The organism is Paenibacillus sp. Z6-24 (assembly GCF_054161335.1).
Genome location: NZ_CP096398.1, coordinates 4,835,001 through 4,947,500, shown reverse-complemented (window position 1 = coordinate 4,947,500; position 112,500 = coordinate 4,835,001). Strand labels below are relative to the sequence as shown.

87 protein-coding genes, 10 tRNA genes, 1 rRNA gene, 1 other RNA gene and 1 pseudogene (1 of these 100 cut by a window edge) are annotated in these 112,500 nt (G+C 50.0%); 83 read left to right on the top strand and 17 right to left on the bottom strand.

Annotation, left to right across the window (positions count from 1 at the left end; all coding sequences use genetic code 11):
* From M1D61_RS21415 to hisJ, 25 genes are all read left to right on the top strand, one after another.
* Positions 1 to 1,277, top strand: a 23S ribosomal RNA gene (locus M1D61_RS21415); it begins 1,646 nt to the left of the window's first position.
* A 72-nt stretch (positions 1,278 to 1,349) separates the two neighbouring features.
* Positions 1,350 to 1,441 (top strand) — tRNA-Ser (locus tag M1D61_RS21410).
* Between the two features lie 56 nt (positions 1,442 to 1,497).
* Positions 1,498 to 1,574 (top strand) — tRNA-Met (locus M1D61_RS21405).
* A 9-nt stretch (positions 1,575 to 1,583) separates the two neighbouring features.
* Positions 1,584 to 1,659: transfer RNA gene (locus M1D61_RS21400), tRNA-Val, on the top strand.
* A 6-nt stretch (positions 1,660 to 1,665) separates the two neighbouring features.
* A tRNA-Thr gene (locus M1D61_RS21395) sits at positions 1,666 to 1,741 on the top strand.
* A 12-nt stretch (positions 1,742 to 1,753) separates the two neighbouring features.
* A tRNA-Asp gene (locus tag M1D61_RS21390) sits at positions 1,754 to 1,829 on the top strand.
* 20 nt (positions 1,830 to 1,849) lie between these two features.
* A tRNA-Phe gene (locus M1D61_RS21385) sits at positions 1,850 to 1,922 on the top strand.
* A gap of 11 nt (positions 1,923 to 1,933) precedes the next feature.
* Positions 1,934 to 2,018 (top strand) — tRNA-Tyr (locus tag M1D61_RS21380).
* A 10-nt stretch (positions 2,019 to 2,028) separates the two neighbouring features.
* Positions 2,029 to 2,101: transfer RNA gene (locus M1D61_RS21375), tRNA-Lys, on the top strand.
* 597 nt (positions 2,102 to 2,698) lie between these two features.
* Positions 2,699 to 3,820, top strand: a complete 1,122-nt coding sequence (locus M1D61_RS21370; RefSeq protein ID WP_458120536.1) for a PucR family transcriptional regulator — start codon at positions 2,699 to 2,701, stop codon at positions 3,818 to 3,820.
* A gap of 451 nt (positions 3,821 to 4,271) precedes the next feature.
* A complete protein-coding gene (locus tag M1D61_RS21365) occupies positions 4,272 to 5,411 on the top strand; it encodes an ABC transporter ATP-binding protein (protein ID WP_458120535.1) in 1,140 nt (379 codons plus the stop codon).
* Positions 5,412 to 6,104: 693 nt separating this feature from the next.
* Positions 6,105 to 7,043 (top strand): HPr(Ser) kinase/phosphatase, encoded by a 939-nt coding sequence (gene hprK / locus M1D61_RS21360; RefSeq protein WP_046216290.1) that lies wholly within the window; start codon positions 6,105 to 6,107, stop codon positions 7,041 to 7,043.
* Between the two features lie 14 nt (positions 7,044 to 7,057).
* Positions 7,058 to 8,098 carry a prolipoprotein diacylglyceryl transferase gene (lgt, locus tag M1D61_RS21355; protein WP_458120534.1) on the top strand — a complete coding sequence of 347 codons (1,041 nt, stop codon included), beginning with the start codon at positions 7,058 to 7,060 and terminating at the stop codon, positions 8,096 to 8,098.
* 6 nt (positions 8,099 to 8,104) lie between these two features.
* On the top strand, positions 8,105 to 8,758 hold the full coding sequence (gene ppaX / locus M1D61_RS21350) for a pyrophosphatase PpaX (RefSeq protein ID WP_458120533.1): 654 nt from the start codon (positions 8,105 to 8,107) through the stop codon (positions 8,756 to 8,758).
* Positions 8,755 to 9,303 (top strand): acyltransferase, encoded by a 549-nt coding sequence (locus tag M1D61_RS21345; RefSeq protein ID WP_458120532.1) that lies wholly within the window; start codon positions 8,755 to 8,757, stop codon positions 9,301 to 9,303. The genes ppaX and M1D61_RS21345 overlap by 4 nt, the downstream gene beginning before the upstream one ends.
* A gap of 215 nt (positions 9,304 to 9,518) precedes the next feature.
* A complete protein-coding gene (locus M1D61_RS21340; RefSeq protein WP_458120531.1) occupies positions 9,519 to 10,727 on the top strand; it encodes an acyltransferase in 1,209 nt (402 codons plus the stop codon).
* Positions 10,728 to 11,180: 453 nt separating this feature from the next.
* On the top strand, positions 11,181 to 12,353 hold the full coding sequence (locus M1D61_RS21335; protein WP_458120530.1) for an ATP phosphoribosyltransferase regulatory subunit: 1,173 nt from the start codon (positions 11,181 to 11,183) through the stop codon (positions 12,351 to 12,353).
* 61 nt (positions 12,354 to 12,414) lie between these two features.
* Complete coding sequence (gene hisG, locus M1D61_RS21330; RefSeq protein WP_046216283.1) at positions 12,415 to 13,071, top strand: ATP phosphoribosyltransferase; 657 nt, start codon at positions 12,415 to 12,417, stop codon at positions 13,069 to 13,071.
* 94 nt (positions 13,072 to 13,165) lie between these two features.
* Positions 13,166 to 14,452, top strand: coding sequence for a histidinol dehydrogenase (gene hisD / locus M1D61_RS21325; protein ID WP_458120529.1), 1,287 nt, complete (start codon positions 13,166 to 13,168; stop codon positions 14,450 to 14,452).
* 70 nt (positions 14,453 to 14,522) lie between these two features.
* The gene (gene hisB / locus M1D61_RS21320) at positions 14,523 to 15,128 is read left to right on the top strand and encodes an imidazoleglycerol-phosphate dehydratase HisB (protein ID WP_046216281.1); all 606 of its coding nucleotides are present in this window, start codon (positions 14,523 to 14,525) and stop codon (positions 15,126 to 15,128) included.
* 3 nt (positions 15,129 to 15,131) lie between these two features.
* A complete protein-coding gene (gene hisH / locus M1D61_RS21315; RefSeq protein ID WP_458120528.1) occupies positions 15,132 to 15,797 on the top strand; it encodes an imidazole glycerol phosphate synthase subunit HisH in 666 nt (221 codons plus the stop codon).
* Between the two features lie 54 nt (positions 15,798 to 15,851).
* Positions 15,852 to 16,583: a 1-(5-phosphoribosyl)-5-[(5-phosphoribosylamino)methylideneamino]imidazole-4-carboxamide isomerase gene (gene hisA, locus M1D61_RS21310; protein ID WP_046216279.1), complete on the top strand. Its 732-nt coding sequence runs from the start codon at positions 15,852 to 15,854 to the stop codon at positions 16,581 to 16,583.
* 14 nt (positions 16,584 to 16,597) lie between these two features.
* Complete coding sequence (gene hisF / locus M1D61_RS21305; RefSeq protein WP_458120527.1) at positions 16,598 to 17,356, top strand: imidazole glycerol phosphate synthase subunit HisF; 759 nt, start codon at positions 16,598 to 16,600, stop codon at positions 17,354 to 17,356.
* A gap of 23 nt (positions 17,357 to 17,379) precedes the next feature.
* Positions 17,380 to 18,087 carry a bifunctional phosphoribosyl-AMP cyclohydrolase/phosphoribosyl-ATP diphosphatase HisIE gene (hisIE, locus tag M1D61_RS21300; RefSeq protein ID WP_046216303.1) on the top strand — a complete coding sequence of 236 codons (708 nt, stop codon included), beginning with the start codon at positions 17,380 to 17,382 and terminating at the stop codon, positions 18,085 to 18,087.
* Positions 18,088 to 18,111: 24 nt separating this feature from the next.
* Complete coding sequence (gene hisJ, locus M1D61_RS21295; RefSeq protein ID WP_458120526.1) at positions 18,112 to 18,936, top strand: histidinol-phosphatase HisJ; 825 nt, start codon at positions 18,112 to 18,114, stop codon at positions 18,934 to 18,936.
* Positions 18,937 to 19,098: 162 nt separating this feature from the next.
* On the opposite strand, the gene M1D61_RS21290 is transcribed toward hisJ, so the two are convergent.
* The 3 genes from M1D61_RS21290 to M1D61_RS21280 form a co-directional block, all read right to left on the bottom strand.
* Positions 19,099 to 20,349, bottom strand: a complete 1,251-nt coding sequence (locus M1D61_RS21290) for an ABC transporter permease (RefSeq protein WP_458120525.1) — start codon at positions 20,347 to 20,349, stop codon at positions 19,099 to 19,101.
* On the bottom strand, positions 20,333 to 21,643 hold the full coding sequence (locus M1D61_RS21285) for an HlyD family secretion protein (protein WP_458120524.1): 1,311 nt from the start codon (positions 21,641 to 21,643) through the stop codon (positions 20,333 to 20,335). Before M1D61_RS21285 ends, M1D61_RS21290 begins: the two co-directional genes overlap by 17 nt.
* 115 nt (positions 21,644 to 21,758) lie before the next feature.
* Positions 21,759 to 22,280, bottom strand: a complete 522-nt coding sequence (locus tag M1D61_RS21280; RefSeq protein ID WP_458120523.1) for a MarR family winged helix-turn-helix transcriptional regulator — start codon at positions 22,278 to 22,280, stop codon at positions 21,759 to 21,761.
* A 222-nt stretch (positions 22,281 to 22,502) separates the two neighbouring features.
* Here M1D61_RS21280 and M1D61_RS21275 point away from each other — a divergent pair, with 222 nt between their 5' ends.
* The 8 genes from M1D61_RS21275 to M1D61_RS21240 all read left to right on the top strand — a co-directional run bounded on the left by M1D61_RS21275 (position 22,503) and on the right by M1D61_RS21240 (position 30,998).
* Complete coding sequence (locus M1D61_RS21275) at positions 22,503 to 23,450, top strand: ribose-phosphate diphosphokinase (RefSeq protein WP_458120522.1); 948 nt, start codon at positions 22,503 to 22,505, stop codon at positions 23,448 to 23,450.
* Positions 23,451 to 23,588: 138 nt separating this feature from the next.
* On the top strand, positions 23,589 to 25,286 hold the full coding sequence (locus M1D61_RS21270; protein WP_458120521.1) for a tetratricopeptide repeat protein: 1,698 nt from the start codon (positions 23,589 to 23,591) through the stop codon (positions 25,284 to 25,286).
* 53 nt (positions 25,287 to 25,339) lie between these two features.
* Positions 25,340 to 26,293: a thioredoxin-disulfide reductase gene (gene trxB, locus M1D61_RS21265; protein WP_458120520.1), complete on the top strand. Its 954-nt coding sequence runs from the start codon at positions 25,340 to 25,342 to the stop codon at positions 26,291 to 26,293.
* Positions 26,294 to 26,697: 404 nt separating this feature from the next.
* A complete protein-coding gene (locus M1D61_RS21260) occupies positions 26,698 to 27,648 on the top strand; it encodes an ROK family glucokinase (RefSeq protein ID WP_458120519.1) in 951 nt (316 codons plus the stop codon).
* Between the two features lie 86 nt (positions 27,649 to 27,734).
* Positions 27,735 to 28,628 (top strand): RNase adapter RapZ, encoded by an 894-nt coding sequence (gene rapZ, locus M1D61_RS21255; protein ID WP_458120518.1) that lies wholly within the window; start codon positions 27,735 to 27,737, stop codon positions 28,626 to 28,628.
* 12 nt (positions 28,629 to 28,640) lie between these two features.
* Positions 28,641 to 29,633, top strand: a complete 993-nt coding sequence (locus M1D61_RS21250) for a gluconeogenesis factor YvcK family protein (protein WP_458120517.1) — start codon at positions 28,641 to 28,643, stop codon at positions 29,631 to 29,633.
* A 5-nt stretch (positions 29,634 to 29,638) separates the two neighbouring features.
* On the top strand, positions 29,639 to 30,577 hold the full coding sequence (gene whiA, locus M1D61_RS21245; protein WP_046216269.1) for a DNA-binding protein WhiA: 939 nt from the start codon (positions 29,639 to 29,641) through the stop codon (positions 30,575 to 30,577).
* A 151-nt stretch (positions 30,578 to 30,728) separates the two neighbouring features.
* The gene (locus M1D61_RS21240; RefSeq protein WP_017814879.1) at positions 30,729 to 30,998 is read left to right on the top strand and encodes an HPr family phosphocarrier protein; all 270 of its coding nucleotides are present in this window, start codon (positions 30,729 to 30,731) and stop codon (positions 30,996 to 30,998) included.
* A gap of 113 nt (positions 30,999 to 31,111) precedes the next feature.
* Here M1D61_RS21240 and M1D61_RS21235 read toward each other — a convergent pair whose 3' ends face one another.
* Positions 31,112 to 31,579: a stalk domain-containing protein gene (locus tag M1D61_RS21235; protein ID WP_458120516.1), complete on the bottom strand. Its 468-nt coding sequence runs from the start codon at positions 31,577 to 31,579 to the stop codon at positions 31,112 to 31,114.
* Positions 31,580 to 31,892: 313 nt separating this feature from the next.
* Here M1D61_RS21235 and M1D61_RS21230 point away from each other — a divergent pair, with 313 nt between their 5' ends.
* Positions 31,893 to 32,651 carry an SIMPL domain-containing protein gene (locus M1D61_RS21230; RefSeq protein ID WP_458120515.1) on the top strand — a complete coding sequence of 253 codons (759 nt, stop codon included), beginning with the start codon at positions 31,893 to 31,895 and terminating at the stop codon, positions 32,649 to 32,651.
* Between the two features lie 295 nt (positions 32,652 to 32,946).
* A complete protein-coding gene (locus tag M1D61_RS21225; protein ID WP_458120514.1) occupies positions 32,947 to 34,116 on the top strand; it encodes a PdaC/SigV domain-containing protein in 1,170 nt (389 codons plus the stop codon).
* A gap of 196 nt (positions 34,117 to 34,312) precedes the next feature.
* On the opposite strand, the gene clpP is transcribed toward M1D61_RS21225, so the two are convergent.
* Both clpP and M1D61_RS21215 read right to left on the bottom strand, forming a co-directional pair.
* Positions 34,313 to 34,909, bottom strand: a complete 597-nt coding sequence (clpP, locus tag M1D61_RS21220) for an ATP-dependent Clp endopeptidase proteolytic subunit ClpP (RefSeq protein WP_046216265.1) — start codon at positions 34,907 to 34,909, stop codon at positions 34,313 to 34,315.
* A gap of 372 nt (positions 34,910 to 35,281) precedes the next feature.
* Positions 35,282 to 35,356: transfer RNA gene (locus M1D61_RS21215), tRNA-Arg, on the bottom strand.
* Between the two features lie 246 nt (positions 35,357 to 35,602).
* Between M1D61_RS21215 and M1D61_RS21210 the strand changes: the two genes are divergently transcribed.
* The 14 genes from M1D61_RS21210 to M1D61_RS21145 all read left to right on the top strand — a co-directional run bounded on the left by M1D61_RS21210 (position 35,603) and on the right by M1D61_RS21145 (position 51,007).
* Positions 35,603 to 36,631: a sugar-binding transcriptional regulator gene (locus tag M1D61_RS21210; RefSeq protein ID WP_458120513.1), complete on the top strand. Its 1,029-nt coding sequence runs from the start codon at positions 35,603 to 35,605 to the stop codon at positions 36,629 to 36,631.
* A 170-nt stretch (positions 36,632 to 36,801) separates the two neighbouring features.
* A complete protein-coding gene (gene gap / locus M1D61_RS21205) occupies positions 36,802 to 37,806 on the top strand; it encodes a type I glyceraldehyde-3-phosphate dehydrogenase (protein ID WP_046216263.1) in 1,005 nt (334 codons plus the stop codon).
* Between the two features lie 267 nt (positions 37,807 to 38,073).
* A complete protein-coding gene (locus tag M1D61_RS21200; protein WP_458120512.1) occupies positions 38,074 to 39,255 on the top strand; it encodes a phosphoglycerate kinase in 1,182 nt (393 codons plus the stop codon).
* A gap of 71 nt (positions 39,256 to 39,326) precedes the next feature.
* Entirely contained in the window at positions 39,327 to 40,079 is a 753-nt protein-coding gene (gene tpiA / locus M1D61_RS21195) for a triose-phosphate isomerase (RefSeq protein ID WP_046216261.1), read from the top strand.
* Entirely contained in the window at positions 40,080 to 41,621 is a 1,542-nt protein-coding gene (gene gpmI / locus M1D61_RS21190) for a 2,3-bisphosphoglycerate-independent phosphoglycerate mutase (protein WP_458120511.1), read from the top strand.
* 30 nt (positions 41,622 to 41,651) lie between these two features.
* Positions 41,652 to 41,819, top strand: coding sequence for a hypothetical protein (locus M1D61_RS21185; RefSeq protein ID WP_458120510.1), 168 nt, complete (start codon positions 41,652 to 41,654; stop codon positions 41,817 to 41,819).
* A gap of 89 nt (positions 41,820 to 41,908) precedes the next feature.
* Entirely contained in the window at positions 41,909 to 43,213 is a 1,305-nt protein-coding gene (gene eno / locus M1D61_RS21180; protein WP_458120509.1) for a phosphopyruvate hydratase, read from the top strand.
* Positions 43,214 to 43,550: 337 nt separating this feature from the next.
* Positions 43,551 to 43,781, top strand: a complete 231-nt coding sequence (gene secG, locus M1D61_RS21175; protein ID WP_046216258.1) for a preprotein translocase subunit SecG — start codon at positions 43,551 to 43,553, stop codon at positions 43,779 to 43,781.
* A gap of 626 nt (positions 43,782 to 44,407) precedes the next feature.
* On the top strand, positions 44,408 to 47,071 hold the full coding sequence (gene rnr / locus M1D61_RS21170; protein ID WP_458120508.1) for a ribonuclease R: 2,664 nt from the start codon (positions 44,408 to 44,410) through the stop codon (positions 47,069 to 47,071).
* A gap of 308 nt (positions 47,072 to 47,379) precedes the next feature.
* Complete coding sequence (gene smpB / locus M1D61_RS21165) at positions 47,380 to 47,862, top strand: SsrA-binding protein SmpB (protein ID WP_017814892.1); 483 nt, start codon at positions 47,380 to 47,382, stop codon at positions 47,860 to 47,862.
* A 400-nt stretch (positions 47,863 to 48,262) separates the two neighbouring features.
* Positions 48,263 to 48,628: a transfer-messenger RNA gene (gene ssrA, locus M1D61_RS21160) on the top strand.
* A gap of 91 nt (positions 48,629 to 48,719) precedes the next feature.
* The gene (locus M1D61_RS21155) at positions 48,720 to 48,917 is read left to right on the top strand and encodes a hypothetical protein (RefSeq protein WP_458120507.1); all 198 of its coding nucleotides are present in this window, start codon (positions 48,720 to 48,722) and stop codon (positions 48,915 to 48,917) included.
* On the top strand, positions 48,910 to 49,488 hold the full coding sequence (locus M1D61_RS21150; RefSeq protein ID WP_458120506.1) for a zeta toxin family protein: 579 nt from the start codon (positions 48,910 to 48,912) through the stop codon (positions 49,486 to 49,488). Before M1D61_RS21155 ends, M1D61_RS21150 begins: the two co-directional genes overlap by 8 nt.
* Positions 49,489 to 49,846: 358 nt before the next feature.
* Entirely contained in the window at positions 49,847 to 51,007 is a 1,161-nt protein-coding gene (locus M1D61_RS21145) for a cobalamin-independent methionine synthase II family protein (RefSeq protein ID WP_458120505.1), read from the top strand.
* Between the two features lie 117 nt (positions 51,008 to 51,124).
* Here the strand turns inward: M1D61_RS21145 and M1D61_RS21140 are convergent, their stop codons facing one another.
* Positions 51,125 to 51,574: a hypothetical protein gene (locus tag M1D61_RS21140; protein WP_458120504.1), complete on the bottom strand. Its 450-nt coding sequence runs from the start codon at positions 51,572 to 51,574 to the stop codon at positions 51,125 to 51,127.
* A gap of 248 nt (positions 51,575 to 51,822) precedes the next feature.
* Here M1D61_RS21140 and M1D61_RS21135 point away from each other — a divergent pair, with 248 nt between their 5' ends.
* From M1D61_RS21135 to M1D61_RS21105, 7 genes are all read left to right on the top strand, one after another.
* On the top strand, positions 51,823 to 53,067 hold the full coding sequence (locus tag M1D61_RS21135; RefSeq protein WP_458120503.1) for a mechanosensitive ion channel family protein: 1,245 nt from the start codon (positions 51,823 to 51,825) through the stop codon (positions 53,065 to 53,067).
* 261 nt (positions 53,068 to 53,328) lie between these two features.
* On the top strand, positions 53,329 to 54,414 hold the full coding sequence (locus M1D61_RS21130; protein WP_458120502.1) for a winged helix DNA-binding domain-containing protein: 1,086 nt from the start codon (positions 53,329 to 53,331) through the stop codon (positions 54,412 to 54,414).
* 341 nt (positions 54,415 to 54,755) lie between these two features.
* Complete coding sequence (locus M1D61_RS21125; RefSeq protein ID WP_046216243.1) at positions 54,756 to 54,974, top strand: hypothetical protein; 219 nt, start codon at positions 54,756 to 54,758, stop codon at positions 54,972 to 54,974.
* A gap of 111 nt (positions 54,975 to 55,085) precedes the next feature.
* Complete coding sequence (locus M1D61_RS21120) at positions 55,086 to 55,790, top strand: PspA/IM30 family protein (protein ID WP_458120501.1); 705 nt, start codon at positions 55,086 to 55,088, stop codon at positions 55,788 to 55,790.
* Positions 55,791 to 56,330: 540 nt separating this feature from the next.
* On the top strand, positions 56,331 to 57,362 hold the full coding sequence (locus tag M1D61_RS21115; protein WP_458120500.1) for a TFIIB-type zinc ribbon-containing protein: 1,032 nt from the start codon (positions 56,331 to 56,333) through the stop codon (positions 57,360 to 57,362).
* Positions 57,359 to 58,156, top strand: coding sequence for a TPM domain-containing protein (locus tag M1D61_RS21110; RefSeq protein ID WP_458120499.1), 798 nt, complete (start codon positions 57,359 to 57,361; stop codon positions 58,154 to 58,156). Before M1D61_RS21115 ends, M1D61_RS21110 begins: the two co-directional genes overlap by 4 nt.
* Before the next feature lie 111 nt (positions 58,157 to 58,267).
* A complete protein-coding gene (locus M1D61_RS21105) occupies positions 58,268 to 59,305 on the top strand; it encodes an SPFH domain-containing protein (RefSeq protein WP_458120498.1) in 1,038 nt (345 codons plus the stop codon).
* Positions 59,306 to 59,586: 281 nt separating this feature from the next.
* On the opposite strand, the gene M1D61_RS21100 is transcribed toward M1D61_RS21105, so the two are convergent.
* A complete protein-coding gene (locus tag M1D61_RS21100) occupies positions 59,587 to 60,474 on the bottom strand; it encodes an SDR family oxidoreductase (protein ID WP_458120497.1) in 888 nt (295 codons plus the stop codon).
* 102 nt (positions 60,475 to 60,576) lie between these two features.
* On the opposite strand from M1D61_RS21100, the gene M1D61_RS21095 reads away from it, so the two are divergent.
* From M1D61_RS21095 to M1D61_RS21065, 7 genes are all read left to right on the top strand, one after another.
* Entirely contained in the window at positions 60,577 to 60,969 is a 393-nt protein-coding gene (locus M1D61_RS21095; RefSeq protein WP_458120496.1) for a MerR family transcriptional regulator, read from the top strand.
* A gap of 314 nt (positions 60,970 to 61,283) precedes the next feature.
* Positions 61,284 to 61,511: a MerR family transcriptional regulator gene (locus M1D61_RS21090; RefSeq protein ID WP_017814909.1), complete on the top strand. Its 228-nt coding sequence runs from the start codon at positions 61,284 to 61,286 to the stop codon at positions 61,509 to 61,511.
* Positions 61,512 to 61,818: 307 nt separating this feature from the next.
* Positions 61,819 to 64,200, top strand: a complete 2,382-nt coding sequence (locus M1D61_RS21085; protein ID WP_458120495.1) for a polyprenyl synthetase family protein — start codon at positions 61,819 to 61,821, stop codon at positions 64,198 to 64,200.
* A gap of 746 nt (positions 64,201 to 64,946) precedes the next feature.
* A complete protein-coding gene (locus tag M1D61_RS21080; RefSeq protein WP_458120494.1) occupies positions 64,947 to 67,742 on the top strand; it encodes a glycoside hydrolase family 3 protein in 2,796 nt (931 codons plus the stop codon).
* Between the two features lie 495 nt (positions 67,743 to 68,237).
* Positions 68,238 to 71,978 (top strand): alpha-L-arabinofuranosidase C-terminal domain-containing protein, encoded by a 3,741-nt coding sequence (locus M1D61_RS21075; protein WP_458120493.1) that lies wholly within the window; start codon positions 68,238 to 68,240, stop codon positions 71,976 to 71,978.
* Between the two features lie 198 nt (positions 71,979 to 72,176).
* Complete coding sequence (locus M1D61_RS21070; protein WP_458120492.1) at positions 72,177 to 74,717, top strand: LamG-like jellyroll fold domain-containing protein; 2,541 nt, start codon at positions 72,177 to 72,179, stop codon at positions 74,715 to 74,717.
* Between the two features lie 298 nt (positions 74,718 to 75,015).
* Complete coding sequence (locus M1D61_RS21065; RefSeq protein WP_458120491.1) at positions 75,016 to 76,956, top strand: DUF2961 domain-containing protein; 1,941 nt, start codon at positions 75,016 to 75,018, stop codon at positions 76,954 to 76,956.
* Between the two features lie 67 nt (positions 76,957 to 77,023).
* On the opposite strand, the gene M1D61_RS21060 is transcribed toward M1D61_RS21065, so the two are convergent.
* Positions 77,024 to 77,293, bottom strand: a complete 270-nt coding sequence (locus M1D61_RS21060; RefSeq protein ID WP_458120490.1) for a DUF2188 domain-containing protein — start codon at positions 77,291 to 77,293, stop codon at positions 77,024 to 77,026.
* A 201-nt stretch (positions 77,294 to 77,494) separates the two neighbouring features.
* Between M1D61_RS21060 and M1D61_RS21055 the strand changes: the two genes are divergently transcribed.
* The 5 genes from M1D61_RS21055 (at position 77,495) to M1D61_RS21035 (ending at position 82,874) form a co-directional block, all read left to right on the top strand.
* A tRNA-Leu gene (locus tag M1D61_RS21055) sits at positions 77,495 to 77,578 on the top strand.
* A gap of 618 nt (positions 77,579 to 78,196) precedes the next feature.
* A complete protein-coding gene (locus M1D61_RS21050) occupies positions 78,197 to 79,585 on the top strand; it encodes an MATE family efflux transporter (protein WP_458120489.1) in 1,389 nt (462 codons plus the stop codon).
* A gap of 226 nt (positions 79,586 to 79,811) precedes the next feature.
* Complete coding sequence (locus M1D61_RS21045; RefSeq protein WP_458120488.1) at positions 79,812 to 80,048, top strand: hypothetical protein; 237 nt, start codon at positions 79,812 to 79,814, stop codon at positions 80,046 to 80,048.
* Between the two features lie 169 nt (positions 80,049 to 80,217).
* Entirely contained in the window at positions 80,218 to 81,798 is a 1,581-nt protein-coding gene (locus M1D61_RS21040; RefSeq protein ID WP_458120487.1) for a right-handed parallel beta-helix repeat-containing protein, read from the top strand.
* 269 nt (positions 81,799 to 82,067) lie between these two features.
* Positions 82,068 to 82,874 (top strand): FRG domain-containing protein, encoded by an 807-nt coding sequence (locus tag M1D61_RS21035; protein ID WP_458120486.1) that lies wholly within the window; start codon positions 82,068 to 82,070, stop codon positions 82,872 to 82,874.
* Between the two features lie 168 nt (positions 82,875 to 83,042).
* Here the strand turns inward: M1D61_RS21035 and lepB are convergent, their stop codons facing one another.
* From lepB to udk, 3 genes are all read right to left on the bottom strand, one after another.
* A complete protein-coding gene (lepB, locus tag M1D61_RS21030; RefSeq protein WP_458120485.1) occupies positions 83,043 to 83,693 on the bottom strand; it encodes a signal peptidase I in 651 nt (216 codons plus the stop codon).
* Between the two features lie 126 nt (positions 83,694 to 83,819).
* Positions 83,820 to 84,380 carry a 5' nucleotidase, NT5C type gene (locus M1D61_RS21025; protein WP_458120484.1) on the bottom strand — a complete coding sequence of 187 codons (561 nt, stop codon included), beginning with the start codon at positions 84,378 to 84,380 and terminating at the stop codon, positions 83,820 to 83,822.
* A gap of 76 nt (positions 84,381 to 84,456) precedes the next feature.
* A complete protein-coding gene (gene udk, locus M1D61_RS21020) occupies positions 84,457 to 85,095 on the bottom strand; it encodes a uridine kinase (protein ID WP_046216224.1) in 639 nt (212 codons plus the stop codon).
* A 421-nt stretch (positions 85,096 to 85,516) separates the two neighbouring features.
* Here udk and M1D61_RS21015 point away from each other — a divergent pair, with 421 nt between their 5' ends.
* A complete protein-coding gene (locus tag M1D61_RS21015; RefSeq protein WP_458120483.1) occupies positions 85,517 to 87,445 on the top strand; it encodes an MHYT domain-containing protein in 1,929 nt (642 codons plus the stop codon).
* 8 nt (positions 87,446 to 87,453) lie between these two features.
* Here the strand turns inward: M1D61_RS21015 and M1D61_RS21010 are convergent, their stop codons facing one another.
* Together M1D61_RS21010 and M1D61_RS21005 are read right to left on the bottom strand one after the other, a co-directional pair.
* Complete coding sequence (locus M1D61_RS21010; RefSeq protein ID WP_458120482.1) at positions 87,454 to 87,990, bottom strand: chromate transporter; 537 nt, start codon at positions 87,988 to 87,990, stop codon at positions 87,454 to 87,456.
* 12 nt (positions 87,991 to 88,002) lie between these two features.
* The gene (locus tag M1D61_RS21005; RefSeq protein WP_458120481.1) at positions 88,003 to 88,638 is read right to left on the bottom strand and encodes a chromate transporter; all 636 of its coding nucleotides are present in this window, start codon (positions 88,636 to 88,638) and stop codon (positions 88,003 to 88,005) included.
* 616 nt (positions 88,639 to 89,254) lie between these two features.
* Between M1D61_RS21005 and M1D61_RS21000 the strand changes: the two genes are divergently transcribed.
* The 11 genes and pseudogenes from M1D61_RS21000 (at position 89,255) to M1D61_RS20950 (ending at position 101,637) form a co-directional block, all read left to right on the top strand.
* Positions 89,255 to 89,746, top strand: a complete 492-nt coding sequence (locus M1D61_RS21000) for a PTS sugar transporter subunit IIA (protein WP_458120480.1) — start codon at positions 89,255 to 89,257, stop codon at positions 89,744 to 89,746.
* 129 nt (positions 89,747 to 89,875) lie between these two features.
* A pseudogene (locus M1D61_RS20995) lies at positions 89,876 to 90,636 on the top strand (peptide-methionine (S)-S-oxide reductase).
* A gap of 840 nt (positions 90,637 to 91,476) precedes the next feature.
* Positions 91,477 to 92,334 carry a carbohydrate ABC transporter permease gene (locus tag M1D61_RS20990; protein ID WP_458122580.1) on the top strand — a complete coding sequence of 286 codons (858 nt, stop codon included), beginning with the start codon at positions 91,477 to 91,479 and terminating at the stop codon, positions 92,332 to 92,334.
* Positions 92,331 to 93,215 (top strand): carbohydrate ABC transporter permease, encoded by an 885-nt coding sequence (locus M1D61_RS20985; protein WP_458120479.1) that lies wholly within the window; start codon positions 92,331 to 92,333, stop codon positions 93,213 to 93,215. Before M1D61_RS20990 ends, M1D61_RS20985 begins: the two co-directional genes overlap by 4 nt.
* A gap of 14 nt (positions 93,216 to 93,229) precedes the next feature.
* Positions 93,230 to 94,597, top strand: a complete 1,368-nt coding sequence (locus tag M1D61_RS20980) for an ABC transporter substrate-binding protein (protein ID WP_458120478.1) — start codon at positions 93,230 to 93,232, stop codon at positions 94,595 to 94,597.
* Positions 94,598 to 94,747: 150 nt separating this feature from the next.
* Entirely contained in the window at positions 94,748 to 95,743 is a 996-nt protein-coding gene (locus tag M1D61_RS20975) for a LacI family DNA-binding transcriptional regulator (protein WP_046216217.1), read from the top strand.
* A gap of 1 nt (position 95,744) precedes the next feature.
* The gene (locus M1D61_RS20970) at positions 95,745 to 96,740 is read left to right on the top strand and encodes an N-acetylglucosamine kinase (RefSeq protein WP_458120477.1); all 996 of its coding nucleotides are present in this window, start codon (positions 95,745 to 95,747) and stop codon (positions 96,738 to 96,740) included.
* Positions 96,741 to 96,831: 91 nt separating this feature from the next.
* Positions 96,832 to 98,166: a 6-phospho-beta-glucosidase gene (locus tag M1D61_RS20965; RefSeq protein ID WP_458120476.1), complete on the top strand. Its 1,335-nt coding sequence runs from the start codon at positions 96,832 to 96,834 to the stop codon at positions 98,164 to 98,166.
* Positions 98,167 to 98,222: 56 nt separating this feature from the next.
* Positions 98,223 to 99,494 carry a glycosyl hydrolase family 8 gene (locus M1D61_RS20960; RefSeq protein ID WP_458122579.1) on the top strand — a complete coding sequence of 424 codons (1,272 nt, stop codon included), beginning with the start codon at positions 98,223 to 98,225 and terminating at the stop codon, positions 99,492 to 99,494.
* Positions 99,495 to 99,793: 299 nt separating this feature from the next.
* Positions 99,794 to 100,621, top strand: a complete 828-nt coding sequence (locus M1D61_RS20955) for an endonuclease/exonuclease/phosphatase family protein (protein WP_458120475.1) — start codon at positions 99,794 to 99,796, stop codon at positions 100,619 to 100,621.
* A gap of 341 nt (positions 100,622 to 100,962) precedes the next feature.
* Positions 100,963 to 101,637, top strand: a complete 675-nt coding sequence (locus M1D61_RS20950) for a hypothetical protein (RefSeq protein WP_458120474.1) — start codon at positions 100,963 to 100,965, stop codon at positions 101,635 to 101,637.
* Positions 101,638 to 101,765: 128 nt separating this feature from the next.
* Here the strand turns inward: M1D61_RS20950 and M1D61_RS20945 are convergent, their stop codons facing one another.
* The gene (locus M1D61_RS20945) at positions 101,766 to 104,945 is read right to left on the bottom strand and encodes a DEAD/DEAH box helicase (protein ID WP_458120473.1); all 3,180 of its coding nucleotides are present in this window, start codon (positions 104,943 to 104,945) and stop codon (positions 101,766 to 101,768) included.
* Positions 104,942 to 106,204: a hypothetical protein gene (locus tag M1D61_RS20940; protein WP_458120472.1), complete on the bottom strand. Its 1,263-nt coding sequence runs from the start codon at positions 106,202 to 106,204 to the stop codon at positions 104,942 to 104,944. Before M1D61_RS20940 ends, M1D61_RS20945 begins: the two co-directional genes overlap by 4 nt.
* A gap of 369 nt (positions 106,205 to 106,573) precedes the next feature.
* Here M1D61_RS20940 and M1D61_RS20935 point away from each other — a divergent pair, with 369 nt between their 5' ends.
* Positions 106,574 to 107,887, top strand: a complete 1,314-nt coding sequence (locus M1D61_RS20935; RefSeq protein ID WP_458120471.1) for a diguanylate cyclase domain-containing protein — start codon at positions 106,574 to 106,576, stop codon at positions 107,885 to 107,887.
* Positions 107,888 to 107,951: 64 nt separating this feature from the next.
* Here the strand turns inward: M1D61_RS20935 and M1D61_RS20930 are convergent, their stop codons facing one another.
* Positions 107,952 to 108,329 (bottom strand): YidH family protein, encoded by a 378-nt coding sequence (locus M1D61_RS20930; RefSeq protein WP_458120470.1) that lies wholly within the window; start codon positions 108,327 to 108,329, stop codon positions 107,952 to 107,954.
* A gap of 531 nt (positions 108,330 to 108,860) precedes the next feature.
* On the opposite strand from M1D61_RS20930, the gene M1D61_RS20925 reads away from it, so the two are divergent.
* The gene (locus M1D61_RS20925) at positions 108,861 to 110,441 is read left to right on the top strand and encodes a response regulator transcription factor (RefSeq protein WP_458120469.1); all 1,581 of its coding nucleotides are present in this window, start codon (positions 108,861 to 108,863) and stop codon (positions 110,439 to 110,441) included.
* Between the two features lie 42 nt (positions 110,442 to 110,483).
* Positions 110,484 to 112,277 (top strand): sensor histidine kinase, encoded by a 1,794-nt coding sequence (locus M1D61_RS20920; protein ID WP_458120468.1) that lies wholly within the window; start codon positions 110,484 to 110,486, stop codon positions 112,275 to 112,277.
* Positions 112,278 to 112,500: the final 223 nt, after the last annotated feature.

Here is a 112,500-nt window from a genome sequence, read left to right as displayed (position 1 = left end):
CGTACCGCAAACCGACACAGGTGGGCGAGAAGAGAATTCTAAGGCGCGCGGAAGAACTCTCGTTAAGGAACTCGGCAAAATGACCCCGTAACTTCGGGAGAAGGGGTGCCCCGGTAGTGTGAATAGCACGAGGGGGCCGCAGTGAAAAGGCCCAAGCGACTGTTTAGCAAAAACACAGGTCTGTGCGAAGCCGCAAGGCGAAGTATACGGGCTGACGCCTGCCCGGTGCTGGAAGGTTAAGGGGAGTGGTTAGCGCAAGCGAAGCTATGAACCGAAGCCCCAGTAAACGGCGGCCGTAACTATAACGGTCCTAAGGTAGCGAAATTCCTTGTCAGGTAAATTCTGACCCGCACGAATGGCGTAACGATTTGGGCGCTGTCTCAACGAGAGATCCGGTGAAATTTTAATACCTGTGAAGATGCAGGTTACCCGCGACAAGACGGAAAGACCCCATGGAGCTTTACTGCAGCTTGATATTGAACTGGGGTGCGATTTGTACAGGATAGGTGGGAGCCTACGAAGAGGGAGCGCAAGCTTCCTTGGAGGCGCCGTTGGGATACCACCCTGATCGCATCTGAGTTCTAACCTGGTACCGTAATCCGGTACAGGGACCGTGTCAGGTGGGCAGTTTGACTGGGGCGGTCGCCTCCTAAAATGTAACGGAGGCGCCCTAAGGTTCCCTCAGAATGGTTGGAAATCATTCGAAGAGTGTAAAGGCATAAGGGAGCTTGACTGCGAGACCTACAAGTCGAGCAGGGACGAAAGTCGGGCTTAGTGATCCGGTGGTACCGCATGGAAGGGCCATCGCTCAACGGATAAAAGCTACCCTGGGGATAACAGGCTTATCTCCCCCAAGAGTCCACATCGACGGGGAGGTTTGGCACCTCGATGTCGGCTCATCGCATCCTGGGGCTGAAGTAGGTCCCAAGGGTTGGGCTGTTCGCCCATTAAAGCGGTACGCGAGCTGGGTTCAGAACGTCGTGAGACAGTTCGGTCCCTATCTGTCGTGGGCGTAGGAAATTTGAGAGGAGCTGTCCTTAGTACGAGAGGACCGGGATGGACGCACCGCTGGTGTACCAGTTGTTCCGCCAGGAGCATCGCTGGGTAGCTACGTGCGGAAGGGATAAGCGCTGAAAGCATCTAAGCGTGAAGCCCCCCTCAAGATGAGATTTCCCAATTAGTAAGACCCCTTGAAGACGACGAGGTAGATAGGTTGGGGGTGGAAGTGCAGCAATGCATGGAGCTGACCAATACTAATCGGTCGAGGGCTTATCCAAAAAGCTTCTAAAACAGCGAGGTTTCGTTTCGGATTCAGTTTTCAGGGAGCAACTATAGTAATGTTTCTTTTTGGAGAGATACCCAAGTGGCTATAAGGGGACCCTCTGCTAAGGGGTTAGACTGCGTCAGCGGTGCGAGGGTTCGAATCCCTCTCTCTCCGCCACTAGAACTTACTAGGTATGATATAGTAATGAAGTAACATGTAATTACTTTTAATATGGCGGTGTAGCTCAGCTGGCTAGAGCGTACGGTTCATACCCGTGAGGTCGGGGGTTCGATCCCCTCCGCCGCTACCATACATACCTGGAGACTTAGCTCAGCTGGGAGAGCATCTGCCTTACAAGCAGAGGGTCGGGGGTTCGATCCCCTCAGTCTCCACCATTATGTGCCGGTGTAGCTCAGTTGGTAGAGCAACTGACTTGTAATCAGTAGGTCGGGGGTTCGAATCCTCTCGCCGGCACCATTTTTTAACCCTGGAACCGTGGTGTAGGGGTTAACATGCCTGCCTGTCACGCAGGAGATCGCGGGTTCAAATCCCGTCGGTTCCGCCATTTTAATTAAATAGTAATATGGCTCGGTAGCTCAGTCGGTAGAGCAGAGGACTGAAAATCCTCGTGTCGGCGGTTCGATTCCGTCCCGAGCCACCTTTATTTGTGGAGGCTTAGCGAAGTGGCCAAACGCAGCAGACTGTAAATCTGTTCTCTCCGAGTTCGGTGGTTCGAATCCATCAGCCTCCACCAGTTTTATTATGAGCCATTAGCTCAGTTGGTAGAGCACCTGACTTTTAATCAGGGTGTCGAAGGTTCGAGTCCTTCATGGCTCATCATATAAAAGCATCTTGCTGAAAAGCAGGGTGCTTTTTTTGTACCTTTTTAATTTCTTGCTCGCGCTATATTTATACATTGCTTGTGAAATAAGATAAAATAAAGATGTTGAATGATATGATCTCTAAAAAAGTGTTCTATATCCTTATATCGTTACGAAATGAATCGTAAGAGAAGAATGGAGAAGGAATATAACTATGAATTTGACTAATCTAAAGCAGCAAATTGAGCATATTATCGGTTGTTCGATTATAGAGCATCAATGGACGATAGAGGAATGGGAAAAGAATGAGAGTCAAAAATATACAGAGAATAGCACAAAAAGATCAAACCAGCAGAATGCAGAATATACAAAAAATGAAATGCATCATAAACATAAAGAGAATCTACAGTATAAAGATTATAGAGGAGATAAAAAAAATCAAGAGAATAAGCTTAATACCAAAATTAGAGAAGCTACCAAGGCTTCAGCAGATAAGTACAGCTGGAATGGGGAACCGTCATACTCTTTTCTTATCCCTGTAGCCAGCAGTGAGAAGGAAGTTACGATCTGGGAGATTTTATTTGCCCATGAGTTCCCCGAGCCCATATCATCTTTGGAGACAGAGACAGAGACAGAGACAGAGACAGAGACAGAGACAGAGACAGAGACAGAGACAGGTGGGGGCAGAAGACGAGTACAGGATGAGGCGGCTTATGACAAGGCTAGAGCTTCTGCTTACACAGCTGGTTCTTCTGGTTATAATGAAGTTCTCACTGATTCTAGAGGGGCGGTCTCTTATAAAGAAGACGAACGGTTTAGACAGGTATATCAACTGCTGAAGCTACTTCTGCCTTCTGCTGCCGGATTGCAGATGGAACAGGCAGGCACTACTATAGATCAGTCGGAGCAGGCTGCACGGGAATTGGGACAATGGATTCTTCGTCAATTGAGCAGCCGCAATCCGGCAGAAGCTATACCGGATGATTATGTACTTCGGCAGAGGCTCAATATCTCGATGATTCCTTTTTTGCTGGTCGTGGATAGTCTGCAGACAGGCCATTTGCAGCTGAAAGATCTGGAGAAGTTGCTGTCCAGTTACTTTGACAGAGAAGTGCTATTAATTCCGCTGCAGGACGGCGAATGGCTCATTCTGGCAAATTATAATTTGATTGAAGACGAAGATCAGGCAGATCTGCCTGTGAACTCGGCACGGGATATATACAGTGAACAGGAAGATACGGAAGAAGATGTGCTGACGGCTTTTGCTCTGGGGCTACATGAATTGATAGCGAGTGAATGGGTGGGTGTCTTTCACATTAGTGTAGCTCGGCCGCTTATGCCGGCGGATATGCTGGTACAGACGGTGGCACACTTAAGAGAGACTATTCATCTGGGCAAATTATTTCACGTATCCGATCATATCCATCTTCCCTGGGAGCTGCGTCTGGAGAGTCTGTTATATCGGATACCGGTTGAGGAAAGACAGCGGTTTGTGAAATCGGCGGAAGATCATTCCCATCTGTTCGGGGATGAAGAGACGGTGACGACACTGGAGACCTTTTTCAAAATGGATTGCAATGTCAGCGAGACGGCCAAGCAGCTCTATATTCACCGCAATACTCTTTTATACCGGTTGGACAAGATTAAGCAGGAGACTCAGCTGGATGTACGGCGGTTTGAAGATGCTGTATTGATGCGGCTGACGCTGCTTTTGTATAAAGTGACAAAAAGTTAGAATATTTTTTGTACAGTTTGTGGATGGAGTGGAAGAGCGGATTGGAGTAAGATAGAAACAGATAAAGAAACCGGTTACAAACATTCGTTTAAACGGATGGTCATTCTGCCGGTTCGATGATTCGCTCTCGATAGTTTGTTCTGTTTTCGCTCCATCCCTTTCTGCTGCATGATACTGTTTACATACTGCAAAGGAACAGGGTGCCGATCTGCTCTATGACAGGTATTTTAGAGGATAACAGTGAGCGGATTGCTTACTGATCTTTCTTATAAAAATGTCTATAGAACAAATTTGGTAAGCGTTTACAGTCGAGAGAGGTTATCTTTCTTCTCTAGGGATTGAAAGGTTGATAATGAAAAGCTTCGTGATTGTTCATGGGATAGTATAGTTAACGTCCTTATGAGCCAGAATTTGAAAAACATTACATTTATATTCAGGGAGGTTTTTTATTATGGCAGGCGTACGTTTAGAGCATATTTTCAAAAAATACCCGGGTTCCGATAAAGCTACAGTAGTTGACGTTAATCTGGATATTAAAGATAAAGAGTTTTTGGTACTGGTTGGTCCTTCCGGTTGTGGTAAATCCACAACACTGCGTATGATCGCAGGTCTGGAAGAAATCTCCGAAGGTAAACTGTACATTGGCGACCGCGTGGTTAACGATGTAGCTCCAAAAGACCGCGATATCGCGATGGTATTCCAGTCTTACGCCTTGTACCCTCATATGGATGTATACTCCAATATGGCATTTGGTCTGAAACTGCGTAAAGTGAAAAAAGACGAAATCGACAAGCGTGTTCGCGAGGCAGCAAGAATCCTCGATATCGAGCATTTGCTGGAGCGTAAGCCAAAAGCACTCTCCGGTGGTCAGCGTCAGCGTGTCGCTCTGGGACGTGCGATTGTCCGTGATCCACAAGTCTTCCTGATGGATGAGCCGCTGTCTAACCTGGATGCCAAGCTGCGTGGTCAGATGCGTGCTGAAATCACTAAACTGGCAAAACGTCTGCAAACGACTGTTATCTATGTAACGCATGATCAGATCGAAGCTATGACAATGGGCGATCGTATCGTAGTTATGAAAGAGGGTATCATTCAGCAGGCTGCTTCTCCGGATGAACTGTACAACCACCCACGTAATATGTTCGTAGCCGGATTTATCGGATCCCCTACAATGAACTTTATCCGTGGTACACTGTCTGAAAAAGACGGAAACACAACGTTCTCTGCATCCGGTCTGGAACTGGCTGTACCAGGTGGTAAAGCACAGGTACTGAGAGAGCAAGGTTATGTTGCAGGCAAGGAAGTTATTCTGGGTGTTCGTCCAGAAGATATCCATGAGGAACTGGTATTCCTGGAAGCTTCTCCGAATACCGTGTTTACTGCCAAAGTAGACGTATCCGAGAATCTGGGTCACGAAACGCTGTTGTACCTGGGCGGAATCAGCTCCGATACGGTTATCGCTCGTGTAGACGGACGTTCCACTACACGTGATAACGCAACTGTAAAAATGGCTATTGATATGAACAAAGCACACATCTTCGATCCACAATCCGAAGATAACCTGTTCTATGCAGAGCCGGCAACTGTGTAATTCTGCACGGTAAATAATTTGATTTTTGTAAATAATGAATTCACTTGTTGGCTGTACGCTGATGGTGAATAATATAAAAGCCTATCATACCTGTTGTATAAAGGTGCGGTAGGCTTTTTGATTTGCTGAAAGCAGGAGCAGAGGTAGAATATTAAGAAGTAGAAGTAGAAGTAGAAGTAGAAGTAGAAGTAGAAGTAGAAGTAGAAGTAGAAGTAGAAGTAGAAGTAAAAGTAAAGCCAGAAGCTGAAGTTAAAATTGGATAAAGAAGAAAGAAGAAAGAAGAAAGAAGAAAGAGGATCATAGAAGAGAAAGAAAATTACGAAATGAGTAATGAGTAGAGAGCAGGCAGAAAATTCATACCTGTTTGTTTTGCTATATACATACGAGTATTTAGCAAAAATTTGATGAAATAAATCAAAAACTCAATTTCATCATAGACTATTCATAATTAAAAGCTGCACTTACTCCGAAGTGAAAAGTGAAAAGTAAGAATGTTGCATATTCTGTCTGCCGGGAGTGGGGCTTGATTTGGAGTTATGATTTATGGTCCACAATAAGCCGGGAATCTGCGGTTACAATTGATTTCATTATCGTTTTCAATTACCATTGGTACATTGGGAATAATATGTACTGCGATTTGTGTTCATAATCAAATACGAGACAAGTGATCTACTCAGGGAAAGGAAGAACAGAATGGCTAAACATGTGAAGGTTTCGGAATTAGTGCAGATGTTCCAGCTTGAGGTTGTATCCGGGGGACAGGGCTTAAAACGAAACATTATCGTAGATGATCTGAACCGGCCCGGTTTGGAAATGGCAGGATATTTTGAATACTATCCTACAGAACGTGTACAGATTCTGGGAAGAACAGAACTCGCTTTCTTTAAAATGCTCACACATGAAGAAAAAGCCGAGCGTATGGGCAAGCTGTGTGATGAAGCTACGCCATGCATTATTGTCACACGCGGTCTGGAAGTACCGGAGGAACTGGTAGAAGCCAGTGATGCACATGACCTGCCTGTACTGCGCAGCAATCTGTCCACCACGATCCTGCACAGCCGTATCACCAACTTCCTGGAGAAAAAGCTCGCACCTACCGCCACCATCCACGGTGTACTGGTGGATATATACGGTGTAGGTATGCTGATCACCGGAAGCAGCGGTATCGGTAAGAGTGAAACGGCGCTGGAGCTCGTAAAACGTGGACACCGTCTGATCGCGGATGATGCGGTAGAGATCCGTCAGACTTCGGACAACCAGCTGCATGGCACAGCACCAGAGCTGATCCGCCATCTGCTGGAGATTCGCGGAGTCGGTATTATCAACGTGATGACCCTGTTCGGCGCAGGCGCTATCCGCAACAACAAGCGTATTACGCTGGTCGTTCGTCTGGAAGCCTGGCAGCAGGACAAGCAGTATGACCGGATCGGACTGGATGAAGAAACCACCCAGATCATTGATACCGATGTACCGCTCGTGACCATCCCTGTACGTCCTGGTCGTAACCTGGCTGTTATTATCGAAGTGGCGGCCATGAACTTCCGCCTGAAGCGTATGGGGTACAATGCAGCTCTCCAATTCACGCATAAATTGACCGAGACGATCGCCGAAGATCTCGACGAACTGGATTAAGGAGAGGGTATGCAATGGGGACATCGTTAATTAATCCGGTCGCTTTTGCGATCGGGCCACTGGAGGTGCACTGGTACGGGCTCATTCTGGGCCTGGGTGCACTGGTGGGTCTGGTACTGGCTCTGCGGGAGGGCAACCGGTTCGGGATTCCACAGGAATTTTTCATGGATCTGGTATTATTCGGTGTACCGTCCGCGATTATCGCCGCACGGATCTATTATGTTGCTTTTCGCTGGCCGGATTACAAAGACAACTTTGTGGATGTATTCAAAATCTGGAATGGCGGGATTGCGATCTATGGCGCACTGATCGGAGCGATCATCTGCGGTGTGATCTATACACGCTATAAAGGCTACAATTTCTGGCGGATTGCTGATATTTGCGCACCGGGACTGCTGGCAGGCCAGCTGATCGGACGCTGGGGGAACTTTGTGAATCAGGAAGCTTACGGCGGACCTGTCGATGAGTCTTTCCTGCGCAACAATCTGCATTTGCCTGACTATATCGTGAATCAGATGAATGTAAATGGTGTATTCCATCATCCGACGTTCCTGTATGAATCGTTATGGAACCTGGTCGGCATTCTGCTGATCTTTGTTCTGCGCCGCCGTCACTTTGTACGCGCCGGTGAGATTTTCATGTATTACTTTATCTGGTACGGAATCGGTCGGTTCTTTATCGAGGCGCTACGTACGGACAGTCTTACCTTTGACGGTCCAGTCTGGTTGGTATCATTCGTCAACAGCCTATGGACCCCGATGACCTGGTTTGGATTTGAACAGGGTGCGATTGAGCCGGGCTACGGCAATATTCGGGTCTCCCAGCTCTTGTCTCTCGTGCTGATCGTAGCGGCGATTGTCATTATTATTGTCCGCCGCCGACTGGGATGGTCGAAGGCGCATTACAGCGATCCGATCGTATCGACCAAAGGGGCCCATCATGATCCTGTACCTGAAGGTCATCATACGGATAATACAGCTGCTTCTGCAGCGGACACCAGCAAAAAGACAGATTCTGCCGGGCATGAAAAGGTACAGCCTGAACGTAAGGAGTAATTATAAATGATGGATACGATATTATTTGATCTGGATGGCACGATTGTAAATACGAATGAGCTGATTATCTCTTCATTTCTGCATATTATGAGCCAGCATCCTTCGGCTGCGCTTACCCGGGAGCAAATCATCCCCCATATGGGACTTACGCTGGAACAGCAGCTTCGTACATTCTCCGGTCTGGAGGATGTAACTGCGCTGGTGGCGGCTTATCGGGAGTACAGCTCACTGCATCATGATGAAATGGTCGCTCCTTTTCCAGAAGTGAATGAAGTGCTGGAGCGTCTCAAGGCAGAAGGCCTGAAGCTGGGAGTGGTCACTACCAAAATCCGTGCTACCACTACCCGTGTGCTGGAGTTGTTCCAGCTCGCCCAGTATATGGATGTCATTATTACACTGGATGACGTAGAGCATCCGAAGCCTAATGCCCAGCCGATTCAAAGAGCGCTGGAGGCACTGGGATCATCGCCTGAGCGTACATTAATGGTAGGTGATAGTCCGGCCGATCTGCAATCTGCAGCGGCAGCAGGCGTCCGCTCGGCAGCTGTAGCCTGGTCGCTCAAAGGGGAAGAGGCATTATCCAAATATCATCCGACCTACATTCTACATACGATGAGTGATCTGTATGAGCTGGTACTCGGGGATACGGTAGACCGATGAGAAAGGTGGAGCGTTATCCCGTTGAAGGCAACCGGAATGCGCTGCGTCAGATTTATAAAACAGTGAGCCCCTGGAAAGGGGTTCGCAATTTTGTGTTTATACAGATATCGAGATACTGCCCGATCCTGGAACTGAAAAACTGGATCTATCGCCACCTGCTCCGGATGGAAGTGGGGAAGGATACGGCTTTTGGATTAATGGTCATGGTGGATGTATTTTTCCCGGAACGTATCAAGATCGGCAAAAATACGGTTATTGGCTATAATACAACCATTCTTGCCCATGAATATCTGATTCGTGAATACCGTCTGGGTGATGTGGTGATTGGTAACGAAGTCATGATCGGGGCCAATAGTACGATTCTGCCGGGAGTCACGATTGGAGATGGAGCGATTGTGGCGGCAGGTTCAGTCGTACATAAAGATGTGGCTGCCGGCACTTTTGTCGGCGGCAATCCTTTGCGTGTACTTTCACGCCAAAATCCGGAAACGATGGATATTGCTGATACGGTAATATTCTCAGAGAGTGATCAGGAAAAGGAGTAAGGCAGCTATGTTTATCCGGAAAAGGAACCGGGTCAACGTTCAGAGTATTCACGAATGCTGGCTCATTATCTGCCGGGTAACAGGCAGCCACGCTCTAAAAGGTCAGAATGATATGGTACAGGTACGGTAGCTCTGAGGGTACAATGGACAAGCCCGGGAACGATAGAGCAGCCTATCCGGTTGTACCATTCCAATTGTAAGGAGATGCTTTAACATTGAATCCAATTAAGAAAGAGCGGCTGCCACAGCTTGATTTCTTTCGGGCTATTGCCATTATCGGTGTGCTGCATGTGCACTCCACGTCCAACGCGACGATCGAGGCTGTCAACACCTCGCTGTATTATGTATTTAACTTTTTGAACCTTTTCTTCAAATACGGTACGCCGTCGTTTATTTTTCTGAGCAGTTTTGTGCTGTTCTATAACTACTATGATCGTCCGCTCACCGGCAAGCTGATCAGCAGCTTTTATAAAAAAAGAATGCTGTATATTCTGCTGCCGTATATTCTGATTTCAGCACTGTACTTCCTTTATAAACTGAATAATAATGATCGGTTAGATGAACCGCTAGGTGTGCTGATGAGTGATTACGTTCATGCGATTTTCCATGGATCAGCCTGGACACATTTGTACTTTGTCTTTATCAGTGTGCAGTTCTATATTCTGTTCCCGCTCATGCTGGCGCTGCTGAAAAGTCAGCGCTGGATTGCACGCTGGGCGCTGCCGATCGGGCTGGCGATTCAGTGGGGCTGGGTACTGTGGAACAAGTATGATCTGCATTATGCGAGCAAGGGTAGTATTGCGCTGTCGTACTTTGCCTACTATCTGATGGGGGCATTTGTAGCGATTTACTTCAAGCCTTTCCGTGCCTGGGTGATGAGTAAATGGAGCGAGATGCGCGGTATTCAGAAGTTCAGCACTATCGCATTATGGGCCAGCTGGCTGATTACGGGTCTGATCTATGTGCAGATCTGGTATGATGCCCGCCTCACCAATGAATGGCTGGATTCGCTCTGGTATGAGCTGATGTGGAATGTGTATACGATGCTGTCTTCGCTCGTATTGTTCCATAGTGCCTTTATCCTGCATCGCCGGGCACCGGCCTGGCTGCTGGCGATTCTGCGCCGATTGGGCGAGATCTCGTTTGCGGTTTATCTCGTTCATCCGTTCTTGCTGGCCTTTTACCGGGAAACGCAGGATTGGTTCTCGATGAGTACGATCACGTATTTCTGCTGGATCTATGGCGGCCTGATCTTTGCATTGATTGTCTCGTCAATTATTGTACAGATTATGTTTAGACGGGTGCCTTTCTCATGGGTGCTGCTGGGCAGTGTTCCGGCTTCTTTATCCAAAAAGAAACGCAGTGATAACGATAATACCAAGCGTACACGCAAAACGGATGCGGTTCAGCGAACCAGTCCATAATAAGCTGCGACGTTATAACTGCCTTATTCATGGAATGCCATGAGCTATCAAGCACCATGGATGGGCAAAGGAACTACAAATTGTTGATAAACCCAAAAGGTCACCTGTGATGCAGGTGGCCTTTTGGCATAGGTGGGGAATGATGCTCTGTACCCGAGGCGAGATGGTCAGACATGCTGCCTTGCATTATTTTCCGGGAAATAAAGGAGATCTGCTGCCTGTTGGGTAATTGAATAGGAATCAGGTTAAAGAAACACAGGGATCATCGCGGACAATATGCAGGAATAGACGATCCTCTGAACGATAATGAGGGAGCATAACGGGCAATTATACAGAGGCATAAAGTCAATTGACTGTGCAGTTACGGTATGGTAATATATCAAATATCCTTTACTTTATTAGCAAAGTACCACTTTAATGTGATAAAATATCGTGTGATCAGGGGTGACTGTTTTGTCCAAGCCAAAAGGATTCGAAAAACCGACAGGTGTGCGTGATTATCTACCGCATGTCGTGTCCAAACTGCGGTACATTGAGGAAAATGTGCTCCAGTCGATGTCCCAGTGGGGCTATCGCCAGATCATTACACCAACGCTCGAATATTATGACACGGTAGGGGTGGCAAGCTCCACCTCAGACCGCAAATTATATAAAATGCTAAATAACCGTGGTACCACCATGGTGCTGCGCTCGGATATGACGACGCCGATCGCACGGGTCATGGGTTCCCTGCTCAAGGAAGAGCCGCTGCCGATCCGACTGGCTTATCATGCGAATGTATTTCGCTCCATTGAAGAAGAGGCAGGACGGGAAGCGGAGTTTTTCCAGACAGGAGCAGAGCTGGTAGGGGTGGATTCCCCGGAGGGCGATGCGGAGGTGATCGCTCTGGCTATATCATCACTGCAGGCAGCCGGTGTGCAGAATTTCAAAATTTCTCTTGGACATGTGGGCTTCCTGAGTGGACTGTTGGAGGAAGCACTGCCGGGTCAGCCACGTGAACAGGAAGCGCTCAAGGATCGGCTGCTGAATCGTGATTTTGTTGGCTTCCGGGAGCAGCTGTCTGCATTCAGCCTCTCTGCCGAACAGCGTGCAGAGCTGGAAGGACTCCTGCGGCTGCGGGGCGCGCAGGATATTTGCCGGCAGGCGCTGGAAATAAGCAGCAATCCACAGGCGCAAGCTTCGATCCGTCATCTGTGTCAGGTTTGGGATGTACTGGAAGCCTATGATATCTCGGAATACGTTATGATCGATCTGACGATGATCGGTAACTTCTCCTATTATACGGGTATGGTGTTTGAAGGATATGCGGCCGAGCTGGGTTCACCGATCTGCAGCGGGGGACGCTATGATAACCTGCTGGCTCAATTTGGGCGTGATGTTGTGGCGACCGGATTTGCACTCAAAACGAACCGTATTCTGGATGGTGTGCAGCTGCCGCTGCCTGAGCCGGAAAAACCGGTGTTGATCCTTTATGAGGATTTCAGACGCCGTGACGCTTTTGCCCATGCTGCCGATTTGCGGAAGCTGGGGAAAATGGTCGTTACCGAATATGCTGCGGATGTGGAGCAGGCTTCTGCTGCCCCGGCCGATTACCAGGAGATCATTCACTTTGTTAACGATAAGTAAGGCTGTGATTCGTACTACGACAGATCAGGAAAGCAAACTATAACAGGGAGATGCATACCCGATGAGTCAGATTCTAAAAGTAGCAATGCCCAAAGGGCGTATTTACAAAAAAGCGGCCGAACTGTTCCGACAGGCAGGAATTCCGATTCCGACGGATGTGGATGATTCCCGCAAGCTGATTGTGGAACTGCCGGAAGCGGGGATGGAGTTCATCCTGGCTAAGCCTGTCGATGTGCCGATCTATGTGGAGCATGGCGTAGCGGATATCGGAATTGTCGGCAAAGATGTGCTGATGGAAGAGAACCGTGACGTATACGAGCTGCTCGATCTGGGAATCGCGCGCTGCCGCATGTCGGTGATTGCTCTGCCCGACTGGCAGCCTGGCATTCAGCAGCGTGTAGCGACCAAGTATCCGAATGTCGCTTCCCAGTATTTCCGCGAACGCGGGCAGCAGGTCGAAGTGATCAAACTGAACGGATCGATTGAACTGGCTCCCATGATCGGATTGGCTGATCGGATCGTCGATATGGTGGAGACCGGACAGACACTGCGGGAAAATGGACTCGTCGAGATGGAGGAACTATTCGGCATTACGAGCCGATTGATCGCTAACCGGGTCAGTTACCGGATGAAGAGCGAAGAGATCCAGCAGCTGTGCGATCAGCTGCAAAAGGTCATCCAGCCGCCGGCTGCAAGCGAAACCCAGGAGATCGGATAGCAAGAGAGCGGATAGCAGAAGATGCAGCTGAGGATTAGCCGCTGCAAGGCGAATCTGCAAATACAGCAAGGGACGAAGCAAGGGGGAGAAAATCGTGAGAATAGTATCTGCACAGGATTTTGATTTGCGGCGCGAAGTGGAGTACGGTTCGCCGGAGCAAAATGCTACCGTGCGGCAGGTGGTTCAGCGGATCAAGCAGGAGGGAGATGCGGCGCTGCTGGAATACACAGCTCGGTTTGACCGGGTAGAGCTGACAGCTGATCGGCTGCGAGTGACAGAGGAGGAGCTGCAGGCAGCATATGCGCTGGTGGAGCCTTCTTTTATCACAGCGATCACATTGGCGGCGGACAATATCCGCCAGTTTCATCAGAAGCAGAAGCGCAACTCCTGGATGGACCTTCAGCCGGATGGCAGTCTGCTCGGTCAGATTATTCGCCCTTTGAAAAGAGTGGGTGTCTACGTACCGGGCGGCAAGGCAGCTTACCCCTCCTCGGTGCTGATGAACGTTATTCCCGCGCAGGTCGCTGGAGTACCGGAGATCGTCATGGTGACTCCGCCGGCAACAGGTGGTACGGAAGGTATCGATCCTTATATTCTGGTCACGGCGGCTGAAGCAGGAGTAACGGAAATCTACCGTATTGGCGGTGCTCAGGCGATTGCAGCGCTGGCGTATGGAACAGACAGTATCGAGCCGGTCGATAAAATATGCGGTCCCGGCAATATCTATGTGGCACTGGCCAAGCGTGAAGTGTATGGTGTGGTCGATATCGACAGCATCGCCGGTCCGAGTGAGATCGTCGTTCTGGCCGATCATCTGGCGAATCCGGTCTATGTAGCGGCCGATCTGCTGTCACAGGCGGAACACGACGAGATGGCTTCTGCCATTCTGGTGACGTCTTCACCGGAAATTGCCGATGCAGTCGCCGCCGAAGTAGAGCGGCAGCTGGAGAGTCTGCCACGCAGGGATATTGCAGCAGCATCGATCCAAAGTTACGGTGCGATTATCGTCACACGGGATATTCAGGAAGGCATCAGCGTCGTGAACCGGTTGGCACCCGAGCATCTGGAAATCATGGTGGATGAGCCGATGAATGTGCTGGGCATGATCGAGAATGCAGGGGCGATTTTCCTCGGCAATTACAGCTCCGAGCCGGTAGGTGACTATTTTGCCGGACCGAATCATATTATTCCAACCAATGGTACGGCCCGCTTCTCTTCACCGGTCGATGTGGACGACTTTATCAAAAAATCGAGCATGATCTATTACAGCAAGGAAGCGCTGCTGGCGAACGGCAATATCATTATGGAACTGGCCCGTCATGAAGGACTGGAAGGGCATGCACGTGCGATTCAGGTGCGGTTGGAGCAGGAAGGCAGCTAGGGCAAAGGATTACTGCCCGTTTTGATATATCATCACAGTGAGATAGCAGGAGATCAGGGGGAGAATTTATATGTCAACAGAGAACCAGAATGTACGCCAGGCTGAAGTAAGCCGCAAAACGAATGAGACGAATATTCAGCTGTCTTTTCAGGTGGATGGAACCGGACAGGCTGAGATTGAGACGGATGTACCTTTTCTGAATCATATGCTGGATCTGTTTACGAAGCACGGGCATTTTGATCTGAAGCTCAAAGCGCAGGGCGATATCGAGATCGATGATCATCATACAGTCGAGGATATCGGAATCTGTCTCGGTCAGACGCTGCGTGAAGCGCTCGGAGACAAACGCGGCATCAAGCGCTATGCAAGTGTATTTATCCCGATGGATGAAGCGCTGGCGCAGGTAGTGATCGATGTGAGCAACCGTCCGCATTTTGAATACCGTGCCGAGTATCCTTCTGCGCAGGTGGGCAGCTTCCAGGTGGAGCTGGTGCATGAATTCCTGTGGAAATTGGCACTGGAAGCGCGCATCACCCTGCATGTAATTGTGCATTACGGGCAAAATACGCATCATATGATCGAAGCGGTGTTTAAGGCGCTCGGACGTGCGATCGATGAAGCGACTACGATTGATCCGCGTGTCACAGGAGTACCTTCGACGAAGGGAGTGCTGTAATCGATGGCGATTGCGATTGTAGATTACGGCATCGGCAATCTGCACAGCGTCAGCAAGGCGATCGAGCGTCTCGGCTATGAATATGTCATCACAGGCGATAAGGATGAGATCTTTGCAGCCGAGGGAGTGATACTGCCTGGCGTGGGTGCATTTGGCGATGCGATGAATCATATCCGTGAAGGTGGAATGGATCATATTGTGCAGGAGGTTGCTGCCAGTGGCAAGCCGCTGCTGGGCATCTGTCTCGGCATGCAGCTGTTGTTCAGTGAAGGGGAAGAGTATGGGGTACACCAGGGTCTGGATATTTTACCGGGCCGGGTGGTGCGTTTCGAAGAGGGCGACTACAAGATTCCGCATATGGGCTGGAACAAGCTGGAGTATCGGCGTCCGCAGAACCCGCTGGTACGTGATCTGTATGAAGGACATGTATACTTTGTCCATTCGTATCATGTGCAGCCGGAACGTCCGGAGGATCTGATTGCCGTAACGGATTATGGACAGCCGGTGACCGCGATTGTGGGCCGGGATAATGTATATGGCATGCAGTTCCACCCGGAAAAGAGCGGCGAGCTCGGCAGGCTGCTGCTGCGCAACTTCCTCGCCCTGTCGACCGGTGAGCGGCTGGTCATTCCGGAGGATACTGGCATCCATCGTACAGAGAGCAAATAATTTCTTTCATTATTAAATAGCTTCACTTATTTTATCGACCGAGGGGGAACCAAGTTGTCTTCTTTTACAATTTATCCGGCTATCGATATCCGGGGCGGCCGCTGTGTACGGCTGATCCAGGGCGATTATAATCAGGAAACGGTATACAATGAAGATCCGGCTGCAGTAGCGGCAGACTTTGCTGCTCAGGGAGCGGGTTATGTGCATCTGGTCGATCTGGACGGTGCCAAAGCCGGTCATCCGGTCAATCACGAACTGATTGGCCGGATTGCCCGTCTGGTGGACGTACCGGTACAGATTGGCGGCGGACTGCGCACGCTGGAAGATGTAAAAACACTGCTTGGACTCGGTGTCAGCCGCGTCATTATCGGGACAGCGGCCATAGAAGACCGGGAATTTACAGAGTCCGTATTGGCGACCTATGGCAGTCAGGTAGCGATCGGCATTGATGCCCGTAATGGCTATGTGGCAACCCGCGGCTGGCTGGAGACGTCCGAAGTCAAGGCAGATGAACTGGCTCGTGAGCTGGCGGCCAAAGGGGCAGAGACGTTTATTTTCACTGATATCTCCCGTGACGGCATGATGCAGGGGCCGAATATTGAAGCAATCGCTGCGATTGCGCAGGCTTCGGGCAAGCAGGTTATCGCTTCCGGCGGTGTAACTGTGCTGGATGATCTGGTGAAGCTGGCGGAGCGGCGTGAACAGGGAATCAGCGGTGCGATTGTGGGTAAAGCGATTTATACAGGCAAAATTGATCTGAAGCAGGCACTGCAGACGATCCGGTAAAAGGAGGACAACTTATGCTCGCAAAGCGTATTATTCCGTGTCTGGATGTCAAAGAAGGACGGGTCGTCAAAGGCGTGAATTTTGTGAATCTGCGTGATGCCGGTGATCCGGTAGAGCTGGCGGCGCTGTATGACCGTGAGGGCGCGGATGAACTGGTCTTTCTGGATATCTCGGCTTCGGTAGAGGGTAGAGAGACCATGGTGGATGTGGTAAGCCGGACCGCTGGGGAGATCTCGATTCCTTTTACCGTCGGCGGCGGCATCTCTTCGGTAGAAGATATGAAAAAAATTCTGCGTGCCGGAGCGGACAAGATCGGCATCAACACGGCGGCAGTGCTGAATCCACAGCTGATCAATGAAGGGTCACAGCGATTTGGTGCTCAGTGTATCGTCGTGGCAGTGGATGCCAAGTTCAATCCGGAATGGAACGAGTGGGAAGTATACACACATGGCGGCCGCAAACCGACCGGCATCAAGGCATTGGAATGGGTACGAGAAGCCGAACAGCGCGGGGCGGGGGAAATACTGCTCACCAGTATGGATGCGGACGGAACCAAGGATGGCTTTGATCTGCCGCTCACCAAAGCGGTATGTGAGGCGATCAATATCCCGGTCATCGCCTCCGGGGGAGCCGGGCTGCCGGAACATTTCTGCGATGTATTCAGCCAAGCTAATGCTGATGCAGGTCTGGCTGCGACCATTTTCCATTACAAAGAAATCTCGATTCCTGCACTCAAAACGGAATTGAAGGCTGAAGGAGTGGAGATCCGTTGACCGACACTTCACTGCAATCGGAGATGATTCACCAGTCGCTTTCGTTCGAGGAATTGACGGCTGCCATCAAATGGGATGAGAACGGACTCGTCCCTGCGATCGTGCAGGATGCCAGCAGCAAACAGGTGCTGATGATGGCCTACATGAATAACGAATCACTGCGCCGCTCACTGGATTCCGGTGAGACCTGGTTTTGGAGCCGATCCCGCCAGGAATACTGGCACAAGGGCGGCACATCAGGCAATACCCAGCGTATCCGGTCGCTTCATTATGATTGTGACGGGGATACGCTGCTGCTGTTAGTGGATGCAAATGGACCAGCCTGCCATACAGGCAGAATAAGCTGCTTTTATAATGAGGTGAATACAGTGGACAACAAGCCAACTTTTCAAAACGATGCTGTAAATGAAAACAATACGGCATCCGGCAGCGACCGGTTCGCCATTCTGGCCGAGCTGGAGCAGATGATCGCTGATCGCGAGCGTGAACGTCCGGAGGGGGCTTACACGACCTATCTGTTCGAGAAAGGCATCGACAAGATTCTGAAAAAAGTCGGCGAAGAAACAGCCGAGACGATTATCGCAGCCAAAAACGGCGATAACGAAGAGCTGCGCTATGAAGTAAGCGATCTGATCTATCATCTGCTGGTGCTGCTGCAAGAGCGCAAGCTGCCGCTGGATGATGTGCTGGCCGAGCTGGACCGCCGTCATGAGCGTCCGCGCAAAGACTAATATACGGCGAGGGAGGAAGCGGCGATGCTGATTGATTATCATACTCATCATGCCCGGTGTGGTCATGCCGTAGGGGAGCTGGAAGAATATGTGCAGCGGGGCATACAGCTGGGACTGTCTCAGCTGGGATTGTCCGATCATCTGCCGCTGATCCATGTGGACCCGGCGACCTATTATCCGGAAATGGCGATGCCGATGGATGAACTGCCCCGCTATGTGGAAGAATGTCTGATGCTCAAGGAGAAATACCGTGATCAGATCGCTATCCGGGTAGGACTGGAAGCCGATTATATCGAAGGCTATGAAGAAGTGATCGACAAGATTCTGGACAGCTATCCTTTTGACTATGTGATTGGCTCCGTGCATTTCCTGGGGGAGTGGGACATCTCGGATCATCGCCAGACGCATCACTGGGAAGGCAAGCAGGTGCTCGATGTATATCGCCAGTATTATGATGCCGTGCAGAAGGCTGCTGCGACCGGATTCTACGATATCACTGGCCATCTGGATGTAATCAAGCGCTTTGGTTATGTACCGGAGCCAGAGCAGACAGAAGAGCGAATCGCTCTGGAAAATGCAGCCCTGCAGGCTGTCAAAAAAGCCGATATGGTCATGGAGCTGAATTCCTCTGGCCTATCCAAAGTATGCAAGGAAATCTTCCCTTCCCGCCGGATCGTGGAACAGGCGATTTTCCTGGGAATCCCGCTGACTCTCGGCTCGGATGCCCATGATCCGCTGAAGCTGAGTGATCATCTGGATGAAGCCAGGGCACTGCTCACCGAGCTGGGCGTACAGGAGATTGCCACATTTGAGAATCGGCAGCGCACCATGGTATCGTTGAACGATTGAACAGCCCAGTGTTCTTTGTTGCCAATTATCAGTCTTTTACTTTCAATTAAGAAAAGAAAAAGCCCACTGACCGTTGAACCGGCCAGTGGGCTTTTGGAATATATATTTGAATATCGACAGCAGGCAAAGAGCCACTGTTATATTGAAGATTGTATTCCAACCTTAACTGTGACTTGGACCCGGCTGTTTGCCGCCCTGAGGCAGGATAAGCGCCGAATCGGAATCGGAAGTAATGACCGTCTCGGTGGAATCAATCTCATCCGGATGGAGCAGACCTTCTTTTTCCGCTTTGCGAATCTTCCGCATTTCATTGAGCATGAGCAGGAAGATCACGGCGAGAATGGAGGTGATCAGAATCAGGAATCCACCGATCTCCTGCATGAAATAATGCAGGTCACCGCCGCGGAATCCGAGTCCGCGCAAGAATTTGAAATGCCAGGACAGCGGCAGAGCGTGGCTGACATTTTGCAAAATCGGCGGCAGCAGGGCAACCGGGATCTGTGCACCGCTCAGGATAAAGGACGGCAGCAGGATCATGGTGATCCGTCCCGCAGCTTTGGCTGGACTGGATGCGCTCCAGCCTACCATCATACAGAGCAGGGACAGCGAGATCGCATACATCAGGAATGGAATCCACAGCTGATATACATTAGCTTCAAACCGCAGTCCGCCTACCTGCTTGAGACAGCCCATGACGAGATACATAGAGCAGGTCGCAATGAGTGAATAGGGCAGAATACGCAGCACCAGACTCAGTGGACGACGCAGCATATCCTTGAGCAATCCCTGTTCTCGCAGACGCGGCACAATAGTCAGTGTCGCACCACCGAGAATGGACAGGAATACCGTATTTACAAAACCGATAACCGAACTCATCAGCATGTTGTTGGTCGGGTTATACAGCAGGCGCGTCTGCAGATTCAGGCCGGTCGAGAAGTTGTTGGCCTGTGCAGAGCTGACACCCATGCCTACGAGCTTGTTGGCGGCAGCGGCAGAGTTCTCGGCAGCGATGACCTCGGTAACACCGGTACGCAAATATGTGGTGGCTGTGGACAGCGAGGTATCCACATACAGTCCGATATTGGTCTGTGCTCCCTGAGCATGAGCTTTCTCCAGCCCGGCAGGCAGATAAATGACACCAAAGTATTTTTCATTATAAAGGAAGCTGTTCGGCTCCATGTAGTTATAGGTAATGTAGCTGATATTAATATACTGATCGGCATCCAGCTTCTGGATCAGCTGCTGGCTGTAGGCACTGTGATCCATATCGACAACAGCGACAGGTGCTTCGTTCAGCTGGTTGTTTTTGAATACATACCCGAAGGCCGCTGAGATGATCAGCGGCGCAATCAGGATGATGAAAATGAACTTGCCGTTCAGTATATGTTTGAACTCATCAATTATGGCTTTCATTGGTTGGAACCTCCACCGTCATTCCCGGCAGCAAGTCAGGGGTGCGTTTCACATCTACACGTACGATAAAGGAAGTCGTATCAGACTGACCTTTTTCACGGCTCATACGCAGAGTGGCATATTGCGGTGCAGAAGTGATGTAGCGTACGGTACCCTTAATATTTTTGCCGAGAGAGATTACGTTGGTCGATACTTTGGCACCGGCCTGGAAGGCTTTGATATTTTCTTCACCTACATACAGGTCATAGTACAGCTTGCCGGTCTCAATTACGACAACCGGTGTACCGGCAGATACGTTCTCGCCTACTTTTGGTACGACACGGGTAACTTTACCATCAGCAGCAGCGGTCAGTACGCGGCGGCTCTTCTGAACTTCATAACCGTCCAGCGTTACCTGCAGCGCATCTTTTTGTTTTTTCAGCAGTTCGATATTGTACTTGCCGTTATCGATATCTTCCTGCCCCTGTTCCACCTGCTTCAGCGCCTGTTGGGCCTGTTCCAGCTGAACATGAGCCTGCTGGCGTTCTTCAGCGGTTGCACCGTTTTGGAGTTTCTGCAGGGCAGTCTCCTGGGCACTTACCTGGTTGCTGGTTACCTCAACCTGCTTCATGGCAGAATTAAGTTGATCCTGGGCACTTTGCACCTGCTTGGTCGCAGTGTCTACACTGTTCTGTGCGGTGTCCAAACTGGCCTGTGTACCAAGACCGTTATCAAATAACATTTTGGCCCGGTCATAGTTGGTTTTGGCATAATCCAGTGTCTGCTGGGCCGCTTCAACTGCTGTCTGCGCGGAAGTGACGCCGTTATTGGCGACTTCAACGGATTTCTTGGCGGAATCCACAGCAATTTCCTGGCTGCGGATATCTTCCGGACGTGCACCGGTCAGTACTTTTTGTTCGGCTACTTTGGCAGCTTCGATATTCAGCTGGGCATTGGCTTTTTGTTCAGCCAGCTTGTGGGCCTGACTGGTCAGTTGGCTTTGTGCCTGACTGATCTGAACATCGATCTGGGACATTTGTTCTTTTACACCTTTGATCTGAAGATCGATATCACGGGTATCCAGAGCGAGCAGCGTCTGCCCTTTTTTGACCTGTTGTTCTTCCTTAACCTTGACAGCACTGATTTTGCCGGATTGCCCTTCAAAGGAGGCGTTCACGGTATCAATCGTCAACACCCCTTCTTTTTTCGAGGCGGCCATGGATACGGCATCCTTGCCATGCATGGCGAGCAGCGTACCGCCAACCCCCAGCGCAACGATTAATAAAATAATCGGAATAAGTTTTACAATTTTCACTTTAATATGCTCTCCTATCTAATAAAATCGATGAGTAAATACCTTAGGGTATTTGATAAAATATATATTATTAGCCGCCAAATAGTACGGCGCCGAACAACTAATGCAAAAAAAGTCAGGATGATTCTGGATGTTCAATTCCCTTACGGAGTTTGTACAGCAATTGCTGCAACATTCCCTGTTCCTCTTCCGTCAATTGAGACATGACCGAAGTGACTACACGTGCATATTCAGGCAATGTAGCCATTAATAAAGCTTCGCCTTCCTCTGTTAGATGGATGGCTGTCATACGGCGATCTTCATGGGCTCCTCGGCGGATCAGTCCATCCTTTTCCAGACCATTGATCAGTCCGGTCATTGTGGAACGTGTCACACCGGCAGACTTGGCCAGTTCGGAAGGAAGAAGTGGTTTTTTGCGGATTAACAGAGAGGTAAGAATACGCATCTTGCCCTGGGAAAGCCCTCGCTCCATTAGCAGGGAAGAAGATTGATTATATAAATCATGAGAAGTACGTATCAGAAGCAGGGAAGTCAACATGCATTCGACATTGATCTCGGGAAACAAAGGCGCCAGTGCGCTGAGCCGGTCCAATTCCTTCAGCGTAATCTTGGGGCCTGATGAATCTATATTCGGCATTATACTCACCTTTCTAAAGTCTTCAATGAAGACAATTGTACGGCGCCGAACTAGTTTGGTCAAGAAATTTTATGAAAATTACAACATATTTTTCGCAAAATCGTGCTGTACCGACATTATTCATCATATATATTCCTGAACGAAATACAGAATTGTCTTTGATATCAGCACAAAGCAAGCTAAAATAAAATAAAAGTCAGCTGGCAATCTACAGGAGGGCCTATGAAAGAAAAAATGCGTATATTCTCAGGATCATCCAGTCCCGAACTGAGTGCACAGATTGCAGAGCGTCTGGGTGTACCCCTTGGTAAAATCAAATTATCCCAGTTCAAAAGCGGTGAGACGTATGTACACTATGAGGAGAGCATCCGTAATATGGATGTATTTCTGGTACAGTCCCTGTCTCATCCGATCAATGAGCTGTTTGTGGAGTTAATGGTAATGATCGATGCGGCCAAAAGAGCTTCGGCGGGAACGATTAATCTGATTATCCCGTACTATGGATATGCCCGTCAGGAGCGTAAATCGGCACCCCGGGAACCCATCTCTGCCAAAATGGTTGCGGATGTGCTTACTACGGTTGGTGCGGATCGGATCATTACGATTGATCTGCATGCCTCGGCGATTCAGGGTTTCTTTAACATACCGGTTGACCATTTAACAGCGCTTGATCTGATCAGCGGCTATTTGCGAAGTAAACAGATAGAAGACGCGGTAGTCGTTTCGCCGGACGCCGGACGTGCCTATATGGCCGAGAAGCTGGCCAACCGTCTGGATACCCCATTTGCCATGATGATTAAGAAAAGACCTGCCCACAACGAATCGGTCATCACTCATGTGATCGGTGATGTGGAAGGCAAAACTCCGATTATTATTGAAGATCTGATCGATACAGGCACGACCATCGTCAATGTGGTCGAAAGTCTGAAGGAACGTGGTGCCCGTGAAGCAATCGTTTGCGCAACGCATGGTTTATTTTCCGGTGCAGCGATGCAGCGTCTGGATCATCCCTATATCCGCGAACTCGTGGTAACGGATTCAATCAGTCTGCCGCCAGGGCACCTGAACCGGCTGGCCGTATTGTCCGTGTCACCGATGCTGGCTCATGCCGTACGTATCATTATGGAAGGTGGTTCCATTGCCACCATGTTCAGCGATGCAGGGATTTGATACCCAATCTGCTAATTTAGAACAGTTTATTATGTCACTTTAGCGAAAGAGCAGGATATGTTATACTGTTGGCTGATGTTTTTCGTCGATAATTATATTTTTGTGGGTGGAACGTATTAAAGGAGGTGCCTTGGTCCGGTGAATGATTACAAGCGAAAAGTCGAAGAGATCGAACGGAAAGTCATCACGCTTAAGCTGGATGCCAATTTCTTTTTTGAGAGAGCTGTCCGCTCATTAGACCATTATCGTTACGACAAGGCATTGAAATATTTTGAAAAGGCTGTGGAATACGAGCCGGATAATCCTGTCAATCACTGTAATATGGCAGGGATATTATCGGAGATGGGTAAGTATGAGGCCTCCAATCAGGTGCTTCAGACGATTATGGATACGGTAGACCCTTCAATGGTCGAGTGTCATTTTTATATGGCTAACAATTATGCCAATATGGAACAGTTCGAACAGGCCGAGCAGCAACTGCTTACATATCTGGAGCGGGACCCGAACGGTCAGTTTACGAGTGAAGCAGAGGAAATGATGGATCTGATCCTTCATGAAATGAAACGCCCTGCCGGCACCGCAGCTGCAGTTATGCTGGAGCCGGACCTTCAGGAACAGGCGCGTGAACTGCTGGAAAATGGAGAAGCGGAGGCTGCCTGCGAGCTGCTTCAGCAGTTGATCCAGGAACAGCCTGATCTGTTCGCAGCCCGCAATAATCTGGCGGTCGCCTATTACCAGCAGGGCATGATGGGACTGGCAGCCGAGCAGATTACTGCTGTTCTGCAGCAGGACCCGAGCAATCTGCATGCGTTGTGCAATCAGGCGATTCTTAGCCAGTACTACGGAGACAGCGAGCTTCAGCAGCAGCTGGAACAGCTGCGCCGGGTCACACCGCTGCATCAAGAGCATCTGCTCAAGCTGGCAACGACCATGGCGATGCTGGGCGAACATCAGTATGCCTACAATCACTTCCGGCGTCTGCTGCGACATGATGATTTGATGAATCATGGGGAATTGTATCATTATACAGCGGCAGCAGCCTGTTATATGGGTAAATATGATGAAGCAGAGCAGCTGTGGAAGCGTATTTTGCGTTTTGAACCCGGTGCGGAAGTACCGGCATTTTATCTGGCTCATCTGCAAGAATTGCGTCAGGGAACACTGAGCGTTTCCTACCGTTATGGTGTACAGAAAATGCCGTATTTCTATACAAATGAGCAGCCGGTCATTATAAAGCCAGAGTCGGATGCAGCGCAATTTTTGCATGTTCTTCACCATGGAACCGAGAGCGAACAGCTGTATGCGCTAAAATTATATGTACTCAATGGAGATCATGAGGTACATACGGCACTGCGGCAATATGTGAATCGTCCGCTGATTTCTGAAGAGCTGCGGACAGCGGCAGAACGACTGCTGCGCCAGTGGGCGGCGAACCAGTCGTTATCGCCGGATCAGTTGATTGACGATATCGAAGCGGCCCGGATGGGATTGCCGTTCTGGGATGAACGCTGGCAGCAGATCGTGGACCATGTGGCAGCGCAGCCGCACAAACGTTATGACTCCGGATTCAATCATGACGTGGAAGCACTGTGGATTGAATTTATTAAAAGGGTATACCCCGAGCTCCCGCAGCTTCACCATCCGCAAGGCTGGGCAGCGGCGCTGGAGTATCTGGTAGCCCGAATACATCGTCTCCCACTCACATATGATGAAGTGGCCCAACGTTACGAGGTGTCTGTTTCCATTATTAGCAGATATGCTCGCCGGATCGGCAGGGTATGCAATGTACAGCAGAAAGTACGCTATGCACAAGCGGAGAGCACACAGGGATCATAAGTGACAGCTGAGATGGACAGAGGTTCATTCATTACAAGGAGGTATTTGGGAGTATGTACAAATCAATTATTATTGGAACAGGACCTGCGGGCCTTACCGCAGCAATCTATCTGGCACGCGCCAACATGCAGCCGCTCGTTATCGAGGGACTGCAGCCAGGGGGCCAGCTGACCACTACAACCGAAATCGAGAACTTTCCAGGCTTTCCCGAAGGAATTATGGGACCGGAACTGATGGATAATATGCGCAAGCAGGCCGAGCGCTTTGGTGCGGAATTCAAATCCGGCTGGGTGGAACAGGTCGACTTTTCCCAGCGTCCATTCAAAGTCAAGGTTGAAGGCATGGGCGAGCTGGAAGCGGAAAGTATCATCATCTCCACCGGTGCTTCGGCTCGCTACCTGGGTATTCCGGGTGAGCAGGATAATGTAGGACGCGGTGTAAGCACATGTGCGACCTGTGACGGATTCTTTTTCCGCAACAAAAAGATCGTCGTGGTCGGTGGCGGCGACTCTGCCATGGAGGAAGCGAGCTTCCTGACACGGTTCGCTACGAATGTTACCGTAGTCAACCGCCGCGAAGAACTGCGTGCTTCCAAAATCATGCAGGATCGTGCCAAAGACAATCCAAAAATCAGCTGGGCACTGAACCGCAAGCCGGTGGAAGTCGTAGCAGGCGATATGGGTGTCAAAGGACTGAAAGTGCTGAACAACGAGACCGGTCAGGAAGAACTGATCGAAGCGGACGGCGTGTTCGTGGCGATCGGCCATACGCCAAACACCGATTTCCTCAAAGGTCATGTACATCTGGATGGACACGGATATGTTCTGGTTACGCCAGGTACAACAGAGACCAACATACCGGGTGTGTTCGCCTGTGGAGACGTTCAGGATACACGTTATCGTCAGGCGATCACAGCAGCAGGCAGCGGTTGTATGGCTGCAATGGACTGTGAGAAATACCTCGAAGGACATATGATCCACGACTGGAGCGAAGCGCTCGACAAGTAATGGATACCGAATACGGAGGGAGCCGTTTGGGCTCCCTTTTTTGACGGGAAGGATCAAGACAACAGACCCGAGGGTACCGCTTGACCTGATGAGTCCGTTCGCTTATAGTTGGATACGAACGTTCACGTTAAAAGATGGCTTCTCCCCAGGGGAGCGAGCGCGGGTTGATATCTCTTTTTTACAGGAATAATTGTGTATTCTCGTACTATAAATTAGTGTATAAGCGCATTTTGTCCAATCTTTGCAGCAGTGGAAGTGATACAATGGGAGTGGAGTGTAATGGTTCTGCTCAGTCATGTACACCGGTCTGAATGAATTCACTACAATGGATGCGGATAAGACGATGCAGAGAAAGTGCGTATCGATATATATTAAATTTCGAGTAGAAAAGGTGGATCGGTCATATGTCTGAGAAAATTTATGTCGGCGTCGATCTTGGCGGTACTGCAATCAAGGTTGGTATTTGCAATCAGGAAGGTGAACTGCTTCATACGTATGAAGGCCCTACCGAGAAGGAAAAGGGTACGGATGCGGTTATTGGAAATATCGAGAAATATGTACGGCATATTGTAGAGCAGTCGCCATATACCTGGGACCAGCTGGTTGGAGTAGGAGCAGGTGTAGCCGGTTTCACGGATCTGCGTGCCGGTGTGATCCTGCTGGCGCCGAATATTGGTTTCCGCAATGTACCGATCCGCGCCATCTTGGAAGAACGTATCGGCAAGACCATCGTAATCGATAATGACGCCAATGTGGCTGCACTGGGCGAAGCCTGGAGCGGTGCCGGCAAAGGTGTAACCGATTGCGTCTGCTACACACTCGGTACGGGTGTGGGCGGCGGCATTATTATCAACGGCAAAATCTATCAGGGATTCTCCGGACTCGCCGGTGAAATTGGACATATCTCCGTTGTGCCTGATCTGGAAGCGATCCAGTGCGGCTGCGGCAAGATGGGCTGCCTGGAGACCGTATCTTCCGCCACCGGAATTATCCGTATGGCTGTGGAAGCGGTCGAACGCGGCGACGTAACCAGTCTGTCGACGATCGGAGACAAGATCACGGCCAAAGACATTTTTGACGCGGCCAAAGCCGGAGACGAAGTGAGCATCCGGATCGTGAACCGGGCAGCCTTTTATCTGGGCAAATCGATGGCATCCGTGGCAACTACGTTGAACCCGGAGCGCTTTATTGTTGGCGGTGGTGTCTCCAAAGCCGGAGACATTCTATTCAGCAAGATCCGTGAAGTGTTCGCAGAATGTACGCCTTCGCCGCTGCAGCAGGGCGTAGAGATTATTCCTGCCAAGCTGGGCAATGATGCCGGTATCGTGGGTGCGGCAGGTCTGCTGCTGCGCTGAGCCGTATCATAAGCACATATATGCCTCTAATCTTCAGCAGTGTAACCGGATTGGATAATACTATCTAACAGGGAGGGGACTTATGCATGAGCAATACTGAAAATTCATCGACATCCACCATGGTTATCATTACAGGGATGTCCGGTGCAGGCAAGACCATTGCAGTACAGAGCCTGGAGGATCTCGGCTTTTTCTGTGTGGATAATCTGCCGCCCGTTCTAATTCCCAAATTTGCCGAACTGATTGAGCAGTCGAACGGTAAAATCGGCAAAGTGGCACTCGTGATCGACCTGCGCGGTCGTGAATTTTTCCCTGCCCTTTCAGAGTCCCTGAGCTATATGAAAAATCATTATACGATCCATACTGAAATTCTGTTCCTGGATGCCAGCGATGCCGTACTCGTTCAGCGCTACAAGGAAAGCCGGCGACGGCATCCGCTGGCACCGGACGGCATGCCGCTCGATGGAATCCGGCTGGAACGCAAAATGCTGGATGAGCTGAAGACATCGGCTACGCAGGTGATCGATACAAGCAACAGCAAGCCGGCAAAGCTCAAGGAAAAGATCATTTCCCGTTTCTCGCATCTGGAGAGCAACCGGTTATCTGTCAATGTCACCTCGTTCGGGTTTAAATATGGAATTCCGATTGATGCAGACCTGATTTTTGATGTACGTTTCCTGCCGAACCCGCACTATGTGGATCATCTGAGACCGCATACCGGTCAGGACAGTGATGTGTATGAATACGTGATGAAATGGCCGGAAACGCAAGCTTTTCTGACCAAGCTGCTGGATATGCTGCATTTTCTCATTCCCCACTATCGTAATGAAGGCAAGAGCCAGGTCATTATCGGCATCGGTTGTACCGGCGGCAAGCACCGTTCGGTAGCCATCTCCGAATACCTGGGTCGTATGCTGGGGGCTAGTGAGACAGAAACCGTTCGTGTCAGTCATCGTGATGCTGATCGTGATCGGCATTAAGGAGTGGAAGATATGTCAATTTCACAACCGGGCCTGCCGGTGCTTCGCCCCCGTATCGTTGTTATGGGCGGCGGCACCGGTCTGTCCGTTATGCTCAGGGGCCTTAAGGAAAAACCTCTGGATATCACTGCCATTGTCACGGTAGCGGATGATGGGGGGAGTTCCGGAATTCTGAGGGATGAGCTGAAAATGCCGCCGCCCGGAGATATCCGCAACGTGCTGACAGCACTGGCGGATGTGGAGCCGCTCATGTCGGAGATGCTCAAATACCGGTTTCAAAAAGGTGAAGGCCTGGCCGGTCACAGTCTGGGCAACCTGATTCTCGCGGCGATGACAGACATCTCCGGTGACTTTGTTACGGCAGTGCGGGAGCTGAGCCGTGTATTCGCAGTGAGAGGTGCTGTTCTGCCCGCAGCCGAGCAGGCAGTAATCCTGCATGCGGAGATGGAAGATGGCACGATCGTCACCGGTGAATCCAAGATCCCCGAAGCGGGTAAACGAATCAAACGTATTTTTCTTGAACCGGACCACGTGGAGCCGTTGCCAGAGGCTGTACGTGCGATTCAAGAGGCAGATGCCATTCTGATCGGTCCGGGCAGTCTCTATACCAGCCTGCTGCCGAATCTGCTCGTGCCGAAGCTGGTCGATGCGATTCTGACTTCACGGGCGCCGCGTCTGTTTGTCTGCAATGTAATGACCCAGCCGGGGGAGACCGATAATTATACGGTCAGTGACCATCTTGAAGCGATCTATGAGCATGTGGGCCACCGGTTGTTCGATTATGTGCTCGTGAATAACGAACCGATTCCGCTCAAAGTGCAAAAGCGCTACGCGGAAAAAGGCGCCAAGCCGGTCAAGCTGGATGCAGAAAAGGTAGAGAGCCTGGGCTACAAAATTATTGCGGACAAACTGGTGATGTACGGCACTTATCTGCGTCATGATGCGGATCAGCTGAGTCATCACATTTATGAACAGGTGAAGAAACATATTTTAGCGAAAGGGTGAGTCCATTGTCATTTGCGGCGCAAACGAAAAAGGAACTAACGATGGTTGAAGCCGACGACTGCTGTGAATTGGCGGAGCTGGCGGCGCTGATCCGGATGAACGGATCGGTACAGGTATCCAATAAAAAGGTGATCCTGGATATTTCCACCGAAAATGCCGCAATCGCAAGACGGATTTATTCCCTGATTAAAAAGCATTTTGCTGTGCATACGGAGCTGCTTGTACGCAAAAAGATGCGGCTTAAAAAGAATAACGTATATATCGTTCGTATCCCTGCCGGGGTTCAGGCGATTCTGAGCAAGCTGACAATCGTTTCGGAAGGTTTTATGTTTACTCCGGGCATCAACAAGGATATGGTCAGTAAAAATTGCTGTAAACGGGCTTATCTACGTGGCGCTTTTATGGCTGGAGGGTCGGTTAACAATCCGGAAGGATCATCGTATCATCTGGAGATTGCTTCGATGTATGAGGAGCAGTGCCAGGCCCTGGTTGATCTGGCGAATGAATTCGAGCTGAATGCGCGCTGTATCGAGCGTAAAAAAGGCTTTATTTTATATATCAAAGAGGGCGAGAAAATTATCGAGTTCCTCAGCATTATCGGTGCACACCAGGCGCTGTTCAAGTTTGAGGACGTTCGGATTATGCGGGATATGCGCAACTCCGTGAACCGGATCGTCAACTGCGAGACCGCCAATCTCAACAAAACGATCGGTGCCGCTGTGCGTCAGATCGATAATATCCGTCTGATCCAGCGCCATCTGGGATTGGAACAGCTGCCGGACAAGCTGCGTGAAGTCGCAGAGATTCGTCTGGCTCACCCGGATATGAACCTCAAGGAAGTTGGCGAAATGCTCAAGGGCGGCGTCAGCAAATCCGGGGTCAATCACAGGCTTCGCAAAATTGACGAGCTGGCTGACCGTGTACGTAATGAGCACCTGGTCTAAAATATTATACCGACCAGGTAAGCTTTATTTTTTTCTGCTAAAGCGCATGTTATAATAATGTAGTATGATGAATATAGTGTTCATAAAATGGGTTTCAGTGTAGTAAACTAATAAATTGTAATGAATATGTATTATAGGGGGTAATAATCACATGATAAAACACCCGGTAGTGGTTCGTCTGAAAACGGGATTGCACGCACGACCTGCAGCATTGTTTGTACAGGAAGCGAATAAATACTCCGCGGAAATTTTCGTGGAAAAAGACGATAAAAAAGTAAATGCAAAAAGCATTATGGGCATTATGAGTCTGGCCATCAGTTCGGGTACTGAAGTATACATCAGCGCAGAGGGTGCGGACGCAGAATCGGCTGTAAACGCTTTAGTAGGACTGGTTAGCAAAGAAGAACTGGAAAACCAATAAAAAACCCCCCATCCACAGATGAGAGGTCGGCCGTCACAGATTATTGTGACGGTTTTTTGGTATGTCCGGTTAAGCCAAGTCGGCAATCAGGATAGTGCAGCAGCCCGGGAGACCTATTCGAAAAAGGCTCCTTTTTTGGCAAAGTTCAGTTTGAGTTGTACCGCATTCCATGAACTTTGATAGCCGAATCCATCACGCAGTACCGTAAACGGAATATACATCCGTCCGTTGACTACCTTTGCGCTCGGTCCATTCCATCGATGATTGTTCAGCCGCATAGTAACGCCGGAAGCGGTCATAATCATATCCAACTGGTCATCATTCTGCAGCAGTGTATATGTTTTAACGGCGGGTTCGTACCGCAGGGTGACTCCAAGTGAATCACGCAGGAGTACCACCGGAATCATTGTATTGCCATTAATCAACAGTCCGTTCTCCGGAAGGCGTGTACCATTCCATTCAAGCTTTACCTGGCGCGGCGGTGCAGCAGCAGATGCAGTAACAGGTTGACTCAGGGCGCTCAGCACCAGAATACCTGCCAGCAGCATAATGGAATTCCGCAGAAACTTGTTTTTGAACATGGTGACTCTCCCCTCTTTCTAGTAATCCCTGTCTCCTGTAATCCCTATCATTATGCGGAATCTCGAGGATGGGATTATATGAGATTATAAGTAAAATAACATAACTTGTCACGATGAAGCTGTATAAATTTCAACTCCTTTGCCAGCTGGAATAGCAATATACATAAAGAAAACGCTCGCGAGCTGCCCGAAGACTCTCGCCGGGTCAATTGCTGGTCATTTTAGCCACCAAGCTCCTCTCTACTATTTACCCAATGCAACATTCGCTTCAAAACATCCGTTTACTAAGTATGAACAAGAAAGGGTGAATATTATGAAAAAAAATCACTACATGGCTTCCTTGCTGTTAGCCGGAGCCGTATTTACAAGTATAGGCATGGGAGTCAGCCTGCCGGGTACCTCTACCGCTTATGCGGCAGAGACAACCTCCATAACAACGATGGCAGGTACAATTAACGTCAGCGGTAACGGCAAGTTATCCGTCAAACCGGATGTCGCTTACCTCTCGATCGGTGTGCAGACGACAGCTGCTACAGCAGCCAAGGCACAGGCCGCCAATGCCCAGAAGATGAGCAAATTGAACAATTTGCTGAAAAACAAATGGTCCATAGCAGCCAAGGATATAGAGAGCGTTCAATTCTATGTACAGCCGAACTACAGTTATAACGAGAAAGATCAGCAAAAAGTTACAGGCTATACGGCATATCATACGCTGCAGGTAACCTACCGCAATATGGATAAGCTCGGCGCATTGCTGGATGAAGCTTCAGCAGCCGGTGCAAACAATGTAGGTTCGGTAAGCTTCGATGTGGAGAATCCCAAAACCTATGAAGACCAGGTGATTCAAAAAGCGATGGAAGATGCTGCAGCCAAAGCAGGATCAATCGCTAAAGCGGCAAATCGTACATTGGGAGATCTGGTATCCGTAAGTGAAGCGGGTGTTGAAGCTCCACCGGTATATATGGCCCAGAGTGGTGCAACGGAATCTGCGCGTTCTGACAAACAGACTAAGATTGAACCGGGGACAGTGGAATTGAATATTAGTCTTAACGTTCAATATGCTATGAAATAAGCTGTGGATGCGAAAGGGTAAAATCGTCAGTATTGTAACTATTATACGGACTAATCCTCCCATCGTTTCAGTATAACGGAAGTTTATTAAACCGGCGATATGCCGAAAATAGAAACTTTTCTGCCGGACACCTGCATTCTTCCGGCAGGGAAGTTTGTTTACACTTTTATTACTTTTGATTCACAGCGCATGACTATGTTGTAAATCCTTGTTAAGTTGTTTGTAAATTCAAATGACCCGGTTATCGGTATACTAAACTTTGTTGCAATCGACCTATTTGAAGGAGAGATTAATTATGGACAAGCACCAGAACATGAAAAACACAACCTATCTCAAAAAACTATCAGCGATCGTATTGGCGACGAGCCTTACGGCTGCAGGAACAGCAGCCACGCTGCCGTTCACACAATCATCTGCGTACGCAGCCAGCACTTCCTCATCAGCCAAGTCCGTCATTAATGTACAGGTAGAAGGCAAAGCCATCTCCGCCAAAGGTATGCTGAGCAAATCGGGCAGCACACTGCTCCCGCTCAAAGACATAGCAAAAACGGTAGGTGCAACGATTACCTATGATTCCAAAGCACATACAGCAACCATTACCAAAGGCAAAAACAAGGTCAGCTATGACCTGAACGATCAAAACGGCGTATTTGTACGCCTGAATGGCAGTGCAGTGGGTGACAGCTATGATGCCAGTGTGATCAAAGGAACCACCTATGTAGCGATCAAGGCTGTTACAGAGCCATTTGGCTATCGTGCCCTGTGGAACAATGCCACACGCACCGTCAATGTAACTGCAGCAGGCATGAATGATGTGGAAGTGACCGGAACCAAGCTGGTTTCTTCCATTCAGAATAAATATACCAATGTAAATATTGTCTACCCGGTAGTATCCGGAGTGGAGAACAAAGCGGCTCAGACAGCAATCAACAAAGCGCTCAAAGCTCACTATGATACATTCCTGACCACCATGGAAAAACAGGTCAAAGAAGCAGGTGCGCCGACTAACAAGGATATGATTTATGAGATTGATGGCGGGTACAAAGTCACTTACAACCGCAACGGCGTAATCAGCTTCCTGCTGACCGATTATCAATATCTTGGCGGAGCACATGGAGACAACATACTGACCAGCATGACCTTCTCGCTCAAAGACGGTAAAGCGATCAAACTGGATGATCTGCTCAAGTCCAACAAGAATTACAGTCAGGACATCAAAAAACTGATCCAGGCTCATATCAAGAAAAATGCGAATACCGAAGGACTTTCCCTGGAGCAGTTCAACGATCTGAGCAAAAGCTCCAGTAAATATCTGGACAACTACTATCTGACTGATAGCGGTGTCACGATCTTCTTCCAAAAGTATGATATCGCCCCAGGTGCAGCAGGTAATCCGGAAGTGGAATTCACATTTAGTCAGCTGCTGAAATCAGGCACTAACCCGTTGTCTGCCTACCAATCCTGATCGTCCATCAGACAGACCAGCTCTGACATGCAAATATAATTTAAAGAACCTGTTCCTCATCGCAAAAAAAGGAACAGGTTCTTTGTCATGTTGATAGATCTATTTGTCATACCTTAACTGGCAGAGCTTTACTTAAGAAAAAAAAGCCTCCGGACGGATATCCGGAGGCTTGCTGCTATGCTGGCGTTCAGTCGGCTTAGATTCCTTGTGGAGGTGTTTTTTCAATAACTTTGTCGATCAGCCCGTATTCCTGAGCGTCGGCTGCAGTCATGAAATAGTCACGGTCGGTATCTTTTTCGATACGTTCCAGCGGCTGGCCTGTACGTTCAGCCAGAATTTTGTTCAGCTTGTCGCGCATTTTGAGGATGCGACGTGCACGGATCTCGATATCCGTTGCCTGACCTTGAGCACCACCCAGCGGCTGGTGAATCATCACTTCGCTGTTTGGCAGTGCAAAACGTTTGCCTTTGGCACCGGCGTTCAGCAGGAATGCACCCATACTTGCAGCCATACCTACACAGATTGTAGATACATCGGCTTTGATAAATTGCATTGTATCGTAAATAGCCATGCCTGCAGTAATGGAACCGCCTGGGCTGTTAATGTAGAGGTGGATGTCTTTCTCCGGGTCTTCAGCTTCCAGGAACAGCATCTGTGCAATAATTGCGTTAGCTACCATATCATTGACTTCGGAACCGAGGAAAATGATGCGGTCTTTCAGCAGACGGGAGTAAATGTCATAAGCACGTTCACCACGGCTGCTCTGTTCAACGACCATTGGGATATAACTCACTAGAAACCCTCCTTAGATTACAATCATAATAAGTGTGATTATATAGTGGATCATTACTTCAAACAACATGATTAATTCATTTGTTCTTACCACATTATAGGATAGTTCAAACCAAAAGTCAAAATTGGTCAAACTATTAGCTGTAAAAATGCCTGAAATGCTAAAAAATGGGTTAATGATGAAGGGGGCTGTTAGCTGTCAATCCAGGACAATAAATGTCCCACTTGCACATCAAAACAATATGCAGATACAAAAATAACCAGCCTAGGCTGGTTATACGTTCTATTACTCGGAAAAATTATGTAATTAATCATACGATAATATATATAGATTACGATGGAACTCTGAGTGTCTGCTGCAAAGGAAGTTAAATGGCGCGCCCGCCAAGAATCGAACTTGGATCTCAGGCTTCGGAGGCCTACGTCATATCCATTGGACCACGGGCGCAGATAAGCAACAGCAAGAATTAGTATAGATGAAATAAACCTAAAAAGCAAGCAGCGCTTTCATAATATTTATTAAGCCGACCTTCCATAATTAGTTGTCATAAAGACTTGCTTCCAAAGCGAAAATTGGTTAATATAGACGTGGGACTTAAAAAGTTATGCCGGGACATTTTGAGTCCATTATACTTAGCCTGATTCATTAAAATTCCAATTACACTGAGCGAGACAAGTTGCAGGAGTGGAAAGCATGCGAAAATTACTTGAAATACAAGAGCAGCTTCTGCCCGATCTTACTGAGGTACTGAAAAAGAGATACACCATCCTACATCAGGTTATGTTGACGGGGTTGGTGGGGCGAAGATCGCTCGCTACTTCCCTCAATATGACAGAACGGGTACTGCGAGCTGAGACCGACCTGCTCAAAACTCTGGGATTACTCGAGATCGAGAGTACAGGGATGAGAATCAGTGAAGCAGGCAGAGAGCTGCTTGAGCAACTTGAACCGATTATGGAAGAGTTGCTCGGATTGTCCGTATTGGAAGATCGCATCCGTGATGTGTATGGACTAAGACAGGTTGTTATTGTACCTGGAGACAGTGACACATCAGCCAGTACCAAGCAGAACCTTGGCCGAGCTGGCGCCAAAGCCCTGCTCAGTGTGATTCGTGAAAATGATATTGTGGCTGTAACCGGCGGCTTTACGCTTGCCGAAGTGGCAGAGCAGCTTAGCCCCACCTTTCCGGCACCTCTAAAGGATGCCTGGTTCGTACCGGCAAGAGGCGGACTGGGCGAGAACATGGAGTACCAGGCTAACTCCATCGTTTCTACTATGGCTAAGCGTGTAGGCGCGCAGTACCGGCTGCTGCATGTGCCTGATCTGCTGCGCAGAGATGCTTACGAGCTGCTGTATCAGGATCAGAATGTCCGTGAGATTGTCGATTTTATCCGGCGGGCGAGAATCATCATCCATGGCATCGGTGATGCGATGGAAATGGTGCGGCGACGGAGACTCGATTCACAGACGGTAGAGGAGATCCGCAGCGCTGGAGCCGTGGCCGAATCATTTGGTCATTATTTCAATGAAGATGGTCAGACCGTGCATCATATGCTGACACTCGGACTTCAGCTGGAGGATATCGCCAACGCCGAGGTCGTCATTGGAATAGCAGGCGGACGCAGCAAAGCAAAATCTATCCATGCTGTACTTAAATTCGGCCAGGAAGATATTCTGGTCATTGACGAAGCCGCTGCCAGAGAGATCGTTAAGGAGCTATAGTGGTTTCCTGATACGAATCAGTGCTATGCTTGTGACTGTGTCATGACATGCACTGCCTTATCCGGCAGCAGGCAGACAAGCTTCATCTTATTATCGTTGTCTTGACAGGCTCGAGAGGGTCATGTCTTGATTGAATAAATCATAAACTTATCTCTAGGAGGAATTAACTCATGGTTAAAGTTGGTATTAACGGTTTTGGACGTATCGGACGTCTTGCTTTCCGTCGTATTCAAGATGTAGCAGGTATCGAAGTAGTAGCAATCAACGATTTGACTGACGCTAAAATGCTGGCGCATCTTTTGAAATATGACACTACTCAAGGTAAATTCAACGGAGACGTTGAAGTACATGATGGTTTCTTCAAAGTAAACGGCAAAGAAGTTAAAGTTCTGGCTAACCGCAACCCTGAAGAACTGCCTTGGGGCGAGCTTGGCGTAGACATCGTACTGGAGTGCACAGGCTTCTTCACTACCAAAGAAAAAGCTGAGCTTCACCTGAAAGCAGGCGCTAAGCGCGTTGTTATCTCCGCTCCGGCAACTGGCGACATGAAAACAATCGTTTACAACGTAAACCACGAAATCCTGGATGGTACTGAAACAGTTATCTCCGGCGCATCTTGCACAACAAACTGCCTGGCACCTATGGCAAAAACGCTGCAAGACAAATTCGGCGTTGTTGAAGGTCTGATGACTACAATCCACGCTTACACTGGCGACCAGAACACTCTGGATGCTCCACACTCCAAAGGTGACTTCCGTCGTGCTCGTGCAGCGGCTGAAAACATCATTCCTAACACTACCGGTGCTGCTAAAGCAATCGGTCTGGTTATCCCAGAACTGAAAGGTAAACTGGATGGCGGAGCACAACGTGTGCCTGTAGCTACTGGTTCCCTGACTGAGCTGGTAACAGTTCTGGAGAAATCCGTAACTGTTGAAGAAATCAACGCAGCTATGAAAGAAGCTTCCGATCCGGAAACTTATGGCTACACTGAAGATGAAATCGTATCTTCCGACATCAAAGGTATGACTTTCGGTTCCCTGTTCGATGCGACTCAAACTCGCGTTCTGACAGTTGGCGACAAGCAGCTGGTTAAAACTGTAGCTTGGTACGACAACGAAATGTCCTACACAGCTCAACTGGTTCGTACTTTGGAGTACTTTGCAAACAAAGCCTAATACGAAACAGCAGCTGGAATAAATATTAATTCCATAAAGCGGAAACAGATCTCATTTGTTTCCGCTTTTTCTAAGTCAACATCTGGTGGATTACGATGGATGTTGGCGATAAGCTGTTCCTGATTTTACTATTGATAGATTGCATAGGGCTGCAGCAGCTAACGAAGACGATCGGGATGATCCCGGGAAAATCATGTCAATCGGTTATTCCGACCGCTGTGCAGACCCCGGCAATCTGTTCAAAATACGGACATGGAGGAACGACGAATGAACAAAAAAAGTGTACGTGATGTAGAAGTAGCTGGCAAAGTGGTATTTGTACGTGTCGATTTCAACGTACCAATGGAAGATGGCAAAATTACGGATGACAAGCGTATCCGCGAGACACTGCCAACGATCAACTACCTGATCGAAAAAGGCGCTAAAATCCTGCTGGCGAGCCACCTTGGCCGTCCAAAAGGCGAAGTGGTTGAATCCATGCGTCTGACAGCTCCGGCTGAGCGTCTGTCCGAACTGCTGGGCAAACCGGTAGCCAAAGCTGACGAAGCAATCGGCGATGCGGTAAAAGCTAAAATCGCTGACATGAAGGAAGGCGACGTACTGGTACTTGAAAACGTACGTTTCTACCCAGGCGAAGAGAAAAACGATGCTGAACTGGCCAAATCATTTGCTGAACTGGCTGACCTGTTCGTAAATGATGCATTCGGCGCGGCTCACCGTGCTCATGCTTCCACAGAAGGTATCGCTCACCACCTGCCGGCTGTATCCGGTCTGCTGATGGAGAAAGAACTGGATGTACTGGGCAAAGCCCTGAACAATCCGGAGCGTCCTTTCACAGCGATTATCGGCGGTTCCAAAGTTAAAGACAAAATCGATGTGATCGACAACCTGCTGAACCTGGCAGACAACGTAATCATCGGTGGCGGTCTGTCCTATACTTTCATGAAAGCACAGGGCTATGAAGTTGGCCAATCTCTGCTGGATGAAAGCAAACTGGATGTAGCACTGGGCTTTATCGAAAAAGCGAAAAACCTGGGCAAAAACTTCTACCTGCCGGTAGATATCGTAATCTCCGATGATTTCAGCGCAGATGCAAACACGCAAATTGTTGAAATTGGTAACATTCCTGCAGACTGGGAAGGTATCGACATCGGACCGAAAACCCGTGAAATCTATGCAGATGTAATCAAAAACTCCAAGCTGGTTGTATGGAACGGACCAATGGGCGTATTCGAAATCGAACCATTCTCCCATGGTACACGTGCAGTCGCTGAAGCTTGTGCAACAACAGACGCTTACACTGTAATCGGTGGCGGTGACTCCGCAGCAGCAGCTGAGAAGTTCCACCTGGCTGATAAAATGAACCATATTTCCACAGGCGGCGGCGCTTCCCTGGAATTCATGGAAGGTAAAGAGCTTCCGGGCGTTGTGGCACTCAACGATAAATAAGTTTACAATAGAGGCAGTATGCAGGCTGCAATCAGGGCCCGCAAGTATGGAATAGAAGGAGTGATCCAGCAGTGAGAACACCAATCATTGCCGGCAACTGGAAAATGTTCAAAACCGTTCCGGAAGCCAAAGCATTCATCGAAGACATCAAAGGCAAAGCAGAGGTAGAAGGCGTAGAGAGCGTAATCTGCGCACCATTCACCAACCTGCCTGCACTGGTTGAAGCTGTAAAAGGCACTTCCATCAAAATCGGCGCACAAAACCTTCATTTCGAAGACAACGGCGCATACACTGGTGAAATCAGCGGCGTGATGCTGAAAGACCTGGGCGTGGACTATGTAATCATCGGTCACTCCGAGCGTCGCCAGTACTTTGCAGAGACTGACGAAATCGTCAACAAAAAAGTACAGGCAGCATTCCGTCATGGTCTGACTCCTATCGTGTGTGTGGGCGAGAAGCTCGAAGAACGCGAAGCGGATCAAACCAAAGACGTATGTAAAGTACAAACCGAAGGTGCTTTTGCCGGTCTGAGCGCAGACCAAGCTAAAGCAACCGTTATCGCTTACGAGCCAATCTGGGCGATCGGAACAGGCAAATCTTCCACTTCTGCTGATGCGAATGAAGTTATCTCTTACATCCGCGGCGTAGTGAAAGACCTGTACAACGAAGAAGTGGCAAACGCAGTTCGTATTCAATACGGCGGCAGCGTGAAGCCTGAGAACGTGAAGGAGTACATGGGACAAAGCGACATCGACGGTGCACTCGTCGGCGGTGCCAGTCTTCAGCCTGAGTCTTACATTCAGCTGGTTGAGGGGGCGAAGTAAATGTCAGCACCAAAACCGGTAGCTCTGATTATTATGGACGGATTCGGTCTGCGCGCAGAAATGGAGGGCAACGGTGTTGCCCAGGCGAAGAAACCGAATTACGACCGTTACATGACTGAATATCCTCACACTACCCTCACTGCTTGCGGTGAAGCGGTAGGTCTGCCGGAAGGGCAGATGGGGAACTCGGAAGTAGGTCACCTGAACATCGGTGCAGGCCGCATCGTATATCAGGATTTGACCCGCATCTCCAAGTCGATCCGTGACGGAGAGTTCTTCCAAAACGAAGTGCTGAAGGGCGCATTTGAGAATGCGAAATCCGGCGGTAAAAAACTTCATGTATTTACATTGCTGTCCGATGGTGGCGTACACAGTCATATTGACCATCTGTTCGCTACACTCGACATGGCAAAAGCAGAAAAATTTGAAGATGTACTGATCCATGTGTTCCTGGACGGACGTGATGTATCGCCGGACAGCGGTAAAAAGTACATGGAACAGCTGACTGAGAAAATCAGCAGCGTAGGCATCGGTAAAATTGCCAGCGTACAGGGACGTTACTATGCGATGGACCGTGACAAACGGTGGGAACGTGTAGAAAAAGCTTTCCGTGCGATTGCTTACGGTGAAGGTCCTCAGTTCAAAGATCCACTGACTGTAGTAACTTCTTCATATGCTCAGGAAGTATACGACGAGTTCGTAGAACCTTCCGTGATCGTCGATGCAGACGGACAACCGGTAGGAACTGTAGGCGATGGAGATTCCGTAATCTTCCTGAACTTCCGTCCTGACCGTGCGATCCAGCTGTCCCAGGCGTTCACACAGCCTGAATTCGCAGGCTTCGACCGTGGCAATTATCCGAAGAATCTGTATTATGTATGTCTCACCACATACAGCAGCACAGTTCACGGACATGTAGCTTACGGACCGAAGAGTCTCGATAACACACTGGGTGAAGTACTTGTACAAAATGGCAAGAAACAGCTGCGTATTGCCGAGACCGAGAAATACCCGCACGTTACTTTCTTCTTCAGCGGCGGACGTGATGTGGAACTGGAAGGCGAGACTCGCATTCTGATTAACTCTCCTAAAGTCGCCACTTATGACCTGCAGCCGGAGATGAGCGCGCGTGAAGTGGCAGATGCTTGTATCGCCGAGATCGAAGCGGAAAGACAGGATGCGATCATCCTGAACTTTGCCAACCCGGATATGGTTGGTCACTCCGGTAAGCTGGAGCCGACGATCAAAGCGGTCGAGACAACCGATGAATGTGTAGGCCGTGTCGTGGAAGCGATTCTGGCAAAAGGCGGCGTGGCGCTGATTACAGCTGACCATGGTAATGCCGAGACCGAAATTGATGAGAATGGACGTCCTCAGACTTCCCATACCACCAATCCGGTTCCATTTATCGTAACCGACAAAAATGTAATCCTGCGTGAAGGCGGAATCCTGGGCGATATCGCTCCAACGATCCTCGACCTGCTGCAAATTGCCAAGCCGGAAGAAATGACGGGTACTTCCATCATTTCCAGCCGCAAGTAAACCAGCTGCAGTGTGATGCAGCACCGTAATATGAATAGATTCGAGGCAGGTGTCATGCGTGCAGGATCAGCAGATGGGAACGGCTGTGAACTGATCACTTGCAGCCGCGAGGAAATCTGTGTGTACCATGACCGAGCTCATGTCATCGAATCCTATTCCGTAATGGACGCTGATAAATATCGCCTGCTGACCGGTTAGCAGGAAGTGGGCCTGTTTCTCGGCTTCATTTTATAAATCAAGGATCATACAGATCCAAATTACTTACCTAAAAAGGAGACTTTTTACTCATGACGATTATCTCTGATGTATACGCACGCGAAGTCCTCGACTCCCGTGGTAACCCAACTGTTGAAGTAGAAGTATATCTGGAATCCGGCGTACTGGGCCGCGCAATCGTACCATCCGGTGCTTCCACCGGTGCTCACGAAGCTGTTGAGCTTCGCGATGGCGACAAATCCCGTTACCTGGGTAAAGGCGTACTGAACGCTGTTAAAAACGTAAACGAAGTTATCGCACCAGAAGTTATCGGCATGGACGCTGTAGATCAACTGCTGATCGACCGCAAAATGATCGAGCTGGACGGAACGCCTAACAAAGGCAAACTGGGTGCTAACGCAATCCTGGCTGTATCCATGGCTGTAGCACGTGCTGCTGCAGAAGCTCTGGACCTGCCACTGTACATCTACCTGGGCGGATTTAACGCAAAACAACTGCCAGTACCAATGATGAACATCATCAACGGTGGTGAGCACGCGGACAACAACGTTGACGTGCAAGAGTTCATGGTTATCCCTGCTGGCGCTACTAGCTTCAAAGAAGCTCTGCGTACAGGTGCTGAAATCTTCCACAACCTGAAATCCGTACTGAGCAGCAAAGGCCTGAACACTGCTGTAGGTGACGAAGGTGGTTTCGCTCCTAACTTCACTTCCAATGAAGAAGCACTGACTTCCATCATTGAAGCGATCGAAAAAGCGGGTTACAAACCAGGCGTTGACGTATTCCTGGGTATGGACGTAGCTTCCACCGAGTTCTACAAAAACGGTAAATACGAGCTGGCAGGCGAAGGTAAATCTTACACTTCCGCTGAGTTCGTAGACCTGCTGGCTTCATGGGTAGAAAAATACCCAATCATCAGCATCGAAGATGGCTGCTCCGAAGACGACTGGGAAGGTTGGAAACTGCTGACCGAGCGTCTGGGCGAGAAAGTTCAACTGGTTGGTGACGATCTGTTCGTAACGAACACTGAACGTCTGGGCCGTGGTATCGAAGAAGGTATCGGTAACTCCATCCTGATCAAAGTTAACCAAATCGGTACTTTGACAGAAACATTCGATGCAATCGAAATGGCGAAACGTGCTGGTTACACAGCAGTTATCTCTCACCGTTCCGGTGAATCCGAAGACAGCACAATCGCTGACATCGCTGTAGCGACTAACGCTGGTCAAATCAAAACAGGTGCTCCTTCCCGTACAGACCGTATCGCGAAGTACAACCAATTGCTTCGTATCGAAGATCAACTGGGTGAACTGGCGAAGTACGATGGCCTGAAATCCTTCTACAACCTGACTGAGCACAGAGGTCTGACGAAGTAATTATTGCTTCGGTTCGCAGCGCATGTCCTGGCTGATACCAGCCAAACGTGACTGCGCCACCCTGCTCTGTTTATACTGAATATACGTGCCGATGATACGGCTCTCGAACGGTCTGGGCCGCTACTTAGCCGTAAAAAGAGTCGTATCACCGCACCGCCAGCCATCTGCATATGCAGGTGGCTGGCTTTTTTATTGCTGATTCAGGCGAGTTCCGGCTTCCAGCCATTGCTATAAGACGCGAATTTATGCTAAACTATAAATGCTGTTTCTATAACATGATTCGTGATTTTATACCATTTATAGATGTTCGGCGCATTCGCTCTAGGAGGTGGAATTCATGCAAACAACTTTGCAAATCTTGCTCACTATTTTTTCCGTTGGTCTAATTCTCGTTGTATTACTCCAAAAAGGTAAAAGTGCTGGCCTGTCCGGTGCCATCTCCGGCGGCGCTGAGCAGCTTTTCGGCAAAACCAAAGCACGCGGGATGGAATTGGTACTGCAGCGCGTAACGATCGGTCTGGCAGCAGGCTTCTTCATTCTGGCGGTTCTGGTCGCTGTATTTAGATAAATAGGCAGGTTATGAATAACCGGCTTGAGTATTGTAGGAATAGCCCATTATGGTGAAGATTATTTTCACTGTAATGGGCTGTTTTTATGCAGTCTGTTCATAAAGAGTTCATAGAGCCGGACTATACTTGGAACTGTTCCCGAGCTTGTCCATTATTCCCATGTAAGTTGAAGCAAGACCGAAGTCCATGATGTGCAAGACCTTTTGCGGTCCATTCGTCACTCCTTACCAAGGAGAGAGTGACAGATGGACCGCCTTTTTATACATGAATGGTATAAATGAAACGAGCTGTCTATGCGTTTCCGGCTATCGGTCTGCCAAAAGAATCACTCATTTTATAAATCAAATATACCAAAATGGATTCATCTAGCATCACAAAACGACAGGTTCCAACTGAATATTTGATCGGAAATAAGGGGTTTCGATTAATTTAGTGTATACTAGGGTATGTGTATACTAAATGGAGCATGAACCGCCCGAAGAGGAAAGGGCAGAGATCCTGTGAGCGGACTGGGTTTGATCTTCTTCATCACCGACACAGATCCGCTTGTATCGCATCGCAAATGAGGATTACATACGAACCCGATGCACATAATCACTGCTGACGGTTGGCCGAGGTGAAACCAATGATTACAGAAGAACAACTATTAACATTCATGCGTACTGACGCATATAAACCCATGACGTACCAGGAGCTGGAAGAGCATTTTCAGATTGAGGATGCCTCGGAGTTCAAAGAACTGGTCAAACTGCTCAACAAGCTGGAAGATGCCGGCGATATCGTTCTGAACAGTGCGAACGCTTACGGCGTACCCGAGCGTATGGACCTGGTCCGTGGACGCGTACAGGCTCACGCCAAGGGCTTTGCTTTCCTGATTCCGGAAGACCGGGAGCACGGAGATGTATATATTAATGCCAATGACCTGAACACAGCCATGAACGGAGATACCGTACTGGTGAAGGTGACTTCCCGCAATACATCCGGTGGACGGATGGAAGGCGTCGTCGTGCGTGTGCTCGTTCGTAAAAACACCAAAATTGTAGGTGTGTTCCAGGCACTCGATACGTATGCTTTTGTGCTGCCGGATGATAAGCGGATCAACCGCGATATCTTTATCCCCAAGGAGTCCTTTGGTGGAGCGGTAGACGGAGAAAAAGTTGTCGCCGAGATTATCAACTATCCGGAAGGACGCGCAGCGGCTGAAGGACGCGTAATCGAGGTACTCGGACACAAGGATGATCCGGGTGTCGATATCATCTCCATTATCCGCAAGCATCAGCTGCCGGAAGCATTCCCTGATGAAGTAATGGATGAGGCGCAGGCTGCGCCGGATGAGATTACCCAGGAAGAGATTATCCAGCAGGGACGCCGCGATCTGCGCGGCAAAAATATCGTGACGATCGATGGCGAAGATGCCAAGGATCTGGATGATGCGGTTAACGTCGAGCGTCTGGAGAATGGCAACTACCGTCTGGGCGTCCATATCGCTGATGTCGGCTATTATGTGCGTGAAGGCTCTATGCTCGACAATGAAGCCTACAATCGCGGCTGCAGCGTCTATCTGGTAGACCGTGTTATCCCGATGCTGCCGCATCGCCTGTCCAACGGGATCTGCAGTCTGAATCCGCAGGTGGATCGTCTGACGCTCTCCTGTGAGATGGAGTTCGACGAGAACATGAAGGTAGTCAGCCATGACATCTTTACCAGTGTGATCAAGACCAAGGAACGGATGACATACAAAAACGTACGTCGCATTCTGGAAGATGAAGATCCGGAGCTGCTGGAACGGTATGCTCCGCTCATCGATGACTTTAGACTGATGCGTGAGCTCGCCATGAAGCTGCGTGACAAGCGGATTCGCCGCGGCGCGGTTGATTTTGACTTTGAAGAGTCCAAGATCATTCTGGATGAAAAAGGCAAGCCGATTGATATCGTGAAGCGTGAGCGTTCGGTCGCCGAGCAGATCATCGAGGAATTCATGCTGGCAGCCAACGAGACGGTCGCTGAGCACTTCCACTGGCTCAAAGTGCCATTCCTGTACCGTATTCACGAGAACCCGGATCAGGAGAAACTACAAGGCTTCCTGGCGTTTGCTGCGAACTTTGGCCATGCGGTCAAAGGAACAGGCAATCTGATCCACCCACGGGCACTTCAGCAGCTGCTGGAGCAGATCAAGGGCGAGAAGGAAGAGACTGTTATCAGTACCATGATGCTGCGGTCGATGAAGCAGGCCAAGTATTCCGCAGACAGTACCGGTCACTTTGGTCTGGCAGCCGAGTATTACAGCCACTTTACTTCCCCGATCCGTCGTTATCCCGATCTGGTCATTCACCGGGTCATCCGTGAAGTGATCGAGAATGGCGGCAGCGGACTCACACCGGAGCGTCAGGCGTATCTGGAGAGCCGGATGCCGGACATCGCCCAGCAGTCTTCCGAGCGCGAGCGCGTAGCGGTAGATGCCGAGCGTGATACGGATCAACTGAAAAAAGCCGAATATATGCTGGACAAAGTCGGCGAAGAATTCGAAGGCATTATCAGCAGCGTGACCGGGTTCGGTATGTTTATCGAACTGGAAAATACGGTTGAGGGCCTGATCCGCCTCGGTATGCTGACCGACGATTATTATCATTTCGACGATCAGCATATGGTACTGCTCGGGGAGCGCACTTCCCGCGTATTCCGTATCGGGGACAGCGTGATCATTCGCGTCGCCAACGTCAATATGGACGATCATACGATCGATTTTGAACTGACCGATATGCCGAAAAGCAATCGCCGTCCGGGTGGAGATCGCGGAACACGCGGCGGTGGTGACCGCGGTGGACGCGGAGCACAGGGTGCCCCGAATGGTGAGAAGCGCGGTGGCAGAGGTAAGAACAAAAACGCCAAAAAAGCCGAGCGCTTCGGCAAGGCAGCGAAAGCTGCCAGAGGTCCCAAAACAGACAAGCCGGTCAAAGCAGCACCAGCGGCATCTGCTGCAGCTACCCCGGCAGCAGGAGAAACAGCCGCAGCAGGCAAGCGCAAACGGAAAAAAGATAAAGGCATCGGGTTCTCTTCCCCGTCATCCAGTGGCGGCGGTCAGGGCCGGAACTTTGCCTTTGGTTCCGGTAAAGGCGGATATGACAGTCCTGTCGTCTCCAACAAAAAGGGCAGCGGCCGCAAGAAAAAAGCGACCGACGCAGGCCCTGGTTCAGCCGTGAGTCCGGCAGCTCCTACAGGAGAAGCAGGAGCACCGGCAGGACGCCCGCGACGCCGCAAGAAAAAGAACCCAACACAAAATCCGGAATAAGCCACATCATCTGTGATGTGTACCGACATGGACCGGCTTCATACGATCCGCTCTGCCAAAATGAGAGCAGCGGACTGGCAGAAGCCATCGACCGGTACAGATGCAGACAATGGGCATACGGATAAAATAGAGACGGGAGAGGCATATTCAGCAAGTAGAGATGCCTCATGCAGCAGACCGCAAGCAGGCAGTGCCGGGACCCGTAAGCGAGGCCCCGGCCTTCTTGCTTTTCCCCGGATCGCTTGCTACAATAAATGACCACAAGCCCCTGCGGTGGCAGGGCATTTTCCGGGAAAGGAGGAATACAGATGGCGACCAAAAAAGGTGAAAGCAAAGTACTTGCCCAGAACAAAAAAGCTTCCCACGATTACTTTATCGAGGATACGTACGAAGCCGGCATGGTGCTGACCGGTACCGAGATCAAGTCGCTGCGCCGCGCACGCGCGAATATCAGTGACGCCTTTTCCACGATTCGTAATGGAGAAGTGTTCCTGCACAATATGCATATCAGCCCGTTCGAAGAAGGCAACCGCAGCAACCCGACCGATCCGACCCGTACGCGCAAGCTGCTGCTGCACAAAGAGCAGATCAGCAAGCTGATCGGCGCATCTAAGCGTGACGGCTATACGCTGGTACCGCTCAAGATCTATATCCGCAACGGCTACGCCAAGCTGCTGATCGGCCTCGGTAAAGGTAAGAAGCAGCACGACAAGCGTGCGACAGCCGCCAAGCGGGATGCCCAGCGGGATATCCAGCGCGCAGTGCGTGACAGCCAGAAGATCGGCCGCTAGGCTGCAGAGAAGAACAGGGTAGCTGGTGAGATGGAGAGAGGTTAGATTCCCGGAAATAAGGGTAATAACCGATATGGTAAATGACTCTCTTGGCAGATGGTCACTTGTTGGTGAGAGCTGGTGTACAGCAGGATGATCGAATCGGTGAGAAGCCGATCGGTATTCTCTGTCAGCTGACTGGAAACGACAGGAAATCCGCCTGTACAGCTACCCATTTGCAGCCAAATGTGGTATAATCAGAGTCTATGGGAAATGCAAAAGCATCTGGCCACGTGCCGGATCGCCGATGAATTTGCCCGGTGCAGTCCTTTCTATGGAGGGAAAGACTGCATGGATGATTGTTTTCGAATAACGAGACTCATGTTCTCGAATTCGTCTTAATCCAATCCCTTTTTATCAAGGGGGCGTTTTTTGGATTCGACGGGGGTAGGTCGGGCATGAGTAGCGGGTAGTGGGGACGCGTCCGCTTTATCAACGCTAAAGCCTATTAAACGGCAAACAACAAACTAACTACGCTTTCGCAGCTTAATAACCTGTGAGCGTGCTCTCGCCTCGCATCGCCCATGTGCCAGGATGAGGGCCCAACTCTTAGTGGGCTACGCTGTCACATCTCCGCCTGGGGTGTGCTGAAGAAGATAATCAGGCTGACCCAACGTAGAGCCGGTTACAGGGCGCTACTCGGGTGACATTAAATCTGTGACTACACCCGTAGAAGCTTGTGTTGCGTTATCTTCGGACAGGGGTTCGACTCCCCTCGCCTCCATATGAGCAAGACAAAAGCCATCAGCCAGTAATCTGGTTGATGGCTTTTTGGTTATGATATAATTGTTGTAAATTACGGAGTTGGAGGGATTAAAATGCCTGCAAATCGAGAGCAGCTTCAGGAAATTTTGAAAAGGGCGAATCAACATGCACGGAAACAGGCCAAAGACTTGGGCGCATCAATATATTATATAAAGAACAACAAGCGCGTTCGCGAAGATGCTGAGGGAAATAAATTCGAAATTGTGTTTGATGCTGCTGGAAAACGTCAGGAATTTGAATATCATGAGTAGTAACACTTCCCCCATCATGACAGTCTTCGCCGGTACTAATGGAGCTGGGAAAAGCACAATTAGTCTGCAAATGAGAAACTGGTTGGGAGAGTTGGTTGATCCAGACCAAATTGCGCGGGAGCTGAAACCGGATGATCCGCGAAGTGCCGATCTGTCTGCCGGGAGGGAAGCTGTAAAAAGAATTCGTTCGCTTATCCAGCAAAAGAAGCATTTTGCCATTGAAACTACACTATCGGGTACCTTTGTTTTAAAGCATATGCAAATTGCTAAAAATTCCAGTTATGAGATTGTTGTCTACTATATCGGTCTACAAGATGTCCAGATGCACATAGACCGCGTAGCTTCTCGTGTTGAACAGGGAGGGCACTGGATTGCGGAAGAAGATATTCGTTTTCGGTATGGTCAATCCTTGCAGAATTTAAAACCTGCTTTGTTGATTGCAGACCAAGTAATTATTATTGATAATACATATGAGCCTTCCATTGTAGCTGAGATTTCTAATGGCAAAATGATCTACTGTACTGACTTGGTACCTAAGTGGTCAGAGTCCGTGCTCCTTGAGTATAGATGAGCAGGTAACGCGAAGATTACTATCAGATCTTCCGAAATTTAAATTGTGTGTGTCTGCAAAAGTTTTATTTCTCTAATTTCTATAGTAAAAGCCTGTTTAATAAGTAGGCTTTTATTTGTAGGCAGAATGAAATACTCAGCATCAATAATTATTTTGTTTTGAACTTTAAATAGCATAGCAGAGGGATCAGCAAGTGACTATTTATACTGCTTCCAATACATGACCAACTTCATTCTACTCTGCCATAGCCCCAACCTATAACCAGATATGACTTTTAAGCTTACGTAAAAACTCCCCCACTCGTGCTACAATCAAAATACTATAACCGAGCATAATTCACACCAAGGGGGACTTTACAATGAGTGATAAATTTCAAATCGTAGGCAGCCTGCTGCGTCCGGCAGAACTGCTAGAATATAAAACGCAAATCGAGCATCGTGACGATATCCAGTACCCGTTTTACCAGGAATTCGATGGTTACCAAGAGTGCGAACACCGAGCGATCCAGACTGTAGTTGAAAAGGAAATCCAGCATGACCTGTCGATCATCACGGATGGTGAGTATTCCAAGTCGATGTGGCATCTGGACTTTGTGTGGGGATTCCAAGGGATTGATCGGTATATTGCGGATCACGGCTACTTTTTCCGTGATACGGACGGCAGTTCCAAGTACGAGACGCGCAAAGACATCGGGCTGCGTATCACCGGTGAACTCGGCGGCAAGAATCACCACTTTATCGAAGTATTCAAAAAGCTGAAAGAGCAAGCCGGCGATCGGGAGACCAAGCTGTGTGTACCTTCTCCATCCCACATTTTCGGGGAGCTGTCCTGGTCGGATAATATTGGTGGCGCAGATGCCGTGTACCAGACGCAGCAGGAGCTTAAGGCAGGTCTGGTCAAAGCGTACAAGGAATTCGTGGAGGAGTTTGCTGCTGCGGGCGGTACAATTCTGCAGTTCGACGACTGCCTGTGGGAGCTGTTTGCGGATGATAATCCGAACTCTCCATACACTGGCGAGAATATCGATCAGGAGCAGGTACAGGCACTTGCAGCGGAGTTTATCGATATCAGCAACATCATCATCGATTACGGCCACAGCTTCGGTCTGAAAATGTGGACGCACAACTGCCGCGGTAACTACGATTCCCGCAACATGGGCGGCGGCTCGTATGTGAAGATCGCCAACCTGTTCCTGAAGCAGCTGAAATACGACCGCTTCTTCCTGGAGTGGGATGACGATCGTGCAGGTTCGCTGGAAGCACTGGCTGTGTTCAAAGACAAGCCGGAGACGGAAGTGGTACTGGGGCTGCTGTCCTCCAAGACTCGCACGCTGGATGATGAAGAGCGTGTGCTGCGTCTGCTGGATGAAGCGTCGAATATTATCGACAAGGACCGTTTGCTGCTGTCTCACCAGTGCGGATTTGCTTCCTGTGATGGGGGTAATGAGCTGACAGAAGACGAGCAGTGGGCGAAGATCGATCAGGGGCAAAAGATTGCTAGTCAATACTGGGCGAAGTAAACAGCCTGATTATTTCGAGGTTAATGGTAGTATGCTGCAAGGACTCCAAGTCATGCAGTATTGCTCTTATAGGTAAAATGAAAAAGCTGCTGACCCACAATTGGGTTGGCAGCTTTTTTAATCGATATTAGATAATAACCATTTGTTGTTGTCCTTTTTAAAAGTATACATTTTAGAGACGGGATTATTATTCTCATAAGTAACATTGGCAGACAGCGAAGCTTGAGTTTTCGTGATATCGCCAATATGCATGATCTCCATATTGGTAATCTTTCCTGTTCCCATGATTCCTTGAATAGGAGAGTCAGTAGTGAAAAACTTCATATACGCCTCTTTATTCAGATCATTCGTATATTGGATTGATCTATTCACCAGCCGTATAATTTCAAGTTGCTCGCCTGTATATGGAGATTCATCTACCATAACTTGTGGACGATTTTGCTTGGTCATAGTAGTGCTGGAGGCCGCTTGGCTATCTGGAGAGGGGGCAGTTAATGGTTTACTACATCCTGATAAAGCAGCTGTACATACAATGCATATAAGTAATGCAGATTTATACTTATTCATTAGATCACTCCTTCTCTATAGTAGACGCAAAAGAATGATGCAAAGTTTGTGTTATACAGAGAGTTTTATATTAATTTCTTTTGGGAAAAAGAATTATTCATTGTAGAGAGAGATCTCAGGATCAATAGAAAGCTGCCAAACAGAATCCGATCTTTCTCAAAGCAGATCTGATTATTTGCCAAACTTTGTTTACGGCTGCTAACTCCTTTATAATAATAGGTTACTATGTACTGTGACAGGAGGAAGCGATGGGATTTATCAAACAACAGCTGGACAGCCTTGGGGTGAACGGGCTTGCCAACATTTATACAGCAAATATCATCATGGTTCTTTTTATAGCCTTGCTCTGCATACTGGCTAATTTTATAACCAAAAAAATCGTCCTGCGGACGATTATTCATATCGTGAACAATAACCGGTATACCTGGGACAAGATTGTGGTCGAGAAAAGGGTCTTCCACAATCTGTCCCATCTCGTACCGGCGATCATTATTTATTTTGCGGCATCGATCTTCCCCGCGTATCAGGTATTGATCGAGAAAGCGGCCATGACGTATATGATCGTCATTACGATCACCGTACTGAATGCGCTGCTTAATGCGTCTGAGGCCATTTACCGTTCCTATGAAATCTCTAAGATCCGGCCGATCAAGGGGTACATTCAGGTGATCAAGATCGTGATGTTCATTATCGGGGGCATTGTGGTCATTTCCAATCTGATCGGTCAGAATCCATTGATCATTCTGAGTGGACTCGGTGCGCTATCCGCTGTGCTAATGCTGATTTTCAAAGATTCGATCCTCGGTCTGGTGGCCGGTATTCAGCTATCCTCGAATGATATGGTTCGTGTCGGGGACTGGATTGAGATGCCCAAGTATGATGCGGACGGAGATGTGGTCGATATCACTCTGAACACGGTCAAAGTTATGAATTTCGATAAGACGATCACGATGATCCCGAGTTATGCACTCATCTCGGATTCCTTTAAAAACTGGCGGGGGATGCAGGTGTCCGGCGGTCGCCGAATCAAGCGCAGCGTTCATATCGATACGAGCAGCATCCGCTTTTGTAATGAGACGATGATCGCGGAATTCCGCAAAATTCATTATCTGAGCGATTATATTACCAAACGGCTGGAAGAGATCGAGCGCTATAATGCAGAACACCAGATTAACCGGGGCAGCAATGTCAATGGCAGACAGCTGACGAATATCGGGGTATTCCGGGAGTATATTCATCAGTACCTGCGGAACCACCCGCAAATCCACAAAGATATGACCCTGATCGTCCGGCAGCTGGCTCCGGGGGATAACGGACTTCCGCTGGAAGTCTATGCTTTCAGTAATGATATCAGCTGGGGAATCTATGAGACGCTGCAGGCGGATATTTTCGACCATATCTTTGCGGTGGCGCCGACCTTTGGACTGCGGGCTTTCCAGAATCCGACCGGGCATGATATTGTGCAGCTCAAGGAGAGCAAGCCGCTTTCGTGAAGATAACGGGCGTGTAACCATGCTCAACTACACACACGCAGCAGGCTAACAGATACAGGAAGAATCCTTATTATGAAAACAGATTGCCTTCTCGGCATCGTCATCATACGGATATATTTTCAACTATTCAACAACCCTGACAAACAGCTGTCAGGGTTGTTTTGGTATGATACAAGCATATCGGTACACCAAAGGTATACTGAACTTGGAATATATCCAGTTAAGTAGGATCGCATAGTCGGAAAAGACGAGGAGACCAGTATGGAAAATAAAGAGATCGCTTATCATCGCCTGCGCAGTCAGCGTATTACCCGGGTGGAGGAAAAGACACCTGCCGAGGTGGTGCAGCGATTGGGCGCGGTGCAGGCACAGGATTATGCTCAGGCCCTGTGGGCTATTGGATCGCGTATGCATAGTGGCAGTGTGGCCGCTGTGGAACAGGCGATAGCCAACCGGGAAATCGTGCTGACCTGGCCGATGCGCGGTACATTGCATTTTGTGCGTGCCGCCGATGCCCGCTGGATGCTTCAGCTGCTGGCATCCCGTATTTGGTCCAGACTCCGGGACAAGCTGGAGCAGCAGGAGCTGAAATTCAAGCAAATGATGCTGGCCGAGAAGATCATCCACGATGCGCTGAGAGAACACAAGCGGATGAGACGGGTGGACCTGATGAAATTACTGGAATATGAAGGTATTGCCACTGCAGATGGGCAGGGCTATAACGTGCTGTTGTATTTGGCCCATAGCGGGCTGATCTGTATGGGTCCGCTGGAGGGCAAGCAGCAGACCTTTGTGTTAATGGAAGAATGGCTGCCCAAAGTCCGGGATTGGAGTATGGAAGAGTCACTGAGAGAGCTGGCGACACGCTATTTTACAGGACATGGACCGGCAACGGTGTACGATTTTGCATGGTGGTCAGGGCTGCCCATGGCAGAAGCCAGAAAAGGCGTGGAAGCGGCTCGAATGAATCTCCTTTTGGAAAAGTACGAAGGTGTGGAATACTGGATGGGAGCAGATCATGCGGTCGCAACCGAGCCGGATGATGCTGTTCATCTACTGGCAGGCTATGACGAATATTTGCTGGGCTACAAGGACAGAAGCGCCATCGTAAAAAAGGAATACGGTCCGCTAATTTCCGGGAAAAATGCTGTATTCACACCAATGCTGGTGGTGGACGGCGAAATTGTCGGCTTATGGAGACGGAAGATTCGAAAGGAAAAAGTCGACATTTCCATTCATCCATTTACGGAACTGAAGATCGGGGAGCAGGAGATTCACGAGGCCGCTCGGCGCTACAGCGAATTTATGAATCTGACATTATCCGGGTTGAATATAGACAGAGTGTAATTTCCCAATGGAAAACAGGTTGGGAAGACGCGTCATTTTGAGGCACATTTGCTTTTGTATCCCAAATAACCAAATAATCAAATAAACGCTATTCCTGCAAAAGGCTCCCGCTTCATTGGGAGTCTATTTTACGATTATGAACTATAGATTACGCGGGCCAAGCGCCCGTTTCGGATCGGATAGGTGGCTTTTAGGCCTGTTTTGTAATTTATAATAGGACGTTCATTATGGATTCGATGGGCTGCTTGTTGTGACAAATGATATAGAAACGGTCTCTACAAATTTAAAATAATAAAATATACTGAAATTATTTTGGAGCAGCCAAAAGGAGGAATACATCCATGGCGATCAGCCGCGAATATGTATCACAGGATTATGTGATCCAGCAGGTGACAGAGAAGTTTGCCTGCCGGGTATTATGGAGCGAAGGGCGTCCCTGCCTGGAATATGCCAGCGAGGAGCAGCTGAATGAGATTACGAACTATGTGCGCAGCGAGTTGGATTGGGATTTGTACGATGTGTTTTTTACATCATTAATAGCCCTTACTGAAGAAAGCTGATCCTTGCATGCAATAGCCCAATGGCAAGCATCTCGTCAAGCAGCTGAAACCTGTACGCCGTAATTGGTGTAATATAGTGTAATTGACTATTTTCGATAAGGGGTGAACAGGATGAGTGTATGGACACGATTCAGAGATGTGATGAAAGCCAACGTAAACAGCCTGCTGGAGCGTTCAAACGATCCGGAAAAGGATGTGCAGACCTATCTAAGCAGCATGAACAGCGATCTCGGCCAGATCAAGGCAGAGACAGCAGCGGTTCTCGCCGAACAGAGCCGGACGCAGCGAGCGCTGAACGAGAGCAGTGCAGAGATCGCCAAGCTCCAGCGCTATGCCGAGAAATCCGTTCAGAACGGCGAAGAGCAGAATGCACTGCAATTTCTGCAAAAGAAAGCGAGCCTCACCGCAGCGCACGCTGATCTGCAGGCTGCCCATGAACGAGCTTCTGCCAAAGCCGATACAATGAAGCTGATGCAGGACAAGCTCATGCAAGACCTCGCCCAGCTGGAAGCTCGCTATACCGAACTCAAAAGCAAGATGGCTCAGGCCAATGCCCAGCAGCAGGCGAGTGCACATCACGGCTCTGCCAGCAGCACCGAGCAAGCCCTGCAGGCGATGGAACACAAGGCAGCCATGGCACTGAACGAAGCAGAAGCACTCGCCGAACTGCGCGGCGCTTCCCAGGAAGAAGACCTGGACGTCCTCATCGCCCGCCTGGAAAAAGGGATGAACGCCCAACCTGATCCCGCATCCAGCCAAGCGACACCGGAACAGGAACTATCTTCCCTGAAACAACAAAACGCCAGCAGCCACTGATCTGCCGGATGCATAACTTATCCATTCTACTGTGAAAATATACCGATAGCAGTGTACTTAATAATGTGAACGTGATTTGTTCATTCGCGGATTGTGTACCTTATGATCTACGGTCTTACATTGTCTACGCGTTTGTCTTATTCACCGTTTTGCTTTATTCATAAGGTTGCAGATTACTACTTCTCCATATTAAAGAGACAGAAAAGAAATTAACATTAAAACTCGCCATGAGCAGCCAATGTACAAACACGATTGATATCCCAACACCTAACGCAAGAAAGGAAATAAGAGCAACGGACGACCTTTAAGCCTGGAGATCCCCATTTCCAATATCCCATTCAAGGATCTCCAGGCTTAACCGGAGGACGTGCTCTTATTCCTTTCTGAAGTGGGTAAAGCAATATCGCCGCCTGTGGATTTATCCATCCCCACCATTTGTCCGATACAAATAAAGGCAGCTGCATCTCCCTCCCATTCTCCCCAGGAGAACATCAGCAGTATGCCAACCAAAAGAAAATATGTTAACAGTGAGGTGAGCCAATGCCCGTAATAGACTACAAATGCCCCAACTGCGGCAGCAGCATGATGTTTGACAGTGCGACCGGAGCGCTGTCCTGTCCGAGCTGCGGACGGCAGGACAATATCGAACAGCTGCCGGACCCGCTGAAAAAGCAGGTATTTACCGAAAATGAAGTGCAGCAGTATCACTGCCCGAGCTGCGGCGCGGATATCGTGACCGAGCCGGAGACGAGTGCGACGACGTGCAGCTTTTGCGGATCGGCGGTTGTACTGGGAGACCGGCTGGTCGGAGATCTGGCGCCGGATACAGTCATTCCTTTTGCGATCAGCAAGGCGCAGGCGGAAGAAGCATTCCGGAAATGGTGCCGCAACGGACTGCTGACACCGGCCGGATTCATGAGTGCGGACCGGATCAAGAGCATGACAGGGATCTACGTGCCCTTCTGGTTATATGAATTACATAACCTGGTTGAAGTGTACGGCAAAGCGACCAGGGTAAGAAGTTATACGCAGGGAGACTATCAATATACGGAGACCCAGCATTACGATGTGTACCGCAAGCTGCGGCTGGATTATGTGAATCTGCCGCTGGATGCTTCGGAAAAGATGAACGATGAACTGATGGACAAGCTGGAGCCTTTTCCATACGAGCAGTTAAAAGAATTCAAAACCCCGTATCTGGCCGGTTATATTTCGGAGAAGTACAGCTATGACGACGAGCAGCTGGTTCCCCGTGCCAAGGAGAAAACGAAGCCGTATATCGATTCTTCGGTCTCCCAGTCGCTGTCCGGATACAGCAGTGTGAGCTATACGGACAAGCAGGTGGATACAACGGTGCGACGGGCGGATTATGCCCTGCTGCCAGTCTGGCTGGTGAATTATGATTTTAAGCAAAAAAATTACATGTTCGTGATGAATGGACAGACCGGCAAAGTCGTCGGCAAGCCTCCGCTCAGCAAAGGCAAGATCACCGCATGGTTCGCAGGCATTACCGCCGCTGCATTACTCGGTATGAAGTTCATCTCCTGGGCGCTGGGAGGGGATTTCCTGTGAGAAGTTATCGTATCCCTCTCTTCATGTTGGCAATGGTACTGCTGCTGGGTCTGGCTCTGCCGATGGTTACCCATACAGCGGTGGCAGCCACATCTGCAGCCGAATCGAAAAAGCTGATCTATGATCAGGCAAATCTGCTCCGTCCACAGGAAGAAGAGGCACTGACCCGGCTGGCTAGACAGTATGCACCAGAGCGCCAGACCGACTTTATTATTTATACGACCAACAATCCGGAGGGCCGGGATGTCGTGAAGATGACAGAGGACCTGTATGACCGCAAAGCGTTTGGATATAACCAGCCTTATGGCAATGCGGTGATCCTCACCATGGATATGTACAACCGGGAAATCTACCTGGCCGGCTTTGGCAAGGCGGAGCAGGAATTGAATGACAGCAGGCTGGACAAGATTCGTAACAAGATTACCCCGGATCTGGCAGTGGGCAATTATGGCATTGCTTTTGAAAAGTATATCCAGCTCTCTTATGACTATATGGGATACAAGTTCGGGACCACTCCGGACAATCTGTTATTCCAGTTCTGGTTCCAGCTGCTGGTAGCGGCGGCGATCGGCGGCATCATCGTCTGGATCATGGCATACCGCTCTGGCGGCGTCATCACGGTCAGCCGTGCCACCTATGAAGATTCCAGCGTCTCCGGCGTGCTGGACAGCTACGATAATTACACGCATACTACCGTTAGCAAGCGCAAAATCGAGAAGAGCAGCAGCAGCGGAGGCGGCGGAGGAACGAGCAGCGGCGGTCATTCGCACAGCGGCAGCCGGGGTTCCTTTTAATCAGTCGTTCAAGGCAAAAGTCCAGATATACAGTGAACCTATAGCAAGCAGCCAGCCAACAAGGCGGCTAGGATGTGTACATGAATATTCAAACAGAAGGGATGCGGGAATATGGGATTTTTCAGAAACCAGTTTGCCAATGTAGTCGAATGGGAAGAATTCAGAGACGATATGATTTTCTGGAAATGGAACAACCGCGAGATCAAAAAAGGCAGCAAGCTGATCATCCGCTCCGGTCAGGATGCCATTTTCCTGAATAACGGTAAAGTGGAAGGCATTTTCAAGGACGAAGGTTCCTTTGATGTGGATTCGGATATTATTCCGTTCCTGTCCACGCTCAAAGGGTTCAAGTTCGGCTTCAACAGCGGCATGCGGGTGGAAGTGCTGTTCGTGAATACGAAGGAATTTACGGTGAGGTGGGGAACGCAGAGTCCGATCCTGATTCCGACGCCGCAGCTGCCGGGCGGGATGCCGATTCGTGCGAACGGTACGTTTAATTTTAAAGTCAGCGATTATGTCGCCCTGATCGATAAGGTAGCTGGAATCAAGCAGAGCTACGTGGTCGAAGATGTCAAAATCCGTATCACCGCCGTACTGGATCAGCTGCTCATGAAATGGATCAGCCGGGAAGGCAAGGACATGTTCAATCTGCAGGCCAATGCATCGGATATTGCGAATGGTATTCGTGAAGATCTGGATATGCAGATGATGAGTATCGGGATCGGAATTACCGGCTTTCAGGTGATGAGCTTCAACTATCCGCAGGAGATTCAGGATATGATCACTAAGACCGCTTCCCACGAGATGATCGGCAATATGCAGAAATACCAGCAGGTCAGCATGACCGACGGCATCGCTTCGGGTAAAGTGCAGGGCGGCGGTACGGCGGCCGATATGGCCGGTATGATGATGGGCATGAATATGGCAAACGAAATGATGAAGAATATGAATGGAAGTAATCCAAATCCGTCCAATGCCAATCAAGGACAAAATCCCTCTTCCGGTCAGCAGACGGGTGGCGGGCAAAATAATGCGCCGACTCCATCATCTGCCGAAGGCGGAATCAAGCCCAACTTCTGCCCGAACTGCGGCACCAAAAATGAAGGTTCCAAATTCTGTCCAAACTGCGGATACAAGCTGGCAGAGTAAAATAGTCAAGTACAATAAACCGATGGATCAGCCAGCGGGAGGGCAGTCAGAATTTTGCCATCCAGTCGCGAGTTAAACAGACCGAATAATGAAATCAGCTTGTAGACGAAATAGTATATTATAAAATAAATGCACCCCTGCAAATGCTCATTGCATAACCGTACAGGTTAACGAATGAGCATGCAGGGGTGCATTTTGTATAACAAGATCACAGCAGGAACACCATCATCTGAACCTGTATCCGAACCCGAAAAATCGAATATCCGACTACATCACAACGATCAGGATGTAGTAAAATAATGTCCCTGCTCCAGATCGGCAATCAGGCCATGCTGTACCGGTGTCCAATCCATCCATTCACGGGTAAGCATGCTGGATATCGGCATATCAGCAGACGCGGCAAAATGAATCCAGCCAAAGTGATCGGCTGCTTCATCCGGAGTAATGCTTACGACCGGCAGATTCAGCTTCTGCCCAATCACCTCGGCAATCTCGCGAAACGGAATCTCTCCTTCATCCACACCGTGCAGACGCGTACCGGGTACTGCCTTTTCCAGTGCCTTGCGGAACAGCACAGCCGCATCCAGGCGATGCACCGCACACCAGCGGTTGCTTCCATCACCGATATACGCGGATACGCCCTTAGCGCGTGCAATATCGATTAAAGTCGGCACAAATCCGTAATCTCCCACATCATGTACTGAAGGCGCCAGTCGGACCATGGATGCATGTACACCACGCTCAGCCAGTGCAGGAACGGCTTTTTCCGCATACCGGATAGCATGTGGAGAAGGCTCATCCTTTTCCGTACCGATACGCCCTGGAGCGAGCATCAACGCGCCCGAAGTCAGTATGATCGGTTTGCCCGTACCTTCCAGCTCCCTGCCCATCGCTTCGATCGCCAGCCGGTCAATCTCATTGGCCGCTGCATAATTGGAGAAGTCATGGATAAAGCCGAGATGGATAATACCGTCCGCTTCCCTGGCCGCCTGGCGCAGACTGTCGGCATCTTCAAGTGAACCTCTATGGACGGCTGCGCCCGCTGCGTTTAGTAGGTCTGCGGCCTTGTCCGACCGCGCGAGACCGGTCACTTCATGCCCTGCCTTGAACAATTCCTGCAGCACCGCAGTGCTTACAAATCCTGTTGCTCCTGTTACAAATACTTTCATCGGTAAATCCTCCTTATGGGATCGAAATTCACTTACCGGTTCAGCATAAAGTATAGAGTTCACTCTATAGCAATACCCGGATTGCGGAAGTATACTAAAAACATGGAGACGATATTTTCAAGTAAACAAGCTGCCGAACAGACAGGACTGAGCGTGCATACGCTGCGTTATTACGAACAGATGGGTCTGGTTCACGGGATACAGCGCGATGGCAACGGCTACCGCCAATACACGGAATCGGATATCAAATGGTTTCAGATCATCAGGTATTTTCGGGATATGGGAATGCCGCTTAAGGAAATGCAGCAGTTCATCGCTATGGGTGACAGCGGGGCCAGCACCGCCCGGGTACGCCGCGAATTTATGGAGACTTACCGCGCCCGGATCGTGGAGCAGCAAAAGGAACTGGAGCGCGCACTGCGAAGAGTGGATGATAAAATCGAATTTTTCAGAGATCGGGAAAGGATGGAGAACGAACAGCAGATCCGGGTTTAAGATGTGGGATCACTCCCTGCACAGAGCGAAGAAAAGAGAATTCTACCGACGCCCGACATTTAAGAATGGAGATCGACTGCTGCAGGCGGTCATTCATGATCTCCATTCTTAACCGGAGGAAGTGGTAGAATCTCTTTTCGCAGCGGTGTAAGCTACCCATACCTAAATAAACACAGAAACGAAATTCCTCCTGCATCAACGACAAAATCTTCAAATCCAGCAGATTTTGAAGAAAAACACAACATAAATGTGATATAATGGAATGATTCGGTCAGGAAACGTTTTTGGCTGCGAATAGGAAGGGTTGCCAATCTATGCAGGTATTCAAGGACTGGAATCTGAAAGTGAAAGAAACCTTTAACGCGACCAGTAATGAAGTAGTATTAACGGTCTCGGAAGCGGGAGCTCTACTGGGTATGTCCAAAGATCAAATGAAGGTCTACGTCGATAAAAACAAGCTGACCAAGGTGCCGATCATGCGAAGTGTGCATCGCTACCTTTTACTCAAAAGTGAATTAGATGAGATTGTTAAGCAAGCCTAACCGTTATCGGTACCCCATACCACCATCAGACCATCAGCCGCAGTCCGGTTGGTGGTTTTGTTGATTTCCGACTCATTTCTGACGATAGAAGGAGAAAGAGAGCAATTCGTAACCCCATTCCTGTTTTCCCGTATTATCCTGTACATATGAACGTCTACGACTACTACATGATGCGAACCATCCGAATGGGATCAGGCCTCTGTATCCCGATTATCCCTGATTATTAAATATAACAAGTAACGCTTAACTGACATGTCCCTTCGGAAACGTACCGGATGACTATTAAATAGAATTTGAGGGATTTCTGATGAATGAGAAATTTATAAACTACGCGGATACCGGTTACCAGTTGGCTGAGCAGAAGGCTGCGGACTACTTTGCACAATTGTACGAGCAGGTGAATGCCAAGACGTATATATCGTCCCTGACCGATGATTTTCACCTCTGGAAAAAGAACCATATTCCGCTGAATTCCTGGCTGTCCCGCTTTTCCCGCCAAAAAGCGCCGGATGCCAGAGACTACCACCGGTACATCCAGTGGCTGAACATCACCGGCAAACTGGATAACTATCTGAACCGCAGTGTATCGTACATCTATATGCGCGATCTGGGTCGTGCGCTGGATTCGCCGGAAACGGAAGCACGGATTCAGGAAGTGATCGCCAGCCTGCGCAAGCGGCTCGTGAATCCCGAAGCCGGTCCACAGGGCGATATTATGATGTTCATGAGTATGGATGGTGTCTACCGCTGGGCGCAAAAGGAAAACATTGAGCCGGCGATCATTTGGATGATGAACAAGCTGAAGAATGTCACTGCCCATATTCCGGAAGAGCTGAGTGCCGAGCAGGCGCAGCGCAAGCTGATCAAGATCATTGTCGGCGTCGTGCTGCATGCGATCGAGGAGATGGAGGATAGCGTGCCGCAGGCAGAGCGCAGCCGCCGTCTGGATGAAGCGGTGCGCCTCGGCTATTCCTACGGACTGACGTATCCTTTTGTAGATGATATTCTTGATTCCACGCTGCTCACCGTGCAGGAGAAAGAGCAGTATTCGCGTCTGATCCGCACCGCGCTGCTGACCGGCACGGTACCCAAGCTGGGCGACTGGTCGGGCAATCATTTGGAGCTGATCCGGTATATCCATTCCGAGCTGCGGGAAGCATTTGAGTATATTCAAAGCCGTCAGCAGCCAGGAACGCAGCGGATCTTTTTTGAACAATCGTATGTATTCTTCCAGTCTCAGGATATCGATCGGACACGGGATCTGAATAATAACCGCTATACGAATGAAGAGCTGTACATTCCGGTTATTCTTAAATCATCCTGCTCCAGGCTAGTGGCCCGTTCCATTATCGGTGCGCCGGAGGATGAGGGATTCGACCATCGGATGTTCTGCTACGGCATTTATAACCAGCTGGCCGATGATTTTGCCGATATGTTCGACGATATGGAGGCCGGCTCGGTTACGCCGTATACGTATTATCTCAAATACCACAGCCAGCGCAGCGATCTGGTCAACCCTTTTGAACTGTACTGGGCGGTTATCGCCCATCTGATCCACAATGTATACGGCAATGACCACCGAACCCGCGAAGTGATTCTGGACCGGGCGATTAACGGACTCAAGCGTGCGCGCGTTCGTCTCGGTGATGCCAAATACGATGAGACCATGGGCATTCTGACAGCAGGCATCCCGGCATTCAACCGGCTGATCCAGCAGATGGTGTCCAAGGCAGAGGATGTGGATTTCTTTGACAAACTGCTGCGCGACCAGATGCTGAACAGTCTCAAGCAGGATCGGGAAGAGCAGGAGCACTTCCAGCAGACTCTTCAGACCGTGAGACAGCAGATCAACGACACGCTGCTGCTGGACAAAAAGCAGGGATTGCTGCCGATGAACGAACGGCTCATCGACGCAGCCAACTACAGTCTCGAAGGCTCCGGCAAAAGGCTGCGCCCGATCCTCGCCTGGGTGATGGGCGTGCATCATTACGGACTGGATGCACAGGCGCTTATGCCTCTGCTGCGATCGCTCGAATACATGCATACCGCTTCGCTGATCTTCGATGATCTGCCTTCCCAGGATAATGCGCCGACCCGCAGGGGCCGGGCAACGCTGCATGAAGTGCACAACAGCGCCACTGCCGAGCTGAGCGGATTGTTCCTCATCCAGAAAAGTATCCGTGAGCAGTCCTCGATGGATGGATTCGACGCCAGAGCCGTGCTGAACCTGATGCAATATTCCACCGAAAAAGCGGAACAACTTTGCACCGGCCAGGCGATGGACCTGGAGGCCCGCGGTCAGGCACTGACGCTCGAACAGCTGAATACGATCTGCTTTTATAAAACCGGCGTAGCCTTTGAAGCTTCGCTCGTGATGCCTGCACTGCTCGCCCGGGCCGGGGACGAGGAGATTCAGGTGCTCCAGACATTCGCCTACCACGCCGGCATTGCCTTTCAGATCAAGGACGACCTGCTCGATCTCGGAGGCGATGTACGGGTCATCGGCAAGCCGGTCGGTCAGGACGCGCAGAACAACAACTCCACCTTTGTCTCCATTCTCGGGGAAGAGGACGCCCAGAAAGAGATGTGGAATCACTACTGCTGCGCTATGGAGGCGCTGCGTAACCTGCCGAAGGAAGTGCCTTTCCTGAAGCATCTGCTCGATTACATCGTGCATCGGGATCGGTAAATTATAATTTTCCACGGCTGTCTGCTGCTGAACAGGAGACCGTCTGCATACTGTAATTTGTATGGTTATGGGAGCCAAGTGTTCTAATGAAAGGCACTGTTATTGCTGCGGTGCCTTTTTGTTTTGAGTCTGAAATAGTAAAGTGTGCTGTGTAGTAATATGTGTATGGTGGGATGCTTCATCCACTCAGAAAGGAATAAGGGAATGTCCTCCGGTTAAGCCTGGAGATCTTGAATATTAGGAGTGAAGGAAGATCTCCAGGCTTAAAGGTCGTCCATTTCCCTTATTTCCTTTCTTTCGTTCTGTGCGTATGCATTCTGTGCAAAGTGGTATATCATTTTATACGGTATACGGCAATAAAATACGAAGTATGAACACAGAGGACATGCAATAAAACGCACGGAGCGCAGGGGAGGGAATCATACCATAGGTCGACATTTAAGAATGGATATTCACCGCGATCAGCGGTATTTCAAAATATCCATTCTTAACCGGAGGCCGCCGGTATGATCCCTTCCCGGAGCGGCAGTTGCTACACCCGTCGCGTTCCCTAACTACTGCCATTTTTCTGCACACCCGTACAGCTCACAAATCAGCCACAACTAGCCAGCCATTTATCATATAGGAATGTAAGCCTTTGCATTTTCCGAATTGTTGCGTACATAATGGTAGAAGAGATTATGCAGCACATCATCCTCATCATGACACTTAGCCACCAGACCATTTACGATTCAGGAGGGAATATATTGACTACACCAACCATTTCACAAATCGGGGTCCCACTTGAGGGATTTGCTGAATTCAGCCGCAAGGTTGCTGCCGAAGGCGCCGTGCTTTTGCAAAATGACAATCAGGTTCTACCGATTCAGAAAGATGAAAGCGTTTCGATTTTTGGCCGGGTACAGGTCGATTATTACCGCAGTGGTACAGGATCGGGTGGCAGTGTAAATGTGGCGTATACGACCAATCTGCTGGATGGGCTGCGCAGCAAGCCGGGCATCACCGTCAATGAGCAGCTGGCACAGGTATACGAGCAGTGGATTGGTGAGAATCCGTTTGATAACGGTGGTGGGGGCTGGGCAGCCGAGCCGTGGCACCAGAAGGAAATGCCGCTGACAAGTGAGCTGGTCACCCAGGCGAGACAGCAGTCGGCCAAAGCCATTATCGTCATCGGACGCACCGCCGGGGAAGACAAGGATAATGCGGATGCGCCGGGCAGTTACCGTCTGACGGATGAAGAGCTGGATATGCTGAAGCAGGTGACGGCTCATTTTGAACAGACTGCTGTCGTACTCAATGTATCCAATATCGTGGACATGAGCTGGGTACAGGATAAGAGTCATATCCATCCGATCTCAGCCGTTATCTATTCCTGGCATGGCGGTATGGAGGGCGGCAATGCGATCGCGGATGTGCTGGTCGGGGAAGTGACGCCGAGCGGCAAACTGCCGGATACGATCGCGTATTCCATCGATGATTATCCGTCGACGAAAAACTATGGCAACGAGCACCAGAGTCTATATGAAGAGGACATCTATGTGGGCTACCGGTACTTTGAGACATTTGCGCCCGAGAAGGTACAGTATGCGTTTGGCTATGGATTGTCGTATACGTCGTTTGATGTACAGCCGGAGCAGGCGCAGCTGGTTAGCCGTGATGGACAGGAATTTATCGAAATCGGGGTACAGGTGACTAATATTGGACAGATCTATGCCGGCAAAGAAGTCGTGCAGATCTACTATGAAGCGCCGCAGGGTCAGCTCGGTCAGCCGGTACGTTCGCTGGCTGCTTTTGGCAAAACAGGGCTGCTGCAGCCGGGAGAATCGGAGCGGCTGGTGATTGCTTTCCCGGTGCATGGCATGGCTTCGTACGATGACAGCGGCATTACCGGACATGCGCACGCATATGTACTGGAAGCAGGTACATATCATTTCCATGCAGGCACCAGTATTCGTGAGCTGGTTGCTGTTCCGTTCGCTGATAGCGACGGATATGTGCTCAGCGAGCTGCAGGTAGTGGAGCAGCTGCAGGAAGCGATGGCGCCGACTGTGACCTTTAACCGGATTAAGCCGGGACGCCGTCTGGACAATGGAACCTATGAGGTGACATATACCGAAGTGCCGCGCCAGCAGGTGTCGCTGGCTGACCGGGTTCGCCAGAATCTGCCTGTACAGTTGAAGCAGACGGGAGACCGGGGCTACAAGCTGAGAGATGTGGCGGAGCACAAGGTCAGCATGGAGGACTTTATCGCCCAGTTGAGCGATGAGGATCTGGCCGCAATTGTACGCGGGGAAGGCATGAGCAGTCCGCTCGTGACTCCGGGTACGGCATCCGCATTTGGCGGGGTCAGTGACAGTCTGCTGGGTTACGGGATTCCGGTCGGTTGTACGGCAGATGGCCCTTCCGGTATCCGAATGGACAGCGGAGACAAGTCCACCCAGGTATCGATCGGTACACTGCTGGCATCGACATGGAATGTTGAACTGGTCGAGGAAATGTACGTGCTGGAAGGACAGGAACTGGTACGCAACAATGTCGATGCACTGCTCGGACCGGGTATGAATATTCACCGCAGTCCGCTCAATGGACGGAACTTTGAGTACTTTTCCGAAGACCCACTGGTGACCGGACAGCTGGCCGCTGCCTGTGTGCGCGGTATTATGAAGGGCGGCTCCAATGGCACGCTGAAGCATTTCGCCTGCAACAACCAGGAGCAGTATCGCAGTAAAGTCGATGCGGTCGTATCCGAACGTGCGCTGCGCGAAATCTATCTGAAAGGCTATGAGATCGCAGTTAAGCAGGGTGGTTCCAACTGCATCATGACCTCCTATAATCCGGTAAATGGACACTGGGCCGCTTCCAATTATGATCTGAATACGACGATCCTGCGCGGCGAATGGGGCTTCGATGGCATCGTTATGACCGACTGGTGGGCGATTATGAACGATGTCGTAAATGGCGGACCGGCTGATCGCAAAAACACCAATGCCATGGTACGCGCCCAGAATGATCTGTACATGGTCGTCAGCAACTATGGCGCCGAGACGAATGTATGGGGCGATAACACGATCGAATCGCTGGCGAACGGCACACTGACCCGCGGCGAACTTCAGCGCAGTGCGATCAATATCTGCCATTTCTTGATTCAGGCCCCGGTATTTGCCCGCAATCAGGTGATCGAGGAGACAGTGAACGCGTATAAGGCAAATGCCTCATTTACTGTCGATCAGGCCCAGCCAGCGACAGAAGACCGTCAGATTCCGGTCGATACAGCTGGTGCTACGCTCATCCATGTCGACCAGCCGGGAGTCTACCGCCTCTTCGCCCATGTCATGTCCCCGGATACCGAACTGGCCCAAAGCGCCTGCAACCTGATGCTAAACGGCGAAGTCGTCACCACCATCCAGACCAATGGCACCGAAGGCAGATGGCTGCGTCAAAAGCTGGTCAAAGCCGAACTGGCAACCGGCATCTACGAACTGACTTTCGAATTCGTCAAGCCAGGCATGCAGATCGAGTGGATCGAACTCAAACGCGTGTAATCGCTCGTGCACACCGGGTGACTTTGCAATACAGCGTATCCATACACATAAGAGCCTTTCGCCTAACCAGCGAGAGGCTCTTTAACGTTCTCCCCAACTGACCAAGACAACACCCAATATAGTTCACGCACAGAGCGGAGGAAAGGGAATTGGTCCAAAGGATGACATTTAAGACTGGAAATCAACCGCGAACAGCGGTTATTCAAGATCTCCAGTCTTAACCGGAGGACGTGGACCAATCCCTTTCCAGAGCGGCTGAATGAAGTCCCTTTTAATTTGCTGCTGTTTAAACGAACTAACCAAGGCGCCTATACCTGTTCAACAGGGCATCCACTCATCAGCAAATGTATAAACGATTATTTCTACAAAAACCGCTCTTCTACTGAAAAAGAGTTGAAAAACACCCTCAATATAGAGTAGTATGACTTTATAGAATATAATTACATTAATATATTAATATAAATATTAAGAATATAAAGTATAGGAGCATTGCAAATGACACATATCCAGGATCGACTGATTGCACAGTACAAATTCGACAATGCCAGTCATATTGGCAAAGACAGCTCCCCAATGGGCAATGATGCAACCGCTTCCGGGAATTCGCTTCCTGCAGTAAAAGAGGTACATGGACGCCAGGCAGCCACATTTTCTGGTGGAGCGAATGGTTCTTCCTACATACAACTGCCTGCTGATCTGCTCAAAGATGTAAGCGATAACACAGGTCTGACGGTAACCGCATGGGTGAACTTTGGCATGGGTGTGAGCATTTGGGAACGTATTTTTGACTTTGGCGGCGGAGAGGGCAAGCCATCTCTGTTCCTCACGCGTCAGATGCGCGGGACGCTGACAGCAGACGGCGATCTGGCGGTCGATCCTGGTAAAGGATTTGTACGCGACGAGTGGATGCATGTCGCCATCTCGGTCAAAGGCACCGAAGGCGGAACGCTGAGCAGTGCCGGTCCGGTCGTCTATGTGAATGGCGAAGTGGCTGTAGACGGCACGATCAGCCAGACATCGAGCGGCAATTATGCCCGTCTGCGTGCATGGTTTGCTACATTTACCGAAGAAGGCAATTACAACAGCAATTACATCGGACGCTCCCAGTTCGCGGCGGATGATGATTATACCGGCGCGATCGCAGATTTCCGGGTGTATCAGGCTGGATTGTCCGAAGATGAAGTGATCGAGGTCATGTGCGACTCGCTGACCGATGAAGAAGTGACCCGTCTGGCACGGGACAAGTATTTGGACTTCCCAACGACGATCATTACACGTGATCTGACACTTCCGCAGGCCCTCATGGGTGGCAGAGTACAGGTCAGCTGGACATCCAGCCGTCCGGAGATTCTGGCGCATAACGGTCAGGTACAGCAGGTCAGTGCTGCCGAAGGCGTAACGATTACAGCGACGATGACGCGCGGAGAGAGCACGCTGGAGAAGAGCTTTGATGTCTCGGTGTTGCCGAAGGATCTGCCGCCGTATACACTGACGATTCATGGCAGCCGTGAAGTGCTCGATGTGAGCGAAGTGATGTATGGTCTGTTTTACGAGGATATCAACAATGCGGCAGATGGTGGGATCTATGCGGAAATGGTGCAGAACCGCTCCTTTGAATCGTTTGCCTTTGATACGTATTCCCATGCCTCCGGCGAATGCGGATGCTCGACCGGCCGCAACCGTGAGCCCCTATTCGCCTGGTACGGTGATACCGACCGGATGACCCCGCAGAGCAGCGGCGGATTGAACGAGCATTTTGGCGTGAGTGATCCTGATGTGAACTCCTACTATGTGACCGTGGCTGATGGAGCGACGATTATCAACCGCGGATTCAACGATACGAACAATAATTGCGCGATGTTTATCCAGCGTGATGCCCGTTATGACTTTACAATCTGGGCCAAGGCAGAGAATGCCGGAACGATCACGCTGCAGCTGCAGACACCGGACGGTGAGCCGGCGAGTGACTCGGTGACTGTACAGGTACAGGGCGACGGAACCTGGCGCAAATACGGAGTGGAGCAGAAGATCACCCTGACAGGCTCCACGCAGGTGCTTGGACAGCTGGCACTGACCTTTGACGGGGAAATCTCGATCGACATGGTCTCTTTGTATCCGCAGGATGTATGGGGAGCGAGCGAAGAAGAAGGTTCTCCATCCGCTCATGCCAACTATACCGGCAACCCGAACTACCGTCTGCGCAAGGATCTGGTCAACGCACTCGTGAACATGCATCCGACATTCCTGCGCTTCCCGGGTGGTTGTATCTCGGAAGGTTCCTTTATCTGGGACAATGTGTATGACTGGAAAGATTCCGTAGGCGATATCGAGCTGCGTAAAGAGAACTTCAACGTCTGGGGCTACATGATGACGATGGGACTTGGCTATATGGAATATTTCCAGCTGGCTGAGGATCTGAATGCGGTACCGCTGCCGGTTATGGCCTGCGGCGTACTCTGCCAGGCACGCTCCGACTATGCACATCCGGCCGGCGGCGAGCTGCGTGATTACTATATCAAGAACTTTACCGACCTGATCGACTTTGCGATCAGCATGGACTTTGAACATAACGAATGGGCAGCGATGCGCAAGCATATGGGTCATGAAGCTCCATTTGATCTGCGCTATCTGGGAGTCGGCAATGAGAACTGGGGTACCGAGTTCTTTGCCAACTTTGAGGTGTTCAAGACATCGATCGACGAATATATGGCACAGCATTATCCTAATCATGAGCTGAACATTATCTCCACCGTTGGCGCACAGGCTGATGATGATGCGTACCAGCAGGGCTGGAAATTCCTGAGCGGCAATCTGGAAGGATCGGCTGAAGTCGCTTTTGCCGACCGGGACAAAGTCATTGAAGAAACCGTCACCTGGTATGCCAAGGAAGACAACTATATGGATACGATTGCGGATGAGCACTACTACCGTTCCAACGAGTATCTGCTCAATAATGCAGACCGTTATAACTACTATTACAGAGCGTACAACGCCGACGGCAGCATCAACTGGCAGGAGACATCCAAAGTATTTGTCGGTGAATATGCATCGACCGACAAAAATACGCTGGCCGGTGCGATCGGCGAAGCGGCTGTTATGACTGGATTTGAGAAAAATGCCGATGTGGTGCGTCTCGCCGCTTATGCGCCGCTGTTCAACAAAGTGCTGACCGATGGCACCTACCGCTGGACACCGGACTGCATCTGGTTCGATGATGAGACGGTATGGTATACGCCAAACTATTATGTACAGCATTTGTTTGCCAAATATCTGGGACACAAAGTGCTGGATACATCCTTCTCGACTTACAAGCACGGCCGTCAGCTGGAGCTGATCCCGCGCGGTGGTATCGAGATCGCCACAGGCAATGCGAAGATCGCTGTCAAGCATGTCAAAGTCACTTCCAACGCCGATGGCAGTGTGCTGCTGGAACAGGACTTTACCGCAGAACTCAATCCGGCGTGGCAGGTTATTCCGGGTTCTGCCGGATACACGGTGGATGCGGAGCGTGGACTGATTCTGTCCGCACAGAGCAGCGGTCTGAACGGTCTGTACCTGCTGAATGACGACTGGACCAACTACAAGGTCGAAGTGACCGCTACTCGTCTGAGTGGTCCGGAAGGATTCTATATCGGCGCCGGATTGACCGATATTCACCCGGATACCAAGGACGTGACCGAGTACGCAATCAGCTACAATGGCGATGCAACCGGAGTCAAAGTGTACAAGCAGGGCATCGAAGGCTACACACTGGGCGATTATTCTTCCAGTACGGCAGCCGGCAACCTGCGAGCGGCAAGCTATGAGCCGCTCACCGATGGTACGGAGTATGTAATCACTGTCGACTATGGCGGCGAGACTGGTCGCAATCTGATCTGTTCCTACACCGATGGCCAGACTAGCAGCAAAGTGCTGGATTACAAGCTGGAAGCCTACAACCGCGAAGTGTTCCATTCCGTGACCCGGGATGATGAGCATGTGTATGTGAAGCTGGTCAATGCCGATGCCGCTGACAAGGCGACCCGTCTGAATCTGGAGGAACTGAACGTGCAGGCAGAGGCGCAGCTGATCACACTGACCGGTGACGTCTCCCTGCTGCATACACCGAATGTGAATAAGAAAAACAATGAACAGGTCGTTCCATCCGAGCAGATTATTCAGCTGAATGGCGATACCGTTGTACTGGATCTGCCGGCAAGCTCGGTCAATGTGCTTGTGCTGCGTCTGAACCAATAAGCATCAACTGAACCAGAGTAGTTAAGATATACTGCCTTCATAAGCTTCGATATGAGAAGAAGAGAATTGATTTCAATCATTTAGAGTTATGGAGGCAGTTCATTTTCCAAGTTACTACGAGCAGTCAGACCGATATCAACAGTCATATGAATCAGTCATAGATTATCAATCATGAGCAAGACGAGAGGGGATTAACGAATGCGCAAAAATGTAACCAAAAGGCTCGCAGCAGCAACACTGGCTTTCTCACTCGCGGTATCTGTAACAGGAGTAACCGCCAACGAACAGGCATCTGCAGCCAAGGCAGAGAATCCACCGGGAGAGCCGACATTCTCCAATGCCACTGTCCATGATCCTTCCATTATCAAAACAGGCAATACGTTCTATGTATTCGGTTCCCACATATCGGCAGCCAAGTCAACGGACCTGATGCACTGGTCCAATTTTGCAAACGGTTACACCACGCCGGGCAATACGCTATACGGTGATTTGTCCAAAACGCTCGCAGGCTCTTTTAAATGGGCCGGTGAAAATGATGCCGACAGCAAAGGCGGCTTTGCCGTATGGGCACCGGATGTGATCTGGAATCCCAAGTATGTAAATAAAGATGGCTCCAAAGGCGCCTATACGCTGTATTATTCTACTTCATCCACGTATATCCGTTCTGCGATCGGCATGGCGGTATCCAAGAATATCGAAGGGCCATATGAATACACAGATACTTTTATCTATACCGGGTTCACCAAGGACAAAGCATTTGATGCCAACAGCCAGGTAGACAAGCAGTGGACCAACACGAATATCAAAACGCTGATCGACCAGAAAAAAATCAGTGCCGAGAATCCGGCCTGGTTTAACGAAAACGGCTCCTATGCCAACCAGCAGTATCCGAATGCCATCGACCCGACCATTTTCTACGATGCCAAAGGCAAAATGTGGATGACCTACGGTTCATGGTCTGGCGGTATCTTCGTAATGGAAGTTGACCAGAAGACCGGCAAGCCGATCTATCCGGGCAAAGACGGCAAAACCAAGGACGGTCGCATGATCGACCGCTACTTTGGCATTAAGATTGCCGGTGGTTACGGCAAGTCCGGTGAAGGACCGTACATTCAGTACAACAAGGATACCGGTTACTTCTATCTGTACATGACATACGGCGGACTGGCCGCGAACGGCGGTTATAATATGCGCGTATTCCGCTCCCAGTCCCCGGATGGTCCATATGTGGATGCCAGAGGTCACCAGGCGACCTGGCCGGCCAATACGAGCAATGACGAGTACGGCAACAAGCTGATCGGTAACTTCCTGTTCGACAGCAAAGTAGGCGATCCGGGCAAAGAGCAGGATTACGGCTATGTGTCTCCGGGACACAACTCCGTCTACACCGATCCGAAGACCGGACAGCTGTTCCTCGTCTTCCATACCCGCTTCCCGGGACGCGGCGAAGAGCATGAACTGCGCATCCACCAGATGTTTATCAATAAAGAAGGCTGGCCAGTCGTCTCACCATATCGTTATGCAGGCGAGAAGGAAGCCAAAGTCAGCGATAAAATGATCACCGGTGACTATCAGTTTGTCGATCATGGCAGCGATTCTTCCGCGGCGATCAAGGAAGCGAGCGCAATCCGTCTCAATGAAGATCATACAATCACCGGCGAACTTCAGGGTACCTGGAAGAAAAAAGGCACCAATGATGCAGAACTGACGATTGGCGGCAAAAAGTATACCGGTGTATTCGTCAAGGACTGGGACCCGATGTCTGAGCAGTATGTCATGACATTCACCGCACTGTCCGATCAGGCGACGATGGGCTGGGGCAGCCGTCTGCCGGATGCTTCGGATACGCAGGTTATCGCAGATGTATATGGTGAACTGAAGCTGGATGGTACAGAAGGAATTACAGCCAATCTGGAACTGCCCGCAGTCGGCAGCCGCGGTACAGTCATCAGCTGGACTTCTTCCAATGAAGAAGTGATTGCTGCGAACGGTCAGGTGACACGTCCGGCATCGGGCAGCTCGGCTGTATCGGTAACATTGACGGCGCGTATTACCCGCGGCAATGAGACACGTACCAAGGCATTTGACGTTACTGTACTGCCTTACGTCAATGCAGAACTGACGGCACAGTACAGCTTCGATCGGAATCTAAACGACAGTACCGGCCAGCATGGCGCGGGTGAACTGACAGGTGATCGCCTCGATCGTCCGGCAACCGTTGGCACCATCACGTATGGTGAAGGCGTGCGCGGACAATCCGCTGTACTGGATGGTACGACAGGCATTCGTCTGCCGAATGGACTGATTCACAGCAATTCGTATTCGGTCTCCATGTGGGTGAAGCCGGAGCAGCTGAACGTGTACTCACCGGCATTCTTCGGTGCAGCAGACAGTGAGCACTGGATCAGCCTGCTGCCGCGCGGCACAGCTGGAGATAACACCATGCTGTGGGCCGGCAGTGCGCCATGGTACGATGCCAGCACCGGCATGAAGATTCCGGCAGGGGAGTGGAGCCATCTGGCCTTCTCGGTTGATCAGGGTGTGGTGACCGTATATGTGAACGGCAAAGAAACCTTTACCGGCACCGGCTTCCCGGATCGCTTCTCGGCCACGGACAACGCGAGCTTTGGACTCGGTGTCAACTACTGGGATGCTCCGTTCAAAGGGGAACTGGATGAACTGCAAGTATTCGAAGGCGGCCTGACACCAGCCCAGCTGGCCGAGCTGTCCTCCAAATAACGAACAGTATGCCAGGCAAATCGCCTGCATCTGCATAGTGAACGATAGGAATAAAGAGGCAACGATCTGTAACCGGATCGTTGCCTTTTTGCATGCGAAAAGTAAATCGAAAAACCAAAATGTTCAACTCATCTGAAAATTGTTCAATTCCGGGGGAAGAGCGTACCTTCTATAATGAGTAGAGGAAAGTATGGATTGCAGTAATGCCACCCAAATGTAAGAATGCCAATCAACCAATGAGATACGATTGTCCCATCCATTATTATCCGTTCATATATACGGAGAACAGGAGAAGCAAATGAAATCAAACAGGGAATCGGAACATAACGTACCCAAAGGTCTGAAGGCAATGGAGCGATTCGAGCTGCTGCCGCTGCTGCGTGAAGGCGTGCAGGTTCACTATGAAGGCAGCATAGACAAGCAGGGAGGCAATGAGGACTGGGACTGGTGGTTGTACCGGGAAGGATCGGAATGGGTGATCTTCGATGTAGATGGTCCCGGCTGTATTTATAACTTTGTACAGCATCGGTATCCCGAGAGTGAGGAGCCGACGTTTTCGTTTTATTTTGATGGAGAAGCCGAGCCGAGGTTCCGTATCCGGCATTCAGAGTTTGGTCACAAAGCTCCTTTTACCGCACCACTGGCTGATGCCTATATGGGACCGGATGATAATGGGCGAGGGCCGATCCGGGTCGTGCGCAGCTGGGTCCCGATGGAATATGAACGTTCCTGCCGGATCACATCGGATATCCGGCTGAAAGGAGCGGCCAAAGGCGACGGAGGCTGGGGGCATGTGATCTACCACTCCTACCGGGAAGCCGATGGTATCGTAACCTTTACCGGACAGGAAGACCTGAACGGTCTGCTGGAAATGTGGGGCCATCCCGGCGAAGATCCCAAACCCGCTGGCAGGGATGCGAGAGAGGTAGCGGTTGAGCAGCTGACACTGGCTGCAGGCGAGCGCAGGGTACTGCTGGATGAGCATGATGCCGGCTGCATTACCGCCATTCTGGCACAATGGGAATCGGAGCCGGCAGAGCCGATCAATGATTTCCCCAGGCCGGAGCTGATGCAGGTATGGATCTGCATGACCTGGGATAATCATGAGCAGGCGGATGTGGAATGCCCGCTGGGTGCCTTTTTCGGTAATGAGCTGGGGTACAATCGGATTGGTCTGCTGTCCCACGGTCAGGCGGCGGATGGGCAGTGGTATCAGTATTTCCCAATGCCGTACTGGCAAAGTGCTCGTATTGAACTGGTGAACCGGGGAACGGCGGCAGTGGAGCTGGGCAGCTGGCAGATTCGCTACCATGCAGGGCCTCAGGCACTGTATCCACAGGGCCGGACGGGTTATTTTCGCTCATCCGATTATTATCCATCCCAAGCGAGTCATGGAACCGACAGCATTATCGGGCAGATCAGGGGACGTGGACATCTTGTTGCAGGGCAGGTAACGGCATTTAGCAGGGAGAGCGGGCAGATCAGCTGTGAAGGCGATGTCCGCGTCCATATCGACGACAGGGCAACTCCGCAGGTGGAGAGTGACGGATCGGAGAGTTGGGTCAACTATGGCTGGGGCTTCCCGACGCCGCCAGAGATGAATCCGTCCAGCGGTTATGATGGCCTGCCGGATAGTCCCTGGTCGATGGTGCGGCTGTGCAGCGGAGATGTGTATCCTTTTCAGCAGCAGCTGGTGTTTGGCATAGAGGCGGGAGAGTATAACAATCAGTATTTGCGTCATTCGGGCATACTGCTTTATTACGGGCTGGATGAACCGGGTATGGAGCTGACGGATGAGCTGGATATCGGCTGCAAGGCTTCGGAAGGCATACACCAGTACCGGACATCAGGCAGCCGCGGGTATTATACGTTGACCTCCTGTTATGAAGGCGACCAGGATGATGTGCTGATCACGGATACCGGCCATGAGACGGAGGGATGGAGCGAATTTACGGTATCGATCCGTCCGGATAATCGGGGCGTTCGACTGCGGCGCCGCTCCGATCAGATGACCGGCCAGCAAAAGGCCACTGTCCATGTCGATGGTATCCTCGTGCAGGAGCGCAGCTGGTATACCGCCGACCGCAATCCGTACAAACGCTGGCTGGAGGATGAATACGAGATTCCGGCTGCCTATACGGCAGGCAAAGGTCATGTAACGATCCGGCTGGACTATGTACAGGCAGGCGAGACGCGGGTCTGGAATGAGTTTTACTATCAGGTCTACAGCCTGTATTAAAAATAGCCCGGTACGGGTTTCCTCTGGAGGAAGCCTGCCGGGCTATAGGCGTGTGATAATCTGCAAATTATTTGTTCTCCTGGTAGTTGATCTGATCCTCAATGCGTCCATGCTCGTTATGAATGATGGCCATCGTACCGGCTTCTTCCGCACGGCGCTTGGCTTCATCGACCGCCTCGGACTGTGAATCGGTCGTCAGGACCGGTTCGTCAACACCTTCTTCTTTGACTGCCCAGCCGTTGTCATGCGGCACAGCATGATAGCGTGCTTGATCGGTACCTGCCCGATCCTCAAAATACTGATCGCGTTCCGGATTCTCGCCTCTTGTGTTAGCCATGGTCTTACCTCCTCTTCGGATGTACAGGATTGTAGGATAGAGCTAAGATTTATTACCCGATTGGCAGAATATCATCCGATTATTTCCACTTTTTGATGAATAATAAGGGGTTGAAAATAATTTGCGAAAAAGCTTGTGCTTTTGGAAAAAGCATGATATATTATTCCTTGTGATTGCGTAATGCAGCTCACTAACTAATTTGCGGTCGTGGCGGAATTGGCAGACGCGCACGGTTCAGGTCCGTGTGGGCTTACCCCCGTGGAGGTTCGAGTCCTCTCGACCGCATTCCTAAGCATTAACAAATAGACTCATGAATTTCTCTTGTAGAGATTCATGAGTTTTTTGTTTTCAAAAATAGTAAATGTATCACTCCCCATGTTCCTTCACAGCAATAAACACACCGCTACATACACACCCGTTTCCTTCAGTTTGTACCCTTCGATGAGTGCACTTCTTTATTTCTCTGCCGGAACTATGATTAAATACAACAGACAACGATATATAAGGTAGATCAGAATGTGAACACGTCCTTTCAAATGAGGAACAAGAAATAGATGCGCAGCTGCATCATATACGCTGCGCTTTGCCTGATAGGCGTACTGGGAGAATCCAATTTGTCGAATTCCATGAATCCGGAATAGATTCTGTCTCAGCAGCTGGCTGTATGACGATCAGCAGCCTTTGATTCATCTGGAGGCCAACCGGATCTTTGCCATGCTCAAGACGGAGATGAACGATGGATGGTTTGAGCAGCTGCAGGCGTGCAAAAACAGCCTGACCAGCTGACAGCTTTCTTTGAATTGGGCTCCTAATTGTCAGATATGGGTTGACAATACAATCGCTGGAACAGCACTATAGACTATAGTTAAATGGAAGTCATTCTAAAAAAAGAAGTGAATACAAATGGAAGAGAGTATACGGGCAAGTTGGGCACAACGGCTGCTGGAAAAGCATTTTTCCGGAGCAACAATGAATTACCGCCAGATGATCGCGCTGTTTATTCCGATTCTGATCGATCAAGCGTTTGTGATGGGGCTGAATCTGATCAACACGGCTATGATCAGCTCAGCAGGTGTAGCTGCGGTCAGTGCAGTCAATATGGTGGATTCGCTGAATATTTTCCTGTTAAGTGTATTTATCGCGGTAGCGACAGGCGGTACGGTCGTCGTCGCCCAGTACAGGGGCAACGGCAATGAACTCAAAGTATCGCAGGCGAGTGCAGGTGCGGTATCGTCAGTCTCGGTGCTGGCACTCGCTGTGGCGATCATCGGGATTGCCTTTCACGGGCCGCTGCTCAGTCTGCTGTTTGGCTCGGCCGAAGCGGAAGTTATGGATCATGCACGTACATACCTGATCGGGAGCTGTATTTCCTTTGTCGGAATTGCGATTGTGGAAGCGGTCTGCGGAGCGCTGCGCGGAGTGGGCAGTACGAGGGCTTCACTGGTGTTATCGCTGATTATGAACCTGCTGTATGTGCTGCTGAATTTTGTGTTTATCAATGGACTGGATATGGGTGTGCTCGGAATGACCCTGTCAGTCAATATTGCCCGGTATGGCGGCGCCGCGTGTGCGCTGTATTATTTGTTCAAAATGGACGTGAACCTGAAAGTACGGGTGCGTGAGCTGTTCGAGGTCAAATGGGAGATGTTCAAAAAGATCCTGTTTATCGGATTTCCGTTTGCGACCGAGCAGATGTTCTTTAACGGCGGGAAAATATTGACCCAGATCTTTATCGTCGGCATGGGCACCTATGCGATTGCCGTCAATGCGATCTGTTCCGCGCTGGCAGGAGCGATGCAGATTCCGGCCAATGCACTGTCGTTGACGATTATTACGGTAGTTGGTATGTGTATCGGCAGCGGCAATATCGACGAAGCCCGCAAGTTCACCAAGTCGTTCCTGGTGCTGGCGTCGATGTCCTTTGTATTGATGGGGCTGATTATTATGCCGCTGTTCTATCCGCTGATCTCGCTGTTTGATCCGCCGGCAGAGATTGTCGATGAGATCTTCTGGGTGCTGCTCATTAATACGCTGGCTCAGATTCCGCTGTGGGCGATCGGATTTATTACACCATCGGCACTGCGGGCGGCCGGGGATGCCAAGTTTACCTCGATGGTGTCAATGCTGTCGATGTGGCTGTTCCGGGTCGTGCTCGGGTATGTGCTGGGCGTTACGCTCGGCTGGGGTGTACTCGGGGTATGGATCGCGATGGACTGTGAATGGGCGGTGCGCGGGCTTATTTTCCTGAGGCGATTCCATGGGAAGAAGTGGCTGCAGCATCGGATTATTTAATGGATTCCTTTAGGGTCAGATTTATTGCAATTCATTTTTAAAAGGATACTATTTCTGTACAAAAACAGCTTCTGGATCATAATATGAAATGCCAAAGTGACGTATCTATAACGTGAACTTTGGCATTTTTTATATTGTCGTGTCTATGGATACACCCGCAAATTCCACAAATTGTAAAGTGGAATGCTATACTGGGGATATTCCGAGTTGAAGGAGGAGCTTCCCAATGGGCATCGTTTATCTGTCAGGCATTATTCTCATCATGGCGCTGCTCGTAGCGATATTGGGGCATGTGATGTACCGCTGGTCCAAGCGACATGTGACCGGTATTCTTACTATGGTTATAGCTATTGTGTGGGTAATGCTGGTTCTGAGTGCTCCCAAGCTGTTATTGGTCATTATTCCGACGCTGATTATATACGCTCTATTGGCGCGTTATCCTTATGTACTCAAGGCAAAATAAAGCTGTGCAGCAAGCATTCCTCCTGATTGTGGGTTAGAACAGAGTACAGGGCAATTATGTATCGCTGATTATTTTGTATCGTTCGCTGCACTGCGAGTGCATTATATACTTCATTGTATATGGAACCTGGATAAAAAGTAAATATTTGTAAAAAGAGAGGGTGCGGCTTATGATTCGGTATTCCAGTAAGGCAGCCCGTTTGCTCATCGTCCTTCTCCTTGGAGCCGGAATGACAGCCTGTTCCTCTTCGCAAGATTCGGCAGACATAGAGGCGGCAGCTGCAGAGGACAGCCAGGGAACTGTATACTATGTCGCGCCCGGAGGCAGGGACACCCAACCGGGTAGTATGAATGCGCCGTGGAAGACGATACAGCATGCTGCCGATCAGGCGGGTCCGGGCAGTATGATTTATATTCGCGGCGGCGTGTACAAGGAGCGGGTGGATATTCGCCACTCCGGCTCAGCTGCGGCAGGCTATATTACATATGCCAGTTATCCGGGAGAACAGGCAGTGCTGGATGGCACCGGGGTAAAGGTGAGCGGGCTGCAGGGACTGATCGATATCGCTAACGCCAGTTATATCCGTATCCAGGGTCTGGAAGTGCGCAATTACAAGACCCATTCCCGCAGTGCGGTGCCGGTCGGCATCTATGTGCATGGCAGCGGACAGCAGATTCAGCTGACCGGCAATCATGTACACTATATCGTCAATACGGCTGTCCCGACCGGTCCGGATCTTACAGGGCGGGATGCGCACGGGATCGCGGTATATGGCGACCGGGCACCTGCTGCGCTGAAGCAGATCACGATCGACGGCAATGAGCTGCATCATCTGGTACTCGGCAGCAGCGAGTCGCTGGTCATTAATGGTAATGTGGACGGATTTCGGGTAGCGAATAACCGGATTTACAACAGCGACAATATTGGGATTGACCTGATCGGATTCGAAGGAACATCTCCGGATGTGCGGTATGATCAGGCACGCAGCGGCATTGTCCGCGGTAACCGGATCTATCATATTTCGTCCAACCATAATCCTTCCTATGGGCCCAAGCTGCCAAATCATAGCAACTCGGCGGGCGGTATCTATGTCGATGGGGGCAGAGACAGCATTATCGAGCAGAATCATACCTATGATAACGATATCGGCATCGAGATTGCTTCCGAGCATGCAGGCCGGAGCACGAGCCATATTACGGTGCGCAGCAATGTCATTTACAACAACCGGCAGACGGGCATCGCCATGGGCGGTTACGATGAGGAGCGGGGCTCCACGACAGATTCCCGGATCGTGAATAATACGCTGTATCACAATGATACACTGGGAGCAGGCAATGGACAGCTGCTGCTTCAGTATGATACCCGAAGCAATGTAATTCGCAATAATATAATGGTCGCCAGCACTTCCGGGGTGTTGATCTACAACGAATACACCCGCAATTCCGGTAATATTGTAGACCATAACCTGTATTTCTCACAGGACGGCAGTTCTGGCTCCACCTGGGTCTGGAAAGGCAGGGAATACAGCGGACTGCAGGCGTACCGCACGGGCAGCGGCAATGATCTTCATTCCCTTTGGGCCAATCCGCAGTTCCTGAATGAAATGGCTGATGATTACCATATCCAGCCTGCATCACCGGCGGTAGACAACGGGTCTCCTGATCCTGCACTGCAGGATACCGAGGATATCGACGGACAGTCCAGAGTCTCCGGTAAGGCTCTAGATATCGGAGCCGACGAATCCACATAATATAATTGCCTATAGCCGCAAAAGAAGCCTGCCGATAGCACCATGCTGAATATTTTTCAGCAGATGCAGCAGTAACCAGCGTCATCATAATACTGGGGAGCATGTAAATTCTCTCCTTTTCGGAATAAAATGATGATCCCAGGACGGAATTGATTTTACCGAATCCAGCAGGATTATGTAAAAAATACCTGTACTACCCATTAAAAAGGGCAAAAGTGGTGTAATGAAAGATAGGAGTCAAATACAAATACAATGGGCAGGTGTTCCCTTTGAAATATATTGAGGATGGAGTAAGCATTGCAGAAAGCTGGCTGGACCTCCATGAAGAACTGTTTAACTTTCCTCCTCATCCCGAACATGGCCGCTTCCATTCCCCTTATGCGTACCGGGGCATGGATAGCGCTTCTTTTGATCTGAGTACCAGTCTGATGAGGATCGAGAATACAGGGATGGAGTCGCATTTGCTGCGCAATTTCAAAAAGTTCGCCCGCGCGTCGCTGAAATATGAACGCAACGACTGGGAGCTGCTGGCCGTCGCTCAGCATCACGGGCTGCCGACACGGATGTTGGACTGGTCGTTCTCCCCGTATGTGGCCCTGCATTTTGCCACGTCCGATCTGAAGCGGTATCACGAGGATGGGGCAGTCTGGTGTCTGGATACGGACCAGGTGCATTCCCATTTGCCGGCCAAGCTGAGACACCGTCTGGATGAGGAAGATCTGCTTGTTTTCACCGTAGAGCTGCTGGATGAGTTGTTCACCGATATGAAGGATTTTGACAGTCTGAAGGGCGACGATGACTTTGTAATCTGCCTTGATCCTCCATCGATCGATGAGCGCATCGTGAACCAGTATGCCATGTTCACGATTATGAGCAACCGTGATCGCGGGCTCGACGACTGGCTTCAGCAGTACCCGGGACTGTACAAGAAGATTATTATCCCGGCGGAATTGAAGCTGGAAGTCAGGGACAAACTCGATCAGGCGAACGTCAATGAGCGAATCATCTATCCGGGTCTGCAGGGCATCAGCGCCTGGCTGAAGCGCCACTGTACCAATACCAGACTGATGCGGTAAATGCATGCAGCATCCGCCAACTGCCCTTATATATCCGGGGATACAGCACAAAAGCCGGGCTTTGCCACTTGTTCATCGGAACAGATCGCAAAAGTCCGGCTTCTTGGATAGAACTATTGAAGAAATTCGTACACGAGCCATTAGAGAACCTCATATACGGATACAAGATCAGCTTTGTATCCAGTGAAAATGCGAGAAAGGCCAGTAAATCATTTCCGCCCGGCCGACCACATCGTTCACCGGAATATAGCCGATCATGCGGCTGTCCTGGCTGTGAGAGCGGTTGTCGCCCATTACAAACAGGTACCCTTCCGGTACTTTGCCGTCCGGCAGTGCTGGAGTAGGAAAGTCATTGATATTGTATGGACTGCCCTGTGCCTGTGCTGCGGCGACTGCAGATTGGATATAAGGTTCATCAACCGCCTTTCCGTTGACCATCAGGCTGTCACCTTCCACTTTGACCGTATCTCCACCGACCGCGATCACACGTTTGATAAAGTCTCTGTGCTGGGAAGGTACTTTCAGCACGATCACTTCACCCGGCTGAGGCGAACGCAGATCATACAGCAGCTTGTTTGCGATCAGGCGCTCATCATTATGAAAATTAGGTTCCATCGATTGCCCGCTTACCACAAAGGGTTCAAACAGGAAGAGCCGTACGAGAGAAATCAGACAGACGGCCACAATCATCCGTATCAGCCATCCCTTGACTTCGCTCATTTTGCTCGTGGGGGGATGGTCATCTGAAGAGGGCAATTGGTTATGAATATCCGGATCTGCAGATGGAGTACGATCATTTTGCTTGGGTTGTTGAGTCATGGAGGGTTCCTTCTTTCATTGTTGATGTCGTGTATATCGTTATGAATTAAGGATATCCATTCCAGACGCCATTGTAAAATTTTGCAAAAAAAGAAGCCGGAGACCTGTGCGGTTCCGGCCGAATATTTATTTCGCTTGCTCGATCAGTACTTCATTGACCAGCTCGCTCATGCCTTTCCAGGAATCCTTCATCAGAAAGTCCTGCTGCAGCGCCAGATTCCACGGACGCGGGATGCCGATCGTGCGTTTGCCGGCTTCACGGGCCGCCAGCAGATTATGCGGTCCGTCATCGATCAGCAGATCGAATTCCAGCAAATATTTACGCTTGGCCACAAAGAAATTCTCATAGGAGATAAAAGGCAGATGCTGCTGCAGCCATCTCCATTTCTCCGGTACCGAAGAAGGACGTGCGGCCGTCACGACGATCAGATCGTGCTGCTCATGAATACGGCGCATCTCCTCTACCGTATGCTCATCAAAAATCTCCAGTTCTTCATACAATCCCTGTCTTCCGAAAAAGACTTCTTCCGAGCATTCGTGATGCCAGATCCGGCTGAGGTCAAAGCTGTTCACCTGCTCCATCGTGAGCGGCAGATCCGGGTAAAGGGCATTGTGGTAGTGAATGGCTCTGGGAAGAAGATGACAGATCGTGTCATCCATGTCGACAGCTACAATTTTACGGTTCATTTTGCAGGTTCCTCTCCTTATGTAAAAAGCTGCCGGGCTCGTGCCCGGGCAGCTCTGTTCAATATACAGTCTTTGATTACAGCGTTCCCCATTTGCGGTCGCCGTTCAGGTACTTCTCGGTCAGAATCGACAGCAGCTGGATACCGACTTCGTTATGTCCGCCTTCGGGAATAATCAGATCGGCGTATTTTTTGGAAGGTTCAATAAAAGCTTCGTGCATCGGCTTCACCGTCGTCATGTACTGCTGGTGAATCGACTGGATGCTGCGTCCGCGCTCTTCGATATCGCGCAGCACACGGCGCAGGATGCGCACATCCGGATCGGTATCGACGAATACCTTGATATCCAGCTGTTCACGCAGCTTCTCGTCGGACAGCACATGCAGTCCTTCGATAATCACAATATTGTTGGGCTGAAGTTCCAGCGTCTTGTCGGTAAAACGGGCATGTGTCGTAAAATCATACACAGGTGCATGGGCCGTTTTGCCTTCCTTGAGCTCACCCAGATGCTGGATCATCAGTTCATTATCAAAAGCGAACGGATGATCATAATTGATCAGCGCCCGCTCTTCCAGATTCAGATGCGTGTGATCTTTATAATAATTGTCCTGAGAGATGAAAGTAACTGCTTTTCTCGTTCCCATACGTTCGATGACGGAGCGGGCGACGGTTGTTTTGCCTGAGCCGGTACCACCGGCAATACCAATAATGAGCATGGCGTTTGAATAAACCTCCCTAAAGTTAGAAACACAGTATAATTCAGCGTCAGAACCAACGCATTATGAAATCAAAATATTTGCACGGGACGAACATGAAGTTTGCACAGCAAAATGGGTGTATATTTCACCACCCGACAAGTACCAGTGTCATACCACCAAAATTCATATAGGCGTAACAAAATCAATGATCTCTTCTAATATTTTAGGATAGCATAGCTCTGAAAAATTTTCACCTGATTTCATAGGGTCAACGTACAAAATCTGCAAAAATATTAAATTTATTTGCATTCGCTTTACAATTCGTACCAAATGGCTTGAGTATTTCAATTTTTAGGTTAAATTAAGCTTATAAGAAACAAATCAAATCATGATATCAATATGGAATGCTGTCTACCAACGATCAGGAAGGAACATGCATATGACAGAACTGCAGGGAACCTATAATACTCCGCTTGTTCTACTTTCCTTGTTTATCTCGTTTTTTGCTTCCTATTGTGCATTGTATATATATGAAAGGGTCCTGGTAGTCCATGGACGTTCACGGTTAGTCTGGATTATGTTTGGCTCGATCATTATGGGGCTGGGGATCTGGTCAATGCATTTTATCGGCATTCTCTCCTACAACCTGCCGGCAGAGGTACATTACAATCCGGTTTGGTTGCTGATCTCCATGCTCCTGCCCATTGTTGCGGTGCTGGCTGCCTTTTGGATGATCAGCGTCGACTTTATGAAAAACAGCAGTCTGCTCATGGGCTCGTTATGGATGGGCTTTGCGATTGTGGCCATGCATTTTACAGGAATGGCTGCGATGGAGATGCCTCTTCAGCAACATTATGACTGGTGGATTGTCTGCCTGTCCGTCCTGATCGCCTGTGGTGCTTCTTTTGCTGCACTAAAAATTTCGGCACGTCATCGTCATCAGCAGAAGGCGATTACGGGTCGAGCCAAGCTATATATGGCATTGCTGCTTGGCAGTGCGATTGCAGGTATGCATTATACCGGTATGGAGGCTCTGCATGTTCATGATAGCCCTACCATGCATCCCATACCCGGCAAGCCTGCCGAGATTCCAGCCAATCAAACCAATGAAATCACTCTGGCGATCATGATTGGTGGAGCCATGCTGCTTATTCTGCTGCTGCTGATGATCAGCCAGATTATCGACAAACGTTTTGCACTGCGGCAGGCGCATATCAACCAGCGTCGGTATGATTCAATCTTTGAACATAATCCGGATGTGGTACTGCTGTTTAGCCGCAGTGGTGAGTTGCTTCGTGCAAATCCGGCAGCCGAAAAGATTATCGGTTATTCCACGAGCCATTTGAAAGGTCTTTCCTTTGCAGACATGATTACGGGGCCATACATCGATATTGTCCGAAGCTGTTTCATGGATGCGCTGGAAGGTATTTCCCATACGATTGAAGTGACCATCCGCCACCAGGATGGCAGGGAACTCTGGTTGAGCACCACCATGGTTCCCTGGCTGGAGAATGACGGAATCAAGGATATTTATACCATCTCCAAAGATATTACCAGCCGTAAGCAGGCCGAGCACGATCTGCTGCAGACCAAGCAGGAACTGGAAGAAGCGCTGCGTGTAAAAAGCGACTTTCTGGCAATGATAAGCCATGAACTGCGCACCCCGCTGAATGGGGTGCTGGGCATGAGTGACGTGCTAATGGAGATGGATCTGGATGAGGAGCAAAAGGAATTTGTCGGTCATATCCACCATAGCGGGACTGTACTGCTGCATGTCATTAACGAAGTACTGGATTATTCCAAGCTGGAAGCCGGTAAAATGAATCTGGTACAGGAACCGCTGAGTATTCGGCTGCTGCTGGAAGAGACCGCCGGATTATTCACCACACAGGCACGACAGAAAAATCTGTATATTCACTTGGCTTCCGAGGAAGCGATACCGGATATGGTACTTGGTGACGAACAGCGTATCCGCCAGGTGCTGATCAATCTGATCAGCAATGCGATCAAGTTTACTTTTGAAGGGGGCATCCATATTCGCGTTCAGGCAGCGCCCGATCCGGCAGCATCGGCAGATGAACCGATCTGGCATTTCAATTTTACGGTGGAAGATACGGGGATTGGCATTAATGAGCAGGACCAGCGGAATCTGTTCCAGCCCTTTTACCAGATTGATTCCAGAATCAGCCGCATGTATGAGGGAACCGGACTTGGTCTGGCCATCTGTAAAAATCTAATTGAGCTGATGGGCGGAGAGATCAGTGTCCATTCTGTCGAAGGAACGGGATCACAGTTTTACTTTGTGATTCCAATGAGCCGGTACGAAGATCGGCATAATGATCTGCTGTGGGAAGAGAATTTGGGTTAGTCCAAAGTCTAAAAAAATGCCATTCCCAGCACAGCTGATCCGGCAATAACGAGCAGCGGATGAAGTTTATATTTGACAATCGCCATAAAAGCGAAACCTCCGATCAGCAGAATCATCCAGTTCATCGGCTGCAGCAGGGAAGCCCATCCGCTGGCGAACCCGAAGTGAATCGCCGCATAGATGATCAGACCTGTAATGATCGGTCGCAGGCCGTAAAAAGATGATTTCATCATCGGACTGTTGTTGATTTTGTAAAAGAAGCTGGCGATCAGCACGACGAGTACCAGCGAAGGCAGGACAATACCGCCGGTTGCAGCGAATGCACCGCCGATTCCTGCAGTCTGATAGCCGATTAGTGTCGCACTGTTGGTCGCGATCGGGCCGGGAGACATGCCCGCAAGCGATACGGTCTGCTGAAAATGCTCCGGGGTCAGCCAGCCGTAACGTTCGGAATCATGCTGGATCATCGGGATGACCGCATAACCGCCGCCAAAGGAAACAAAGCCTATTTTGAGAAATGAAACAAACAGCTGCCACAGTATCACCGGAGCACCTCCTTAAATATAATATTCAATCTGCGCCTGGCGATCCTGATCGGCAGGTCTTTCTTTTTCCGTTCGGGCATTCAGTCCGAAATGCTTTTTAATGCGGATAATCAGGATGCCGAGCAGCAGACCGCACAGAATAAGAATAACCGGGTTCAGCCCGGTGATCAGCAGCAGGATGAGCGAGCCTGCCGCTACGGCGATCGTTGTACGGTCGAACAGTGCATTTTTGCCCATCCGGTAAGCGGCCACAGCGATCAGACCGATCACTGCCCCTTTGATTCCGAGGAAAGCGGCCTGTACCTTGTGCACGTCTCCGAACCGGGAATAGAACAGGCTGATCGCAAACACAATCAGAAATGTAGGAAAAGTAATCCCGAGCAGCGCTGCAATCGCGCCGGGAACCCGTCCCATCCGATAACCGATAAAGGTCGAAGCGTTTACCCCGACCCCGCCGGGAGCCGAGCCAGCGAGCGATAGCAGATCATCCAGCTCCTGCTCGGTGATCCAGCGGCGCTTATGGACAATCTCGCGTTCAATCATCGGAATCATGGCATAGCCGCCGCCAAAGGTGGCAGGACCTATTTTAAAAAAGACAAGGAATAACTCCAGCAGTATGTGGAATGAATATCTATATGGTTTCTTCATTACCGTCTCCTTTTCTACTTTGTTCAGTATACCACCTTTTTACCAAAATGAAATTAACTTAGGGAAAGAGAGAGCGGAGTGAACAGGAAAAGGGAGCAACAGCGCCGACTGCGTCTGGATCACGCGTAAAAAGCAATGACAATAACGTGAAAGTGCAAATAAGCAGCACAGCATTGGAGGCGATTATAACAGGGAACCCTGGTACAAATAGCTTTATGCTATTTTGGTTAAAAGATAAGAGATGAAAAATAAATGATAAAAATTAAAAGGTCAGACCTGCAAAATACATATACATACTCTCTTCACTGTCGGCTTCGCCAAATTACATCGTTCTCTTCCAGAGCATTATAACGCGCTCGTTTGACATAGCGATTGCAGCCCTTATATGATTAATTGATATCCATGCCTGTCCTATATACAGATATTCAGGCAGCCCGGGATCAGTGCATCCGTACAATGGTGAGAATCCGATCCGCTGCGCAGTTTGGCTTATTAACAAGCAGCTTCACTGTCCGTTTATTTTCGACTGCTGCGAGAACTGTATCCAATTCGTTGAGCCAAATTCTGCGATCCCACTCACCCATGATCCGGCACACAACAAGGAGGTAGTACAACCATGCTGTCATTTTTCAAAAAAAACAAAACACAGACGATAGACATTCCTGCACCCATCACAGGGAAAGCGGTCGATCTGTCCAATGTACCGGATCCGGCTTTTGCCCAGAAAATGATGGGTCAGGGTATCGCTATCGAGCCTACCGAAGGCAAAGTATTCGCTCCATTTGATGCCAATGTAGCCCAGATGTTCAAGACCAAACACGCGATCATGCTGGAGCACAGCTCCGGTGTTCAGATATTGATCCACGTCGGTGTGGATACCGTTTCGCTCAAAGGTGAAGGCTTCCAGGCTCATGTAGCGACAGGTGATCAGGTCAAAAAAGGCCAGCTGCTGCTGGAGTTCGATATTGCCCAGATCCAGGCGGCAGGCTATCCGGTTATCACGCCGGTCATTATTCCTGACGGTCAGGACGCACTCCAGGGTGTGGAAGAATATACCGGCAGTGTCACTGCTGCGCAGGATAAAGTACTGACCATTACCGTTTCCTGATCAGATATACCATTCAGCATAAAAGCATCATAAGCGCATGGTCGGTTTCTTTTGAAGCGAACATGCGCTTGTTGTTATGGAAAGAGAGGATCATCCGGCGTAGTAGTGGTTTATAGGTAGAGAGGAGGGATGAATATGCGTGCAGAGAAGCAGAATGCAGAGCATCATGAAATGACGACGGAACCAAATGCTGTAGAGACCGAGACGCTTACTCTCGGCATGGGCTGTTTCTGGGGACCGGAGGCATTGTTCGGTCATCTGGCAGGTGTGCTGCATACCCGAACCGGCTATGCAGGCGGCACAACACAGTCACCGGTATACCGTCAGCTCGGAGATCATTCGGAGACAATAGAGATCACCCGTCCATTATTACGCTGAAGCAGCTGCTGGAGCTGTTCTGGAATCATCATAATCCGGCAGTGATCAATGATTATAAAGGACGCCAGTACCGTTCACTGCTGTTTTACCGGAATGAACAGCAGCTTCATATGATGCAGCAGATGCAGCAGTCGGCAGCTTCGACCAATGCATTTTTCATCAATAACAGGAATCATGCCCATACGTCCAGATCGTCCACAGCCTCCTCTCCAATCGCTCCAGATGTACCGGAGAAAAGGCGGCTGACCGAGATTCAGTCTTATGATGCATGGTATCCGGCTGAAGAGCGGCATCAGAAGTATTATTTGCAAAGACAGCATGAGCTGATGGATCAGCTGGGTGAACTGTATCCGGATCGGGAAGAGCTGTTCCGCTCCACGCTGGCTGCCAGGCTGAATGGATACAGCCGTGGACATGTGACGCTGGCACAGATCCGGCAGGAACTGGTATGTTGGCGGATACCCGTGGAGCAGCAGCGCAAGATCGATGGTTGGCTGGCGGATACACTGTAGACCGGTGCAGCAGATGTACGATATCAGTCATCTGCTGCACCGGAACAGACCGCATATATCACATGGGATAGCATCCTTTTTTGAAATTAGGAAGCATTCTTTGTCAGATTACTATTTGGCGTGAAATGGAAACCTGTTTTATACCCTGCTAAAAGGACATTCTAAATTCAAAAGGAAATTTGGCCTTTTTCAATATAAACGCATTCATTTATAGGCTATATCATTAATACATCTTGGGAATAGGCAAGAACAGCCCGGACCCGTCCATATGCTGCCGTCTCTAATTCTGACCAACCTTCTTATTACCCGGCACCTATCGACCGATTTACCCCAAACAATTTAAACAATATACTGGGATCAAATTCAATTAAATGTCTTTATGTGATAATTTTAATAACATATAAAAAATAGAAAATGCCTATTTAGCAGCCATCTAGTCAAATATACTCACATAAAAAGTGCGAAAATCGGAAAATCCTATTGTAATCAGCAACAAGATCATCTATGATAAACCCAATCAAAAAGTTATAACGCTTTAATTTTAAAAAGTAAATGACAGATACGATCTACTGGCTGTCTCACTACAGAACCTTACGCAACAGAGGGACTATCATAACGACATCTGCATGCTAAAAGTTATCACTCTGCCATGTATGTATCATCATTTTGCAAAAGGAGGATCGGTGTAATATTATTCGTTCCTGCAAGGCTATCCTGTTACAATCATTCATCAGGTGTATCTTTTGTCTAAAAGTTAAAGCGCTATAACTTAAGGTTTAAATTCAACAGCTGGGAAGTGATCAATTGCTGACTCGTGAGATGAGACGTGAGACTTGGTTGATGTACGCTTTTATATCGCCCTGGATTATTGGCTTTACAGTGTTTGCCCTGTTCCCGATTCTGGCTTCGCTGTATTACAGCTTCACCGACTATGACATTATCCATTCGCCGCGCTGGGTCGGGCTGGATAATTACCGGGAGATGTTTGCAGACGACCTGTACTGGAATTCGGTTATGGTCACGCTCAAGTATACGTTTATCAGCGTGCCGCTGCAGCTGCTGCTGGCAATGGGCTTCGCCCTGCTGCTGAATCAGAAGCTGCCGTTCAAAGGGTTTTTCCGAACGGCCATGTATTTCCCGAGTATGGTGTCGGGGGTGGCGATGTCACTGCTCTGGTACTGGGTGTTCAATCCGCAGATCGGGCTGTTCAACTACGTGCTGTCCTGGTTCGGTGTCAAAGGGCCTGCCTGGCTGATGGACCCGGATACCGCATTGTATTCACTGATTATCATGTCGTTCTGGGGTGTCGGTGGAGCGATGATCATTTTCCTGGCCGGTCTGCAGGGGGTTCCGACGAGCCTGCTGGAAGCGGCCAGACTGGATGGAGCAGGCAGGTTGTCGATTTTCTGGCATGTGACGCTGCCGATGATCTCGCCGGTACTGCTGTTTCAGCTGATTCTCGGTGTAATTGAGTCGTTTCAGGTATTCACGCAGGCTTTTGTTATGACCCATGGAGGTCCCAATTATTCGACCTGGTTCTACGTGTACGGGCTGTATACAAGCGCATTCAAGGAATACCGAGCAGGATATTCATCAGCGATGGCCTGGATTCTGCTCATCGTGGTACTTATCGTCACGTACATGATTATGAAGCTGTCCAACCGGTATGTGTACTATGAAGGAGGGAAAAGCCGATGATTACGTCCAACCGGATGCAGGAGTCGGAAGTATGGACAGCGACCCGGCCGAGGCGCAAAGTCGACTTTACCCGGGTGCTCAGCTTTATCCTGCTGATCCTCATTACGCTGACCATGTTGATGCCGCTGGTCTTTATGGTTACGACGTCGTTCAAGGCCCAGCGGGAGACGATGCAGTATCCGCCGACGCTTTTCCCGGATAGTCTGCAGTTCAGCAATTACGTGGATATTTTCTCCCGGCTGCAGTTTGGCACGATGTATCAGAACAGTCTGATGATTGCGGGGATTACGGTGCTGGCTACGCTGCTGTCTTCGTCACTGGTAGCCTACGGATTCGCCTGTTTTCGCGGGAAAGGACGCAATCTGATGTTTATGCTGCTGCTCAGTACGATGATGCTGCCTTATCCGGCGATCATGATTCCGCAGTTTGTGCTGTTCAGCAAGCTGGGCTGGGTAGATACTTTTTTGCCGTTGATCGTACCTGCCTTTTTCGGATCTGCGTATAACATATTCCTGCTGCGTCAATTTTTCGCCAATTTGCCGGAAGAACTGTTCGATGCCGGTCGGATGGACGGATGTACCGAGATCGGGATGTACTGGAAAATTGCGCTGCCGCTGTCCGGTGCCGCGATGGCGACGGTGGCGATCTTTTCCTTCATTTATAGCTGGAACGATCTGCTGACTCCGGTACTGTATCTGAACTCGTCGGATATGTTCACACTGCCGGTCGGTATGGCTTCGCTGACTTCATCCAAATTCCGAGTCGCGCCATGGCATCTGCTGATGGTAGCGTCCGTACTGGCACTGCTGCCGATTGTCATACTGTTTATCCTGGCCCAGAAGCGCTTTGTCGAAGGCATCGTGCTGACAGGCATCAAATAAAGGAGGAGTCAGACATGATCAACAGAAAAAGGAAATGGTCCACCAGAATGCTGGCTGCGGTCAGTGCATTGTTTGCGATAGCTGTGATGCTGAGCGGATGCGGAGGAGGGAACAGCAGCGTGGGAGCCGATGGAGAGGCCGTCACGATTACGTACTATACGATTGATTCGCCGGACCGTACCTTTGTCGAGCAGCTGATTCCTGATTTTGAGAAGCAGCATCCCAATATCAAGGTCAAAGTCGCCACTGCGCCGTATGAGCAGTTTGACAGCAAGCTGCAGACGATGATTGCAGGCGGCAATGCGCCGGATATTACGTCTCATTTTGGATACGGCGGGTTTGCCGAGTACTACAACAAAGGCATGCTGCTGGATATGACCGATCTGCTCAAGCAGGAAGGATTTGATGCAGAAGAGTACAAGATTCCTAAGAACCTGATGGACATTTACCAGGTGGACGGTCATACGTACGGCATTCCATTCAGCTCCTATGTGACGCTGCTGCTGTACAACAAGGATCTGTTCGACGCTGCCGGTGTACCATATCCGCCATCGGATTATAACGACAAGAGCTGGACCTTTGACAAAATGGTCGCCGATGCGAAGAAGCTGACCGTGCTCTCCGATGATCCGAACAAGCAGCAGTATGGACTGCAATTCGGCTGGGGAGAGCTGGACAACCGCCCGTTCTACTTTGGTGCCAAGATGTATTCGGATGATACCTGGAAAAATGGCGGCATGCCGTCAGAGACCTACTTTGACTCGCCGGAAGCAATAGCAGCCTACAAGAAAATTTTCGGTCTGGTATTTGACGACAAGGTATCTCCGCCATCCGAATGGTCGGCCAGTGTAGCCGGTCAGGGCGGCGATCCGTTTGTCACCGGCAAAGTCGCCATGTCGGTCGGAGGATCGTGGATTCTGTCGGGAGCGAATGATTTCGGCTTCAATGTAGGTGTAGCAGCGGTGCCGGCTGGCAGCAATGACAAGGTTCGCAGTACATTGTTCGTCGATCCGCTCTTTATTCTCAAGGATTCCAAGCATCCCCAGGAAGCATTGACCTGGATTCAGTATCTGCTCCAGACCGATATCCAAAAGGAATCGATCGAACTGAGCGGCGGTACGCCTCCGGTCAACCAGGAAGCGGCCGAGGACTATTATGCCCACTTCAATACAATCGATCCCAAAGACCTCAAAAATGTGTACGAAGGCGCCTACCAGTACGGCTATGAATCGTTCAATCATCTGATCGCCAACTACTCCCAGATCAACGATATGATGATCAACGAAATGCAGCCGGTCCAGAATGGCAGCGCCAGGGTAGAGGATGTGATGCCGGGGGTCCAGAAGAAAATGGAAGAAATCCTCGCCCGTACCAAAAAATAAAATTCTGTCATAAATACCTGCAACTGTAGTGAGTACCGTATTCCTTCCTGTATAATGAGCACAAAAACGGATGTCAGCTTTACTGCAGTGAAGGAACTCATATTCAGTTCGCTGATACAGGAAAGACTGCATCAACGAGGAGAATACACAATGAAAGCCAGTATATTTGATGTTGCCAAACGTTCCGGTCTATCCGTGGTCACGGTATCCCGTGTGCTCAACGGTGCGGATACCGTACGGGAGAAAAATCGCCAGAAAGTACTGGATGCGATCAAAGAGCTGGATTATCGCCCGAGTGCGGCGGCACGTTCACTGGCCCGCGGCCGGACCGGAACGATCGGCCTGATCGTCACGACACTGCATGATTCCTTCTTTGACTCGATCGCCAAGGAGATCAATGATGCGCTCGCTCTGCACGGCTATTATCTGGCGATCTCGGTATCCAGCGGATTCGGCAATGAAGAGAGCCATTATCTGATCCAGGAAGATCGGGTGGATGGACTGATTCTGCTGTCACCTGTGGAGGAAGACCGGTTTGTCGCAGAACTCAAAAAGCGCAATATTCCCTATGTGCTGATCGATAATCAGCTGCAGGAGAACAATTCGGCCTCGATCAGTGTCGATAATTTCAGCGGCGGCTATGAAGCGACCCGGCACCTGCTGGAGCTCGGCCACCGCGAGATCGCCCATCTGAGCGGTCAGGAAGTATTCCTCAGTACCCGCGAGAGGCGGCAGGGCTTCCTCTGGGCGATGAAGGAAGCCGGATTGGAACCTTTTGCGATGGAACAGGGCACATATGGGGTGGAATTTGGCTATGAGATCGCGCAGAAATGGCTGAAAAGCGGCAGGCTGCCGACAGCATTGTTCGCCGGGGATGATCATATGGCGATTGGGTTTATCAATGCGCTGATGCGCGAGGGCATCCGTGTGCCCGAAGATATGTCGGTGATCGGTTATGATGACCAGACGCTCGCTTCGCAATTACATCCGCTGCTGACGACGATCCGCCAGCCTGCCGATCAGATCGGGCTGGCCGCCGTCGATATGCTGCTGCGCAAAATAGACAGCAAAAATAAACGCATGAATGGACTCAAATTAAAACCGGAGCTGATTATACGAAAATCGACTGCCGCTAGAGGTGAATAATGTGAACTACTACCTGGGTATTGATGCTGGCGGAACCAAGACGCTGGCCTATGTCACCGACGACCGTGGTCATCTGCTCGGCCGCGGCCTTGCAGGCAATGGCAATCATCAGGTCGCCGGACAGCTCGCTGCCGATCATATTGGGATGGCGGCGGATCAGGCGCTTCGGCAGGCCAGAATCCGGCTGGAACAGCTGGCCTTTAGCTGCTTTGGACTGGCAGGAGCTGACAGGCAGACCGATTATGACATTTTGCACCCGATGATCCATGGTCTGGGATTTGTGAATTATGAGATTGTATGTGATACGATTATCGGCCTGCGTGCCGGAACCCGCCGACCTTATGGCCTATCCGTTATCTGCGGGACCGGAACCAACAGTGCCGGTGTCTCGCCGGATGGAGAGATTTTTCAGTGCGGAGGATTTGATTACATGTATGGCGATTTTGGAGGTGGAGGATCGCTCAGCATCGAGGTATTCCGCACTGTGATCCGTGCATGGGATGGCAGGGAGCAGCCCACAGTGCTGACCGGGCTGCTGCTGGAGATGCTCGGTTATCCGGATGTGTCGACGATGTTCAACGATTATCTGGATCATCATCGCAGTGTTCCGCTCCGGGCAGCGGAGCTGTTATTTATAGCTGCCGCACGAGGAGACTCGGCAGCACTGGATATTCTTACACGTCAAGGTCGTGAGATCGGCAGGTCGGTCACGGCAATCGTTCACCGGCTCGGTATGCAGGAGGAGGCATTCGATGTGGTGATGGCCGGCAGCCTGCTGACCCGGGGAGACCGGGGCTGGATCAGCCCGCATATTGAATCAGCGATGAGCTCATGTGCTCCTCATGCCTCGTTGGTCCGGTTGGATATGGAACCGGTCGTGGGGGCGATACTTCGTGCGATGGATCATACTGGTGCTACGATCCATGAGAGCGTATACAAAACGCTGCGTAAGCATGGCAGTCTGCATCCGGTATCTGCAGAGACGATTGAACCATAAACCATAAGAACAAATTCTTTTATCATCACATATTGTGCCGCGTGGAATAGGGAATTATAGATTTTGACTATAATACAGGATGTGATCTGATATGCAAAAAGGATTGAAAATTGCAGTGATTGGCGGAGGTTCCTCCTATACGCCCGAACTGGTGGAAGGCTTTATCCGTTATTACAGCGAACTGCCGGTACAGGAGCTGTGGCTGGTCGATATTGAGCCGGGACTGCACAAGCTGAATATTGTTGGTGAACTCGCCAAAAGGATGGTAGCTGCTTCGGGATTACCGATGGAAGTTCATTTAACAACGCATCGTAGAGCGGCTATCAAAGGTGCCGATTTTATCAGCACTCAGATGCGTGTTGGTATGCTGGATGCAAGGGCACGGGATGAGAGCATTCCGCTGAAATATGGAGTGATCGGTCAGGAGACGACCGGACCGGGTGGCATGATGAAGGCGCTGCGTACGATACCGGTACTGCTGGACATCTGCCGGGATATCGAAGAGCTGGCGCCGGACGCCTGGCTGCTCAATTTTACCAATCCTGCCGGCATGGTGACCGAGGCGATAACGAGACACAGCAAAGTGCGCAGTGTGGGACTGTGCAATGCCCCGATTGGGATGATCAAATGGCTCACTTCCCAGTATAAAGTCACTGCCGACCGTGTATATGCCGAATTCGTGGGGCTAAACCATCTGCACTGGGTGACCCGGATTGACGTGGAAGGACAGGATAAGCTGACCGAGCTGCTGGACAGCCGACAGGAATATGCCGCAGTCAATGTCTCCCACCAGGATTGGGATGCAGATTTCCTGCGCTCGCTGCAGGCGTTGCCATCGTATTATTTGAAATACTTCTATATGACGCCAGCTATGCTGGAGGATCAGATGCAGGCCATTCAGGGTGAAGGCAGCCGTGCCGAAGTCGTGAAAAAGGTCGAAGAAGAGCTGTTCCAGCTGTACAGCGATCCCAATCTTCAGGAGAAGCCCAAACAGCTGGATCAGCGCGGGGGCGCCTATTATTCCGAAGCTGCCGTCAATCTGATGCGCTCCCTGTATAACGGTACCGGAGATGTACAGACGCTGAATGTACCCAATCGGGGCATTATCGATTTCCTGCCGGATGAGGCCTGTATTGAAGTGAACTGCGTGGTGACTGCGAATGGTCCGCTGCCGATCCAACTGACCAGGTTTCCCGAGCATATCAAAGGGCTGATCCATGCGGTGAAGACGTATGAGCAGCTGACGATCGAGGCAGCCATTACAGGTGACCGGGATATCGCGCTGCAGGCGATGGTTCATCATCCGCTGGTGCCTTCCGTCAACATTGCCAAAGCGTTGCTGGAAGAGATGCTGGAGACAAATCGCCCATATTTGCCGCAGTTCTTCCGCAGCAGAGCCGCTGACGTGGACAAAGCGCTGGTCTGATAAATAGGCAAACGGCTGTTCATTTCACCTACCAAAATGAAGGAGGAATTCAAATGATGCAACTTGTTGTCCGTAAGAGGAACACGATGAAAGCACGTCTGACCTATCTCTCCCTTGTTTTCGCAATGATTATCGCGTCCGTAGGCATGACCGGTGCCCCGGATACTGCCTATGGAGCCGGAGAGAAGAAGCCTTTTCCGCAGCAGGTGAATTATCCGGGAGTCATCAAGCCCAATCATATTACCCAGGCACAGATGAACCGGGATGTAGCGGGTTATTACGATTACTGGAAGTCGACCTATCTCAAACATGATCTGTCTTCACTGCCGGGCGGGTATTATGTGCGCGGTGATATTACCGGCGATGCCGAAGGATTTGAGCCTCTGGGTACGTCGGAAGGACAGGGCTATGGCATGGTGATCACTGCCCTAATGGCAGGGCACGATACCAATGCTCGTACCATTTATGATGGACTGTTCAAGACGGTCAGAGCGTATCATAGCAGCGGCAATCCGGCACTGATGGGCTGGGTGGTAGCGGATGATCCAGCCGCCCAGGGTCATTTCGGATCAGCGACCGATGGTGATCTAGATATTGCCTACTCGCTTATTCTGGCGGATCGGCAGTGGGGCTCCAGCGGCGCGGTCAATTATCTGGCCGAAGCCAAAAAGATGATCAATGCGATCAAAGCCAGCTACATTACGAGCAATAACAGCATCAATCTGGGCGACTGGGATTCCAAATCCAGCTACGATACCCGCCCTTCCGACTGGATGCTCAGTCATCTGCGCGCCTATTATGATGTGACCGGTGACCAGACCTGGCTGAATGTGATCAACAATCTGTATAACAAATACTCGCAGTTCAGCGCAGCGTACTCCCCAACAACCGGCCTGATCTCCGACTTTGTCGTTGGCAACCCGCCCAAGCCGGCACCGGAATGGTTCCTGGACGAATTCAAGGAGACCAATGAATACAATTACAATGCTTCCCGTGTACCGCTGCGTATCGTAATGGATTATGCGCTCTATGGCGATACACGCGGCAAAAATATCGCCAATAAAATGGCGGTATGGATTAAGCAGAAAACCGGCGGCAATCCGGATAATATCAAGGACGGTTACCAGTTGAACGGTAATGATCGCGGCAGTTATGCGACTGCTGTATTCGTAGCTCCGTTCATCTCGGCCAGCGTCACGGACAGCAGCCACCAGGCCTGGGTGAACAAAGGCTGGAGCTGGATGGTTACGCACAAGGAGAGTTATTTCAGCGATTCGTACAATATGCTGAACCTGCTGTTTATCTCGGGCAACTGGTGGAAGCCTTGAGAATGAACAGATAAGCTGTCGTGTCATACATTTGTAGGATGAAGTACCATCCTGTCTGAATTCAAAGCTCGGATGAAGAGGACAGTTCGAATTGAGAGTCTCATTTCCATCCTGCACAGCAAATTCGCCAGACCGGGCAGCAGGGTCTGGCGAATTTGCTGTGTACTTCTTTACTATTGAACGACCCGGCAGCATGCCGAAAGTACCTTTTTTATAAAAGGAGCCGTAAGGGCATATGGTATAGTGGATACATACAGATTATCCGGCAAGACGATACCGGCCAAACAGGAGAGAAACCAATGAAATTACTTACACTGAACACCCATGCCTGGCACGAAGAGAATCAGCTGGAGAAGATCGGCCAGCTGGCTGCCTTTATTAATGAACAGCAGTTTGACGTCATTGCGATGCAGGAAGTGAACCAGCTGGCTGCCGAGGAAGTGGTAGCTGAGCATGATCTGGGGCGGTATTACACTGCAGATCCCGGGACGATTATTCGCAAGGATAATTATGCGTATGTGCTGCTTCAGCAGCTGGATGTCGACTATTACTGGACATGGATTCCCGTGCATTCCGCTTCCCAGCGCAAACTGGACGAGGGACTGGCGATTCTGTCAAGAACACCGCTGACTGATCATATGTATGGACATGTATCTCAGCTGCAGGACTACAACAATTCCAAAACCCGCAAAATCCTGGCCGTGCAGACCGAGCAGTCCGGACAGCCGGTCTGGCTGGTGAACGGTCACTTTGGCTGGTGGAATGATGAGATCGAGCCGTTCCGCCAGCAGTGGGATGAAGCCGAGAAGCTGCTGGAGCCGTATCAGGATCAACTGCTGTTCTTCCTCGGAGACTTCAACAATGTAGCCGAGATTCGCGGCGAAGGATACGACTATATGATGAAGCAGATCTGGCACGATACCTACACAGCCGCATCCGTCAAAGACGATGGCCACACTGTCGTTAAATCGATCGCCGGTTGGGAAGGCAATGCGCGCAATCTGCGAATCGACTACATTTATGCCAACCGCCCTGTACAGGTGCAATCTTCGCATGTCGCTCTTAACGGTGTAAATGGTGCAGTGGTGTCGGACCATTTTGGCGTGATGGCTGCGGTGGATATTTAAGGCATGGGAAAAGGACGAGCGGTTAGTTTTCTCATAAAGCTATCAAGCGCCGATAAAGGGACCTCCTCGTGACCCCGTCTTTCCGAATCACTGAACGAAAAGTGAATACTAAGTGCAAATAAACAAATACAAATAAAAGAAGGCTTTTTCTTAATGCAATGATGGATGTTGCTTAAAGAGAAAGCCTTCTTTAAATAAAGCTGCCATTTTTTGATCCTTATTGTAAATGTAAGTCAATAGAAAAATGATAACTAAATGGTACTTTATGGTAAAATAAAATTGTCTTATACGCCAACAGCCGCATGAAATACGACTACATCGAAGATAAAGGAGAATAATTAATGAGAAATAAAAAATGGATCATTTCACTCACCTCGGGAATAGTGATAAGCGGAATAACCATATTTGTCTATGCCCATTCATTTGCAGCCGAGATGCAGCAGGTGACACATGCTCCGCGGCAGCAGGTCGAGACGTATACGACACCGGTCGTAAAGTCGGATCGTTACCCGAATATGATTGATCCCAATGTCCCGCTGCCGGTATATTTTAATGTGACCGCCGATTATAAGCTGAATATTCCGACAAATTTGGCAAACAAGCAAGGATCTGCTGCTGCAGAAAACAGCTCACTTTATCAGGATGATCCTGACAATCCGATTACTGTGCTCAAGCGCACTCATGGAGTAATCACCGGCAAGGATAATCAACTAGTAACAATTACATACGGACTTCAAGACGGTAAATCAGAGATACGTGTCAGTCAATCTTTTAATGAAGGTACCAACGGCAAGCCGGTAACGATCAAAGCGTGGAAACAGGGCTTTGACGATCCGGCAACCGTGCTTACCGAGTTGGAGATCAACGGTCATCATGTGCTTGCCGAAGAAACGAATCATATCCGCAGACAAGTGTTCCTTTTTACAAACGATTACTTTTATGCGGTAAACAGTGCTGGTGGCAACGCGACTATGGAGCAGCTGCTCTATGTAGCCAGTCAGATTAAGGTGAACTGACAATCAGGAGTAAATACATCTTCATTTTGGGCTATGCGTATAAAGTAAAAAAAGCGTGATTGTTCTCTGAACAAATCACGCTTTTTGCGTATTCATTTTTGCCAATCAATTGTATATTCCTTTAACTTTTACACTTCAACCCACTCGCGCCGCAGACTGAACAGGCTCTGCAGTTCATCATTGGACAGCTCGGTAATCCAGCCTTCCGACGTGGAGATGATATTGTTACTGAGCTGCTGTTTGCTTTCCAGCATCTCGTCGATGCGTTCTTCCAGTGTCCCGAGAGAGATGAACTTGTGTACCTGCACATCCCGGGTCTGACCCATTCGGTATGCCCGGTCTGTCGCCTGATTCTCTACGGCCGGGTTCCACCAGCGGTCGACGTGGAAGACGTGATTGGCGGCGGTTAGATTGAGGCCGACGCCGCCTGCCTTGAGAGACAGAATGAATATATTCGGTTCGCCCGGAGACTGGAACTGCTCGATCATCCGGTCGCGTGCCGTTTTGGAAGTACTGCCGTTCAGGTACAGTACCGATTCGCCCAGATCCTCGCTGAGTACCCGCTGAATGATCTGCCCCATACCGATATACTGGGTGAAAATCAGGCATTTCTCGTCTTTGGAGCGCAGCTCGCGCACCATTTCCAGCAGCCTTTCCATCTTGGCGGAGCGGCTGACCAGCGCATCCAGATCTTCCGGTACATCCTCTACTTCCGGCGCATCCGGGTCCGGTGTCTGGACGCGGGTGTGCAGCAGTGCCGGATGATCGCAGATCTGCTTGAGCTGGGTCAGTGCAGACAGGATCGCGCCTTTGCGCTTCATGCCTTCCAGATCGTTCATATGCTGCATCAGCTGGTTGACCGCCTGATCGTACATGACACCCTGCTCCGGCGTGAGATTGATGTAGGTTTTCATTTCGTTTTTCTCCGGCAGATTGAGCTGGATATTCGGGTCTTTTTTCGTCCGGCGGAGCATGAACGGTTTGACCAGCTTTTGTAAATCCAGTGTTCGCTGCTCGTCCTGTTCTTTTTCAATGGCCTGGGCGAACCGGTCCTGGAATCCTTTCATGCTGCCCAGATAGCCGGGAGTGATAAAGTCATAGATCGACCACAGTTCGGCCAACCGGTTCTCGATCGGCGTACCGGTCAGTGCGACCCGGTGCAATGCCGACAGACTGCGCACCGTCTGGGACTGGCGGGTCTGGGCATTTTTGATGTTTTGCGCTTCATCCAGACAGATGGTTGCCCATGTTACCTCCTGCAGCAGCTCCTGATCGAGCGATGCGGTGGCATATGACGTCAGGATTACATCATGATCGCTAACCAATCGGTGAAAGGCTTCACCGGACAAGCGTTTACTGCCATAGTGCAGTGCGACCTTGAGTGATGGTGCAAAGCGCATAATTTCCTTTTGCCAGTTGCCGAGAACCGATGTCGGGCAGACGACCAGTGAGGTCGGATTGGATACCGCCGGGCTGACCTGGAGCATGGCAGCAGATGCAGCTGGGTCTGTATCCATGGTCTGCTGGCTGCCGACTGCGTTTACCGGTTCGGCATCGGTCATCTTGCTGATAAGCTCTTTTTCATCCGAGACAGGCGTGATTTCTGCTGCCGCTGCCAGCTGGGTATGCCGCATTTCTTCTTCAGCCGTCTCCCTCAGCAGACGGGACAGCCGCAGCGTCTCGGAGGCGGCATCTTCCTTGATATGCAGCAGATAGGTGATCAGCTGGATCGTTTTGCCGAGACCCATATCATCGGCGAGGCAGGCACCCAGTCCGAATCGGCGCAGGAACGACAGCCAGGAGAATCCTTCCTGCTGATACGGCCGCAGCTGGGCGTTTAGACTGGCAGGCACCGGGATGAGCGGCATGTCATTTTGCTGGCTGATCTGGCTGATCAGTCCGGCGAGATGTTCATTCAGTTCCACTTCGATCTCAATTCGCTGATTCTCTTCTTCTTCCGCTTCGACTTCTTCCTCTTTGGCAGTGGCAGCACGGCTCTGCCGCATTAGATGCAGCTGCAGTACATCCTGAAAGGACAGCCCGCGCCGCCGGTCGATTCCATTCATCGCGCGGCGAATCTGTTCCAGCAGTTCCGGATCGAGTACAATCCACTGGCCGCGGAACAGGGCAAGACGCTCCTGTTTCTCTGCCAGTTCGGCGAATTCTTCTTCGGTCAGCTCGGTCTCCCCAATCGAGACCCGCCAGTCAAAGTCGATCAGTGCATCCAGTCCGAAGAATGATTTGCCGGTGCGTTTCTCTTCGTCCTCGCTGACCTTGGCTTTGAGCTTCGGCCGCTTGCGCCGGGCAGCTTCCCACCACGCCGGTAGCAGCACCAGCCAGCCGGATTGCAGCAGCCGGTTGCTGTACTGGGACAGGAAGCGCCACGCCTGTTCATTATTGAGCGTTCGGCCGATCATATCGTCGGATGTCGCAAACTGCGTCACCGGCAGAACCGCACGCAGCTGCTCCCGCCAGCCGGCAGAGCGATCACGCACATGATGTTCCCATCCCGCCGGCCAGTCGCCTTCCGCATATCCATTCATTTCCAGTCGTATCGGTACCAGATGGGTCTCGTCCGCTTTGTCCTGCAGTACCAATCGCAGCCGCCAGCCGCTGTTCGTATCCTCGGGTTCCAGCAGTTGCAGTGCCGGACGGAAAGGCGCTGTATCGCTTTTCCAGCCGATCGAGACGAGCCAGGTATTCTCATCCAGCCCGGCGGTGCTGTTATTCCGGTCAAATAACTGCGGATATTCCCGGCGCAGATCTGCGGCTTCCGCTTCATTATTGTAATAACGTTCAAATACCGATGCCGAGAACGCCGCCTGCAATCCCTGCAGGAAGCTGTTATCCGCTTCTTTCAGTACCGCCTGGACTTCGGCCTTTTGGCGGCCCCGTCCGGCGGATTTGATCACTTCATCCGTATCCCACTGCCACTGCAGTTTGCCGCGGCGGTAGGCGGTCAGACTCGGCATATATTTTTTGTTGTCGAGGCTGGAGAGCAGATAGGGAGCCAGCATACGCAGCTGGGCGGCATCACCTTCCCACTGCCAGTTCACATGGTGCAGCAGCTTCTGATCGGCAAAGAACGAGATCACCTGCTCCGCAGGCAGAATGATCAGCTCCACCTCCGGCGTATGTTCCACCTGAAGCTCTGTACCGTAAAAGGAAGGCTCATGCCAGGCAAACAGCAGATGCTTGAGATACATCGCCGGGACGAACCCGTACGCTTCCTTGGAACCGTAGATCAGAGCATCACCGTATTCGCTGATCCCCGCCTGTATCGTGATATTTTGCAAATAATGGCTCATGGAATCAGTTTTCCTTTCCGTAATTCTTCCTGAAGAGCGTGCAGGCGGCTGTGCCGTCCGGTGAACTGCTCCATGAACTGTTCCCAGCGCTCTTCCTGTTTGATTTTTTTGTATAGTTTGGACAGGCGTTTGAGCAGCTTCACTGCCGCTTTGTAGCCGTCCCTGTTTTTCTGGGCCATATGACGCTCCACCGCCTGATGGTAAAAGGGCAGGAGCATTTCCGGGGCGTTCATTTCCAGCGGCTTTAGCTCGGTCACCTTGTAACCTGCCGGGTCCTTGCCCGAGGAGAGCTGATAATCCATCCACTGCTGCCATTTGCCGTATTCCAGCAGCTTATCTTCGTAAAGGCGTCCGCCAAGCGGCAGCAGACTCTCCAGTACGGTCCACATGTGGCCTTCCGCTTCCGGCTGATGGCGAATTGCCTGTTCCCAGTAGTCGCCATAGCGATGCAGATCCGAGTACTGCCGCCGCAGAATCGGAGCGAGTGCGACGAGCCATTTGACCATGCGCGGCCACTGCTCATCCTGCTCCAGCTCTGCGAGTACATCCGGCAGCCGTTCGGGATAAAAGTCATGCCGATCTGCAGCCTGCTGCAGCGTCTCCAGTGCCTGATCGTCCTGTCCCAGCTGGAAATAAATATAGCTCTGCGCCAGCAGCAATGTAGCTTCAAACGAACTGCCAACTCTTCGTATACCCGTCTGCCGCTCTTCCTGCGGAACAGAATGTTCCAGTGCAGAGAGCTCCGCGCCGAGCAGCTGTTGTCCACGATCCAGCGGGAGAATCCAACTGCGCCAGAACCGATAGTAGCAGGACAGCAGCGCATACGAATCCCGAACTTCCGCCAGCATTTCGCGTCGGATATACGAGAGTGTATCGGTAAGCAGCCGATCCTCCTCCTTTTGCAAAGCAGGCAGCGGCTGAGTGAGCTGGGCTTCCAGCAGATTCTGCATCTCTGTCACCGCGAGCCGGGTATGATAACCGAGCGAGAGTGGAGTGGAGCCGGTAATTTTGTGGGTAGGCAGCATGACACTGCGATAGATCAGCAGCAGTGCATTGAGCCGGTACAGTGTCTGTCCTGCAGGTGTCAAATCCGGCCGATGTTTCATCATCAGCTGCAGCGCCTGTTCGGTATATTGAACATTACGAATGCTGTCTTCCAGCGGAAGGAGCAGCTTATGCATCTGCTGGTGCCAGATAGATATGGTGTGTCTTTCCGGATGCGAAGGGGCATCTGTATATGTTATGTCTTTAGGTTCCATAGGGTTCATTTCTCCTGCAATAAACTCAGAATTGGTATCCCCTTATTATATCACTTGAAGGTCATGAAATTGGTAGGGTTCGATAAAAAGATATAATTGCTTTTTGACGGGCTTTTCGATGAATAATGTTACTATGACTACTGTATATGGCATAGATCAGCAGCGGATATTTCATTGCGAACAGGGCCCTAATGTATACATCATAAAATTTCGCCAAAATTTTCTCCAAATCGGCGCTGTTCTCTCAATATTTGTCGTTGCAGCCGATATATCTTTTAATGAACAATACGGAAGGATAGGGATTCACCAGGGAAGGCGATTATTATTCCGCATCTCTGTTTGCCATCTCATCTGAAAGGAGGATAACTGATGGATTTTCACCAGTCGCTGCTTTCCAGCCTAAATGACCAGTCCCAGCTGCGTACGCTGATTGATCTGATTCCCGAATTTATCGTGCTTAAGGACGGTCAGGGATGCTGGCTCGTATGCAACAAGCTGGTTATGGATATTTATGATTTGGAGTTGGAAGATTATCTGAACCGTACCGATCTGGAGATTGCCCGTTACCGTCCGCAGTATACGGAGATTTTCGAATACAATCATCAAACGGATGAACAGGTCTGGACCAAAGGCTCTCCACTGCTGGTCGAAAAGTCATTTGTTACTCCTGATGGTGTACACCGCATATGGGAAGTCATGAAGACGCCCATTTTCGATGAATACGGCAACCGGCATCGGTTGGTCATTGTCAGTCGGGACGTAACCGAGCGCAAAAAGGCAGAAGAAGCCCTGCTCACCAGCCAGGAACAGTACAGATTGATCGCTGAGAACATGTCGGATGTGATTACCATGATGACACCAGAGCGGCAGCTTCAGTATGTCTCCCCTTCGCTGGAGTCGATGCTGGGCCATTCGCCCGAGCAATTTTACCAGCAGGAGCGTTTTTCTATGCTGCATCCCGAAGATTTCGAACGCTTTATTGCTTCATTCGAAAAAACCGTTGCTGATCGTTCCACCAATATCAAGGAAGAGTGTCGTTACCGCCATGCGTCAGGTCATTATCTCTGGTTTGAAATGAATATGACTTATGTAGCTCGCAGTGGAGAGGATACCGATTATGTGCTAATCGTATCCCGTAACATTATGGAGCGTAAAAATCACGAACAGCAGCTGCGCTCGCTTGCCTATATGGACCCGCTGACGGGTGTGCCCAATCGCCGGTACCTGATGAATCAGATGCATCAGGATATGCAGACCACTACCGAGAACGGAGCGCTGCTAGGAATTCTTTATCTGGATATTGACCGATTCAAGGAAGTGAATGATACGCTGGGACACGAAGCGGGCGATGAACTGCTCGTACAGATGGTGGAACGTATATCCGGAGAGCTTGGACCGATGGACACGATTGCCCGGATTGGCGGCGATGAATTTGTGGTTATTTTGCCGCTGATTGCAACGCGCAGCTGTATTGCCGAACTGGCCAACCGGATCTGTGGACATCTTCAGCAGCCGTGGACGCTGCAGTCGCAGCCGGTCATGACAGGTTCTTCGATCGGAGTATCGGTATATCCGCAGGATGGAGTGAAAGCGGAGGAGCTGCTGCGTTATGCCGACCGGGCCCTTTATACCGCCAAGCGATACGGACGGGGACAGGTCTGCTTTTATACAGATCATAAATAAGTAAGCATAAAGATGACCGCCAGAGTACGATATTCTGGCGGTTTTGTAATATGCGGCTGGAACACTACAGCAGCATCAGAATGACAAGCATAATCAGCAGGATCATGATAAATCCCAGTGCAGCCACAACAAACCAGATCAGTACACTGGTCGATTGAAAGCTTTCATTATTAATACCGCGCCGCTTGCGGAAATAGCTGTGTGTCGCAAGACCGAAGACACAGCCTCCCATCAGCACGGCACCGATCCCACCAATCGAAGCGATCAGATGACCGGTATGTGCAAACATTTCCGAGCGGAAAGTAAGCCCCGGAGCGAGAAAGCCGATGCCGAGAATGGCGAGACTGGTGCGAATCCATGCGAGATAGGTTCGTTCATTGGCCAGGTGCTGCTGGGTATATTTCGATTCATTGACCGATTCGGTATGAGGGGAATCAGGCATACACATCTCTCCTTGGTATAGATAATAACGTCTTTTCTCGGGTGTTCCCGTGCTGGTATGATAAGGGAAATAAAGGCTGCTGAGTGTGCTTGGACAGCAGCCCTATAAGAATGGAATTCAGATTGGAATGCTGAATACATATTATAGATTATGTTTAACCGCAAAATGGATTTGTATTACAATGAACTGATCATAAAGACTGGAACTCCATCCAGGACAGGTCTCCATTGGGCGAAAATTTCATGGAAATCAGCAGACGCGAATGCAGTATTTCCTTCCGGCAGTAACCGGGATACGCAAAACATTTTGTCCCGTAAATATGAATTATGTGATAGCATAAAAAGACAAAATCAGACATCTGGGATACAGCTATAATGTAAACGCTATCAATAGGAAGGAGTGCATATTACACTGCAGTACAGTGAGTGCTGCAGACATATAGACAGAGCGATCCGCAGATAAGCAGGAATTTCCGGTATGCTCATAATCGAACGTATAACTGAGGCATCTGGTGATATAGGGAGTGTCTGAATGAAAGAATTATGCAAAATATTGATCGTAGACGATGAAGTGCTGGTTCGTCAGGGAATCAAGCATTATCTGGTATGGGAACAATATGGATTTCAGATTATCGGCGAAGCTTCCAACGGTAGGGAAGCACTGGATCTGATCGATGAGCTGCAGCCTCATATTGTCATTACGGATATCGTAATGCCGGTTATGGACGGCGAGGAATTCACTCGGATCGTCAAGCAGAACTACCCGGAGATTGAAGTGATCGTGCTCAGCAGCTATGGGGAATTCAGCTATGTGCGCTCTACGTTCCAGAGTGGGGTGGCCGACTATATTCTCAAGCCCAAGCTGGAGACGCAGGAGCTGCTGCAGGTTTTGCAAAAGACTGCCCGGCGTATTCCTTCCATTGCCTATGACGAAGCGGCCGACGATGAGCAGGTAACTGTCGATCATATTATCGAGAAGCTGATTGCTGGATACGAGATGGATTATGATCCTGAGATGGTCGCCATTCATTTTCCGTATAACAGCTATACACTGGTCGGCATTCAGCCGCAGCAGCTGCGTATATCCGGCAGCGAACTTACCCTGCAGCAAAAAAGCAGCTATGTCTCAGCCATCAGCAGCCGGTTGGCCGAATGTATCGAGTCCGCCGGTGTACCGCTCAGTTTCCGCCCGGTAGCAGCCGATCCCCAGCTGATTATATTTCTATTGAATATGAATTCGGGTGACGAGAACCGTGTGACTGCGCAGATTCGGGAACTTGCTCAGGCGCAGGCAGCGGAGGAGCGGCAGACGGCCTGGGCGATGGGCGAAGCCTTTACCCGTATCGACCAGCTGGGGGTCGTTTACCAGCAGCTGGTCAAACTGCTGGAATACCGCTTCTATTTTCCGGAACGGATGCTTATAGTCGAAGCGGAACTGGGTGAACCTGTATCGCTTCCGGGAACATTTAATCTGAAGCAGTTTGCCGAGGAGATGCGCCGCGAGAACTTTGAGTCGGCATTTACCGAGCTGGACACGTATGTGCAGGCAATGGCCGGCAATTACCGGGCCACACCGTTTGAACTAAAATCCTTTCTCGGCAATATTATATTTAATATCATTACATTGCTGGGCAACCAGGATTATGACGTCAAGCAGCTGGATGAAGAAAAGTATGACTATTTCCGGGAGATTAACGATGCTGTTCATGTGCAGGCTACGGTGGCAGTGTTGAAGGAGTTTTTGGATCGGGTGAGTCTGCAGATTCAATCCCGTTCCTCCCAGAATGGCAGTGCCAATATGAAGATGCTGCTGGAGTATATCGAGGAACATTATGCAGAGCCGCTCAGCCTCACCGGACTGGGACATCATTTTCATTTCAATCCATCATATCTGTCGAGCTACTTTACGACGCATACCAAGGAAGGATTCAGTGAGCATCTCAACAAAATCCGTGTGGAAAAGGCCGCCGAGATGCTGCGCACCGATAGGTATTCCATTTCCGAGATCAGTGGCAAGGTCGGCTACTCGGACCATAGCTATTTCACCAAAGTATTCAAAAAATGGACCGGATTGTCCCCCAGTCAATACCGCCGCCAGCATGTACGCGGCTGACCCGGCGCAGTGTATCCGAACAGAAAATGAGTGTGAAGCCAGATGAATTGGAAGAAATATGCGCTCCGGTTTGAGCAGCAGGGTCTATTTTTTAAACTGTTTATCGTGATGGTCGTCAGTATTATCGCCGTTTGTCTGCTGACCTCCCTGGTGACGATACGGATGTCGGAGCGATTGTTCACAGAGACATTCAGCATTACTAATTCCAAAGTGCTGAATCAGATCAAAAGCAGTATGGAATCATTTAATGATTCGATTGTAAATGGGGTGAGCCATGCCTCACAGAACGGCACCGTCAAAAATTACCTGACCAGCGGGGAGAGCGACTCGATTACGATGTCCAGTTCCTATTTCGCCATGGGACAGCAGATGAAGCAGATCAAGTCAAACGTGGATGCCTATGATGTAGGCATAGTTGTGAGCGGTGTCAATGGACGCAGCTACTCGTCTGACTGGTCCTACTGGCCGGTCGATCCGGGCCAACTCGCCAAAAGCAAGCTGACCGAACGGACGATAGCCGAACCCAAGCGGCTGATGTACCAGTATGATGAAGAATCGGCCCAGTCCGGAGTGCTTAAGGACAGATACATCGTAGCCTCCAAAGCATTAATGGAGCGCACCAGCGGATTTCTGTACGGTACCATTTATATCGCGATCAAGGAGCAGGAATTCAAACGCTTCTATAGTAATTTTACGAGTACCGGCAGCGATGTGCTGCTCCTGAATGCCAATGGCCGGATCATCTCCAGCAATCAGGAGCAGCTGATCGGCACCTTTTCCCCTGATCTGCTCGGTTATGCCAAAGAAATTAATAAGCAGAAGCTCAATTACAAAAATGCCGATGTGATGGGCAAAAACCATATCATCCTGTCCAACCATATCCCGTCCTATGATATCTACCTGGTCAATATGATCGACCGCGAGTATGCTGTCGGCCAGATCGTGAATGTGCGCGATATTGCGCTGATCTGTATCGGCATCGTCATGGCGGCTCTGCTGACCGTCTTCCTGATCTCCAGACGGCTCACCCAGTCACTGACCCGGCTGGTACGCCAGATGTCGACCATTACGGAAAAGGACTTCGGCAATTACGTGCATGTGACCGGCAGCTATGAAGTGCAGGAGCTGAGCCGTGCGTTTAATTATATGCTCGATGAGCTGAACGATTATATCGCCCGTCTGCTCCAGACGCAGAAAGAACAGCGCAATGCCGAGCTGGCTGCCCTGCAGCGGCAGATTAATCCGCATTTCCTGTACAACACCCTGGCTTCGATCAAGATGCTGGTGCAAAAAGGCAACAAGGATACCGCCGCCGAGACAATCAACGCGTTAATCTCGCTGCTGCAGAATACGATCAGTAATGTCAGCGAGACGATCACCATCGAGCAGGAACTGAATAATATGAAGAACTATGTATTCATCAACCATGTACGCTATGGCAACAAAGTACAGGTCAATTACTTTGTATCCCCGGATTGCATGGAGTATCATGTACCCAAGCTGATCATCCAGCCGTTTATTGAGAATGCCTTTTTCCATGCTTTTAATGAAAAAGGTGCTGGAGTAATCTATATCCTCGTCTCCAGGCTGGAAGATACGCTCGTCTGCGAAGTCGTCGATAATGGAGATGGCATGGACGGCCTCGAACAGGGCGAGCAAAGCGTACTGCCCAATCCCAAAAGCAAACGCCAGCTGTTTACCGGAATCGGCATCCAGAATGTACACCATCGCATCACCCTCCTATATGGAGAACAATACGGCGTCACCATCTCCAGCAAAAAAGGAGAAGGTACAAAAGTTAAAATCAGCCTGCCTCTGATTATTGAACAGCAATAGGGAGTCGGCAATAAGCATAAAGCATGCCAGACAAAAAAGAGAACAGAGAGCAGAACAAAAGCCATAACTCCTATAAAATAAAGACAGCACCAAGGTCGCAGATCAAAAAATAGAAGTAATACAAGAGATACATCCAACACATTTGCTCTTCCAGCAGATCGAAATGGGTGTATTTTATTAGAAGTAGGTGAATCTTTCTTCTATGTATAGTAGAGAGTAGATA

What these genes read in the sequence shown, in the direction of transcription:
- M1D61_RS21365 (WP_458120535.1), top strand. Translation starts at nt 4,272, where the DNA reads ATGGCAGGCGTACGTTTAGAGCATATTTTCAAAAAATACCCGGGTTCC.
- hprK (WP_046216290.1), top strand. Translation starts at nt 6,105, where the DNA reads ATGGCTAAACATGTGAAGGTTTCGGAATTAGTGCAGATGTTCCAGCTT.
- lgt (WP_458120534.1), top strand. Translation starts at nt 7,058, where the DNA reads ATGGGGACATCGTTAATTAATCCGGTCGCTTTTGCGATCGGGCCACTG.
- ppaX (WP_458120533.1), top strand. Translation starts at nt 8,105, where the DNA reads ATGATGGATACGATATTATTTGATCTGGATGGCACGATTGTAAATACG.
- M1D61_RS21345 (WP_458120532.1), top strand. Translation starts at nt 8,755, where the DNA reads ATGAGAAAGGTGGAGCGTTATCCCGTTGAAGGCAACCGGAATGCGCTG.
- hisG (WP_046216283.1), top strand. Translation starts at nt 12,415, where the DNA reads ATGAGTCAGATTCTAAAAGTAGCAATGCCCAAAGGGCGTATTTACAAA.
- hisB (WP_046216281.1), top strand. Translation starts at nt 14,523, where the DNA reads ATGTCAACAGAGAACCAGAATGTACGCCAGGCTGAAGTAAGCCGCAAA.
- hisH (WP_458120528.1), top strand. Translation starts at nt 15,132, where the DNA reads ATGGCGATTGCGATTGTAGATTACGGCATCGGCAATCTGCACAGCGTC.
- hisF (WP_458120527.1), top strand. Translation starts at nt 16,598, where the DNA reads ATGCTCGCAAAGCGTATTATTCCGTGTCTGGATGTCAAAGAAGGACGG.
- hisIE (WP_046216303.1), top strand. Translation starts at nt 17,380, where the DNA reads ATGATTCACCAGTCGCTTTCGTTCGAGGAATTGACGGCTGCCATCAAA.
- hisJ (WP_458120526.1), top strand. Translation starts at nt 18,112, where the DNA reads ATGCTGATTGATTATCATACTCATCATGCCCGGTGTGGTCATGCCGTA.
- M1D61_RS21290 (WP_458120525.1), bottom strand. Translation starts at nt 20,349, where the DNA reads ATGAAAGCCATAATTGATGAGTTCAAACATATACTGAACGGCAAGTTC.
- M1D61_RS21280 (WP_458120523.1), bottom strand. Translation starts at nt 22,280, where the DNA reads ATGCCGAATATAGATTCATCAGGCCCCAAGATTACGCTGAAGGAATTG.
- M1D61_RS21275 (WP_458120522.1), top strand. Translation starts at nt 22,503, where the DNA reads ATGAAAGAAAAAATGCGTATATTCTCAGGATCATCCAGTCCCGAACTG.
- trxB (WP_458120520.1), top strand. Translation starts at nt 25,340, where the DNA reads ATGTACAAATCAATTATTATTGGAACAGGACCTGCGGGCCTTACCGCA.
- M1D61_RS21260 (WP_458120519.1), top strand. Translation starts at nt 26,698, where the DNA reads ATGTCTGAGAAAATTTATGTCGGCGTCGATCTTGGCGGTACTGCAATC.
- rapZ (WP_458120518.1), top strand. Translation starts at nt 27,735, where the DNA reads ATGAGCAATACTGAAAATTCATCGACATCCACCATGGTTATCATTACA.
- M1D61_RS21250 (WP_458120517.1), top strand. Translation starts at nt 28,641, where the DNA reads ATGTCAATTTCACAACCGGGCCTGCCGGTGCTTCGCCCCCGTATCGTT.
- M1D61_RS21240 (WP_017814879.1), top strand. Translation starts at nt 30,729, where the DNA reads ATGATAAAACACCCGGTAGTGGTTCGTCTGAAAACGGGATTGCACGCA.
- M1D61_RS21235 (WP_458120516.1), bottom strand. Translation starts at nt 31,579, where the DNA reads ATGTTCAAAAACAAGTTTCTGCGGAATTCCATTATGCTGCTGGCAGGT.
- M1D61_RS21230 (WP_458120515.1), top strand. Translation starts at nt 31,893, where the DNA reads ATGAAAAAAAATCACTACATGGCTTCCTTGCTGTTAGCCGGAGCCGTA.
- M1D61_RS21225 (WP_458120514.1), top strand. Translation starts at nt 32,947, where the DNA reads ATGGACAAGCACCAGAACATGAAAAACACAACCTATCTCAAAAAACTA.
- M1D61_RS21210 (WP_458120513.1), top strand. Translation starts at nt 35,603, where the DNA reads ATGCGAAAATTACTTGAAATACAAGAGCAGCTTCTGCCCGATCTTACT.
- gap (WP_046216263.1), top strand. Translation starts at nt 36,802, where the DNA reads ATGGTTAAAGTTGGTATTAACGGTTTTGGACGTATCGGACGTCTTGCT.
- M1D61_RS21200 (WP_458120512.1), top strand. Translation starts at nt 38,074, where the DNA reads ATGAACAAAAAAAGTGTACGTGATGTAGAAGTAGCTGGCAAAGTGGTA.
- gpmI (WP_458120511.1), top strand. Translation starts at nt 40,080, where the DNA reads ATGTCAGCACCAAAACCGGTAGCTCTGATTATTATGGACGGATTCGGT.
- M1D61_RS21185 (WP_458120510.1), top strand. Translation starts at nt 41,652, where the DNA reads ATGAATAGATTCGAGGCAGGTGTCATGCGTGCAGGATCAGCAGATGGG.
- eno (WP_458120509.1), top strand. Translation starts at nt 41,909, where the DNA reads ATGACGATTATCTCTGATGTATACGCACGCGAAGTCCTCGACTCCCGT.
- secG (WP_046216258.1), top strand. Translation starts at nt 43,551, where the DNA reads ATGCAAACAACTTTGCAAATCTTGCTCACTATTTTTTCCGTTGGTCTA.
- rnr (WP_458120508.1), top strand. Translation starts at nt 44,408, where the DNA reads ATGATTACAGAAGAACAACTATTAACATTCATGCGTACTGACGCATAT.
- smpB (WP_017814892.1), top strand. Translation starts at nt 47,380, where the DNA reads ATGGCGACCAAAAAAGGTGAAAGCAAAGTACTTGCCCAGAACAAAAAA.
- M1D61_RS21155 (WP_458120507.1), top strand. Translation starts at nt 48,720, where the DNA reads ATGCCTGCAAATCGAGAGCAGCTTCAGGAAATTTTGAAAAGGGCGAAT.
- M1D61_RS21150 (WP_458120506.1), top strand. Translation starts at nt 48,910, where the DNA reads ATGAGTAGTAACACTTCCCCCATCATGACAGTCTTCGCCGGTACTAAT.
- M1D61_RS21145 (WP_458120505.1), top strand. Translation starts at nt 49,847, where the DNA reads ATGAGTGATAAATTTCAAATCGTAGGCAGCCTGCTGCGTCCGGCAGAA.
- M1D61_RS21140 (WP_458120504.1), bottom strand. Translation starts at nt 51,574, where the DNA reads ATGAATAAGTATAAATCTGCATTACTTATATGCATTGTATGTACAGCT.
- M1D61_RS21135 (WP_458120503.1), top strand. Translation starts at nt 51,823, where the DNA reads ATGGGATTTATCAAACAACAGCTGGACAGCCTTGGGGTGAACGGGCTT.
- M1D61_RS21130 (WP_458120502.1), top strand. Translation starts at nt 53,329, where the DNA reads ATGGAAAATAAAGAGATCGCTTATCATCGCCTGCGCAGTCAGCGTATT.
- M1D61_RS21125 (WP_046216243.1), top strand. Translation starts at nt 54,756, where the DNA reads ATGGCGATCAGCCGCGAATATGTATCACAGGATTATGTGATCCAGCAG.
- M1D61_RS21120 (WP_458120501.1), top strand. Translation starts at nt 55,086, where the DNA reads ATGAGTGTATGGACACGATTCAGAGATGTGATGAAAGCCAACGTAAAC.
- M1D61_RS21115 (WP_458120500.1), top strand. Translation starts at nt 56,331, where the DNA reads ATGCCCGTAATAGACTACAAATGCCCCAACTGCGGCAGCAGCATGATG.
- M1D61_RS21105 (WP_458120498.1), top strand. Translation starts at nt 58,268, where the DNA reads ATGGGATTTTTCAGAAACCAGTTTGCCAATGTAGTCGAATGGGAAGAA.
- M1D61_RS21100 (WP_458120497.1), bottom strand. Translation starts at nt 60,474, where the DNA reads ATGAAAGTATTTGTAACAGGAGCAACAGGATTTGTAAGCACTGCGGTG.
- M1D61_RS21095 (WP_458120496.1), top strand. Translation starts at nt 60,577, where the DNA reads ATGGAGACGATATTTTCAAGTAAACAAGCTGCCGAACAGACAGGACTG.
- M1D61_RS21090 (WP_017814909.1), top strand. Translation starts at nt 61,284, where the DNA reads ATGCAGGTATTCAAGGACTGGAATCTGAAAGTGAAAGAAACCTTTAAC.
- M1D61_RS21085 (WP_458120495.1), top strand. Translation starts at nt 61,819, where the DNA reads ATGAATGAGAAATTTATAAACTACGCGGATACCGGTTACCAGTTGGCT.
- M1D61_RS21075 (WP_458120493.1), top strand. Translation starts at nt 68,238, where the DNA reads ATGACACATATCCAGGATCGACTGATTGCACAGTACAAATTCGACAAT.
- M1D61_RS21070 (WP_458120492.1), top strand. Translation starts at nt 72,177, where the DNA reads ATGCGCAAAAATGTAACCAAAAGGCTCGCAGCAGCAACACTGGCTTTC.
- M1D61_RS21065 (WP_458120491.1), top strand. Translation starts at nt 75,016, where the DNA reads ATGAAATCAAACAGGGAATCGGAACATAACGTACCCAAAGGTCTGAAG.
- M1D61_RS21060 (WP_458120490.1), bottom strand. Translation starts at nt 77,293, where the DNA reads ATGGCTAACACAAGAGGCGAGAATCCGGAACGCGATCAGTATTTTGAG.
- M1D61_RS21050 (WP_458120489.1), top strand. Translation starts at nt 78,197, where the DNA reads ATGGAAGAGAGTATACGGGCAAGTTGGGCACAACGGCTGCTGGAAAAG.
- M1D61_RS21045 (WP_458120488.1), top strand. Translation starts at nt 79,812, where the DNA reads ATGGGCATCGTTTATCTGTCAGGCATTATTCTCATCATGGCGCTGCTC.
- M1D61_RS21040 (WP_458120487.1), top strand. Translation starts at nt 80,218, where the DNA reads ATGATTCGGTATTCCAGTAAGGCAGCCCGTTTGCTCATCGTCCTTCTC.
- lepB (WP_458120485.1), bottom strand. Translation starts at nt 83,693, where the DNA reads ATGACTCAACAACCCAAGCAAAATGATCGTACTCCATCTGCAGATCCG.
- M1D61_RS21025 (WP_458120484.1), bottom strand. Translation starts at nt 84,380, where the DNA reads ATGAACCGTAAAATTGTAGCTGTCGACATGGATGACACGATCTGTCAT.
- udk (WP_046216224.1), bottom strand. Translation starts at nt 85,095, where the DNA reads ATGCTCATTATTGGTATTGCCGGTGGTACCGGCTCAGGCAAAACAACC.
- M1D61_RS21015 (WP_458120483.1), top strand. Translation starts at nt 85,517, where the DNA reads ATGACAGAACTGCAGGGAACCTATAATACTCCGCTTGTTCTACTTTCC.
- M1D61_RS21005 (WP_458120481.1), bottom strand. Translation starts at nt 88,638, where the DNA reads ATGAAGAAACCATATAGATATTCATTCCACATACTGCTGGAGTTATTC.
- M1D61_RS21000 (WP_458120480.1), top strand. Translation starts at nt 89,255, where the DNA reads ATGCTGTCATTTTTCAAAAAAAACAAAACACAGACGATAGACATTCCT.
- M1D61_RS20990 (WP_458122580.1), top strand. Translation starts at nt 91,477, where the DNA reads ATGTACGCTTTTATATCGCCCTGGATTATTGGCTTTACAGTGTTTGCC.
- M1D61_RS20985 (WP_458120479.1), top strand. Translation starts at nt 92,331, where the DNA reads ATGATTACGTCCAACCGGATGCAGGAGTCGGAAGTATGGACAGCGACC.
- M1D61_RS20980 (WP_458120478.1), top strand. Translation starts at nt 93,230, where the DNA reads ATGATCAACAGAAAAAGGAAATGGTCCACCAGAATGCTGGCTGCGGTC.
- M1D61_RS20975 (WP_046216217.1), top strand. Translation starts at nt 94,748, where the DNA reads ATGAAAGCCAGTATATTTGATGTTGCCAAACGTTCCGGTCTATCCGTG.
- M1D61_RS20965 (WP_458120476.1), top strand. Translation starts at nt 96,832, where the DNA reads ATGCAAAAAGGATTGAAAATTGCAGTGATTGGCGGAGGTTCCTCCTAT.
- M1D61_RS20960 (WP_458122579.1), top strand. Translation starts at nt 98,223, where the DNA reads ATGCAACTTGTTGTCCGTAAGAGGAACACGATGAAAGCACGTCTGACC.
- M1D61_RS20955 (WP_458120475.1), top strand. Translation starts at nt 99,794, where the DNA reads ATGAAATTACTTACACTGAACACCCATGCCTGGCACGAAGAGAATCAG.
- M1D61_RS20950 (WP_458120474.1), top strand. Translation starts at nt 100,963, where the DNA reads ATGAGAAATAAAAAATGGATCATTTCACTCACCTCGGGAATAGTGATA.
- M1D61_RS20945 (WP_458120473.1), bottom strand. Translation starts at nt 104,945, where the DNA reads ATGAGCCATTATTTGCAAAATATCACGATACAGGCGGGGATCAGCGAA.
- M1D61_RS20940 (WP_458120472.1), bottom strand. Translation starts at nt 106,204, where the DNA reads ATGGAACCTAAAGACATAACATATACAGATGCCCCTTCGCATCCGGAA.
- M1D61_RS20935 (WP_458120471.1), top strand. Translation starts at nt 106,574, where the DNA reads ATGGATTTTCACCAGTCGCTGCTTTCCAGCCTAAATGACCAGTCCCAG.
- M1D61_RS20930 (WP_458120470.1), bottom strand. Translation starts at nt 108,329, where the DNA reads ATGCCTGATTCCCCTCATACCGAATCGGTCAATGAATCGAAATATACC.
- M1D61_RS20925 (WP_458120469.1), top strand. Translation starts at nt 108,861, where the DNA reads ATGAAAGAATTATGCAAAATATTGATCGTAGACGATGAAGTGCTGGTT.
- M1D61_RS20920 (WP_458120468.1), top strand. Translation starts at nt 110,484, where the DNA reads ATGAATTGGAAGAAATATGCGCTCCGGTTTGAGCAGCAGGGTCTATTT.